Source organism: Aminobacter sp. NyZ550 (assembly GCF_025628925.2).
Taxonomy (GTDB): domain Bacteria; phylum Pseudomonadota; class Alphaproteobacteria; order Rhizobiales; family Rhizobiaceae; genus Aminobacter; species Aminobacter ciceronei.
On record NZ_CP114190.1, the window covers coordinates 3,783,778 to 3,895,424 of the forward strand.

At 63.4% G+C, this 111,647-nt stretch carries 113 protein-coding genes and 1 pseudogene (2 of these 114 only partly in view); 49 read left to right on the top strand and 65 right to left on the bottom strand.

Features of this window, described 5'->3' with window-relative positions:
* Positions 1-975, top strand: partial view of a molybdopterin molybdotransferase MoeA gene (locus tag N7E70_RS18800; protein ID WP_263007276.1) — the 3' portion only. Its footprint begins 231 nt before the window's first position; 975 of the gene's 1,206 nt are visible here — the last part of the coding sequence; its start codon lies beyond the left edge, outside the window; the stop codon is at positions 973-975.
* A 105-nt stretch (positions 976-1,080) separates the two neighbouring features.
* Positions 1,081-1,797 carry a transcriptional repressor LexA gene (lexA, locus tag N7E70_RS18805; RefSeq protein ID WP_067962367.1) on the top strand — a complete coding sequence of 239 codons (717 nt, stop codon included), beginning with the start codon at positions 1,081-1,083 and terminating at the stop codon, positions 1,795-1,797.
* 127 nt (positions 1,798-1,924) lie between these two features.
* On the opposite strand, the gene N7E70_RS18810 is transcribed toward lexA, so the two are convergent.
* Positions 1,925-4,252, bottom strand: a complete 2,328-nt coding sequence (locus N7E70_RS18810) for a ComEC/Rec2 family competence protein (protein ID WP_331461839.1) — start codon at positions 4,250-4,252, stop codon at positions 1,925-1,927.
* 335 nt (positions 4,253-4,587) lie between these two features.
* On the opposite strand from N7E70_RS18810, the gene gltX (N7E70_RS18815) reads away from it, so the two are divergent.
* Together gltX (N7E70_RS18815) and gltA are read left to right on the top strand one after the other, a co-directional pair.
* A complete protein-coding gene (gene gltX, locus N7E70_RS18815) occupies positions 4,588-6,015 on the top strand; it encodes a glutamate--tRNA ligase (RefSeq protein WP_263007333.1) in 1,428 nt (475 codons plus the stop codon).
* A 184-nt stretch (positions 6,016-6,199) separates the two neighbouring features.
* Positions 6,200-7,489 (top strand): citrate synthase, encoded by a 1,290-nt coding sequence (gltA, locus tag N7E70_RS18820; RefSeq protein WP_115731863.1) that lies wholly within the window; start codon positions 6,200-6,202, stop codon positions 7,487-7,489.
* Positions 7,490-7,592: 103 nt separating this feature from the next.
* Here gltA and lpxB read toward each other — a convergent pair whose 3' ends face one another.
* The 15 genes and pseudogenes from lpxB to N7E70_RS18895 form a co-directional block, all read right to left on the bottom strand.
* Positions 7,593-8,756 carry a lipid-A-disaccharide synthase gene (gene lpxB, locus N7E70_RS18825; RefSeq protein ID WP_192316738.1) on the bottom strand — a complete coding sequence of 388 codons (1,164 nt, stop codon included), beginning with the start codon at positions 8,754-8,756 and terminating at the stop codon, positions 7,593-7,595.
* Positions 8,753-9,646, bottom strand: coding sequence for an LpxI family protein (locus N7E70_RS18830; protein ID WP_263007278.1), 894 nt, complete (start codon positions 9,644-9,646; stop codon positions 8,753-8,755). The genes lpxB and N7E70_RS18830 overlap by 4 nt, the downstream gene beginning before the upstream one ends.
* Entirely contained in the window at positions 9,633-10,466 is an 834-nt protein-coding gene (gene lpxA / locus N7E70_RS18835; protein WP_263007279.1) for an acyl-ACP--UDP-N-acetylglucosamine O-acyltransferase, read from the bottom strand. The genes N7E70_RS18830 and lpxA overlap by 14 nt, the downstream gene beginning before the upstream one ends.
* Before the next feature lie 11 nt (positions 10,467-10,477).
* Positions 10,478-10,942 (bottom strand): 3-hydroxyacyl-ACP dehydratase FabZ, encoded by a 465-nt coding sequence (gene fabZ, locus N7E70_RS18840; RefSeq protein WP_067962382.1) that lies wholly within the window; start codon positions 10,940-10,942, stop codon positions 10,478-10,480.
* The gene (lpxD, locus tag N7E70_RS18845; protein ID WP_263007280.1) at positions 10,935-11,993 is read right to left on the bottom strand and encodes a UDP-3-O-(3-hydroxymyristoyl)glucosamine N-acyltransferase; all 1,059 of its coding nucleotides are present in this window, start codon (positions 11,991-11,993) and stop codon (positions 10,935-10,937) included. Before lpxD ends, fabZ begins: the two co-directional genes overlap by 8 nt.
* A 72-nt stretch (positions 11,994-12,065) precedes the next feature.
* The gene (bamA, locus tag N7E70_RS18850; protein WP_263007281.1) at positions 12,066-14,435 is read right to left on the bottom strand and encodes an outer membrane protein assembly factor BamA; all 2,370 of its coding nucleotides are present in this window, start codon (positions 14,433-14,435) and stop codon (positions 12,066-12,068) included.
* Between the two features lie 221 nt (positions 14,436-14,656).
* Positions 14,657-15,796, bottom strand: a complete 1,140-nt coding sequence (gene rseP / locus N7E70_RS18855; protein WP_154386038.1) for an RIP metalloprotease RseP — start codon at positions 15,794-15,796, stop codon at positions 14,657-14,659.
* 82 nt (positions 15,797-15,878) lie between these two features.
* Entirely contained in the window at positions 15,879-16,709 is an 831-nt protein-coding gene (locus tag N7E70_RS18860; protein ID WP_154386039.1) for a phosphatidate cytidylyltransferase, read from the bottom strand.
* 7 nt (positions 16,710-16,716) lie between these two features.
* Positions 16,717-17,436 carry an isoprenyl transferase gene (locus N7E70_RS18865; protein ID WP_083948597.1) on the bottom strand — a complete coding sequence of 240 codons (720 nt, stop codon included), beginning with the start codon at positions 17,434-17,436 and terminating at the stop codon, positions 16,717-16,719.
* A gap of 32 nt (positions 17,437-17,468) precedes the next feature.
* Positions 17,469-18,023: a ribosome recycling factor gene (gene frr / locus N7E70_RS18870; protein WP_067962393.1), complete on the bottom strand. Its 555-nt coding sequence runs from the start codon at positions 18,021-18,023 to the stop codon at positions 17,469-17,471.
* Positions 18,024-18,066: 43 nt separating this feature from the next.
* Positions 18,067-18,789 carry a UMP kinase gene (pyrH, locus tag N7E70_RS18875; RefSeq protein ID WP_067962395.1) on the bottom strand — a complete coding sequence of 241 codons (723 nt, stop codon included), beginning with the start codon at positions 18,787-18,789 and terminating at the stop codon, positions 18,067-18,069.
* A gap of 106 nt (positions 18,790-18,895) precedes the next feature.
* Complete coding sequence (tsf, locus tag N7E70_RS18880) at positions 18,896-19,816, bottom strand: translation elongation factor Ts (protein ID WP_263007282.1); 921 nt, start codon at positions 19,814-19,816, stop codon at positions 18,896-18,898.
* 118 nt (positions 19,817-19,934) lie between these two features.
* The gene (rpsB, locus tag N7E70_RS18885) at positions 19,935-20,717 is read right to left on the bottom strand and encodes a 30S ribosomal protein S2 (protein WP_067962398.1); all 783 of its coding nucleotides are present in this window, start codon (positions 20,715-20,717) and stop codon (positions 19,935-19,937) included.
* Between the two features lie 363 nt (positions 20,718-21,080).
* Positions 21,081-21,353 (bottom strand): annotated as a pseudogene (locus tag N7E70_RS18890) (DUF4031 domain-containing protein); the annotation flags it as partial.
* A gap of 9 nt (positions 21,354-21,362) precedes the next feature.
* On the bottom strand, positions 21,363-22,190 hold the full coding sequence (locus N7E70_RS18895; protein WP_263007283.1) for a cell envelope integrity EipB family protein: 828 nt from the start codon (positions 22,188-22,190) through the stop codon (positions 21,363-21,365).
* Positions 22,191-22,333: 143 nt separating this feature from the next.
* Here N7E70_RS18895 and N7E70_RS18900 point away from each other — a divergent pair, with 143 nt between their 5' ends.
* The 3 genes from N7E70_RS18900 to N7E70_RS18910 are packed head-to-tail and all read left to right on the top strand — an operon-like array spanning position 22,334 to position 24,776.
* On the top strand, positions 22,334-22,798 hold the full coding sequence (locus tag N7E70_RS18900) for a RidA family protein (protein WP_067962419.1): 465 nt from the start codon (positions 22,334-22,336) through the stop codon (positions 22,796-22,798).
* 8 nt (positions 22,799-22,806) lie between these two features.
* Positions 22,807-23,535, top strand: coding sequence for a glycerophosphodiester phosphodiesterase (locus N7E70_RS18905; RefSeq protein ID WP_067966615.1), 729 nt, complete (start codon positions 22,807-22,809; stop codon positions 23,533-23,535).
* A 38-nt stretch (positions 23,536-23,573) separates the two neighbouring features.
* On the top strand, positions 23,574-24,776 hold the full coding sequence (locus N7E70_RS18910; RefSeq protein WP_263007284.1) for a GNAT family N-acetyltransferase: 1,203 nt from the start codon (positions 23,574-23,576) through the stop codon (positions 24,774-24,776).
* 3 nt (positions 24,777-24,779) lie between these two features.
* On the opposite strand, the gene N7E70_RS18915 is transcribed toward N7E70_RS18910, so the two are convergent.
* Positions 24,780-25,109 carry a DMT family transporter gene (locus N7E70_RS18915; RefSeq protein ID WP_067966619.1) on the bottom strand — a complete coding sequence of 110 codons (330 nt, stop codon included), beginning with the start codon at positions 25,107-25,109 and terminating at the stop codon, positions 24,780-24,782.
* Between the two features lie 88 nt (positions 25,110-25,197).
* On the opposite strand from N7E70_RS18915, the gene N7E70_RS18920 reads away from it, so the two are divergent.
* Positions 25,198-25,632, top strand: coding sequence for an HIT family protein (locus tag N7E70_RS18920; protein WP_067962427.1), 435 nt, complete (start codon positions 25,198-25,200; stop codon positions 25,630-25,632).
* A gap of 81 nt (positions 25,633-25,713) precedes the next feature.
* Here N7E70_RS18920 and N7E70_RS18925 read toward each other — a convergent pair whose 3' ends face one another.
* The 4 genes from N7E70_RS18925 to N7E70_RS18940 form a co-directional block, all read right to left on the bottom strand.
* Positions 25,714-26,127 carry a phosphatase PAP2 family protein gene (locus N7E70_RS18925; protein ID WP_182573870.1) on the bottom strand — a complete coding sequence of 138 codons (414 nt, stop codon included), beginning with the start codon at positions 26,125-26,127 and terminating at the stop codon, positions 25,714-25,716.
* Entirely contained in the window at positions 26,118-26,435 is a 318-nt protein-coding gene (locus tag N7E70_RS18930; protein ID WP_154386043.1) for a hypothetical protein, read from the bottom strand. The genes N7E70_RS18925 and N7E70_RS18930 overlap by 10 nt, the downstream gene beginning before the upstream one ends.
* 117 nt (positions 26,436-26,552) lie before the next feature.
* A complete protein-coding gene (locus N7E70_RS18935) occupies positions 26,553-26,900 on the bottom strand; it encodes an AzlD domain-containing protein (RefSeq protein WP_067966621.1) in 348 nt (115 codons plus the stop codon).
* On the bottom strand, positions 26,897-27,643 hold the full coding sequence (locus N7E70_RS18940; protein WP_067962437.1) for an AzlC family ABC transporter permease: 747 nt from the start codon (positions 27,641-27,643) through the stop codon (positions 26,897-26,899). Before N7E70_RS18940 ends, N7E70_RS18935 begins: the two co-directional genes overlap by 4 nt.
* Positions 27,644-27,836: 193 nt before the next feature.
* Between N7E70_RS18940 and N7E70_RS18945 the strand changes: the two genes are divergently transcribed.
* Positions 27,837-29,087 (top strand): GGDEF domain-containing protein, encoded by a 1,251-nt coding sequence (locus N7E70_RS18945; protein ID WP_154386044.1) that lies wholly within the window; start codon positions 27,837-27,839, stop codon positions 29,085-29,087.
* Between the two features lie 70 nt (positions 29,088-29,157).
* Here N7E70_RS18945 and clpA read toward each other — a convergent pair whose 3' ends face one another.
* The 3 genes from clpA to N7E70_RS18960 all read right to left on the bottom strand — a co-directional run bounded on the left by clpA (position 29,158) and on the right by N7E70_RS18960 (position 32,570).
* Positions 29,158-31,629, bottom strand: a complete 2,472-nt coding sequence (gene clpA, locus N7E70_RS18950) for an ATP-dependent Clp protease ATP-binding subunit ClpA (protein ID WP_067962443.1) — start codon at positions 31,627-31,629, stop codon at positions 29,158-29,160.
* An 8-nt stretch (positions 31,630-31,637) separates the two neighbouring features.
* Entirely contained in the window at positions 31,638-31,967 is a 330-nt protein-coding gene (gene clpS / locus N7E70_RS18955; protein ID WP_067966623.1) for an ATP-dependent Clp protease adapter ClpS, read from the bottom strand.
* Positions 31,968-32,240: 273 nt separating this feature from the next.
* Positions 32,241-32,570 carry a phasin family protein gene (locus N7E70_RS18960; RefSeq protein WP_067962446.1) on the bottom strand — a complete coding sequence of 110 codons (330 nt, stop codon included), beginning with the start codon at positions 32,568-32,570 and terminating at the stop codon, positions 32,241-32,243.
* Between the two features lie 329 nt (positions 32,571-32,899).
* On the opposite strand from N7E70_RS18960, the gene N7E70_RS18965 reads away from it, so the two are divergent.
* On the top strand, positions 32,900-34,339 hold the full coding sequence (locus N7E70_RS18965; RefSeq protein WP_442866466.1) for a D-alanyl-D-alanine carboxypeptidase: 1,440 nt from the start codon (positions 32,900-32,902) through the stop codon (positions 34,337-34,339).
* 41 nt (positions 34,340-34,380) lie between these two features.
* Here N7E70_RS18965 and N7E70_RS18970 read toward each other — a convergent pair whose 3' ends face one another.
* The 5 genes from N7E70_RS18970 to N7E70_RS18990 all read right to left on the bottom strand — a co-directional run bounded on the left by N7E70_RS18970 (position 34,381) and on the right by N7E70_RS18990 (position 38,127).
* The gene (locus N7E70_RS18970; RefSeq protein ID WP_067962454.1) at positions 34,381-35,076 is read right to left on the bottom strand and encodes a DnaJ domain-containing protein; all 696 of its coding nucleotides are present in this window, start codon (positions 35,074-35,076) and stop codon (positions 34,381-34,383) included.
* Entirely contained in the window at positions 35,073-35,804 is a 732-nt protein-coding gene (locus tag N7E70_RS18975; protein ID WP_067962457.1) for a hypothetical protein, read from the bottom strand. The genes N7E70_RS18970 and N7E70_RS18975 overlap by 4 nt, the downstream gene beginning before the upstream one ends.
* 66 nt (positions 35,805-35,870) lie before the next feature.
* Entirely contained in the window at positions 35,871-36,308 is a 438-nt protein-coding gene (locus tag N7E70_RS18980; RefSeq protein WP_067962461.1) for a DUF1489 family protein, read from the bottom strand.
* Between the two features lie 90 nt (positions 36,309-36,398).
* Positions 36,399-37,802, bottom strand: a complete 1,404-nt coding sequence (locus N7E70_RS18985) for an L-serine ammonia-lyase (protein WP_154386047.1) — start codon at positions 37,800-37,802, stop codon at positions 36,399-36,401.
* Between the two features lie 196 nt (positions 37,803-37,998).
* On the bottom strand, positions 37,999-38,127 hold the full coding sequence (locus tag N7E70_RS18990) for a hypothetical protein (RefSeq protein WP_256438414.1): 129 nt from the start codon (positions 38,125-38,127) through the stop codon (positions 37,999-38,001).
* Between the two features lie 305 nt (positions 38,128-38,432).
* Here N7E70_RS18990 and N7E70_RS18995 point away from each other — a divergent pair, with 305 nt between their 5' ends.
* Positions 38,433-39,170, top strand: a complete 738-nt coding sequence (locus tag N7E70_RS18995; RefSeq protein ID WP_067966626.1) for a DUF599 domain-containing protein — start codon at positions 38,433-38,435, stop codon at positions 39,168-39,170.
* On the opposite strand, the gene N7E70_RS19000 is transcribed toward N7E70_RS18995, so the two are convergent.
* From N7E70_RS19000 to N7E70_RS19020, 6 genes are all read right to left on the bottom strand, one after another.
* Positions 39,119-39,916, bottom strand: coding sequence for a YdcF family protein (locus N7E70_RS19000; protein ID WP_154386048.1), 798 nt, complete (start codon positions 39,914-39,916; stop codon positions 39,119-39,121). The two genes, N7E70_RS18995 and N7E70_RS19000, sit on opposite strands and share 52 nt — an antisense overlap.
* 132 nt (positions 39,917-40,048) lie before the next feature.
* On the bottom strand, positions 40,049-41,614 hold the full coding sequence (locus N7E70_RS19005) for an amidase (protein ID WP_182573869.1): 1,566 nt from the start codon (positions 41,612-41,614) through the stop codon (positions 40,049-40,051).
* Between the two features lie 69 nt (positions 41,615-41,683).
* Positions 41,684-41,971: an Asp-tRNA(Asn)/Glu-tRNA(Gln) amidotransferase subunit GatC gene (gatC, locus tag N7E70_RS19010; RefSeq protein WP_067962472.1), complete on the bottom strand. Its 288-nt coding sequence runs from the start codon at positions 41,969-41,971 to the stop codon at positions 41,684-41,686.
* Positions 41,972-42,054: 83 nt separating this feature from the next.
* Positions 42,055-42,471, bottom strand: coding sequence for a hypothetical protein (locus N7E70_RS19015; RefSeq protein WP_246765288.1), 417 nt, complete (start codon positions 42,469-42,471; stop codon positions 42,055-42,057).
* Positions 42,468-42,698, bottom strand: a complete 231-nt coding sequence (locus tag N7E70_RS30930) for an Imm27 family immunity protein (protein WP_442866521.1) — start codon at positions 42,696-42,698, stop codon at positions 42,468-42,470. The genes N7E70_RS19015 and N7E70_RS30930 overlap by 4 nt, the downstream gene beginning before the upstream one ends.
* A 23-nt stretch (positions 42,699-42,721) precedes the next feature.
* Positions 42,722-43,429 carry a metal-dependent hydrolase gene (locus N7E70_RS19020; RefSeq protein WP_263007286.1) on the bottom strand — a complete coding sequence of 236 codons (708 nt, stop codon included), beginning with the start codon at positions 43,427-43,429 and terminating at the stop codon, positions 42,722-42,724.
* A 146-nt stretch (positions 43,430-43,575) separates the two neighbouring features.
* Between N7E70_RS19020 and ruvX the strand changes: the two genes are divergently transcribed.
* On the top strand, positions 43,576-44,061 hold the full coding sequence (gene ruvX / locus N7E70_RS19025; protein ID WP_263007287.1) for a Holliday junction resolvase RuvX: 486 nt from the start codon (positions 43,576-43,578) through the stop codon (positions 44,059-44,061).
* On the opposite strand, the gene N7E70_RS19030 is transcribed toward ruvX, so the two are convergent.
* Both N7E70_RS19030 and N7E70_RS19035 read right to left on the bottom strand, forming a co-directional pair.
* Positions 44,000-44,335 (bottom strand): DUF6105 family protein, encoded by a 336-nt coding sequence (locus N7E70_RS19030; protein ID WP_263007288.1) that lies wholly within the window; start codon positions 44,333-44,335, stop codon positions 44,000-44,002. The two genes, ruvX and N7E70_RS19030, sit on opposite strands and share 62 nt — an antisense overlap.
* A gap of 193 nt (positions 44,336-44,528) precedes the next feature.
* Positions 44,529-46,157 (bottom strand): acyl-CoA dehydrogenase family protein, encoded by a 1,629-nt coding sequence (locus N7E70_RS19035; protein ID WP_182573865.1) that lies wholly within the window; start codon positions 46,155-46,157, stop codon positions 44,529-44,531.
* Positions 46,158-46,341: 184 nt separating this feature from the next.
* Here N7E70_RS19035 and N7E70_RS19040 point away from each other — a divergent pair, with 184 nt between their 5' ends.
* From N7E70_RS19040 to rpmG, 10 genes are all read left to right on the top strand, one after another.
* Positions 46,342-47,307: an aspartate carbamoyltransferase catalytic subunit gene (locus N7E70_RS19040; protein WP_067962480.1), complete on the top strand. Its 966-nt coding sequence runs from the start codon at positions 46,342-46,344 to the stop codon at positions 47,305-47,307.
* Complete coding sequence (locus N7E70_RS19045; protein ID WP_263007289.1) at positions 47,304-48,590, top strand: dihydroorotase; 1,287 nt, start codon at positions 47,304-47,306, stop codon at positions 48,588-48,590. Before N7E70_RS19040 ends, N7E70_RS19045 begins: the two co-directional genes overlap by 4 nt.
* A 28-nt stretch (positions 48,591-48,618) precedes the next feature.
* Entirely contained in the window at positions 48,619-49,230 is a 612-nt protein-coding gene (plsY, locus tag N7E70_RS19050; RefSeq protein WP_263007290.1) for a glycerol-3-phosphate 1-O-acyltransferase PlsY, read from the top strand.
* The gene (dprA, locus tag N7E70_RS19055; RefSeq protein ID WP_263007291.1) at positions 49,227-50,360 is read left to right on the top strand and encodes a DNA-processing protein DprA; all 1,134 of its coding nucleotides are present in this window, start codon (positions 49,227-49,229) and stop codon (positions 50,358-50,360) included. The genes plsY and dprA overlap by 4 nt, the downstream gene beginning before the upstream one ends.
* Positions 50,361-50,801: 441 nt before the next feature.
* A complete protein-coding gene (gene topA / locus N7E70_RS19060) occupies positions 50,802-53,414 on the top strand; it encodes a type I DNA topoisomerase (protein ID WP_067962489.1) in 2,613 nt (870 codons plus the stop codon).
* Between the two features lie 6 nt (positions 53,415-53,420).
* Positions 53,421-55,736: a ribonuclease R gene (gene rnr, locus N7E70_RS19065; protein WP_182573861.1), complete on the top strand. Its 2,316-nt coding sequence runs from the start codon at positions 53,421-53,423 to the stop codon at positions 55,734-55,736.
* A 2-nt stretch (positions 55,737-55,738) separates the two neighbouring features.
* Complete coding sequence (locus N7E70_RS19070; protein WP_067962496.1) at positions 55,739-56,176, top strand: DUF983 domain-containing protein; 438 nt, start codon at positions 55,739-55,741, stop codon at positions 56,174-56,176.
* Between the two features lie 73 nt (positions 56,177-56,249).
* Positions 56,250-56,990, top strand: a complete 741-nt coding sequence (locus N7E70_RS19075) for an NUDIX hydrolase (protein WP_067962500.1) — start codon at positions 56,250-56,252, stop codon at positions 56,988-56,990.
* Between the two features lie 47 nt (positions 56,991-57,037).
* Positions 57,038-58,180 carry an MFS transporter gene (locus N7E70_RS19080; protein ID WP_263007334.1) on the top strand — a complete coding sequence of 381 codons (1,143 nt, stop codon included), beginning with the start codon at positions 57,038-57,040 and terminating at the stop codon, positions 58,178-58,180.
* 117 nt (positions 58,181-58,297) lie between these two features.
* Positions 58,298-58,465: a 50S ribosomal protein L33 gene (gene rpmG, locus N7E70_RS19085; protein ID WP_019173400.1), complete on the top strand. Its 168-nt coding sequence runs from the start codon at positions 58,298-58,300 to the stop codon at positions 58,463-58,465.
* A 437-nt stretch (positions 58,466-58,902) separates the two neighbouring features.
* Here the strand turns inward: rpmG and N7E70_RS19090 are convergent, their stop codons facing one another.
* Positions 58,903-60,276: a PleD family two-component system response regulator gene (locus N7E70_RS19090; protein WP_263007292.1), complete on the bottom strand. Its 1,374-nt coding sequence runs from the start codon at positions 60,274-60,276 to the stop codon at positions 58,903-58,905.
* A gap of 30 nt (positions 60,277-60,306) precedes the next feature.
* Entirely contained in the window at positions 60,307-60,678 is a 372-nt protein-coding gene (locus N7E70_RS19095; RefSeq protein ID WP_067962504.1) for a response regulator, read from the bottom strand.
* A gap of 213 nt (positions 60,679-60,891) precedes the next feature.
* Here N7E70_RS19095 and N7E70_RS19100 point away from each other — a divergent pair, with 213 nt between their 5' ends.
* Together N7E70_RS19100 and N7E70_RS19105 are read left to right on the top strand one after the other, a co-directional pair.
* Positions 60,892-61,191: a DUF3572 domain-containing protein gene (locus tag N7E70_RS19100; protein WP_263007293.1), complete on the top strand. Its 300-nt coding sequence runs from the start codon at positions 60,892-60,894 to the stop codon at positions 61,189-61,191.
* The gene (locus N7E70_RS19105) at positions 61,188-61,841 is read left to right on the top strand and encodes a hypothetical protein (protein WP_263007294.1); all 654 of its coding nucleotides are present in this window, start codon (positions 61,188-61,190) and stop codon (positions 61,839-61,841) included. Before N7E70_RS19100 ends, N7E70_RS19105 begins: the two co-directional genes overlap by 4 nt.
* A 9-nt stretch (positions 61,842-61,850) precedes the next feature.
* On the opposite strand, the gene folK is transcribed toward N7E70_RS19105, so the two are convergent.
* Genes folK through folP form a run of 3 tightly spaced genes read right to left on the bottom strand, consistent with a single transcriptional unit; the run spans position 61,851 to position 63,572 of the window.
* Entirely contained in the window at positions 61,851-62,375 is a 525-nt protein-coding gene (gene folK / locus N7E70_RS19110; RefSeq protein ID WP_154386060.1) for a 2-amino-4-hydroxy-6-hydroxymethyldihydropteridine diphosphokinase, read from the bottom strand.
* Positions 62,359-62,718: a dihydroneopterin aldolase gene (folB, locus tag N7E70_RS19115; protein ID WP_154386061.1), complete on the bottom strand. Its 360-nt coding sequence runs from the start codon at positions 62,716-62,718 to the stop codon at positions 62,359-62,361. The genes folK and folB overlap by 17 nt, the downstream gene beginning before the upstream one ends.
* A gap of 5 nt (positions 62,719-62,723) precedes the next feature.
* Positions 62,724-63,572: a dihydropteroate synthase gene (gene folP / locus N7E70_RS19120; protein WP_263007295.1), complete on the bottom strand. Its 849-nt coding sequence runs from the start codon at positions 63,570-63,572 to the stop codon at positions 62,724-62,726.
* A 152-nt stretch (positions 63,573-63,724) separates the two neighbouring features.
* Here folP and N7E70_RS19125 point away from each other — a divergent pair, with 152 nt between their 5' ends.
* Positions 63,725-64,339, top strand: coding sequence for a DUF922 domain-containing Zn-dependent protease (locus N7E70_RS19125; protein WP_154386063.1), 615 nt, complete (start codon positions 63,725-63,727; stop codon positions 64,337-64,339).
* Between the two features lie 19 nt (positions 64,340-64,358).
* Here N7E70_RS19125 and N7E70_RS19130 read toward each other — a convergent pair whose 3' ends face one another.
* From N7E70_RS19130 to N7E70_RS19140, 3 genes are all read right to left on the bottom strand, one after another.
* Positions 64,359-65,387, bottom strand: a complete 1,029-nt coding sequence (locus tag N7E70_RS19130; protein ID WP_263007296.1) for an NAD(P)/FAD-dependent oxidoreductase — start codon at positions 65,385-65,387, stop codon at positions 64,359-64,361.
* 81 nt (positions 65,388-65,468) lie between these two features.
* A complete protein-coding gene (locus N7E70_RS19135) occupies positions 65,469-65,789 on the bottom strand; it encodes a 2Fe-2S iron-sulfur cluster-binding protein (RefSeq protein WP_067962523.1) in 321 nt (106 codons plus the stop codon).
* 153 nt (positions 65,790-65,942) lie between these two features.
* Positions 65,943-66,293, bottom strand: coding sequence for an Hpt domain-containing protein (locus N7E70_RS19140; RefSeq protein ID WP_246340632.1), 351 nt, complete (start codon positions 66,291-66,293; stop codon positions 65,943-65,945).
* 303 nt (positions 66,294-66,596) lie between these two features.
* Between N7E70_RS19140 and N7E70_RS19145 the strand changes: the two genes are divergently transcribed.
* Complete coding sequence (locus N7E70_RS19145) at positions 66,597-73,325, top strand: kinesin (RefSeq protein ID WP_263007297.1); 6,729 nt, start codon at positions 66,597-66,599, stop codon at positions 73,323-73,325.
* Between the two features lie 273 nt (positions 73,326-73,598).
* On the opposite strand, the gene N7E70_RS19150 is transcribed toward N7E70_RS19145, so the two are convergent.
* The 4 genes from N7E70_RS19150 to N7E70_RS19165 all read right to left on the bottom strand — a co-directional run bounded on the left by N7E70_RS19150 (position 73,599) and on the right by N7E70_RS19165 (position 77,677).
* On the bottom strand, positions 73,599-74,177 hold the full coding sequence (locus N7E70_RS19150; protein ID WP_263007298.1) for an ABC-type transport auxiliary lipoprotein family protein: 579 nt from the start codon (positions 74,175-74,177) through the stop codon (positions 73,599-73,601).
* A 101-nt stretch (positions 74,178-74,278) separates the two neighbouring features.
* The gene (locus tag N7E70_RS19155; protein WP_154386068.1) at positions 74,279-75,652 is read right to left on the bottom strand and encodes an MlaD family protein; all 1,374 of its coding nucleotides are present in this window, start codon (positions 75,650-75,652) and stop codon (positions 74,279-74,281) included.
* A gap of 14 nt (positions 75,653-75,666) precedes the next feature.
* Positions 75,667-76,488: an ABC transporter ATP-binding protein gene (locus N7E70_RS19160; protein ID WP_154386069.1), complete on the bottom strand. Its 822-nt coding sequence runs from the start codon at positions 76,486-76,488 to the stop codon at positions 75,667-75,669.
* Position 76,489: 1 nt separating this feature from the next.
* Entirely contained in the window at positions 76,490-77,677 is a 1,188-nt protein-coding gene (locus tag N7E70_RS19165; RefSeq protein ID WP_067962538.1) for an ABC transporter permease, read from the bottom strand.
* Positions 77,678-77,754: 77 nt separating this feature from the next.
* Between N7E70_RS19165 and dgcA the strand changes: the two genes are divergently transcribed.
* Entirely contained in the window at positions 77,755-78,738 is a 984-nt protein-coding gene (dgcA, locus tag N7E70_RS19170) for an N-acetyl-D-Glu racemase DgcA (RefSeq protein ID WP_263007299.1), read from the top strand.
* On the opposite strand, the gene N7E70_RS19175 is transcribed toward dgcA, so the two are convergent.
* Positions 78,700-79,920 (bottom strand): MFS transporter, encoded by a 1,221-nt coding sequence (locus tag N7E70_RS19175; RefSeq protein WP_263007300.1) that lies wholly within the window; start codon positions 79,918-79,920, stop codon positions 78,700-78,702. The genes dgcA and N7E70_RS19175 overlap by 39 nt on opposite strands.
* Before the next feature lie 313 nt (positions 79,921-80,233).
* Entirely contained in the window at positions 80,234-81,055 is an 822-nt protein-coding gene (locus tag N7E70_RS19180) for a UDP-2,3-diacylglucosamine diphosphatase (RefSeq protein WP_263007301.1), read from the bottom strand.
* 117 nt (positions 81,056-81,172) lie between these two features.
* On the opposite strand from N7E70_RS19180, the gene N7E70_RS19185 reads away from it, so the two are divergent.
* From N7E70_RS19185 to N7E70_RS19195, 3 genes are all read left to right on the top strand, one after another.
* On the top strand, positions 81,173-81,952 hold the full coding sequence (locus tag N7E70_RS19185; RefSeq protein ID WP_263007302.1) for an SDR family oxidoreductase: 780 nt from the start codon (positions 81,173-81,175) through the stop codon (positions 81,950-81,952).
* A gap of 240 nt (positions 81,953-82,192) precedes the next feature.
* Positions 82,193-84,511: an NADP-dependent malic enzyme gene (locus N7E70_RS19190; RefSeq protein WP_263007303.1), complete on the top strand. Its 2,319-nt coding sequence runs from the start codon at positions 82,193-82,195 to the stop codon at positions 84,509-84,511.
* Positions 84,512-84,681: 170 nt separating this feature from the next.
* Positions 84,682-85,683 (top strand): DUF2865 domain-containing protein, encoded by a 1,002-nt coding sequence (locus N7E70_RS19195; protein WP_263007304.1) that lies wholly within the window; start codon positions 84,682-84,684, stop codon positions 85,681-85,683.
* Here N7E70_RS19195 and gltX (N7E70_RS19200) read toward each other — a convergent pair.
* Both gltX (N7E70_RS19200) and N7E70_RS19205 read right to left on the bottom strand, forming a co-directional pair.
* Positions 85,601-86,974: a glutamate--tRNA ligase gene (gene gltX / locus N7E70_RS19200; RefSeq protein ID WP_263007305.1), complete on the bottom strand. Its 1,374-nt coding sequence runs from the start codon at positions 86,972-86,974 to the stop codon at positions 85,601-85,603. The two genes, N7E70_RS19195 and gltX (N7E70_RS19200), sit on opposite strands and share 83 nt — an antisense overlap.
* A 171-nt stretch (positions 86,975-87,145) precedes the next feature.
* Positions 87,146-88,948 carry an ABC transporter ATP-binding protein gene (locus N7E70_RS19205; RefSeq protein WP_263007306.1) on the bottom strand — a complete coding sequence of 601 codons (1,803 nt, stop codon included), beginning with the start codon at positions 88,946-88,948 and terminating at the stop codon, positions 87,146-87,148.
* A 339-nt stretch (positions 88,949-89,287) separates the two neighbouring features.
* On the opposite strand from N7E70_RS19205, the gene N7E70_RS19210 reads away from it, so the two are divergent.
* Genes N7E70_RS19210 through N7E70_RS19220 form a run of 3 tightly spaced genes read left to right on the top strand, consistent with a single transcriptional unit; the run spans position 89,288 to position 90,639 of the window.
* Positions 89,288-89,602, top strand: coding sequence for an ArsR/SmtB family transcription factor (locus tag N7E70_RS19210; protein ID WP_263007307.1), 315 nt, complete (start codon positions 89,288-89,290; stop codon positions 89,600-89,602).
* Entirely contained in the window at positions 89,599-89,982 is a 384-nt protein-coding gene (locus tag N7E70_RS19215) for an SRPBCC family protein (RefSeq protein WP_263007308.1), read from the top strand. The genes N7E70_RS19210 and N7E70_RS19215 overlap by 4 nt, the downstream gene beginning before the upstream one ends.
* 36 nt (positions 89,983-90,018) lie before the next feature.
* On the top strand, positions 90,019-90,639 hold the full coding sequence (locus N7E70_RS19220; protein WP_263007309.1) for an ATP-dependent Clp protease proteolytic subunit: 621 nt from the start codon (positions 90,019-90,021) through the stop codon (positions 90,637-90,639).
* A 4-nt stretch (positions 90,640-90,643) separates the two neighbouring features.
* Here the strand turns inward: N7E70_RS19220 and N7E70_RS19225 are convergent, their stop codons facing one another.
* Genes N7E70_RS19225 through N7E70_RS19240 form a run of 4 tightly spaced genes read right to left on the bottom strand, consistent with a single transcriptional unit; the run spans position 90,644 to position 94,805 of the window.
* Positions 90,644-91,885: an MFS transporter gene (locus tag N7E70_RS19225; RefSeq protein WP_263007310.1), complete on the bottom strand. Its 1,242-nt coding sequence runs from the start codon at positions 91,883-91,885 to the stop codon at positions 90,644-90,646.
* A gap of 9 nt (positions 91,886-91,894) precedes the next feature.
* Positions 91,895-92,314, bottom strand: a complete 420-nt coding sequence (locus N7E70_RS19230; protein WP_263007311.1) for a GNAT family N-acetyltransferase — start codon at positions 92,312-92,314, stop codon at positions 91,895-91,897.
* A gap of 44 nt (positions 92,315-92,358) precedes the next feature.
* Complete coding sequence (locus N7E70_RS19235; RefSeq protein WP_263007312.1) at positions 92,359-94,038, bottom strand: NAD+ synthase; 1,680 nt, start codon at positions 94,036-94,038, stop codon at positions 92,359-92,361.
* Positions 94,039-94,091: 53 nt separating this feature from the next.
* A complete protein-coding gene (locus N7E70_RS19240; RefSeq protein ID WP_263007313.1) occupies positions 94,092-94,805 on the bottom strand; it encodes a DNA-3-methyladenine glycosylase I in 714 nt (237 codons plus the stop codon).
* Between the two features lie 98 nt (positions 94,806-94,903).
* Between N7E70_RS19240 and N7E70_RS19245 the strand changes: the two genes are divergently transcribed.
* Together N7E70_RS19245 and N7E70_RS19250 are read left to right on the top strand one after the other, a co-directional pair.
* Positions 94,904-95,467 carry a DUF1003 domain-containing protein gene (locus N7E70_RS19245; protein ID WP_263007314.1) on the top strand — a complete coding sequence of 188 codons (564 nt, stop codon included), beginning with the start codon at positions 94,904-94,906 and terminating at the stop codon, positions 95,465-95,467.
* Entirely contained in the window at positions 95,464-96,045 is a 582-nt protein-coding gene (locus N7E70_RS19250; protein ID WP_067962584.1) for a DedA family protein, read from the top strand. Before N7E70_RS19245 ends, N7E70_RS19250 begins: the two co-directional genes overlap by 4 nt.
* Here N7E70_RS19250 and N7E70_RS19255 read toward each other — a convergent pair.
* The 4 genes from N7E70_RS19255 to N7E70_RS19270 form a co-directional block, all read right to left on the bottom strand.
* Positions 96,042-96,635: a hemerythrin domain-containing protein gene (locus tag N7E70_RS19255; RefSeq protein WP_067962587.1), complete on the bottom strand. Its 594-nt coding sequence runs from the start codon at positions 96,633-96,635 to the stop codon at positions 96,042-96,044. The two genes, N7E70_RS19250 and N7E70_RS19255, sit on opposite strands and share 4 nt — an antisense overlap.
* A gap of 40 nt (positions 96,636-96,675) precedes the next feature.
* On the bottom strand, positions 96,676-97,035 hold the full coding sequence (locus tag N7E70_RS19260; RefSeq protein WP_067962590.1) for a diacylglycerol kinase: 360 nt from the start codon (positions 97,033-97,035) through the stop codon (positions 96,676-96,678).
* A 50-nt stretch (positions 97,036-97,085) separates the two neighbouring features.
* Entirely contained in the window at positions 97,086-97,883 is a 798-nt protein-coding gene (locus N7E70_RS19265) for a DODA-type extradiol aromatic ring-opening family dioxygenase (protein WP_263007315.1), read from the bottom strand.
* Between the two features lie 105 nt (positions 97,884-97,988).
* On the bottom strand, positions 97,989-98,315 hold the full coding sequence (locus N7E70_RS19270; RefSeq protein ID WP_263007316.1) for a GFA family protein: 327 nt from the start codon (positions 98,313-98,315) through the stop codon (positions 97,989-97,991).
* A 131-nt stretch (positions 98,316-98,446) separates the two neighbouring features.
* On the opposite strand from N7E70_RS19270, the gene N7E70_RS19275 reads away from it, so the two are divergent.
* Entirely contained in the window at positions 98,447-98,923 is a 477-nt protein-coding gene (locus N7E70_RS19275) for a GNAT family N-acetyltransferase (RefSeq protein ID WP_263007335.1), read from the top strand.
* A 46-nt stretch (positions 98,924-98,969) separates the two neighbouring features.
* A complete protein-coding gene (locus tag N7E70_RS19280; protein ID WP_192316827.1) occupies positions 98,970-99,524 on the top strand; it encodes an RBBP9/YdeN family alpha/beta hydrolase in 555 nt (184 codons plus the stop codon).
* Here N7E70_RS19280 and N7E70_RS19285 read toward each other — a convergent pair.
* Together N7E70_RS19285 and N7E70_RS19290 are read right to left on the bottom strand one after the other, a co-directional pair.
* Entirely contained in the window at positions 99,521-100,291 is a 771-nt protein-coding gene (locus N7E70_RS19285) for an HpcH/HpaI aldolase family protein (protein WP_192316829.1), read from the bottom strand. The two genes, N7E70_RS19280 and N7E70_RS19285, sit on opposite strands and share 4 nt — an antisense overlap.
* A gap of 135 nt (positions 100,292-100,426) precedes the next feature.
* Positions 100,427-100,747 (bottom strand): DUF1476 domain-containing protein, encoded by a 321-nt coding sequence (locus N7E70_RS19290; protein ID WP_067962605.1) that lies wholly within the window; start codon positions 100,745-100,747, stop codon positions 100,427-100,429.
* A gap of 286 nt (positions 100,748-101,033) precedes the next feature.
* Here N7E70_RS19290 and purC point away from each other — a divergent pair, with 286 nt between their 5' ends.
* From purC to N7E70_RS19310, 4 genes are all read left to right on the top strand, one after another.
* Positions 101,034-101,801: a phosphoribosylaminoimidazolesuccinocarboxamide synthase gene (gene purC / locus N7E70_RS19295; RefSeq protein WP_067962607.1), complete on the top strand. Its 768-nt coding sequence runs from the start codon at positions 101,034-101,036 to the stop codon at positions 101,799-101,801.
* A 71-nt stretch (positions 101,802-101,872) separates the two neighbouring features.
* Entirely contained in the window at positions 101,873-102,115 is a 243-nt protein-coding gene (gene purS, locus N7E70_RS19300; RefSeq protein ID WP_067966646.1) for a phosphoribosylformylglycinamidine synthase subunit PurS, read from the top strand.
* A 1-nt stretch (position 102,116) separates the two neighbouring features.
* Positions 102,117-102,791, top strand: coding sequence for a phosphoribosylformylglycinamidine synthase subunit PurQ (purQ, locus tag N7E70_RS19305; RefSeq protein ID WP_185910145.1), 675 nt, complete (start codon positions 102,117-102,119; stop codon positions 102,789-102,791).
* 44 nt (positions 102,792-102,835) lie between these two features.
* Positions 102,836-103,243, top strand: a complete 408-nt coding sequence (locus N7E70_RS19310; protein ID WP_263007317.1) for a hypothetical protein — start codon at positions 102,836-102,838, stop codon at positions 103,241-103,243.
* 233 nt (positions 103,244-103,476) lie between these two features.
* Here N7E70_RS19310 and N7E70_RS19315 read toward each other — a convergent pair whose 3' ends face one another.
* A complete protein-coding gene (locus tag N7E70_RS19315; RefSeq protein WP_067962615.1) occupies positions 103,477-103,692 on the bottom strand; it encodes a DUF1127 domain-containing protein in 216 nt (71 codons plus the stop codon).
* An 83-nt stretch (positions 103,693-103,775) separates the two neighbouring features.
* Between N7E70_RS19315 and N7E70_RS19320 the strand changes: the two genes are divergently transcribed.
* The 8 genes from N7E70_RS19320 (at position 103,776) to N7E70_RS19355 (ending at position 111,228) form a co-directional block, all read left to right on the top strand.
* Positions 103,776-105,191 (top strand): aminotransferase-like domain-containing protein, encoded by a 1,416-nt coding sequence (locus tag N7E70_RS19320; protein WP_263007318.1) that lies wholly within the window; start codon positions 103,776-103,778, stop codon positions 105,189-105,191.
* Between the two features lie 131 nt (positions 105,192-105,322).
* The gene (gene purL / locus N7E70_RS19325; protein ID WP_263007319.1) at positions 105,323-107,548 is read left to right on the top strand and encodes a phosphoribosylformylglycinamidine synthase subunit PurL; all 2,226 of its coding nucleotides are present in this window, start codon (positions 105,323-105,325) and stop codon (positions 107,546-107,548) included.
* A gap of 16 nt (positions 107,549-107,564) precedes the next feature.
* Positions 107,565-107,798: a BolA family protein gene (locus N7E70_RS19330; RefSeq protein WP_263007320.1), complete on the top strand. Its 234-nt coding sequence runs from the start codon at positions 107,565-107,567 to the stop codon at positions 107,796-107,798.
* Positions 107,799-107,838: 40 nt separating this feature from the next.
* Positions 107,839-108,294, top strand: coding sequence for a hypothetical protein (locus N7E70_RS19335; RefSeq protein ID WP_263007321.1), 456 nt, complete (start codon positions 107,839-107,841; stop codon positions 108,292-108,294).
* Positions 108,295-108,338: 44 nt separating this feature from the next.
* Positions 108,339-109,067 (top strand): class I SAM-dependent DNA methyltransferase, encoded by a 729-nt coding sequence (locus N7E70_RS19340; protein WP_263007322.1) that lies wholly within the window; start codon positions 108,339-108,341, stop codon positions 109,065-109,067.
* 77 nt (positions 109,068-109,144) lie between these two features.
* Complete coding sequence (locus tag N7E70_RS19345) at positions 109,145-109,369, top strand: hypothetical protein (protein WP_067962630.1); 225 nt, start codon at positions 109,145-109,147, stop codon at positions 109,367-109,369.
* A gap of 164 nt (positions 109,370-109,533) precedes the next feature.
* On the top strand, positions 109,534-109,869 hold the full coding sequence (gene grxD / locus N7E70_RS19350) for a Grx4 family monothiol glutaredoxin (protein ID WP_067962632.1): 336 nt from the start codon (positions 109,534-109,536) through the stop codon (positions 109,867-109,869).
* A 93-nt stretch (positions 109,870-109,962) separates the two neighbouring features.
* Entirely contained in the window at positions 109,963-111,228 is a 1,266-nt protein-coding gene (locus N7E70_RS19355) for a multidrug effflux MFS transporter (RefSeq protein ID WP_442866467.1), read from the top strand.
* A gap of 88 nt (positions 111,229-111,316) precedes the next feature.
* Here N7E70_RS19355 and ttcA read toward each other — a convergent pair whose 3' ends face one another.
* Positions 111,317-111,647, bottom strand: partial view of a tRNA 2-thiocytidine(32) synthetase TtcA gene (gene ttcA / locus N7E70_RS19360; protein WP_154386084.1) — the end only. Its footprint extends 518 nt past the window's final position; the window shows 331 of its 849 coding nt (coding positions 519-849); its start codon lies beyond the right edge, outside the window; the stop codon is at positions 111,317-111,319.

Here is a 111,647-nt window from a genome sequence, read left to right on the forward strand (position 1 = left end):
GCCGGCAAGCAGTTCACGGGCACCGTCGGACCAGGCGAGTGCGTCCGCATCTTCACCGGCGCACCGGTGCCACAAGGCACTGATACCGTCGTCATTCAGGAGAACGTTCGCGATCTCGGCAATGGCAAGATCGCGGTGCTCGAGCCAACGCTTGCTGGCCGCAACATCCGCGCCAGGGGCCTCGACTTCAAGCAGGGCGACCTCATCCTTGATGCAGGACGTGTGCTCGACCCGGCAGCGCTCTCGCTGATCGCAGCTGCCAATCATCCCAGCGTCGAAGTGCTGCGGGCGCCTCTGGTCGCCATCATCGCCACCGGCGACGAGCTATTGCCGCCGGGCAGCAATCCCGGGCCCGACCAGATCATCGCCTCCAACGCCTATGGCGTCGCGGCGATCGTTCAGTCGGTTGGCGCGCGCGTACTCGATCTCGGCATCGCCGCCGACCGCACCGAGGCAATCTCCGCACTGGTCGCCAAGGCGCTCGCCGCCGACGCCGATGTGATCGTCACGCTGGGCGGCGCTTCGGTCGGCGACCACGACCTCGTTCACCGTGTCCTGACCGATCTCGGCATGGATCTCAACTTCTGGAAGATCGCGATGCGCCCGGGCAAGCCGCTGATGTTCGGCCGGCTCGGCAACAGCCGCTGCGTCGGCCTGCCGGGCAATCCGGTCGCCAGCCTGATCTGCTCGCAGATTTTCCTGAAACCTCTGCTGGCGAAGCTTGGCGGCCGCCCTTATTCACCCGACATGCGCAACGGTATTCTCGACACGGCAATGGCGGCCAACGACCTGCGCCAGGACTTTGTCCGCGCGATTGCGCGCGAGACCGCTGAGGGTCTCGTCGTCACACCCTACCTGATCCAGGACTCTTCGATGCTGCGCACGCTGGCCGACGCCAACTGCGCCATCGTGCGGGTGCCCTTCGCGCCTGCAGTCGAAGCCGGCAGCGCCTGCCAGGTGATGATGTTGCGCTGAGCAGCACCTTCCACCCTTCACGAAATATCAACAGTTGCGGAACACAACTGGAACAGATAGTGTTTGTTCTGGGTTTGTTTTTCTTCTGATTCCTCGGGGGTGGCGATGCTGACGCGCAAACAACACGAGCTTTTGCTATTCATCCACGAGCGGCTGAAGGAAGCGGGTATTCCGCCATCCTTCGACGAGATGAAGGAAGCACTCGACCTCGCCTCCAAGTCCGGCATCCATCGCCTGATCACGGCGCTCGAAGAACGCGGCTTCATCAGGCGTCTGCCCAACCGGGCGCGCGCGCTTGAAGTGCTGCGCCTGCCCGATTCGATCGCGCCTGGCCTCAACGCGGCGAAGAAGTTCTCGCCCAGCGTCATCGAGGGTAGCCTCGGCCGCAAACCCGAGCCGTCACGCAGCATGTCGGCCGGCAATGACGACGATGTTGCTTCGGCGGTTGCCATTCCCGTCATGGGACGCATCGCTGCCGGTGTGCCGATCGACGCCATCCAGCACAAGACGCATTCGATTTCGGTGCCGCCAGACATGATCATGGGCGGCGAGCATTACGCGCTCGAGGTCAAGGGCGACTCGATGATCGAGGCCGGCATCTTCGACGGCGACACTGTGGTCATCCGCAGCTCGACCACGGCCAATCCCGGTGAGATCATCGTCGCCCTCGTCGACGACGAAGAAGCGACGCTCAAGCGTTTCCGCCGCAAGGGTGCCTCGATCGCTCTTGAGGCCGCCAATCCGGCCTATGAAACCCGCATCTTCGGACCGGACAGGGTCAAGGTGCAGGGCAAGCTTGTCGGCCTGATCCGCCGCTATTGATTGCCGGGGCTGCGTTTCCGCCACCTCGGCCTGTCCATCCTGCTGCAATCTGTAAGCCGGACTGATCTGCCCTGTTGCTATCGTGCCGTATCTGACGGCTCTGCGACGGCGGGTACAGATTTCGGACTCACCGTGTGGTCGCAGTCGGCGCTTTCGGGTGCGCCTTGGTTGCCCCGGCTGATGCCTTTGGGGGCATCTCCACTCGCTTGTAGGGCGGAAGGCCCCTCGCCTCGCGCGAAAATTGGCGCTGCGCATGCCACGGGCGGTACGGTTCCGCCACGGCGTGGCGTATCTCGACCGCCCGATCTACGCCAGCCGCCGCGGCTGTGATGAATATCGACGCACTGCCAAGGCGCGCCAGCTCGCGTTTGGTGAGCACGGCCACGCCGGGGCAGACGTCGCTTGCCGTGGCATCGTCGACGACGATGAGATTCGCGTTGTCGCAGGCTCGTGCAGCGGCGCTCGCATTCGCCGCATGGACGATCCGTGCCCCCTCCGGTTGTTGAACCGTGCACAGCCCGCTGTCACAGACGAAGGCGTCCGCGCCGGCGGCGTTTAGCTCTCCAGATACTGGTTTGCCGGGTATCGTACCGGCGACATCTGCCTCGGCTGTTGGCTGTGAGCCGGTCTCGCTGGGCAAACGGACAGTCCCGTTCGTTGCATTCGCGGCCGAACGGGCCGGGGTGACGAGTGTTTCCGACGCCAGCGCGCGCTGCCAGTTGTCGACGGTGAACTGGTTCGGCCGGACGCGATTGACGGCCAGCTTGCCATCGTCGACCGGGACGCCGACGAGGCGGCCATCTTCCGAAACGAGAACCGTGGGCGTTTCCGTTTCCACGACCGTCAGCAGCCCAAGGGCCGCGAATGGCAGTGCGGCGGCGCGCAGCCAGGTCGTTGCCGTCGACGCGATGACGAGTGCTGCAGTGAGCAACAGTACCGCATGTGACGAGACAAGGCCGACCGCATCGACCGGCGAGCGCTCGGAGAACCAGGTGGCGATGCCAATCATTGCCTTCAGGCCGAAGCCCATCGTGTCGAGGAAGGGGCCGTCGAGTCCAAGCGGCATGAAAATGCCAGCCATGACGGCAAAGGGCATGACCAGGACAGACACAAACGGGCTGACTGCCAGATTGGCGAACAGGCTGAGGGGCGAGACACGTTGGAAATGCCATGCACCAAAAACGCTGGTCGCGAGCCCGGCAATCACCGACGTCGCGGCGAGGCCTATCGCAACTGTCGCAAGCCAGCGCCAGATTTTGGACGGCAGCGATCTCTGACCGACCGGCAGCGCCTGCTCCTCCCGCCGGTCCGACCACCAGGCATATGCGCCAACGAGGGCTGCCGTTGCGGCGAACGACATCTGGAAGCTCGGCCCGACGACTTCGTGGGGCGAGATCATGATCACGACAACGGCCGAGATCGCCAGGTTGCGCATGGTGAGTGCTGCGCGGTCGAACAGCACGGCCGTCAGCATCACCGCCAGCATGATGAAGCTGCGTTGCGCCGCGACCTCGGCGCCTGAAATGAACAGATAGCCGCCGGTGGCGAGCAGTGCTGCGCCTGCCGCGTACTTCTTGACCGGCCGGTGCGAGGTGAAGCCTGGAAAGGCGGCGAAGCATAGCCGCATCAAAAGCATGACCGTGCCTGCGACCATCGCCATGTGCAGACCCGAGATCGAGATGATGTGGTAGAGCCCGGTACGCCGCAGCGCCTCATTGACATCCTCGGGAATGCCGCCGCTCACGCCGACGACCAGGGCAGCCGCGATTTCGCCCTCTGGACCGCCAATGCGGTCGCGAATGCGCTGGGCAATCTTCTGGCGCACATTCTCGATCGACGCGAATGCACGATCACTGGCCGACAGCGGCTGGGTGGTTGCAGCAAACTCTGGGCCTTTCATGAAAAAGCCGCTGGCGCCGATGCCGTCGAAATAGCTTTCGAAGGAAAAATCATAGCTGCCCGGCCGCACAGGCCCGGACGGCGGCATCAGCCTGGCATAACCCGTCACCTCGGACCCCGCCATGACGCCCTCAGGAAGCTTGCGGGCAACGAGCCGCACCCGATCGGGCGTATAACGCAAAACCGGGCGCGCGGTCGCCAGAACGTCAAGCGTCAGCCGCACCCTGCCCTTGTCCAGATTGTCGATTTCGACGACGCGCCCGGTGATGGCAGTCGAGATCTCGGCGCCCAGCATCTTCGTTGCCATGCGTTCGGTCTCGAACTTTGCACCCGCCATGCCGAGCATTGAGGCGGCGAGTGCGGCGAGCGCGTAGTGAACAGGCCGCCGTCCGCGCGTTAGGAAGGCGAGGACGGCCGGTGTCGCTGACACAACGACGAGCGGCGCGAGATCCGGCTCGTTCGGAAGCGCGAAATACACCAGGGCACCGGCGGCCAGAAAAACCGGAAGAAGCAGGAACGCCGCACCGCGGTCGAGTTCCGTTTCGATCGCGGCCAAGGTGGATCGTGCGGTGATCCGGTGACCGACCAGCAATTGCGATCCTTGCCGTAGCCAGGACTTGTGTCCTCGCTGAAACGGCGATGCATCAGCGTCAGGAGCAGCATCTCTCTCGGGCAGAGCTGGTGGTGTCCACGCAACGGCAGGCACGGCTGAAGAGGTCAGCAAGTCGCGCTCGCTGGCTTCGACCACCGGATTGTTACCGGCCTGCCCCTCCCGCATGCGGTCGCCCATCGGGCCTGCCTCTTGCGCCCCAGACCTTCTATGCTACATCAACCGCACACAAACGCCATGCGCCGCCGGTTTTTCGGCCAAGCGCCCTGCTTCCCTTGGAAATCGCCATGCCTGTCGTCACCCGCTTCGCCCCATCGCCCACCGGCTATCTGCACATTGGTGGCGCGCGTACCGCTCTCTTCAACTGGCTTTATTCCCGCCACACCGGCGGCACCATGCTGCTGCGTATCGAGGACACCGACCGCGAGCGCTCGACCGACGCCGCAACTGCCGCGATCCTCGAGGGCCTGACTTGGCTCGGCCTGACCTGGGAGGGTGAGCCGATTTCGCAGTTCGAGCGTGCGCCGCGCCATCGCGAGGTGGCCGAAGAACTCGTGCGCATGGGCAAAGCCTATTATTGCTACGCCTCGCAGGAAGAGCTGACCGAGATGCGCGAGAAGGCGCGCGCCGAGGGCAAGCCGCCACGCTATGACGGCCGCTGGCGCGACCGCGACCCGTCCGAGGCGCCGGCTGGCGTCAAGCCGGTCATTCGCATCAAGGCGCCGCAGGACGGCGAGACGCTGGTGCTCGACCGCGTGCAGGGTGATGTGCGCTTTCCCAACAAGGATCTCGACGATTTCATCATCCTGCGTTCGGACGGCGTACCGACCTACATGCATGCTGTCGTCGTCGACGATCACGACATGGGCGTCACCCACATCATCCGTGGCGACGACCACCTGACCAACGCCGCGCGCCAGACCGTCATCTACAACGCCATGGGCTGGGACGTGCCGGTGATGGCGCATATCCCGCTGATCCATGGTGCGGACGGCGCAAAACTGTCCAAGCGCCATGGCGCGCTCGGCGTCGATGCTTATCGCGCCATGGGCTATTTGCCTGAGGCCCTGCTCAACTACCTCGCCCGCCTCGGCTGGAGCCATGGCGACGACGAGGTGATGAGCATGGAGAACATGATCAGCTGGTTCGAGATCGAGGACGTCAACAAGGGTGCGGCACGCTTCGACTTTGCCAAGCTCGAGGCGCTGAACGGTGTTCATATGCGCCAGATGGACGACAAGAAGCTGTTCGACATCTTCGTTGCCACCTTGCCCTATCTGCCCGGCGGCGATGCCATCCTCGGCGGGCTCGACGACACGCGCAAGGCACAGCTGCTTGCCGCCATGCCGGGCCTCAAGGAGCGTGCCAAGACGCTGATCGAACTGGCTGACGGCGCAGGCTTCCTGTTTGCCCAGCGTCCGCTGCCGCTCGATGAGAAGGCCGCCGGCCTGCTCGCCGGCCCAGCCAAGGATATCCTCAAGGGCGCGCATGCGGCGCTCGCGACGGTCGCTGCCGCCGACTGGACGGCGGCCAATGCAGAGGCCGCGATCCGCGAGTTTGCCGGCCGCGAAAATCTTAAATTGGGCGGCGTGGCGCAGCCTTTGCGGGCCGCCCTGACGGGCAAGAGCACTTCCCCCGGAGTGTTCGATGTGCTCGCCGTTCTAGGGCGCGACGAAAGTCTAGCCCGCATTTTTGATCAAATCGATTAGGTCAGCAGTGCTTTCCTAGTTTTGCATTGAAATGAGGCTGTTGCGGTGCAACATTGCGGCAACAGGTCAATTTGAAAGCAGCGGGAAAGCTGGGAAGCGAGTTCAAGCGTTCCGGGCCTAATGGGTTGCCTTGTTATGACGATTGCGCCGCGCAAGGCGGCAACTCAGCACTAAGGAGTATGCGATGACTGATTCGACCGCCAAACTGGAGTTCCGCGGCCAGACCCACGAGTTCAAGGTCCGCGGCGGAACGGTCGGACCAGATGTGATCGACATTGCATCGCTCTACGCAACGACCGGCGCATTCACCTACGACCCGGGTTTCACCTCCACCGCAAGCTGCGAATCGGAAATCACCTTCATCGACGGCGACGCCGGTGTCCTGCTGCACCGCGGCTATCCGATCGACCAGCTCGCCGAGCACGGCGACTTTCTCGAAGTTTGCTACCTCCTGCTCTACGGCGAACTGCCGACCAAGGCGCAGAAGGACGACTTCGACTACCGCATCACGCGCCACACCATGGTGCACGAGCAGATGTCGCGCTTCTTCACCGGCTTCCGCCGCGACGCACACCCGATGGCGGTGATGTGCGGCGTGGTCGGCGCACTGTCGGCCTTCTATCACGACTCGACCGACATCTCCGATCCGCACCAGCGCATGGTCGCCTCGATCCGCCTGATCGCAAAGATGCCGACGATCGCCGCGATGGCCTACAAGTACCACATCGGCCAGCCGTTCATTTACCCCAAGAACGAGCTGAACTTTGCCGCCAACTTCCTGCACATGTGCTTTGCCGTGCCGTGCGAGGAGTACAAGGTCAACCCAGTGCTGGCCCGCGCCATGGAGCGCATCTTCATCCTGCACGCCGACCACGAACAGAACGCCTCGACCTCGACCGTGCGCCTCGCCGGCTCGTCGGGTGCCAATCCGTTCGCCTGCATCGCCGCCGGCATCGCCTGCCTGTGGGGCCCCGCACATGGCGGCGCCAATGAAGCAGCGCTCAACATGCTCAGCGAGATCGGCCACGTCGACCGAATTCCCGAGTTCGTCGCCCGCGCCAAGGACAAGAACGATCCGTTCCGCCTGATGGGTTTCGGCCACCGCGTCTACAAGAACTACGATCCGCGCGCCAAGATCATGCAGAAGACCACGCATGAAGTGCTGGGCGAGCTCGGCATCAAGGACGATCCGATGCTCGACGTGGCAATGGAACTCGAGCGCATCGCGCTGACCGACGAGTATTTCATCGAGAAGAAGCTGTATCCGAACATCGACTTCTATTCAGGCATCACGCTGAAGGCGCTGGGCTTCCCCACCACCATGTTCACCGTGCTGTTCGCGCTCGCCCGCACCGTTGGCTGGATCGCGCAGTGGAAGGAAATGATCGAGGATCCGCGCCAGAAGATCGGCCGTCCGCGCCAGCTCTACACCGGCGCCACCGAACGCGACTACGTGCCGATCGCCAAGCGCTGAGCCTTTCAGCGCCGCGTTCGTTCAGGCGCGCGGCGCCGTCGCAGCTCGAAGCTGCGAACGACTTGAAAAACACCCGCTAGGCCATTGCCTCGGCGGGTGTTTTTCATTTCGTGATGTGTTTGAGAACCGTTTCGGCAGCGATCTCGCCCGACGGCCGTTCGGTCGCCATGCGTCTGGCAATTTCGGCAAAACCGTCTTTCTGCCAGCGTCGAAGGGCGCCATCCTCGAACAGGCCTTCGACATAGCGCGCCATCCATTGCGGGCGCACATATTCGTTGTAGTTTTCCTGCACGACCGGCCTGTCGGCAATCAAGTTGGGCAGTGCAGCACTCCACACCGTGACCATGCTCTGGATCATCCGCGCCAGCGTGTCGAGTTTGTAGGACGACAACATCGGCACACCCGCAAGCGCGAGTTCCAGCGACACCGTGCCCGATGCGATCAGGGCTGCGTCGGCTTCGCCAAAGGCCTGCCACTTGTGCTGCGGATCGAGGATAATCTCCGGCTTTTGCTGCCAGGTGGAGACAGCCTCTTCGACGAGGCCGGTGACATGCGGCACCGTCGGCAAGAGCAGCCGCATACGATGGCCGCGTGCGCGCAGGATCGAAACGGTCTCACCAAATGGACCGATCAGGCTGCGCACTTCGCTGCGGCGCGATCCCGGCAAAAGTAGAAGCGTCTTCTCGCGGTCAGGCGCCGGATTGGCCTTTCCCTCCTGCATCGCCGCGGCAATGGCGATGCCCGGATCGGTCGCCAGGCGATGGCCGACAAATGTACCATGTGGGCCGCCCAGGCGCTCCAGTTCGGCCGGCTCGAACGGCAGGATGCACAGCACCTCGTCGACATGCGGCTTCATCGCCTTGGCCCGTCCCGGTCGCCAGGCCCAGACGCTCGGGCAGATGTAATGGATGATAGGAATGGTGGGATCGAGCGCCCGCACTTTCCTGGCAACGCGCAGCGAAAAATCCGGGCTGTCGATGGTTACAAGGCAATCCGGCTTTTCGGCCGCGACGAAACGGGCGGTCTGGCCAATCCGCCTGATCAGGCGCGGCAGGTCGCGAATGACCGCCGTCAGTCCCATCAATGCGATCTCGCTGGCATTGAACAGCGGCGAAAGGCCAAGCTCCTGCAGATGCCGGCCGCCAGTGCCGACAAGCCTGACCTCGCGCCCGCTCAAGCGCTGCAGCGCCTGCACCAGATCGGTGCCGAGCAGGTCGCCCGACTCCTCGCCCGCGACGATGGCAATCTTGAGCGGTGGCTGGGTCATCGCTCATTTCCCTCGCCGGACAGGCCGATGACGAACAAGCCGAGCCTGTCGGCGCGTTCGACCACCTCGCCATAGTCGAGCACCAGTGAGCGTCCGGCCTCAATGCCGATCCCGGCAAGCCCCGCTGCATGCGCAGCATCGACCGTTGCTGGGCCGATTGTCGGCAAGTCCGCACGCAGTTCCTGGTTCGGCTTGGCGCATTTCACCAGAACGCCGCGCTTTCGCCCGGCAATGCGGCCATTGTCGCGTAGCTCGCGCACGCGTTCGAGCAACAGGTCTGTGCCCTCGATGCCTTCGAGTGCGATGGCGCGCCCGCCGATGGCAACCGCCGCCTGGCCGATATCAAGCGCACCGATCGTGCGTGCGGCCTCCTGGCCTGCCCGAAGGTCGGCCCAGTCACTCTGCTGAGGCGCCAGCGCCCCCATGCTGCCGGCCACGGCCAGCAGCTCCGGAACGACCTGATGTGCGCCGGCGACCTTGATACCGTTGTCTTCGATCGTCGTGACCAGGATGCGCAGCAGGCCGTCGTCGCCGCGGGCAAGCGCTGCAAGCGCGCGCGGCAGGACACGCAGCAGGGCGATGCTGGGGCGAATGGCCCGCCACACCGGGCGACGGCTGATGCCACCGGCAAGCACGCAATGGGTGATGCCGTGGCGCTTGAGCAAAGGCACCAGCGAGGCGAACTGCTCGATGGCAAGCCGCTCGCCGGCATAGCTCCAGAGGCTGGTGCCGGGATCAGTCTCACCGTCAATCAGAACGATGAAAGGCTTGTGCCCGGCCTCGGCGAGACTGTCGGCGACATTGACCGGGAGCCGACCGCTGCCGGCAACGACAGCAATCCGGTCGGTCGCGGAAAGGTTGATCCTCTTTCCGCCCTCAGCCTTCGTCATCGGCGGCGTCTTCGGCGACGGCGTTTCTGAGCGGCGGCACGGTGAAGTGGCGCTTGCCGCGCGCCTGGATGAAATCCAGGACGTCACGCACGATGGGCGAGCCGGCGAATTCGCGTTTGACTAGCGGGATGCTCTCGGCCACCGAACGGGTTGGGTCGAAGATCATCTTGTAGGCCTTGCGCAAGGCGAAGATCTCGGCGCGCGGCAGGCCGGAGCGGCGCATGCCGATGACGTTGAGCCCGCGCAGGCGGGCGCGATTGCCCATCACCATGCCATAGGGGATGATGTCGCCATCAATGATCGCGCCACCGCCGGCAAAGGCATGGTGACCGATACGCGTCATCTGATGGACGGCACACAGGCCACCAAGCGTGACGTTGTTGCCGACTTCGACGTGCCCGCCGAGGGTCGCGACATTGGCCATGGTGACGTTGTCGCCGACGATGCAGTCATGCGCAATATGCGCATAGGCGAGGAACAGCCCGTTGTCGCCGACGGTCGTGGCACCTCGACTGGTGTCGGTGCCGACATGCATGGTCACGCCTTCACGCATCGTGCAATTCTTGCCGACAGTGAGCGTCGTCCGGCCACCCTTGTGCTTGTTGTTCTGCGGAGCAGCGCCAAGCGTTGCCTGCGGAAACACCTTGCAGCCTTCGCCAAGCGTCGTTGCACCCAGGATCGCGACATGGCTCATCAGTTCGACGCGGTCACCGATGACGGCATCAGCGCTGACATGGCAGAAAGGACCAATGCGGACGCCTGCACCCAGTTGTGCACCGGCTTCGACGACAGCGGCAGGATGGATAAAGGTTTCAGTCATGGAGTTGTTGCTTATTCCTTGGGCACCATCATCGCGGCCACCTCTGCTTCGGCTACCGTCGCACCATTGACCTGCGCGTCGCAGGCAAACTTCAGGATGTTGCCGCGCTTCTTGATCTTCTTGACGTGAATGCGGAGCTGGTCTCCCGGCACGACCGGCTTGCGGAACTTGGCGCCGTCGACCGTCATCAGGTACACAAGCGACGGCGTTTCGTCGACGACCAGCCGCAGGCAGATGGCGCCCGCCGTCTGTGCCATGGCCTCGATGATCAGCACGCCGGGCATGACCGGATGGCCCGGGAAATGCCCTTGGAAGTGCGGTTCGTTGAAGGTGACGTTCTTGATGCCGACAGCGGAATCGTCGCCGTCGATGTCGACGATGCGATCGATCAGCAGGAACGGGTAACGATGCGGCAGCAGCTTGTGCAGGCCGAGGATATCGACAGCTTCGAGTGTCCTGGTCGCCTGGTCAGTCACTGCTCCCACCCCCCTTTGGTTTTCCCATGGCCATTTTTCTGATCAACGCGAACTCGCGCATTGCCAATTTCATCGGTTTTGCAGGAAATCCTGCCCAGACTTCGCCTGCCGGCACGTCGTGCATCAGGCCGCTGCGCGCTGCCAGCTGCGCCCCCGATCCGATGGTCAGGTGATCGGCCAGGCCGACGCCGCCGCCCATCATCACGTTGTCGCCGACGACAACCGAGCCCGAAATACCCGTCAGCCCCGCAATAACGCAATTGCGGCCAATGCGCACGTTGTGGGCGATCTGGACGAGATTGTCGATCTTGGAGTTTTCGCCGATGACGGTGTCCGACATCGCGCCACGATCGACCGTCGCATTGGCGCCGATCTCGACATTGTCCTGGATGATGACGCGGCCGATCTGCGGGATGCGTTCAGGACCCCGCGCACCGCCGGCGAAACCAAAGCCATCCTGACCGATGCGGGCGCCGGCGTGGATGATCACGCCATTGCCGATCAACGCATATTGGATCGAACTGTGCGGGCCGACATAACAATCGCGGCCGATCTGGGTCGAACGACCGATGACCGCATGAGCGGATACCACAGTCCCGCTGCCGACTGCCGCGTTCGGGCCGATCACCACACCAGCCTCGATGACGGCGCCTGGCTCGACATGAGCGGTCGGATCAATGTGGGCGAATGGCGAAATGCCTGCTTCACCGCTCACACCTACCGGGCGCTCGGCATCCGGATAAATTAGCCTGCCGATGCGGGCAAAGGCCTGCTGCGGTCGCGGCGAAATGAGAATGGCAATGCCATCAGGCACGAGGTCGGCGACGTCAGACGTGCACAGCACTGCTGCCGCATGCAGCGACTTGAGCGGTGCTGCGTTGCGCTTGCCGTCGACAAACACCAAAGCGCCATCGCCACCACTGCTTGCCGCTGCGATAGTCGAGATGGCGATATCGGAATGTTTGGGGTCGACGAGCGTCGCGCCGGTAAGGCCGGCCACCTCGCCCACCGTGTAGCGGCGTGACGGCACAAAAAATACCGGTTCCGTCATGAAATGCTGTTCCAGCCAAGCCGGGCAAAGAGTTTCCGGGCCGTGACGGCCCGGAAACGTTGTACCACGCAATTAGAAGCGGGTCGAAATGCCGAAGTTGAATTCCTGCGTATTGTCGGTGTCCAGCTTCTTGACCGGTACCGCATAGTCGATGCGCAGCGGACCGAAGGGCGAAGCCCAGAGCAGGCCGACACCGACCGAGGCACGCAATTCCATGTCAGTCGAGACGATGTTGGTGCCCGCGACATTAACCTTGCTACCATAAAGCGTCGCTGCATCCGCAAAGACGGCGCCACGCAGGCCGAAGCTCTCCGGCACGACCGGGATCGGGAACTGTGCTTCGGCAGACGCATTGAAGTAGGTCGTGCCGCCGAGATGGTCGCCACCGTTCTTGTCGTACGGTCCGATGCCGTTGTACTCGAAGCCGCGGATCATCCGATCATTGTTCTTGAAGTGATCGAAGACGCGCAGGCCGTCGTCGCCGAAGCCCTGGATGTGACCGGCGCCAGCCGATACGAGGCCAACGATATCAAGCTCTTCCGACAGCGTCTGATAGTAGCTCGCACGGCCCGTGAACTTGACGAACTTCGCGTCGCCGCCAAGACCAGCCACTTCGGTCGTGAAGTTGGCGTAGATGCCGTTACGCGGGTTTTTCATGTCGTCGATGGTGTTGTAGACCAGCGTACCGCTGACCGACGACTTGATCCACGGACTGTTGGCGATGCCATCCTTGATCGCCGGCGAGATCGTGCACTTCGCAGGGTCAAGAACACCGCCGCTCAGACAGTCCTCATCATACTCATACTTCTCTTGCGCGATGTTGTAGGCAAGTTGCGTCGAGATGTTGTTGGTGATCGGCAGGCCGAAACGGATGGTGCCACCCGTAATGTCGCTCTGGTACTTGTCGTCATACTTGCGGGTCTGGCGATAGATGTCGAAACCAGCAGCAATACGGCGGCCGAGGAAATACGGCTCGGTGAACGAGAAGCTGTAGTCACGCGAGTTTTTGCCGCCACCGGCCGAGAACTTGATGAACTGACCACGGCCGAGGAAGTTGCGCTCGGTGATCGAACCTTCCACCGACGGACCGGCATTGTCGCCGCCGGTCGAATAGCCGGCGCCGATCGAGAACTCGCCGGTCGACTTCTCGACCAGATCGACAACCAGCACGACCTGGTCAGGCTGCGATCCGGGAGCGGTCGAAACTTCGACACGCTCGAAGAAGTTCAGCGCCTCGAGGCGCTTCTTGGCGCGCTGGATCAGCACCTGGTTGAAGGCATCGCCTTCGGAGACGTCAAATTCGCGACGGATCACGAAGTCGCGGGTGCGTTCGTTGCCGCGGATTTCGATGCGCTCGACATAGGCCTTGGCGCCCTGGTCGACGGTGTAGACAACCGAGATCGTGCGGCTTTCGAAGTTGCGGTCACCGCGCGGCGTTACCTTGGCGAAGGCATAGCCAGCGCCGGCAACGTTCTCGGTGATCGCGATGATCGAATCTTCGACGTCCTTGGCGTTGTAAACATCGCCCTTGCGCGTCTCGACGAGACGCTGCAGGCTCGCGCCGTCGACCTCGGGGATGCTGCTTTCGACCGACACATCGCCGAACGTGTAGCGCTGGCCTTCGTCAACGGTGATCGTGATGGTGTACTGGTTGGTCGCCTCGTCGAGTTCGCCGAAGGCGGAGACAACCTGGAAGTCGGCGTAGCCGTGATTGAAATAGAAGCGACGCAGCGCTTCCTCGTCGGCGCGCAGGCGGTCTTCGTCATAGATGTCGTCACGCAACATGAACGACAGGAACGACGAGCGCTTGGTCGAGATGACATCTGCGAGGCGGCGATCGCCATAGGCGTCGTTACCGACGAAATTGATCGCGGCGATCTTCGTGCGGCCGCCTTCATTGATCTCGAACACCACGTTCACGCGGTTTTCGCCGAGATCCATGATCTGGGTGCCGACGGTGACGTCGTCACGGCCGACGCGCTTGTAGGCTTCCTTGATCGACTGCGCGTCAGCCTCGAGAGCGGCCTGCGAGAACGCGCCGCGCGGCTTGAGCTGGATGGCGCCACCGAGTGCCGCGTCCTTGAGCTTCTTGTTGCCCTGGAACAGCACGTTGTTGACGACCTGATATTCGGAAACCTGAACGACGAGCGTCGAGCCGACCTGATTGATGCGGACGTCGGAGAACAGGCCGCTGCCGAACAGCGCCTTCACCGCGTCGTCGATATCGGTGTTCGAGAACGACTTGCCGGGCTTGATGGAGATGTAGTTGCGGACGGTATCCGCATCGACGCGCTGATTGCCGCGCACTTCGACCCGGTTGACCACCGCCGCTTGCGCGGCTGACACGGCAACAAACTGGACCGCCACGGCGCCTGGAATGGCCAGAGCGGCGGAAAGAGCAACCGCGGACGCGGCGCTCGCAAACTTAGATGCTGCCTTCATAATCGGCCTTTACAACCTTTTCTCGAAGTCCCCACGGCGAGAAAACCGGACGTCGCGGTAATTTCCCGTACCGTAATAACTGGATTTTCCCTACACGCAAGGCTTCTGGTTAATTTGCGCTTACTTCCTCAGCGAGCGTGACTTTCGCGTCACGCATACCGCCCCGGATGGTAAACGCCCTCTCAACGGACCCCTTGCCGGCCCCAAATTTCTTCATGATTTCAGCAGCCAAACAGGTCGTTCCAGAAAACGAAGCCCATAAACGCCAGCACGAGAATCATCCCCACTCGATATACAGCCTCCATCGCCCGCTCGGAAACAGGGCGCCTGATGACAGCTTCAACTGCATAGAACGCCAAGTGGCCGCCGTCGAGTGGAGGAATCGGCAGAAGGTTCAGAAAACCGATGCCGACCGACAAAAGAGCCACCAATTGCACCAACCAGACGAAGCCCAGCTGGGCCGCCTTGCCGGCCATGTCGGCGATCTTGACCGGTCCACCGAGCTGACATTTGTCCTCCCGGCCAACGACGAATCGCTTCAGGAACTGACCGGTACGCTCGATAATGTGCCCGGTTTCGGAAACCGCCTGCACAAATGCGCCGCCTGGGCTGTAGCTGATCAGCCTGGGCTGCCCCAGCTCCTCATTGTTGACGACGCCAATAACCGCAACCTTGACCGAATTGCCGAGCGCGTCCTTCTGCTCCATCATTTCGGGCGTCGCCGTCACAGAGACTTCCTTGCCGTCGCGCATCATCACGAAGGTAAGCGGATCGCCACCGCGTCCCGAGACGATGCGCTGGACGTCGGAGAAGGTTTCCACCGGCTGGCCGTCGACACTGACGAATCGGTCGCCCGGCTGGATACCGGCATTCGCCGCCGGGCTGGCGGCGCGCACCTCGGCAACCGTCGGCTCCATGACATAGCGGCCATAAGCCGAAAACAGCACAGTGAAGACGGCAATCGTCAGCAGGAAATTGAACAGCGGTCCGGCGAACACGGTCGCCGCGCGCTTCCACACTGGTTGCGTATGGAACGCGATCTTACGTTCGGCGGCACTGAGATTGTCGTCCCCGCCGCCCTCCGGCTTGCTGGTGACGCTCATGTCGCCGACGAACTTGACGTAGCCGCCCAAGGGAATGGCGCAAAGCTTCCAACGCGTACCGCGACGATCGTTGAAGCCGAGCAGTTCGGGGCCGAAGCCAATCGAAAAGGCCTTCACACCGATACCGCACCAGCGGCCAACCAGATAATGGCCCATCTCGTGCACGAACACGACGATGGTGAGCACGAACAGGAACGGTACGATGGTGCCGATCAGGAGACCATCCGTAGTCAGGAACGCGGGAAGATACTCGCTCAATTCAAGCCCTCAACCAGATACCTTGGCGCTTCAAGTGCAGCACCGCGCCTTGCCCGAGGCTTGCGCCCCTGAACTTGGTCGCTCAGGCCGGAAACAATCCCTGAGCCGGATGGTCGGCGGAACCGGACATCCAGCCGATGACGTATAGGGCAAATGCAGCCGCGACAAGCCCATCGACGCGGTCCATCACGCCGCCATGGCCGGGAATCAGCGCCCCCGAATCCTTGTAGCCATGCCGACGCTTGACCCATGATTCGAACAGATCGCCGGCCTGCGAGATCACCGAAAGCAGTAGGCCTATCACGGCCAGGAGGAACAAGTTGCCGGTACCGGCAAAGTTGGCGAGCAGCAGTCCGGCAACCACACCACCGACAGCGCCGCCAACAGCGCCGCTGCGCGTCTTGCCGGGCGAAATGGCCGGTGCCAGCTTGGGCCCGCCGACCTTGCGGCCGACAAAATAGGCAAAAATGTCCGTCGCCCAGACAACCGCGAACAGAAACAAGATGGCGACGAGGCCCGACGCGTCGTCGCCGCGCAACAGGGCAAGGGACAGGCCGGAGAGCGCAGAATAGCCAAAGCCGGCAGCTTCCCACGCCCCTGCCCTGCGCAGCTTGCCCAGCCCCCACAGGATGAACGTGAAGACAGCGGCCAGGATGATCAGCGCAAGTGCCGGAATGCCCGCGACCAGGGCGCCGGCGAACATCAGGATGAACACTTCCGGCAGCATGTTGAGGTTGCCGCCGGCCCATCCTGTCTCGCTGTTCGGCCGCGACATGCGCGACCATTCGTAGAAGATGGCAAGCGCTATCGCCGCGGTCAGCATCCTGAACGGCAGCCCGCCCAGCCATGTCAGCAACAGCACAGCAGCTGCCAGCACGATCGCTGAAATTGTCCGGAGCTGGAGATTGCTCATGGCAAGGTCACGAAGCGACGTCGCGCGCTGCAAGCCCGCCAAAACGGCGTTCGCGGCCAGTATATTCGCGCAAGGCCTCCGACAGATGCTCGCGGGTGAAATCCGGCCAGTAGCAAGGCTGGAAGATCAGCTCGCTGTAGGCCGACTGCCAGGGCAGGAAATTGGAGAGCCGGATTTCGCCGCTGGTGCGAATGACCAGATCGGGATCAGGAATGCCCGATGTGTCGAGTTCCTCGGCAAACAGCTCCGGCGTGATCTGCTCGCTTGAAATGTCGCCACGCTTGACCGCTTCCGCCAGCCGGCGCGCGGCGCGCGCGATCTCGTCGCGTCCGCCATAGTTGAACGCGATGACCAGTGTCAGCGCATCATTGCCCGATGTCAGCGTTTCGGCCTCCTCGAGCAGGCTGCGGATATCGGGCTGCAGCGTGGCCCTGTCGCCGATGATCTGGACGCGCACACCGCTGTTGTGGAGTTCGGCAAGATCGCGCCGAATGAAGATCTTGAGCAACCCCATGAGGTCGGTGACCTCGGACTTGGGCCGCGACCAGTTCTCCGAGGAGAAGGCGTAGACGGTCAGCCAGGAAATACCGAGGTCTGCGGCGGCACGAACGGTGCGGCGCAATGCCTCGACACCGGCCCGGTGACCCGCAACGCGCGGCAGGCCGCGGGCTTTTGCCCAGCGACCGTTGCCGTCCATGATAATCGCGACATGCGCGGGCGTAGTCATCCGTTCGCTTTCGGGCCGGCCGTATGCCTGCCTTAGACTTGCATGATCTCGGCTTCTTTGCCTGCGAGCAGGCTGTCGATCTGGCTGATCGTATCGTCGGTCAGCTTCTGGACCTTGTCGGACTGGACGCGCTGGTCGTCCTGGCTGATGTCGCCATCCTTCTCCGCCTTCTTGAGTGCGTCCATGCCGTCGCGGCGCACATGGCGGGTGGCGACCTTGGCGTTCTCGGCGTAGGTGTGGGCGATCTTGACCAGTTCCTTGCGGCGCTGCTCGTTGAGCTCCGGCAGCGGAATGCGCAGGTTGGTGCCGTCGACGATCGGGTTGAAGCCGAGATTGGATTCACGGATGGCGCGATCGACAGCACCGACCATCGACTTGTCCCAGACCGAGACCGAGATCATGCGCGGCTCAGGCACCGACACGGTGGCCACCTGGTTCAGCGGCATGGACGAGCCATAGGCCTGGACGTGGATCGGGTCGAGCAGGTTGCTCGAGGCACGGCCCGTGCGCAACGAGGCGAGGTCGTGCTTGAAGGCGTTGATCGCGCCTTCCATGCGGCGCTGAAGATCGCTGTAATCCGTGCTCATTGCAGTCTCCTTGGTCCCGGTTTCGGGGCCATCGTTCCAATCGTCAGGCGTCCGCAACAATCGTGCAGCGGCCGCCACCTTTCAATATTTCGCCGAACCCGCCTTTTTCATGGATCGAGTAGACGATTATCGGGATGTTGTTTTCGCGCGCAAGAGCAATCGCGGCCGTATCCATGATGGACAGGCCTTTTGTGATGACTTCCGCATGGGTGATGCGCTCGAAGCGCGTCGCGGCGGGATCCTTCTTGGGATCGGCCGAATAGACACCGTCGACCTGGGTGCCCTTGAACAGCGCGTCGGCGCCGATCTCGGCGGCGCGCAGTGCCGCGGCCGAATCGGTGGTGAAGAACGGGTTGCCCGTGCCGCCGGCGAAAATCACGACCTTGCCGGCATCCATGTAAGCGGTTGCCTGGCGCTGCGAGAAGCTCTCGCACAGCTCGGGCATGGCGATCGCCGAAAGCACCACGGCATCGACGCCAAGCTTGTGCAGCGACGTGCGCAGGGCCAGCGAATTGATGATGGTGGCAAGCATGCCCATGTGATCGCCGGTGACGCGATCGCCACCCTTGGAGGCCACGGCCACGCCGCGGAAGATGTTGCCGCCGCCGATGACCACACCGACCTCGACGCCAAGCGCCCTCGCCTCGGCGATATCGCTGGCAATACGGTCGACAACGGAAACATCGATGCCGAAATGCTGCTCGCCCATCAGGGCTTCACCCGACGCCTTAAGCAGTACGCGCCGGTAGAGCGGCTTGTCGGTCATGGGTTCCTCGCGGCTGTTGGATTTGGGTTCCGATACACGAAGGGCGCCGCGATGTCACGCGGCGCCCTTCGGCTATCCTCAGGAAGCGCTTGATGCAGCGCTATATTTAGCCCTTGACGGCTGCAGCGACCTCAGCTGCGAAGTCGCTCTCTTCCTTCTCGATGCCTTCACCGAGCGCGAAGCGAATGTAGCCGGTGATCTTGGCCGGCGCGCCGATCTGCTTCTCAGCGTCCTTCAGGGCTGCCTCGACCGTCAGGTCGGGGTTGAGCACGAAAGCCTGCTTGAGCAGCACGACTTCCTCGTAGAACTTGCGCATGCGGCCTTCGATCATCTTCTCGATGACGTTTTCCGGCTTGCCCGACTGGCGCGCCTGGTCGGAGAAGATCGCCTTTTCGCGCTCGACAGCCGTTGCGTCGACCTCTTCCGGGGTCAGGGCGAGCGGGTTGGTCGCGGCAACGTGCATGGCGACCTGACGCGCGAAGGCGCGGGCCGCGTCATGATTGCCGGCGGTCTCGATAGCGACCAGCACGCCGAGCTTGCCGAGGTTGTCGGCAACCGCGTTGTGGACATAGGTCGCAACGACGCCTTCAGAAACCGACAGCTTGACCGAACGGCGGAAGCTCATGTTCTCGCCAATGGTGCCGACAGCGTCCTTGATAGTGTCGGCAACGGACTTGTCCGAACCCGGATACTTCGCAGCGGCAACAGCGTCGGTGTCGCCATAAGCGAGAGCGACCTTCGACACGTTGGCGACGATTTCCTGGAAGGCGGCGTTGCGGGCAACGAAGTCGGTCTCCGAGTTGACTTCGACGACGACGGCTTCGCGCATGCCGGCATCGACGCCGACCAGGCCCTCGGCCGCGGTACGGCTGGCCTTCTTGTCGGCCTTGGAGATACCCTTCTTGCGCAGCCAGTCGACCGCGGCTTCCATGTCGCCGCCGGTCTCGGTCAGAGCCGCCTTGCAATCCATCATGCCCGCGCCCGAGAGTTCGCGGAGTTCTTTAACCTGTGCTGCCGAAATGCTCATTGTGGCCTCTTTGCTTCAAAATGCGCGAGCGCACCACCGAGGGTTCGATGATGCGCCGAACGCCGGCGCTGGTTGCGCCCAATCCTGAAAAGGAAGGCCGGTCTCCCGGCCTTCGTGATTACGCCTGGGGCGCTTCAGTCGACGGAGTCTCGTCGAGCGCAGGCTCAACCGGGGCTTCGGCCGATGCGCCGATGTCGACACCGAGCGCGCCCTGCTGGCGAGCGATACCGTCGATCGCAGCCTTGGCAACCAGATCGCAGTAGAGCTGGATGGCGCGGGCAGCGTCGTCGTTGCCGGGGATCGGGAAGTCGATCTTATCCGGATCGCAGTTCGAATCGATGATCGCGACAACCGGAATGCCGAGACGCTTGGCTTCCTGGATGGCGATGGCTTCCTTGTTGGTGTCGATCACGAACATCAGGTCCGGCGTCGAGCCCATGTCCTTGATGCCGCCGAGGGCCTTGTCCAGCTTTTCGCGCTCGCGCTCGAGGTTCAGGCGCTCCTTCTTGGTGAAGCCGTGGGCTTCGCCAGCGAGCAGCTCGTCGAGCTTGCGCAGGCGCTGGATGGAGTTCGAGATCGTCTTCCAGTTGGTCAGCATGCCGCCGAGCCAACGCGAGTTGACATAGTACTGGGCCGAACGCTGAGCAGCGTCAGCAACGATGTCCGAAGCCTGACGCTTGGTGCCGACGAACAGCACGCGGCCGCCGCGCGAAACGACGTCCGAAACCTGCTTGAGAGCCTGGTGCAGAAGCGGAACAGTCTGCGACAGGTCGATGATGTGGATGTTGTTGCGGGCGCCATAGATGTAGGGCGCCATCTTCGGGTTCCAGCGGTGGGTCTGGTGGCCGAAGTGAGAACCAGCTTCAAGAAGCTGGCGCATGCTGAAATCAGGCAGTGCCATCGTTATTTCCTTATCCGGTTGGCCTCCACGGACAATGACGCTTTTCGCTGGATGCTCGAAACGCCACCGGGGGGTCTCAGCCGGATTTCTCCCGGACAGAAACCGAAGTCCGTGTGTGGAATGCGGCGGCATATAGACGTATTGGCTGGTGAGCGCAACCCCGGGACCGGCCCGATTGCCCGGGAAATCGAGGCTTTCCGTGCTTGTGGGCCTCAACCAAAGCCTCCCGAAGCGCACGATCGCCACTGGTCAGGCAGAGGATTCCTTGGCAGCGATTCCCTTCGGAACAGAAGATCAGCTGCCGGCCGCCCAGCGCGACATGCCGGGCTCCTGTTCCACCGGTTCCCGCACCACCTTGGGTTCGCGGCGCTTGAAGTTGCGCACGCGCACGCGGCGAAACACCGCCACGATCTCGTCGCGACTGCATTCGATCGCGCCAAGACGCACGGCACGATCACGCTCGAAGCCTGTAATGTCGTAATGCGGCGCCGAGGTCTTGGGCGGGCCCTGATAGGACGAACGCTTCAGGCCGAGCTGGGCGGCGAAACGATGCAACTCGTCGGTGTCGTCGGCGAGCAGGTGGCACCAGCGATGGCCCACCCACTTCCAGATTGCCGCGTCGACATAGACCGCCACGACAGCGGCCTAATGCTTGCAGTCGCCTTGCGGCACGGGAAACAGCGACAGATTGACCAGCTTGCCGGTCATCGAGAAGTCGCCGTAATCCATCACCAGGTCGCGGGTCAGGCCATTCTCGTGCAGCTTGAAGCTGATGCGATACTCCGGCACTTCCTCGCCGCCGCCCTTGCTTTCGTCGAAATAGGCGATGTCGACCGGCCAGAACTTGTCCTTGGCGAGTGCGGCGAGCGCCGGACGCTCCGGATCGGTATCAGGCGCCTCGCTCTTCTTGCCGACGATGACGGTGGTGGTCATCACCTTGTCGGCGTCTTCGGAGCCGTCGAACAGGCTTGTTTCATAAAAGGTCTCGCCCTTCTCGGCCTTGTCGATCAGCTCGACGAGATGCTGGGTCGGGAACTGCGTCTTCGCGAGGTCGACGGAACCCGCCGACGGTTTTTCCAAAGCGACCTTGAGCCCGTTGGCTTCGCGCGTCGCCGTGCCCTTGACCTCGCGGTCGAGGTTCTGATCGACGAAGGATTTGGTGACGAAGGAGAAGGTCTTGCCCTCGCCGTCCTCGAAGGTGGTCGTCTGCTGATCGGTCAGCCGCGTGTTCTCGCTGGTCGCGATCTGGGTCACGAAGCGGAACTTGACCGTGTAGCCTTCGCAAGCGGAGCCATTGAACTCATAGACCATGCGCCCGGAAAGGCCTGTTATCCCTGACCGGTCGGAGGCCTGGTCGAGCACCAGATCATAGACGGCGCGATGGGGTGCAAGCACGGGAGCCGCAAGAGCCGGCGTCAGGGACAGCAGCGAGGTGGACAGGGTGGCAAGAAGAACAAGGCGCTTTGCGCGCATACACTGGCTCCGATCGGCGCGGCCATGACAAGCCGCCTTGAATGATGGTCCACCTTAAAAAAAGTCGTGGCGGAAGCGAGGCAAACATAGCAGTTTCGGCGCAGCCTCACCCGCCACCCGAGACTCAGAGATAAGGAAAGACGATGGGCGAAACAATCGAAAAGCGGCTAAGCGATCTTGGCATCACCTTGCCCGAAGCCGCAGCCCCCGCCGCCAACTACGTGCCCTTCATGGGCTCGGGCAATCTCGTCTTCACCGCCGGTCAGCTGCCGCTCAAGGACGGCAAGCTCACCGTCACCGGCCTGCTTGGCCGCGATGTCGACGTTGCAGGCGGCAAGGAGGCGGCCAAGCAGTGCGCCGTCAACATCCTCGCCCAGGCAAAGGCAGCTCTTGGCGATCTCGAAAAGATCCGTCGCATTGTCAAGATCAGCGTCTTTGTCGCTTCGTCCTCGGACTTCACCGAGCAGCATCTCGTCGCCAATGGTGCGTCCGACTTCCTGGTCGCGGCACTTGGCGACCGCGGCAAGCATGCGCGTTCGGCCGTCGGCGTCGCCTCGCTGCCGCTGAATGCCGCCGTCGAGATCGAAGCCATCATCGAGCACGAATGAGCGGCCTCATGACCGACCTATCCTGGCTGACCGCCCGCCCGATTGCTCATCGCGGCCTGCACGACCTCAACAAGACCTGCTGGGAAAACACGCTGTCCGCCTTTGAGCGCGCAGCGGCGCGCGGCTTTGCCATCGAGTGCGATGTCCATCTGACCGCCAACGGCGACGTTGCCGTGTTTCATGACGACGTGCTCAACCGGCTGACGGGTACGGATGGCTTCATCTGGCAGCGTACGACACGCGAGCTTGCGGCACTTCGCGTCGGCGGCACCGCCGATCATGTGCCGACGCTTGCCGAAATGCTCAAACTGGTCGACGGGCGCGTACCCCTGGTCATCGAACTCAAGGGCATTCCCGGGCATGACGGCGAACTCGTCGAACGCGTGGCGGCGGCCTTGCGCAACTACAAGGGCAAGGCCGCGATCATGTCCTTCGATCATTGGCTGATCCGCGACTTCTCCCGTCACGCACCGGGCATTCCGGCCGGACTGACCGCCTGGGGCGATCTGGATCACGAGCTCGAAGCACATTTTTCGATGCTGGCACACGGCATTTCGTTTGTTTCCTACTCCGTGACGCACCTGCCGAACAGGTTCGTCAGCTTTGTGCGCGACAAGCTCGCCATGCCGGTCATCACCTGGACAGTGCGCGACGAAGACGCCGTGCGGACGACCTTCGCGCAGGCCGACCAGATGACCTTCGAGGGTTTTGATCCCGATGCGCTGGCGGTGGCCTGACCCTTGCAACGGCTGTTATCGAGCGTAAGTAACTACGCATGAGCAATGCGAGCGATGTCGGGGCGACGAATGCGGATGGCGACTACGCCGTCCGCGTCGTCTCAAGCATCAGCGAATTCGGACGCGACGACTGGAACAGCCTCTCAGGCGCGTCAAAGGCTTCAGGATCGGCCTATAACCCGTTTGTTTCATTTGATTTTCTGAGCATCCTCGAGGAATCCGGCTGCGCCGTACGCAAGACCGGTTGGCAAGGCCACCATCTCCGGCTGGAAAAGGCCGACGGCAGCTTTCTCGGTGCCCTTGCCTGCTACGCCAAATCACACAGCCAGGGCGAATATGTCTTCGACCATGGCTGGGCCGACGCTTTCGAGCGCGCCGGCGGGCGATATTATCCCAAGCTCCAGGCTTCGATACCGTTCACGCCGGCGACCGGCCCTCGCCTTCTGGCTGTTCCCGGCAACACGGCAACCGTAACCAAGGCGGCGCTGGCAACGGCGCTGCGCAGTGTCGCCGAGGGCGTCGGGGTGTCGTCGGCACATGTCACCTTCGCCGAGCCGGACGAAGTCGACATCCTCGCCGACACCGGCTTCCTTCGCCGCACCGACCAGCAGTTCCATTTCTTCAACGAAGGCTTCGGCACCTATGACGACTTTCTCGCCACGCTGGCCTCGCGCAAGCGCAAGGCGCTGAAGAAGGAGCGGCGCGAGGCGCTGACCGAAGGCATTTCGATCGAACGACTGACCGGCAAGGACATCACCGAAGCGCACTGGGACGACTTCTTCGCCTTCTACATGGACACCGGCGGCCGCAAATGGGGTCGGCCTTACCTCAACCGGACATTCTTCTCGCTGATCGGCGAACGCATGGCCGACGACGTGCTGCTGGTCATGGCCAAGCGCGGCGGCCGCTACATCGCCGGCGCGATCAACTTCATCGGCTCCGACACGCTCTACGGCCGCAACTGGGGCTGTATCGAGGACCACCCCTTCCTGCATTTCGAGGTCTGCTATCACCAGGCCATCGACTTCGCCATAGAACGCAAGCTGCGCATCGTCGAGGCCGGCGCCCAAGGTGAACACAAGCTGGCGCGCGGCTATCGCCCCGTCACGACGCAGTCGGCGCATTACATCGTCCACCCCGGCCTTCGCCGCGCCGTCGCTGAATATCTCGAGCGCGAACGCCGGGAGGTCGCCCAGATCGGCGAGTATCTCGATGATCACGGGCCGTTCCGCCGCGGCTGAGGTTCAGTGGGCTATCGACTTCGAGAAGAGGTTGATCACGATGACGCCCGCCATGATCAGCCCGATGCCGAGAAGTGCCGGCAGGTCGAGCGTCTGGCGGAACCAGATCCAGGCAATCGCCGTGATGAAGACGATACCGGCACCGCACCACATCGCATAGACGATGCCGACCGGCACCTGGCGCAGCACAAGGGAAAGGAAATAGAAGGCGCAGGCATAGCCGGCCAGTGCTACGACGGATGGCCACAGCCGCGTGAAACCGTTGGTTTCCTTGAGGGCGGAGGTTGCAACGACCTCGAAGGCCACCGCCACGATCAGATAGATGTAGTTCAACTCAGCTCCTTGCAGCCTTCCGCGGCTTGACGTTCCGCCTGCCAGCGCCGAAACATCCACCACGAAATCGCAGCAAACGGGATAGGCCATGTCGAGCGCCGGTTACGATCCAAACAACATCTTCGCCAAGATCCTGCGCGGCGAGATCCCCTCGCATCGTGTCTACGAAGACGATGCCGTGGTGGCGTTCATGGATGTCATGCCGCAGAGCACCGGGCATACGCTCGTGGTGCCCAAGACGCCGTCGCGCAACCTTCTCGACGCCGAACCCGAGACATTCGGCCGGCTGTTCGCAGCAGTCCAGAAGGTGGCAAGGGCCGCCCAGCAAGCTTTCGACGCCGACGGCATCGTGATCTCGCAGTTCAACGAAGCTCCGGCCGGCCAGACGGTGTTCCATCTCCACGTCCACATCGTGCCTCGCTTCGAAGGCGTCGCACCCAAGGGTCACGCGGCGGTGATGGAAAAGCCTGAAGTGCTGGCGGCAAACGCAGAGAAGATCAGGGCTGCGCTGGCGGGAGCATAACAGACGCAGCGCGTTTCAGGCCAGCGAGAGCGCTGCCTCGGCGGCCGGCCTGTCGAATGCGCCGTAGTCTCAACCGCTACTTCAGAGCCCCTGCTCCAGATCACGCGATGGCTTCCACGGCAAGCCGGCCTTCAACAACCGTTGAGAGCTTCTCAGCCATCCCCCAGGCCAAAAACGCCACAAGAACGCCGGCCAACGCGTCGGCAAGATGATGGCCGCCGTCAACTGGGGAAGACAAATGACGGCAAGGTTCAGCGCCAACACAGGCCAGAACCAGATCCTGACCCTCCAGAAAGCAATCACGGTCAACACAGACAGCGTCCAGTGATAGGACGGGAACGCAATGAGCCCTTGGGGGTGGTCAAGTGAGATCAAGCGTGATGTGCCGGCGCGAATGTCAAAAAACGCCTGCTTGTATGCGAGATCGACATAGGCACGCCAATCGAAACCCAACGCAGCGTCGAATGTGATCAACCGGTCGTCGATCAGCGGCATGTCGTTGGAATCACCAGAACGCTGAGCACGGCCGCGGCCGCAGAGAATGCCAACAGCACAGCTGTTTCGGCACACAGGACCTGGAAGCGTTCGACCGGGCGCATTACGGCATAGAACCAGGATATGGACGCCAATCCGGATACCACGGCAACTACTTTGACCGCGCTGACAGGGTCAAAAACGAAGTCCGTCGCCCCTATCCACTGCGCATCGATCGCAATCAGCAAACCAACGAGCGCCATTTTGACGGACAGCAGGGCATCAGTCCGCTGCCTGAGTTCAGGCGCCGTCACGTCCAGTTCAGTCATTGTGGACCCCCCAACCCTTGGAGGATATTAGGCATCAGAAATTAAGCTGTCGCGAATGTACCGAGACACAGCGGAACCAGCGCTGTGGCTCTGGAATGCGGGCAATGTCCCAGCAGCTCAGGATGTCCACATCCCTACCAGCAGGATCACCTCGGCCGCAACGATGCCGACCAAAATCTTTCGCCCGAGGCAGATATAGGCAACGAACCCAGCGCAGGCGGCACCGATGCGGAGGGCAAGCGCGGTGTCGACAAGCGCTCCGCTTGGAAAGACGATCAGATTGCCGATGACCGCGGCGACGAGTGCGGTGGCGAGTGCGCGGACCAGGACAAGCAGGTCCGAGTCCTCCGACAGGCGGTCGCCGAGATAGACGCCAAGGAAGCGCCAGGCGTCGGTGGCGAGCCAGCCGCCGACGAGGATGAACAGGAACGGCCACCACCAGTTGTCGAAAGCGGCGAAGGTCATGCCGATGTCCTCCGCCACGCCCGCTTGTGGAAGGCAAATGCGATACCGCCGCCGATCAAGCCGGCGCCGAGCAGGTCGAAGCCGGGCACGACGAGGTGGAGAAGCGGGCCGAGAATGAGGCCGAGGATCATGGCAACGTGCCCTGCCCGCTCGCGCGCCGAGCCCCAGAGCGAGGTCAGGAAGTACATCGGCGTGAGCAGGAACAATGCCGCCGAGACGATAGGCGGCAGGCTGTCGGCGACGAGATAGACGATCGCCGTGACCACCATGTTGAACAGCACGAGCGTCGAGCCGAGCCCGGCATAGTAGGTGGTGCGAAGCTCCCGCGGGATGCCGCGCAGCCGCTCCATCGCCAGCACCCAGGAGGTGACGGCGACGAAGTGCGACAGGACATAGAGCACCCAGCGCGGCGTCCTCGGCCCACGCAGCTCCGGCACCAATGCCACCACCATCGGGGTCAGACGTATCGATGACAACGCCACCGCAAAGGCCGCCGCCGGCAGCGAAGCGCCTGACAGAATGGCACCGATCAGCACCACCTTGGCCGGAAGAGCCCAGACCATGCCGACCATGAAGACGGTCTGCGCAAGCGTCAGCCCGGCCTCTTTGGCAAGCCCGGCAAAGCCGATAAAGGCGCTGGCGAGGATCAGGCCGGGGATCGAGAAGGCAGCGCGAACGCCGCGCAGATACCAGAGGCGGCGTGTCGACAGGCTCGGCGTTGGAGATGCGTGGTCAGCAGGCATTGAAACCGCGCATAGCATGACCTCCCTGCCAAGTCAGCGCTTCGATCCGCCTGGCGCAATCGACTGCACCTCGTGACCACCGATCCGACCGCGCCATATCGCGCCAACCAGCGAAAGAGACGGCATATTAACGGTTTACCTACCGCGAATGTGTAGATAGGCCTTTGGGTGGGAAGCGAGGAACAGCCAGGTCATGACAGGTGCATTGCTGCTGGTCCTGCAAGCGCTGATCTACTTCGTGACCATGGCCGCGGTTTTCCATTCACGGCACAGATTCGGCATCGGAATCTTTGTTTGCGTGCTTGGGGTCATGCACTTCCTCGAGACCTATCTTGCCGCCGTCTTCTTCGTTCAGCTGCCCTTTGGCCTGATATCCCCCGGCTCTACGGTGATGTTTTCCGGCAAGCTGCTGATGTTCCTTCTGCTCTACATCAAGGAGGATGCCGAGACAGTGCGCCAGCCGATCTACGGGCTTCTGATCGGCAACTGCCTGATGGTGGCGCTGGCCCTGATCCTGCGCCTCTACGGCGATGTCGCGGAAATGCCGGGTTATCAACCCGACCTGACGTTCCTTGACGACATGGGCGTACTGATGGTCTGGGGCACGGCCCTGCTGTTCCTCGACAGCATCGCCTTGATCCTGATCTACGAGAAGCTCGGACAGCGCATCGCCAACACCCTGTTCAAGCGCATTTTCCTCAGCGCCGCTCTGGTCCTCACCTTCGACCAGTTGATGTTCTTCCTTGGCCTGCATCTCGTGTCGGGTGTGCCGATCAGCGCGCTTTACGGCGGCTGGATCGCCAAGATGGCGGCAGCGGCCCTCTACAGCGCAATGCTCGTCATCTACCTCAGATATGTCGAGACACGTCCGGCACTGGCCGGCCCCGAGCCGCTGCTCAAGGTCTTCGACCGGCTGACGTTCCGCCATCGCTACGAGGACCTGCTGGAAAAGACCGGCAAGGACACGCTGACCGGCACCAGTGACCGTGGCCATTTCGAAGCGGTGGCACAGTCGCTGATCGACCGGCCACTGGCCGACCGCAAGCCGGTGAGCATGCTGATGATCGACATCGACCACTTCAAGAGCATCAACGACCAGTATGGCCATGTCACCGGTGACAAGGTGCTCAAGGACGTTGCACGCGCGCTGGACGGCGCTTTGCGCAGCGGCGACCGCCTGTTCCGTTATGGTGGCGAAGAGTTCGTCGCCATCTGCCAGGACTTGAACGCCGGCGACGCGACGATCCTCGCCGAGCGCCTGCGCGCTGCGGTAGCGAGCATGACCCTGGCTGAGCCCGGCCTGAGCACCACCGTCAGCATCGGGGTGACGACCGCCAGAAGCGGTCCAGTTTCGGTCGAGCAGATGATCAGGGATGCCGACACCTGGCTGTATCGTGCCAAACGGCTCGGCCGGAACCGCGTCGAGAGCCCCGTCATCGCCTGAAGCAAGCCGCCGGGCAGTTTCGATCAGCCAAAAAGGAAGCCCCGTTGCCGGGGCTTCCTTGTTTTTCCAATCAGCCCTTTCGAGGCAATTGGGGAACGAGGCTGCGCTTGCCGCCATCCTTGCCCTTCGGCTCGGACTTCGGCTTCGCCGACACGACCTTCTTGGCGACCGGCTTCTTGGCAGCAGCTTTCTTGGGCTTCGGACGATCGGCCGGATCTTCCTTCTTCGGCTTCACTGGCACTTCGTCGGCAACCGTCTCGAGTTTCAGGCCGGATTCGCCGGTTTCCTTCTTCTCGACGGTGACACGCACCGTGCCGCCCTTCTTGAGCTTGCCGAACAGCACCTCGTCGGCCAGCGGCTTCTTGATGTGCTCCTGGATGACGCGGCCGAGCGGACGCGCGCCCATGCGCTCGTCGTAGCCCTTCTCGGCCAGCCAAGCGATGGCATCCGGCGACAGGTCGAAGGTGACGCCCCGCTCGGAAAGCTGGGCTTCCAGCTGCATGACGAACTTCTGCACGACCTGATGCACCACCGGCACCGGCAGCGAGCCGAACGGGATGATGGCATCGAGGCGGTTGCGGAACTCGGGCGTGAACAGCCTGTTGATCGCCTCGACATCGTCGCCTTCGCGTTTTGTCGACCCGAAACCGATCGCCGCGCGCTGCGCGTCGGACGCGCCCGCATTGGTGGTCATGATCAGGATGACATTGCGGAAGTCGATCTGCTTGCCGTTGTGGTCGGTCAGCTTGCCGTGGTCCATGACCTGCAACAGGATGTTGAACAGATCGGGATGGGCCTTTTCCACTTCGTCGAGCAGCAACACGCAATGCGGATGCTGGTCGACGCCGTCGGTCAGAAGTCCACCCTGGTCGAAGCCGACATAGCCGGGCGGCGCGCCGATCAGGCGGCTGACGGTATGGCGCTCCATATACTCCGACATGTCGAAGCGGATCAGCTCGACGCCGAGCGACAGAGCGAGTTGCTTTGCCACTTCGGTCTTGCCGACACCGGTCGGGCCCGAGAACAGGTAGGAGCCGATCGGCTTCTCCGGTTCGCGCAGGCCGGCACGTGCCAGCTTGATGGCCGAGGTAAGCGCGGTGATCGCCGTGTCCTGACCATAGACGACGCGCTGCAGCTCGACCTCGAGGCCGGCCAGCACCTTTTCGTCGTCGGCCGAGACGGTCTTCGGCGGAATACGCGCCATCGTGGCGATCGTCGCCTCGATCTCCTTGATGCCGATCGTCTTCTTGCGCTTGCCTTCCGGCAAAAGCATCTGCGACGCGCCCGTCTCGTCGATCACGTCGATCGCCTTGTCGGGCAGCTTGCGGTCGTTGATGTAGCGTGCCGAAAGCTCGACGGCCGCCTTGATCGCCTCGTTGGTGAACTTCACCTTGTGGAAGTCCTCATAATAGGGCTTGAGGCCCTTCATGATCTCGATGGCGTCGTCGACGGTCGGCTCGTTGACGTCGATCTTCTGGAAACGACGGACAAGCGCCCTGTCCTTCTCGAAGAACTGGCGGAACTCCTTGTAGGTGGTCGAGCCGATGCAGCGGATGGCGCCCGACGACAGCGCCGGCTTGAGCAGGTTGGAGGCATCCATCGCGCCGCCCGATGTCGCACCCGCACCGATGACTGTGTGGATCTCGTCGATGAACAGCACAGCGCCCGGATACTCCTCGAGCTCCTTGACCACCTGCTTCAGGCGTTCCTCGAAATCGCCGCGATAGCGCGTGCCGGCAAGCAGCGTGCCCATGTCGAGCGCGAAGATGGTGGCATCCTCGAGCACTTCGGGAACATCGCCCTCGACGATGCGCTTGGCGAGGCCCTCGGCGATCGCAGTCTTACCCACGCCGGGGTCGCCGACGTAGAGCGGATTGTTCTTAGAGCGGCGGCACAGCACCTGGATGGTGCGGTTGATCTCGGACTCGCGGCCGATCAGCGGATCGATCTTGCCGGCCCGCGCCTTGACGTTGAGATTGACGCAATAGGCCGTCAGCGCATCCTGCTGCTTCTTGCCCTTGCCTGTCTCTTCGTTTGCCTCATTGTTCGAGCTGCCCTGCTCCTCATCGGCGCCGCGCGGGCTGCGCGTTTCGGTGGCGCCGGGACGCTTGGCGATGCCGTGCGAGATGTAGTTGACCGCGTCGTAGCGGGTCATCTGCTGTTCCTGCAGGAAATAGGCGGCATGGCTCTCGCGCTCGGCGAAGATCGCAACGAGCACGTTGGCGCCGGACACTTCCTCGCGGCCGGACGACTGGACGTGGATGACGGCGCGCTGGATGACGCGCTGGAAACCGGCGGTCGGCTTCGAATCCTCGTCATAGCCGGTGACGAGATTGTCGAGCTCGGTGTCGATATAGGTCAGCACTGTCTGCTTGAGTTCGTCGAGATCGACGTTGCAGGCGCGCATGACCGCTGCTGCCTCATTGTCGTCGATGAGAGCGAGCAGCAGATGTTCGAGCGTCGCATATTCATGGTGACGCTCGTTGGCGAGCGTCAACGCCTGATGCAGCGCTTTTTCGAGGCCCTGGGAGAAAGCCGGCATTCAATACCTCACTTCTTCTCCATCACGCATTGCAGCGGATGCTGATTTTGTCTGGCGAAATCCATGACCTGGGACACCTTTGTCTCGGCCACTTCGAACGTGTAGATCCCGCATTCGCCGACGCCATGGTTGTGGACATGCAGCATGATGCGGGTAGCGGCCTCCCTGTCCTTCTGGAAGAAGCGTTCGAGCACATGCACGACGAACTCCATCGGGGTGTAGTCGTCGTTGAGGATGAGCACCCGGTAGAGGCTCGGCCGCTTGGTCTTGGTCTTCGTACGGGTAATGACTGCGGTGCCGCGGCCTGGGCCGTTGCCTCCCTCGTCACCGCTCTGCATCCGCGCCACGTCGAAGTTCGTGGCTTCCAAGCCGGTCGTCAATCTGGTCCTGCCCTTCATCAATTCCGACACTTCGTCATGTAGGTGTCATTAGGGGGATTTTAAGCCCTTCTGACGTGCTGACAATATGGTGACGGGGGCGGCATGGCCCGAATTGCCATAAACGTGAAGCACTTGTGCAAAAGAAAAACAAAAAACCCGGCTGCGCGGGCGCAACCGGGTCTTATCTGCCGGATCTTTCAATCCAGCCCCCTGAAATCGGGGATCAGTCGATCACTTCGCCTTGGCGACGAGCGACTCAAACGGCTTGTAGGCATCCTTGGCGAGTTCGGCATAAAGTTCGCCGAGCTTGGTCGCCTCAGCGACAAAACCTTCATAAGCCTGCTTGGCATAGTCGGTCTGGATTTCGACGGCCTTCTCGAGCGACTTGACGCCGAGCAGCTTCTCGAAGGTGGCAGCACCTGCCTCGAAGCTCTTCTTGGTGTAGTCGGTCGTCTCGGTGGCGATCGCCTGCGCGCCCTTGGAGAGCGAAGCGAAGCTCTTCAGGCCGGTGTCGACGAAGTCCTTGCCGTATTTGCTGAAATCTTCATAGGTCTGGGTCATCGCTGCATCCTTTCGGGTTCCGCGCGCTGCGCTATGTGATTGTGCGATGCAGCCTAGATATTGTGCAGCGCACAAAATGTCAACTGACCCCGCGTCATTCCATACCGCCCGAAGCGACGATCCCGTTCGGTAAAGTTAGACTAAAGCCCAAGCAAAAGTGTGAACGAGCCGGTTACCATAAACGGATTGGTAACGCTGTGACCCTACTGTGCATCGATACGGGGCAGGAACCTTTGCCGCCCCACATGCAACAATAATTCAAGGGTGTAACAGTGCGTCAAGCGTTGCCGGGTAAAGTGCTCAAGTCGGCCATCTCCATCAAATCGTTCATGGTTTTCACCCTCGCCGCAGCCATAGGGATGGCGTCGGTGGCTCCTGTTTCTGCAGCCAAGGCGACCAGGGACAGTCGCTACGCAGCGATCGTCGTCGATGCGAACACCGGTGAAACCCTTCACTCCTCGAGTGCCGATTCCCGGCGCTATCCGGCGTCGCTGACCAAGATGATGACGCTCTATCTGACCTTCGAGGCGCTTTCGAAGGGTCGAATCCAGAAAGATACCAAGGTCGTGTTTTCCAAGAACGCAGCCGCCGAGCCGCCGACCAAGATCGGCGTCAAGGCAGGCGGTTCGATCAGCGTCGAAGCAGCGATTCTCTCGCTCATCACGCGCTCGGCGAACGATGCCTCGACCGCGCTCGGCGAAATGATCGGCGGCTCGGAAGAAAACTTCGCCCGCATGATGACCGCCAAGGCACGCAGCCTAGGCATGAAGGGCACCGTGTTCCGCAATGCCAACGGCCTGCCCAACACCGCCCAGTTCACCACCGCACGCGACATGGCCAAGCTCGGCATCGCGTTGCGCGAGCATTTCCCGCAATATTACAGCTATTTCTCGACGCGCTCCTTCGCCTTCGGTCGCCAGCGTATCGCCAACCACAATCGCCTGCTCGGCCGCATCAAGGGCGTCGACGGCATCAAGACCGGCTACACCCGCGCCTCGGGCTTCAACCTGGTCTCGTCGGTGCAGGACGGCAACCGCCGCATCGTCGCCGTGGTTCTCGGCGGCACCAGCGGCGCCAGCCGTGACAACAAGATGGCTGAACTGATCAAGACCTACATGCCGCAGGCCTCGAAGCGCGGCGGTGGCGACCTGATCGCCAAGACCGATACGCCGATGCCGGCCGTCGCGGTCGCCAAGGCTCAGCTGCCCAAGCGCAATGCGCCGACGCCCGACATGCGCCCGGAAACCGAGGAGATCGTCGTCGCCGACGCTTCCGCCGATGAGGCCGCCGAGAGCGACGAAGTTGTCGTGGCTGCTGCCGTGCCCGCTCCGAAGCCGGTCATCGCACGCACCACCGAGCCGAAGATCGCCATGGCTTCGACCGAACGTTTCGGCGGCAAGATTCCGTTCCAGATCCGCAAGGCCAAGGATCGCGCTCCCGCTGAGGGCGTCGAGCAGGCCTACGCAGAAGAGCGCGCTCCGGCCGTCCAGGCCCTCGACCAGATGAAAACCGCGTCAGTCCCGTCGGGCTGGGCGATCCAGGTCGCGTCGTCGCCGAGCGACGGCGAGGCGCGTGCCATCCTCGACAAGACGGCAAAGCAGGCTGGAGCAGCACTTGCCAAGGCTTCGCCCTTCACCGTGCCCTTCGAAAAGGGCGGCGTGACCTACTTCCGTGCCCGCTTTGCCGGCTTTGAATCCAAGGACTCCGCCTGGAATGCCTGCAACGCACTGAAGAAGAAGAAGATCGCCTGCTACGCCATCGCGCAGTAGGCGCCCCCAACCTCCTGGAAAGTTCTGTGTCGAAGGAGAGTCTAGTGATGATCGGAGAGAAGGACGTCCTTGGCTTCGTTGATCCTCGCCGCGAGGAAAGACGAGCCTCCGAGATCGGGATGCAGGCGCTGAATCAGTCGTCGATGCGCCTTGCGGACATCCGCCGCGGCGGCCCCCGCTTCAAGACCAAGGACCTTGTAGGCCTCCTCCTTAGTCATGGCGCCAGAACTTGGCGCAACACGCTGCCCGTCGTCTCGGTCAGGTTGCGCGTCTTCTCGCCAAACGGGAAAGCGGCCGTCAAGATAGGTCTCAAGTAGCTGTAGGCTTTCCGGATCGCCGGACAGTTCCTTGTAGAGTGCCTTGAGTTCAGTAAGGCCGAGTGAGGCGAGTGACTTGCCTTCCTGGTGGCCGGCCAGGACGAACCCCTGCAGGCCACCTGTGTCGTGATCAAGCTCCATTTCGAGCGCCGCGGTCCTTACGGTCGAACGCCGCCCCGGCGTTCGACTGGTAGAAGCCCCCCTCCTTCCGGCCGCATACCAGGCCAGGGCCGCGGAGATCAGGCCGCCGCCGACGGCTGCCCGACCCAACAGCAACAGAACCACGCCAACCAGCCCCAGCGCCAATGGCCCTGCCATCTTCAGCGCCCTGGCGAGCTGGGTCGCATCTGCGCGCAAGAAGATGGTGACGGCCAGCGTCGAAAATACCAGGACAGCGGCGAGGACGGCGAGAACTGTCATGGCGCCTTGCCGCTCCTCAAATGCTCGATCATCAGAATGTCCTCGGGACGGCCCCTCGCCTCCAGCGCCTTGATGCCGCCCGTGGCAAAGACGGCGACCGCGGACAAAAGCTTCGACAAGGTCGCCGCGGCCTTGCGGTCAAAGCGGAACCAGGCGCCCTTGCTGAGCCGCGCGATCTCCTTGAAGGCGCGCTCGGCGTCTGCGTCATGGCCTTCCTGGAAGACGAAGGCCGGAACGCCTAACAAGCCAAGTTTGCCGGCCTTTTCGGCCAGTTCGTCGATGTTCTCTTCCATCGCATCGCCGATGTAGACCAGCGCATCGACCTTGGCGGACGACGTCTCCTTGAGCGCATGCGCCAGCACCTTGCCGACCTGCGTCTGACCGCTGCGGCACTGGATGGACGTCATCAGCTGCTTGAGTGACGCCGTCTCGGCAACAAATTTGGACGCCCGGCATTCGCCAAGCCCGCGGAAATAGACAAGCTGCACGTTCAACCTGCCGGTGTTGCCGACGGCGTCGAACATCTGGCCCTGCAATTCACAGGCGAGATCCCAGGTCGGCTGCCGGCTCATCGTGGCGTCGAGCGCCAGCACCAGTCGACCATTGGCCTTGCCGGTGGCCAGCGCGCGCGCCTGGCGCACGAATGCGTCGATCGCCGCGGAATCCGAACGGCGCTCGACCGGCGGGTGATTGGCTGACGTAGCCGGAGGTTTGCTTTGGTCGCTCATCACCAAAGAAGATGTGGCGGCGCGCGATAGCTTGCAAGCCCGTCGTTGCGGGCTTCGGCACCCGAGTTAGAGTAGCCCGAGTTCGGCAAGTTCGAGCCGCAGCTTTGGCGGCATTTCGGCCAGCGCTGCATTGCCCTGGCCGAGATCGGCCGGCGCATCTACCGGCTTGAGGTAGCGCCAGCCCTGGAAGGCGCGGCGCGGCTGCCAGTCGGTGCGCACAACGGTCGGCTCGAGAATGAGATGGCAACGGCCAATGCCTTCTGCATCGGTGAAGGGCCGGATTTCCAGCAAGCGCTGGCGGCACTGAACGTTGCCCTTGATAACCCAGTAGAGCGAGCCACCCGACGTCAGTTCGGCACCGCGGGTCGGCACCATGCGCGTGGTGTGGAACTGCTCCACCGGCTCGCCATCGCGCCTGCGCTCGTCCAAGCGGAAGGCGATCCATTCCTCGAGATCCTCGACGCTGTCGCAGCCGACGCAGAGCTTTAGCATGTTCAGTGACATGGGCTGAAAACTAGCGTCTCCGTCAGACGCATTCAACGCCGCCAGTGGTTTTGCACAGGCTGGCCCGTTGGGCCAGCCCGTCGGACACCCTCAGCACTCGACGACGTTGACCGCGAGACCGCCAAGGCTGGTTTCCTTGTACTTCTCGCTCATGTCCATGCCGGTCTGGCGCATCGTCTCGATGGCGGCGTCGAGCGGCACGAAATGCTTGCCGTCGCCCTTGATGGCGAGCGAGGCCGCGGTGACCGCCTTGACCGCGCCGAGCGCGTTGCGCTCGATGCACGGCACCTGGACAAGGCCGCCGACGGGATCGCAGGTCATGCCGAGATGGTGTTCGAGCGCGATCTCGGCGGCGTTCTCGACCTGCTCGGGTGTACCGCCCATGACGGCGCACAGCCCGGCCGCCGCCATCGCCGACGCCGAGCCGACCTCGCCCTGGCAGCCGACCTCGGCGCCGGAAATGGAGGCGTTGGTCTTGATGATGCCGCCCACGGCGGCTGCAGTCAGCAGGAAGTCGCGGATGCTGTCCTTGTCCGCCTCGACATGGAAATGCAGCCAGTAGCGCAGGACGGCCGGCAGCGTGCCGGCAGCACCGTTGGTGGGCGCCGTGACGACACGGCCGCCGGCGGCATTCTCTTCGTTGACGGCCATGGCGTAGATCGACAGCCAGTCATTGGCAAGCAGCGGGTTGGGCCGGTTCTGGCTCCACTGCTCCTGCAGCTTGTCGTGCAGCTGGCGGGCGCGACGACGAACCTTGAGGCCGCCCGGCATGATACCGTCCTGCGACAGGCCACGGTCGATACAGCGGCTCATTGCGTCCCAGACGGCATCAAGACCGGCATCGAGATCAGCGCGCTGCATGTGGATTTCTTCATTGGCGCGCTTCATCTCGGCAATGGAGAGCCCGCTCCGCGACGCCATAGCCAGCATTTCGACGGCATTCGCAAACGGATAGGGCACACGCTTGCCCGCCGCCGGAGCCGCGGTCTTGGCCTTCATGCGCTGCAGCTCTTCCTCTGAAACGACGAAGCCGCCGCCGATGGAGTAATAGATGCGCTTGAGCAGCAGGCGGTCGCTCGCGTCATAAGCGTAAAACGCCATGCCGTTAGCGTGGCCGAGCAGTGGCGTCTTCTTGTCGAGCACAAGATCGATGCCCGGATCGAAGCGATAGGACGGATGGCCCTCCGGCGACACACGCTTGTCGCGCGAGATCTGCTCGACGATGCCGTCCGTCTGGTCCGGGTCGACGGTGACAGGGGTCAGCCCGTAGAGGCCGAGCATGACGGCGCGGTCGGTTCCGTGGCCGACGCCGGTATAGGCGAGCGAACCGTGCAGGCTGGCGCCGACGCGGTCGACCTTGGCGCCGGCCGGGCGCGGCCAGTCGCCGGTGAGGATCTCGTCAAGAAAACGCGCGGCCGCCGTCATCGGCCCCATCGTGTGCGAGCTCGACGGACCAATGCCGATCTTGAACAGGTCGAATACCGAAAGAAACAAATCTCACTCCCTGCGACGTCGGCGGCTCATGTCGCGTATACGATCATTCCGCCCTTTTCACGTCTGTGGCTAGGCGCGATCCGACGTGGTTTGCTCAGCGCGCGACATTTGAAAAAACCGCCTGACAACGCAAGGCCATATAGCAAAAAAGCGCGGCCCAGCCGCGCTTTTTGTATCCAATCCTGGCGATTTTCGATCAGCCGGCGGCCACGACAGCTGCCGTTTCGGCACCGCTCACCAGCCAGGCAATAAGAAGAAAACCTGCAAAGCCAATCACTGCCTTGGCCGTAAGGCCCCAGCAGGATTTCTGAACGCCGTCATCCATGATGTTTAGCAAGATCCTTGTGGTTCGGTCAGCGGGCGGTGGGTCCGCCTCAGCACGCGGCCGAGTTGCCTGCTGGATACGCCTTTGCGCGCGCCTTCGCAATTGCAAAAAATGGCCAAAGCATGGCGAAATCTGCATGGCAGCCATGCGGCCATCAATCCATTTTTAATCAAATCAGGCACTTATGCCGAATTCACGATTCACGCTTTCTAAACACCTGTGACACTGCCGTGGCAGGCAGATGATCTCGAAATAGGTGCGGCGCACATGCTAGCCTGCACTGGATGATCAACGATTCCGTTTCCATGACCGGCCCATTGGGCGCTCTCGACATCGCGGCACTGGCGTTCTTCCTCGCCGGCTGGGTATTTCATGCCCTTGGCGCCGAAGGCCATATTGTCACGCGCATGTCGCTGACGCGGGCGATGAACGCCCAACGTGCCGCCTGGATGGCGACGATGGCTCGGCGCGAGGTCAGGATCGTCGACACCTCGATCATGAACGGGCTGCAGCAAGGCACCGCCTTCTTCGCCTCCAGCTCGCTGATTGCCGTCGGCGGCTGCTTTGCCCTGCTTGGCGCCTCCGATCGCGTTCTGGCCATCTTGAGCGACGTGCCGCTTGCAGGCGCCACCGCACGGCCACTGTTCGAGATCAAGGTCATCGGCCTGATCGTCATCCTGGCCTATTCGTTCTTCAAGTTCGGCTGGGCCTACCGGCTGTTCAACTACTGCTCGATCCTGATCGGCGCCGTTCCCCAGCTCAGCCCCGGCAGCGAGCCCAACGCGGCGATCGACGTCGCAGTCATGCGGGCGACCCGGATGAACCAGCTGGCCGGCAAGCATTTCAACGCCGGCCTGCGCGGCGTGTTTTTCTCGATCGGCTATCTCGGCTGGTTCGTCGACGCGCGCGTCTTCTTCGTCACCACAGTGGTGCTGCTCGCGGTGCTGATCAGACGCCAGTTCTTTTCCGAGGCTCGCAAGGCGGTGCTGGTTCAGGATTTCGGGCCTGGAAACGGATCGTCGATTCGACCCGACAGCCAGTAGGCGAGAAGGCCGATCCATTCGCGCATCGCCATCGTCGTGTTCTGGAGCGAATCGGCGGGGTTGTCGGTGAACAGGCCGACGCCCTCTTCGCCCGATGTCCGGTAGTCGACAGGCCAGGCGGTGACATCGAAACCGGCCTTGGCAAACAGCGCCATCGAACGCGGCATGTGGAAGGCCGAGGTGACCAGCAGCCACGTCTCGCCAGGCTTTGGCGTCACCATCTCCTTGGAGAACAGCGCATTTTCGTAAGTGTTCCGCGAACGGTTTTCGAGAATCAGCCTGTCGCGCGCCACCCCGAGCGCTTCGAGCAGGCGCGGCGCCGTGTCGGCATCGCCTTCGCCTTCGAGTACCAGCGTTCCTGTGCCGCCTGAAATGACGACCTTCGCATCGGGATAGCGCCTGGCAAGGATCGCCGTCTCGACCATGCGGTCGCCACCGCTGTTGAGCTCATAGCCGCCCCGCACCAGATTGATCGCGCCCTCGAAGCCGCCACCGAGCACGATGATGCCGTCGACCCTGGCCGGCTGGGCTGGTCGCTGGAACCGCTCTTCCAACGGATTGAGCATCAGCGAGCCAAGCGAGGTCCAGGTCGCGAGGGCCAGAATCATCAGCGAGGCGAAAGTCGCAATGCGGAAGAGGCGCCGGCGCCCGAAGAAGCTGGCAACGAGCCCGGCCGCAAGCAGGAAGATTGCGAAATTGAGCGGCTGGGCGAAGAACCAGAAGATCTTGGAGAGATAGAAGAACAAACCGATATGCCGTCCGTAGTGGAATGGAGCCCCCTCCAATCCACTACTATGTCAGCCCGCAAAGTACGACCCCGGACTTGCTCGACTGGACAGCTGACACGTGCCCGGCTTCGGCTGATAGGCGCTATACGCCTACCACCATTTGTCCGGCTGGAAACGGCCAGCGGCCTGCTCGATGACATGAGCGGTCTGGAACAGCGTCTCTTCGTCAAACGGGCGCCCGATCAGTTGTAGGCCGAGCGGCAGGCCGTGGCCGTCGAGGCCGGCGGGGACGGCGATGCCAGGCAGGCCGGCCATGTTCACCGTCACCGTGAAGATGTCGTTGAGATACATCTTGACCGGATCTGCGGCCATGTCCTCGTCGGCGACGCCGAACGCGGCCGAAGGCGTTGCCGGCGTCAGGATGACATCGACGCCGGCGGCAAACGCCAGTTCGAAGTCGCGCTTGATCAGCGTGCGCACTTTCTGCGCCTGGAGGTAGTAGGCGTCGTAATAGCCGGCCGACAGCACATAGGTGCCGATCATGATGCGGCGCTTGACCTCGCGGCCGAAGCCGGCGGCGCGAGTGTTCTCGTACATCTCTATGATGTCCTTGCCCGGCACGCGCAGGCCGTAGCGGACGCCGTCATAGCGAGCGAGGTTCGACGACGCTTCGGCAGGCGCCACGATGTAATAGGCTGGCAGCGCGTATTTGGTATGCGGCAGCGAGATATCGACGATCTCGGCGCCGGCATCCCTGAGCCAGGCAATGCCCTTCTGCCAAAGTGCCTCGATGTCCTCGGGCATGCCGTCGACGCGGTATTCCTTGGGAATGCCGATCTTCATGCCCTTGACCGACTTGCCGATCGCCGCTTCGTAGTCCGGCACCGGCAAGTCGACCGAAGTGGTGTCCTTGGCATCGACGGAGGCCATCGACTTGAGCAGGATCGCAGCGTCGCGCACGTCGCGGGCGATCGGACCGGCCTGATCGAGCGACGAGGCGAAGGCAACGGTGCCCCAGCGCGAAACACGGCCATAGGTCGGCTTGATGCCGACAGTGCCGGTAAAGGCCGCCGGCTGGCGGATCGAGCCGCCCGTGTCGGTGGCCGTCGCACCGGCGCAGAGGAAGGCCGAAACGGCTGCCGCAGAGCCACCCGAGGAGCCGCCTGGCACAAGTTGCATGTTGTCATAGCTGCGCGCGGTCCTTGCGCCACCTGATGCAACGAAGCCGCCATCGCCTTGATGGGTTGTCGGCATCACCACCGTCTCGGTGCGCGACCGCCGCCACGGGTTGATCACTGGACCGTAATAGGAGGTCTCGTTGGACGAGCCCATGGCGAACTCGTCCATGTTGAGCTTGCCGAGCATGACAGCACCGTCGGCCCACAGATTGGCCGTCACCGTCGATTCGTAGCGCGGCTCGAAACCGTCCAGCACATGGCTGCAGGCCTGGGTATGCACGCCTTCGGTGGCGAACAGATCCTTGATGCCGAGCGGAATGCCCTCGAGCGCACCGCCGTCGCCCCTGGCGAGCCTGGCGTCGGACGCCTTGGCCATCTCGCGCGCCTTTTCAGGCGTGGTGGCGACATACGCGTTGAAGGTCGCGTTGGCCTGATCGATCGCCTTGACGTAGGCGTCGGTCAGCTCCGTGGCGGTGATCTCCTTGCCGCGCAGCTTCTCGCGCGCTTCGGCAATCGTCAGTCTGGTCAGGTCGGTCATGGCGAATTCACTTCGGGGTCACGCAGCCGAAAGCTGCTTTTGATGAGACGACGGACTGGCCGGCAGGGCCTATTCCACCACTTTCGGCACAAGGAAGAAATTCTCGTCGGTGGCAGGCGCGTTGGCGACGATGTCGGCCGCCTTGTTGCCGTCGGTGACAGCATCGACGCGCTTCTTCATCTCCATCGGCGTGACCGACGTCATCGGCTCGACGCCCGTGACGTCGACCTCGTTGAGCTGCTCGACGAAGCCGAGGATAGCGTTCAATTCGCCGGTCATGCGCTGGGCATCGTCCTCGCTCACGGCGATACGGGCGAGATGCGCGACGCGCTTGACGGTCTTGAGATCAACGGACATCGAAAAACTCCGGAAAGCCGGTAAATTTGGTCAGGTCGGGCTATAACGGCGCGGCGCGCGCGGTGCAACATCGATGATCATGCTCATGGCATGGCGACGCCATCGCACAGCACGTAGGTGCCGCCATTGTCGGTCTGGCCGCCCTCGGGATCGACCTGGCGCACCGAAACGAGCTCGAGTTGCGTCGGGCTGAGTTCGAGGATGGAGAGCGTGTCTGGGAACAGATGCCCGGGCTCCTGGCACACGGCGGTCACCGCCCATGCAGGCGCCCGCGTCGCCCGGGTGACATTGAGAAACTCGCAATTGTATTCGACGCTTTCGAGCCCGTCCGCCGACAGGACAAGGCTGCCGGCGTCGATGACCGACTGCAGCGAATCCTTCTTGGCCTGGGCGCAGAGCTCCTCGGACTGAAGATAGACGCCCTTGATGAAGTCGACGGCATGGGCCGAGGTGCCGAACGCTGCCAACCAGGACACTGCTAGAATGCGCCAGATCTTCATTGCCGGTCTCCGCTACCTTTAGTGCGAATCTTCCGTATTCTCGGCGGGCCACCGCCATGCGTTTCAGGGTCAGGATAGTCCAACAACCAGACGTCACCTGACTTGTCGTCAACATACTCATTCGTCCAGTTTTCTGGGTCCGTCTTGAGCAATCTCAACCGCCTTGTGCGCTCGATCGCCTCGGCGCCGCGACATTCTACTTCGCCTTCCACAGTTGGCCCCACCACGTTGACGCCACGGCACAGCCAGCTCAAATGTCAGTCGCCACGCCAACCCTGGGCAACACCACCTCGACACCAGAGCCTTCGAGCCCGGCGACGAACTGTTCCGCCGTCTGGTCGATGATCGGGAAGCTGGCGAAGTGGCATGGCAGCACGGTTTCGAACTTGAAGAAGCGCCGGCAGGCAAGGGCCGCCACAGCACCGCCCATGGTGAAGCGGTCGCCGATAGGTACGATGCCGATGGCCGGTTCGTGCAGTTCGTTGATCAGCGCCATATCGGAGAAGATGTCTGTATCGCCCATGTGATAAAGCGTGCGCTCCTCGGCGAAATGCAGCACCAGGCCACCGGGATTGCCGAGATAGACGTTGCCGCCATTCGGCCCGCTGACCGACGACGAATGCAGCGCCGCAACGAAGGTGGTAGTGAAGCTGCCGCAGTCGACGGTGCCACCGATGTTGCCGGGATTGATCTGCTTGTCGCCGACACCCTGGCCGACGAGATACATGCAGATCTCGAAATTGGCGACGAGCATGGCGCCGGTCTTCTTCAGGATCGCTGCGGCATCGCCGATATGGTCGTCATGGCCGTGCGTCAGAAGCACATGGGTGACGCCCTCTGCGGCCTGCTCCCAGGACTGTCCCCATGACGGATTGCCGGTCAGGAACGGGTCGATCAGAATGGTAGCGCCAGCGACTTCAATCCGGAATGCCGAATGTCCATACCAGGTCAGCTTCATCGTTTCGGCACTCCTCGTCATTTCGTCGGCCAAAGGATAGAACGCACGAAGCCCCTTTCAAAGAGGCCGATACGTAAATTCAAGGTGTTAGGACCTGCGCTGCCCGTCCGGGCGCACGCATCCGGCAATTCATAGAGGAAAGCCGCTTGGCCATCGTTACGATTGAACAACTGCCCGGGCTGCTGGCCGGCGGAAAGACGCTAGCCGGGCTCGACCTCGGCGACAAGACGATCGGCGTTGCTGTCTCCGATCGCGGCCTCTCCTTCTCGCATCCGCGCCAAGTCATCATCCGCAAGAAATTCACGCTCGACGTGGCCGCCTTGCTTGCCATGCTGGCGAAGGAGAACACCGGTGCGATCGTCATCGGCCTGCCGATCAACATGGATGGCTCCGAGGGGCCACGCGCCCAGAAGTCGCGCGCCTTCGTGCGCAACGCAGCCAACCTGACCGACCTGCCGTTCCTGTTCTGGGATGAGCGGCTGTCGACGGTCGCCGCCGAACGCGCGCTGATCGAGATGGACGTCTCGCGCAAGAAGCGTGACGGCCGCATCGATTCGGCCGCCGCCGCCTTTATTTTGCAGGGTGTACTCGACCGGCTTCAGACACTCGACGCATCTCTGGCCGGGGATTAGAGCGCCAGCCCCTCACCTTCTCGGCAATCAGCTTGCGGCGGCGGAACGCCCAGATTCCCAAAAGGATGAATGTGTCGATGATGCAGGCCTTGCCGATCATCCACGGAATCTTGGCCGCTTCGACGCCGAGCAATTCGCCATAGAGGTCGAAGATCGCCAGGTTCAGGGCGCGGCTCAGGATCGGGTAACCGAAATGGAGGTCGTTGATCGACAGGAAGTACCAGCCCCAGAACAGGACCAGCGGCGCAGCCCAAACGGCGAAAATATAGCGCATCAGACGCTACCTCTGGCCGGCGGTCTGGCGGCTTCATCGCCCTGGAACTGGTTCGAAAGGACCGGCATCGGGATTCCTGCTTCTTTGCAAAAGACAGTGGGCCCTGCGCCTGCGACGCGCAACGTAAACCATTTGTTAAGGTTAATTTGGCCGCAGCTGTCCGAAAATGGGACGGCCTGTGACCCGGAACGTGTCAGCCCACCTGTGGATAGAGCGTATCGATGATCAGGCGCGAATCGTGGCGCGCGTCGAGCATGCCGTAGGTGCCGCGCCACTGGCCGGCGAGACGGGTCTCGATGAAGGCGTCGGCGATCCGCCCTGCCCCCATGCGGCGCAGTTCGGCAGCGGCCGCCGAGATTGCCAGTTGTTCGGTCAGGATGCGTGCCGAGCCCTCGTCCGACGATGCCACCTGCATGGCTGCGCGGAGCACGCCGAGCACACTGCGTCCACCGGGCCCAAGGTCGCGCTCAAGTGTAGCCAGTACATCCTCGAACAGGCCAGGCGCGCGCTGCAGAACGCGCAGCACGTCGAGCGCCATGACATTGCCCGAGCCCTCCCAGATCGCGTTGACCGGCGCCTCACGATAATAGCGGGCCAGCGGCGCTTCCTCGACATAGCCGTTGCCGCCGAGGCACTCCATCGCCTCGTAGAGCAGCGCCGGCGCGATCTTGCAGACCCAGTATTTGACGACGGGCGTCATGGCGCGGGCAAAGGCCGCCTCGCCGCGATCCGATGCCGCTTCGTCAAAGGAACGTGCCAGGCGGAAGGCGAGCGCGGTCGCGCCGGCGACATCAAGCGCCATGTCGGCCAGCACGCGCTGCATCAGGGGCTGATCGACAAGATTGGCACCGAACACCTGGCGGTGACGGGTATGATGGACGGCTTCCGCAAGCCCTGCCCGCATGATCGCCGAGGAGGCGACGGCGCAGTCGAGTCGCGTCAGCGTCACCATGTCCATGATCGTCTTGATGCCGCCGCCCGGTTCGCCGACGAGGTCACCGATGGCGCCCTGGATTTCGACTTCCGACGAGGCATTCGAGCGGTTGCCGAGCTTGTCCTTCAGGCGCTGGAACTGCAGCCCGTTGGCCGAGCCGTCGCTCAATATGCGCGGAACGAGGAAGCATGACAGCCCTTCGGGCGCCTGCGCCAACATCAGGAAGGCATCCGACATCGGCGCCGACATGAACCATTTGTGACCGGTGAGCCGGTAGAAACTGCCGCCGGCACGCTCGGCCTTGGTGGTGTTGGCGCGCACGTCGGTGCCGCCCTGCTTCTCGGTCATTCCCATGCCGAGCGTCAGGCCGGTCTTTTCGACCGGCGGCTTCTGCGCCTGGTCATATTTGCGCGTGGTGACACGCGGCGCCCATTCGCGGAACAGCTTCGGGCTCGCCATCAAGGCAGCAAGCGAGGCATTGGTCATGGTGATCGGGCACAGATGCCCGCATTCGAGTTGTGCTGTCAGATAAAAGCGCGCCGCGCGCACCTGGTGGCGGCGGCCGGTCTCGGTGCCGCCATTCTCCCAGACGGAGGAATGCAGGCCGCCCGCAATCGAGCGGCGCATCAGCGCGTGATAGGCGGGATGGAACTCGACCTGATCGATACGGCGGCCCTGGCGGTCATGGGTCCTGAGCTTCGGCACTTCGCTGTTGGCGAGCCGCGCCAGGTCCTGCGCTTCATGAGTCAGCACGAAGCGGCCGAGCCCGTCGAGGTCACGGCGCACGGGATCGGAGAAGCCTTCCGCGATCTGGATCAGCAGCGGGTCACCGCGCCAGGCATTGCTGCCCGTCAACGGAGGGGGCTGGTTCGGCACGTCCTGCGTCACGCCTTGTCCTTCATCGGTGTGGGCGACGGGCACGAATCCGCAGCCATGGCCGGCTTTATAGCCGAAATGCTTATCGATAGCTTATGGCCCAGCTTGGAAGCGACGAAAATCCCGTGGGAGAACTTTCATCGATGAAATGCCGGCTTGCGGGTCACCTAAGCACAGCCTATAGCAGCGCCTTGAGATGACAGACCTATCGTCCCTGCCGCCCTACCCGCACCGCCATCTTCTTGGCATCCGCGACCTTTCTCCATTCGACATCGAAATATTGCTCGACCGCGCCGACGCGGCCGTCTCCATTTCGCGTCAGTCGGAGAAGAAGACTTCGACGTTGCGGGGCAGAACCCAGATCAATCTGTTCTATGAAGCCTCGACGCGCACGCAATCGTCGTTCGAGCTCGCCGGAAAACGCCTCGGCGCCGACGTGATGAACATGTCCGTGGCGAGCTCTTCGGTGAAGAAGGGCGAAACGCTGATCGACACGGCGATGACGCTGAACGCGATGCGGCCCGACATCCTGATCATTCGCCACCAGTCGGCGGGTGCCGCCGCACTGTTGGCGCAAAAGGTTGGCTGCTCGGTGGTCAATGCCGGCGACGGCGCGCATGAGCACCCGACGCAGGCGTTGCTCGACGCACTGACCATCCGCCGCGCCAAGGGCCGCATTGCTCATCTTACGGTGGCGATCTGCGGCGACATCCTGCATTCGCGCGTCGCCCGCTCCAACATCCTGCTGCTCAATGCGCTCGGCGCCCGCATCAAGGTCGTGGCTCCTTCGACGTTGCTGCCTTCCGGCATCGCCCAGATGGGCGTCGAGGTGACGCAATCGATGGCCGAGGGCCTGAAGGACGCCGACGTCGTCATGATGCTGCGCCTGCAGCGCGAACGCATGGCCGGCGCATTCGTCCCTTCGGTACGCGAGTATTTCCGCTACTACGGCCTCGACGCCGAAAAGCTGAAGGCGGCCAAGCCCGACGCGCTGGTGATGCACCCCGGCCCGATGAACCGCGGCGTGGAAATCGCCTCGGAGATCGCCGACGGCCCGCAGAGCGTCATCCAGGAACAAGTGGAAATGGGCGTCGCCGTGCGCATGGCGGTGATGGAAGCGCTGCTCGACCCGCGCCGCAATCGCGACGGAAAGAACGCATGAGCATCACGGTTTTCCAGCGCGCCCGCCTCGTTGACCCTTCGCGCGGCATCGATGAGACTGGCACCGTCATCGTGGACGGCAAGAAGATCGTCGCCGCAGGCGCAGACGCGCTCAACCAGGGCATACCAGGCGGCGCCGAGGTCATCGACTGCGCCGGCAAGGCGATCATTCCCGGCCTGATCGACGGCCGCGTCTTCATCGGTGAACCCGGCGGCGAACATCGCGAGACGATTGCCTCGGCCAGCATCGCGGCGGCCGCCGGCGGCGTAACCTCGATCGTGATGATGCCCGACACCGATCCTGTCATCGACAATGTCGCGCTGGTCGAGTTCGTCCTGCGCACTGCCAAGGAAACAGCCTCGGTCAACGTCTTTCCCGCCGCTGCCGTCACCAAGGGCCTTGACGGCCATGAGATGACCGAGTTCGGCCTGCTGCGCGAAGCTGGTGCTGTCGCCTTCACCGACGGCCGCCACACCATCGCCAGCTCACTGATGATGCGCCGGGCGCTGACCTATGCCCGCGACTTCGACGCGGTGATCGCCCACGAGACGCAGGACGCCGATCTCGCCTCGACAGGCGTGATGAACGAAGGCCTCTACGCCAGCTGGCTCGGTCTTTCGGGTATTCCGCGCGAGGCCGAGACCATCCCGCTCGAGCGCGACCTGGCGCTCGCCCGGCTGACCCGCGGAAACTATCACGCGGCAAAGATCTCGACCGCGATGGCGGCAAGTGCCGTGTCGCGCGCCAAGGCCGACGGCGCCAAGGTCACAGCAGGCGTCTCGATCAACAGTCTGTCGCTCAACGAAAACGACGTCGGCGAATACCGCACTTTCTTCCGGCTGGCGCCGCCCTTGCGCGCCGAGGAAGACCGCATCGCCATGATCGAGGCGTTGAAGGACGGCACAATCGACCTGATCGTTTCTTCGCACGACCCTCAGGACGTCGACACCAAGCGTCTGCCCTTTGCCGACGCCGCCGTCGGCGCGATCGGCCTGGAGACGCTGCTGGCCGTGGCCTTGCGCCTGCACCACAATGGCGAAGTGCCGCTGCTGCGCATCATCGATGCACTTTCGACCGCCCCGGCAAAGCTGTTCGGCCTGCCGGGCGGCACGCTGAAGCCCGGTTCGATTGCAGATTTGGCGCTTGTCGATCTTGGCGAGCCGTGGCTGGTGCGCGAGGCCGACATCCGCTCGCGCTCCAAGAACACCTGCTTCGAAGGCGCGAGGCTGCAAGGCAAGGTCTTGAAAACCTTGGTCGGCGGACGCACAGTGTTTTCGGCCTGATAGGCCACGGGGGAGACCACAGACCTTGATGCCGGATGACATTTTTCCGACGGCCATGCACGTGCTCATCGCGGCCGCCGTATTCGGCTATGCCCTCGGCTCGATTCCGTTCGGCCTGCTGCTGACCCGCGCGGCCGGCCTCGGCGACGTGCGCAAGATCGGCTCCGGCAATATCGGCGCCACCAACGTGCTGCGCACCGGCAACAAGAAGCTGGCGGCAGCAACGCTGCTGCTCGACGCGCTCAAGGGCACGGTGGCTGTGCTTGTCGCTTCGCGTTGGAGCCACGACGCGGCCCTTGCGGCCGGCCTCGGCGCCTTTATCGGCCATCTCTATCCGATCTGGCTCGGCTTCAAGGGCGGCAAGGGCGTCGCCACCTATCTCGGCGTGCTGTTCGGCCTGTCGGGGCTCGGCGCGCTTGCCTTCGCCGTTACCTGGCTGCTCGTCGCCTTCGTCAGCCGCTACTCGTCGCTCGCCGCGCTGACTGCCGCCATCGTCGTGCCGATTGCTCTTTATATGATCGACATGCCCAAGGCCGCCGGCCTGCTGGCCCTGATGAGCCTGATCGTCTTCATCCGCCACCGCGCCAACATCTCGCGTCTGCTTGCCGGCACTGAATCGCGGATCGGGTCCAAGGGATGACCCGCGCCGCCGCCGGGCCGCATCTCAGCGACCGGCAGCGGCTTCATTGGCTGCGCCTGATCCGTACGCCAAATGTCGGCCCCGCAAGTTTTCGCGACCTGATCAACCGCTTCGGATCCGCCGAAACGGCAATTGAGATGCTGCCCGAAATCATGATGGCCGGGGGCGCAAACCGCCCGGTTCGGGTTCCCTCGATGGCCGAGGCAGAGACGGAGATGCAGCTGGCGCGCAGATGCGGCGCGCGCTTCGTTGCGCTTGGCGAGCACGACTACCCGCAGACGCTCACGCGCATGGACAACCCACCGCCGCTGCTCGCCGTCAAGGGCACCGCTGCCGTCTTCGGCTTGCCGCCGGTGGCCATCGTCGGCGCGCGCAACGCCTCGCTCGCCGGCATCAAGATGGCGCGCATGCTTGCCTCGGAGCTTGGTCGCAACGGCTATGGCGTGATCTCGGGACTGGCCCGCGGCATCGACACCGCGGCCCATCAGGGCAGCCTCAACACAGGCACGGTCGGTGTCCTGGCCGGCGGCATCGATCGCCCCTACCCGCCCGAGAATGTCGGCCTCTGCGACGAGATCGCCGAACGCGGCGCCATCGTCTCCGAAATGCCGTTCGGCTGGGAGCCACGCGCCCAGGACTTTCCGCGCCGCAACCGCATCGTCGCCGGCCTGGCGCTCGGACTTGTCGTCGTCGAGGCGGCTCAACGTTCGGGTTCGCTGATCAGCGCGCGGCTTGCCGGCGAGATGGGACGCCTGGTCTTCGCCGTGCCCGGCTCGCCGCTCGACCCACGCGCCGCCGGGAGCAACGGCCTGCTCAAGGATGGCGCGACGCTGGTGACAGAGGCTGCCGACGTGCTGGAAGCTCTAGCGCCGCTGGTTGGACGCCAGCCTTTTGCACCGGCCAGACTCGAGGAACCGCCTGATTTCACCGCGACACCGCCACCCGTCGACGGCGACCGCGCCCGGGTGATCGAGGCGCTCGGCCCGGTTCCAGTCGAGGTCGATGAATTGATCCGCCACACCGGGCTTCATCCGGCGCAGATCTTCATGATCCTTCTGGAGCTCGACCTCGCCGGTCGGCTTGAGCGCCATTCAGGCGGGCGTGTTTCGCTCGTTGAGCCCGACATGTGACGGGCGCTCGCCGGGGGCGACACCGGCGGCTTCGACATAGGCCATGTCGATCAGACAAGCGGGTGTGCCGCGAGGCGTCGACCAGGATGCCGAGCTGGCCAGGCATCGACAGTATGGAATCAAGAGTTTTGGCCCGCCTTTGCGCAGGTGCCTGCTTGTCCGGAAGGGGCCCTCTGCCGCCCCGCGTGAGTCGCGTGACCAAGGCCGATTTCAACGCCAATGGCCGGCTCAACCGGCGATGGTGGACATTCAGCAAATCTAGTATAGATTGCAATCGGATGAATTAATATACCCAGGATTGCAATCCGGTTCTTCACCGTCGTTTTTGCCCCCTTCCCCTTGACCGGACCGAAAAGCGCGGCCATGTGACGAGCGAATTGAAAATCTTCGCCACGCGCCGTTTGCCGTTGTTTGGGCGCTTCACTGGAAAATCAGCCACATATGGACGTCGTTGTCGTCGAGTCACCGAACAAGGTGAAAAGCATCAACAAGTACCTGGGCCGGAACTACAAGGTTCTCGCCTCGTTCGGCCATGTCCGCGATTTGCCGGCCAAGGACGGCTCGGTGAAGCCGGAAGACGATTTTGCCATGTCCTGGTCGGTCGACACCGCATCGGCCAAGCGGCTCAGCGATATCGCCAAGGCGGTCAAGGAAGCCGACGGCCTGATCCTCGCAACCGATCCGGATCGCGAAGGTGAAGCCATCGCCTGGCACGTACTCGAGGTGCTGAAGCAGAAGCGCGTGCTGAAGGACAAGACGATCAAGCGCGTCGCCTTCAACTCGATCACCAAGCAGGCCGTGCTCGAAGCCATCTCCAACCCGCGCGAGATCGACCCGCCGCTGGTCGATGCCTATCTGGCGCGCCGCGCGCTCGACTATCTTGTCGGCTTCACCCTGTCGCCTGTGCTGTGGCGCAAACTGCCCGGCGCCCGTTCGGCTGGCCGCGTGCAGTCGGTGGCCTTGCGCTTCGTCTGCGACCGCGAAGCCGAGATCGAACGTTTCGTGCGTGAGGAATATTGGCAGATCGCCGCCATCCTTGGCACGCCGCGTGCCGAAAACTTTGAAGCCAGGCTGACCGCCTTCGACGGCAAGAAGCTGCAGAAGCTCGACATCTCGTCACAGGCCATGGCCGATGACATCAAGGCGATGCTCGATGGCGCAAGCTTCAAGACACTGTCGGTCGAGGCCAAGCCGACCCGGCGCAACCCGAGCGCGCCCTTCACCACCTCGACCTTGCAGCAGGCTGCGTCGTCGCGCCTCGGCTTCTCGGCAAGCCGCACCATGCAGGTCGCCCAGCGCCTCTATGAAGGCATGGAGATCGGTGGCGAGACCGCCGGCCTGATCACCTATATGCGTACCGACGGCGTCCAGATGGCGCCGGAGGCGATCGAAGCCGCACGCAATGCCATCGCCAAGGAATTCGGCACAAAGTACCTGCCCGAAAAGGCGCGCCAGTACACCACCAAGGCCAAGAACGCCCAGGAAGCGCACGAAGCCATTCGGCCGACCGACTTCAATCGCACGCCGGCAGAGATGCGCAAATTCCTCGATGCCGACCAGGCCCGGCTCTATGAGATGATCTGGAAGCGCGCCATTGCCAGCCAGATGCAGCCGGCCGAGATCGAGCGCACCACGGTCGAGATCGAGGCGCGCAACGGGTCAAGAATCGCCGGCCTGCGCGCCGTCGGTTCGGTCACCCGCTTCGACGGCTTCATCGCCGCTTATACCGAGCAGAAGGACGAGGATTCGGAAGACGAGGAAAGCCGTCGCCTGCCCGAGATCCGCGCCGACGAAACGCTGAAGCGCGAGAGCGTCGACGCCAGCCATCACACCACTGAGCCGCCGCCCCGCTACTCCGAAGCCAGCTTCATCAAGAAGATGGAAGAGCTCGGCATCGGCCGGCCCTCGACCTATGTCGCCACGCTCAAGACGCTTGAGGACCGCGACTATGTGAAGATCGAGAACCGCAAGCTCGTGCCCCAGGCCAAGGGCCGGCTGGTCACGGCCTTCATGGAGAGTTTCTTCCGGCACTATGTCGAGTACGACTTCACCGCCTCGCTCGAGGAAAAGCTCGATGAAGTCTCGGACGGCAAGCTCGCCTGGCGCGACGTGTTGGCCGATTTCTGGAAGGACTTCTCGGGTGCGGTCGACGAGATCAAGGAACTGCGCGTCACCAACGTGCTCGACGCGCTGAACGAGGAACTCGCGCCACTGGTCTTCCCGGAACGCGAGGACGGATCGAACCCGCGTATCTGCCCGAAATGCGGCACCGGCAACCTGTCGCTCAAGCTCGGCAAGTACGGCGCCTTCGTCGGCTGCTCCAACTATCCCGAATGCGGCTTCACCCGCCAGCTCGACGGCCCCGGCGGCAACGGCGACAATGGCGGCCTCGAAGACGGCACCAAGGTTCTGGGCAGCGATCCCTACACCAATGAAGAGATCACGCTGCGCAGCGGCCGCTTCGGCCCCTACATCCAGCGCGGTGACGGCAAGGACGCCAAGCGCTCCAGCCTGCCCAAGGGCTGGGCGGCTGCGTCCATCGATCACGAAAAGGCGCTCGCCTTGCTGGCACTGCCACGCGATGTCGGCCAGCACCCAGAGACGGGCAAGATGATCTCGGCCGGGCTTGGCCGCTACGGCCCGTTCGTGCTGCATGACGGTGCTTATGCCAATCTCGAAAGCATCGAGGACGTGTTCTCGATCGGCCTCAACCGCGCGGTCACGGTGCTTGCCGAAAAGCAGGCCAAGGGCAAGGGCGGACGCGGCGGCGGTACGCCGGCGGCGTTGAAGGATCTCGGCGAACACCCCGCCGGGGGCGGCAACGTCACCGTGCGCGACGGCAAGTACGGCGCCTATGTCAATTTCGGCAAGGTCAATGCTACCTTGCCGAAGAACACCGATCCGGCCACCGTGACGATGGAAACGGCACTCGCGCTGATAGCCGAAAAAGAGGCGAAAGGCGGTGGCGCCAAGAAGCCTGCCCGAGCCGCCAAGAAGCCGGCGGCCAGCACAACCAAGAAAGCGGCCGCCAGCAAGGCCAAGAAGAAGGACTAGGCGACCGTGGCGCGAAAGATTTCCGGACGAAATGCCGGCACCAGACGCGCCGCAAGCGACGAGGTCCGTGGCAAGGACGTCTACCGGCCGTCGCGGGACGAGATTCTGCGCTACATCGCCGAGAATCCTGACCGCAGCGGCAAGCGCGACATCGCCAAGGCCTTTGCGCTCAAGAACGACGACCGCATCTGGCTGAAGCACCTGCTGCGCGAGTTGCAGGACGAAGGTCTGCTGGAAAAGAGCCGCAAGCGCCTGACCCGCGCCGGCGCGTTGCCGCATGTCGCCGTGCTCGACATTTTTGGCCGCGACGCCGAAGGCACGCTTTTGGCCCGCGCCTCCGAACAGCCTGACGGCCCGATCGTGGCCATCAAGCTGTCGCGCAGCGGCAATGGACCTGTGCCCGGCGTCGGCGACCGCGTGCTGGCCAAGACCTTCCCCGTCGACGATCATATCGACGACAACGAGCCGGCCTACACCGCCCGCGTGATGAAGATGTTCGAGAAGCGCGCCGACACGGCGCTCGGCATTTTCCGCATCCTCAAGGACGGCAGCTTCCGCATCGAGCCGGTTGAACGCCGCCAGCCCGAGCTGGTGATCGACAAGGACCACCACAACGGCGCCAAGGACGGCGATCTGGTCGAAGTGGTGCCGGAACGGGCCAGCCGTTACGGCCTGCCGCGCGCCAAGGTGGTCTCGGTACTGGGTTCGTTGACCAATGAGAAGGCGGTCTCGATGATCGCCATCCATGCCCACGACATTCCCCACATATTCCCCGCCGACGTGATCGCCGAAGCCGAGGCCGTGAAACCGGCGACGCTAGACGGCAAGCGCGAGGACTGGCGCGAGCTGCCGTTGGTCACCATCGACCCCGCCGACGCCAAGGATCACGACGACGCCGTCTATGCCGTCGCCGACAGCGACGAGAAGAACCCCGGCGGCTTCATCGTCACCGTCGCTATCGCCGACGTGGCAGCCTATGTCCGTCCGGGCACGGCGCTCGACAACGAGGCACTGAAGCGCGGCAACTCGGTCTACTTCCCCGACCGCGTCGTGCCGATGCTGCCCGAGCGCATCTCCAACGATCTGTGCTCGCTGCGCGAAGGTGTCGACCGCCCGGCGCTGGCCGTGCGCATGACGTTTTCGGCCGAGGGCCGCAAGATCAGGCACGCCTTCCACCGCATCATGATGCGGTCTTCGGCCCGCCTCGCCTATCCGCAGGCGCAAGCCGCCATCGATGGCATCCCGGATGAGAAGACCGGGCCGATCCTGGAGACCGTCCTCAAGCCGTTATGGGCCGCCTATGACGTGCTCAAGCGCGGCCGCGACAGTCGCCAGCCGCTCGAACTCGACCTGCCCGAACGCAAGATCCTGCTCAAGCCGGACGGCACGGTTGACCGCGTCATCGTTCCCGATCGCCTCGACGCCCACAAGCTGATCGAAGAGTTCATGATCCAGGCGAACGTCGCGGCTGCCGAGACGCTGGAGAACAAGAAGCAGAAGCTCGTCTACCGCATCCATGACGGCCCTTCGCTGGCCAAGCAGGAATCGCTGCGCGAGTTCCTGCAAACGATCGGCCTGTCGCTGGCGCGTGGGGCCGCGATGCGTCCAAGCCAGTTCAACGGCATCCTCGAGCAGGTGCGCGGCGGCGACAATGAGCAGCTCGTCAACGAGGTGGTGCTGCGTTCGCAGAGCCAGGCCGAATACAATCCCGACAATATCGGTCACTTCGGCCTCAATTTGCGCCGCTACGCGCATTTCACCTCGCCGATCCGCCGTTATGCCGACCTCATCGTGCATCGCGCGCTGATTGGGTCGCTCGGCCTCGGTGCCGGCGGCCTGACGCCCCAGGAGGAAGCGCGGCTGGAAGAGACCGCCGGGCTGATCTCGCAGACGGAACGCCGCGCCATGGCGGCAGAGCGCGAGACCGTCGACAGGCTGGTCGCGGGTTTCCTGGCCGAGCGCGTCGACGAGACATTCGAGGCGCGCATTTCCGGCGTCGTCAAGGCGGGACTATTTGTCCAATTGCCGCAATATGGCGCGGATGGTTTCATCCCGGTGTCATCGCTAGGTGACGACTATTACCATTTCGACGAAGCAGCCCGCGCCCTGTTCGGCGAACGCTCCGGCAAGGGCTATCAGCTCGCCGATCGCGTCGAGGTCAAGCTGGTCGAGATCGCGCCGCTGGCGGGTGCCATGCGCTTCGAGATGCTGACCGAACCGAAGCCCCTGCCCGGTTCCAAGCGGTCCTTCCACAAGACCAAGGGGCAACGAACGCGTGCCCGCGCCTCCCAGCCACGGCGAGGACCTCGCGGCAGGAGATGACGATGGAAGAGCAGGTATTCGGCGGCAACCACCACAAGGTTGCGCGTGAACCTCGGCCGGTCTGGCAAGCGATCAAGCGGGGCCTGCTCTGCAAGTGCCCGAACTGCGGCCAGGGCCGGCTGTTTGCGTCGTTCGTCAAGACTGTCGACAGATGCGAAGTCTGCCACGAGGAGATTTTCCATCATCGCGCCGACGACCTGCCCGCCTATCTCGTGGTTGTCATCGTCGGCCACATCGTCGTCGGCGCCTTCATGGGCGTCGAGGCGACCAGCAAGCTGGCCCTATGGCAGCATCTGCTGATCTGGGTACCGCTGACCATCGTTTCCGCGCTCGCGCTGCTGCGCCCGATGAAGGGCGCCGTGGTCGGCATGCAATGGGCGCTCTACATGCACGGCTTCGGCGGCGAAGAAGACGTGATCGAAACGCATCCCGAGGCTTGAACCCGGGCTGGCGCAATGCCCAAGAGCAAGCAAGTGCTTCCGTCCAACCCGACATTCCGTTAGGACAGCCGCGATGGATGGCATTAGCAAAGCAGACCTCGACAGGCTCGAAGCCAGGGAAATGGCCAAAGGACCAGCCCCCTTGCGTCCGCGCGACGCGGCGACGTTGATCCTGCTCGACCGCAAGGGCGACGACGTGCTGGTGCTGATGGGCCGGCGCCACATGAAGCATGCCTTCATGCCCGGAAAGTTCGTCTTTCCCGGTGGCCGCACCGACCCGGCAGACAGCCGCATCAAGGTGGCCGAAGAGCTCCATCCCGACGAGCAGGACAAGCTGCGCGCCGGCACCGGCCGGGTCAGCGTCGCGCGCGCCCGGGCGATTGCGCTTTCGGCTGTTCGCGAAACCTACGAAGAAGCAGGGCTTCTGATCGGCCGGCGCGGCCCGTTCTCGACCACCAAGGCCGACTGGCAAGGCTTTGCCGAGCATGGCGTCGCGCCTGCGCTCGGCTGCCTGCGCTTCATCGCGCGCGCGGTGACCCCTCCCGGCCGGGTCAGGCGTTTCGACACACGCTTCCTCTCCGCCTGGCGCAGCGACGTCGCGGTCGAGTTGCCTCAGGGCGGACCGACAAACGAGCTCGAGGAACTGATCTGGTTGCCCTTGGCAGATGCCATGCAGGCCGACATTCCGGCGATCACCCAGTCGGTGCTTGGCGACCTGAGGCAGCGGCTAGCTGTCGATCCCGGACTCCAGCCGGGTGGCGAGGTGCCATTCTACCGCATGCTCGCCCAACACTTCCGCCGCGACATCCTGTAGGGCTTTGCATGACCGATACCGTTCAGGAGGCTGAAAACGTCGAACGCGTGCACTGGCGCGCGATTTCAGCGGCCATTGCCTCGATCAGCGTCGTCGGCATCGCCATTGGGCTGGGCATACCGCTGTTGAGCGTGATTCTCGAATCGCGCGGCTATTCCTCCTCGATGATCGGCCTCAACACGGCAGTCGCCGGCATCGCCTCGATTGCCGCCGCCCCGCTGGCGACGCCGATCGCCATGCGCTTCGGCGTCGTCTGGACGATGCTGGCGATGATTCTCGCCGGCGCCGTGGCCTTCGTCGGCTTCTATTTCGCCCAGTCCTTCTGGATGTGGTTTCCGTTGCGGGCCGTGCTGCATTTCGCGCTGACAGTGCTGTTCATCCTGTCGGAATTCTGGATCAGCACCTGTGCTCCGCCACATCGGCGCGGCCTGGTGCTCGGCATCTATGCCACCGTGCTTTCGCTCGGCTTCGCCGCCGGCCCATGGCTGTTCTCGCAGATCGGCAGCAGCGGCCTCCTGCCGTTCGGCCTGACCTTCGCCTTCGTCATGATCGCCGCGATCCCCGTCTTGCTGGCGCGCAGCGAAAGCCCCAGGATCGTCTCCGAAGGCGGCAAGGGTGGCTTCTTCCGCCACATCTGGATCGTGCCGACAGCGACCGCCGCCGTTCTCGTCTTCGGTGCGGTGGAAACAGGCGGCTTCGCCCTCTTCCCGATCTACGGCCAGCGCATCGGCTACAGCGAGGGCGAGGCAGCGATGCTGCTGACCATGATCGGGCTCGGCAATTTCCTGCTGCAGATTCCGATCGGCATGCTGAGCGACCGCATCGGCGATCGCCGCATCCTGCTGCTCATCTGCGCCCTCGTCGGTCTGGGCGGAACGCTGGCGATGCCGTTGTTGACCATCAACTGGCACCTGATGGCGGGCATGCTGTTTGTCTGGGGCGGCGTGGTGGCGGCACTCTACACCGTCGGCCTCGCGCATCTCGGCGCACAGCTATCAGGCCGCGACTTGGCCTCGGCCAACGCCGCCTTCATCTTCTGCTACGGCGTCGGCATGATCCTTGGGCCGCAGGTGATCGGCATCTTCATGGACGTCTTCGGCCCGAACGGATTCGGCTGGGCGCTGGCGGTGTTCTTCGGCGGCTACGTCGCCATCGGACTGGGCCGAATTGCCGCGAAAGCGAGCCGATAGCGCTCCAAGGCTTGACTTTCCGGGCGCGTTCTTTATGTGTCCCGCAGGTTTTCCGCGTCCGGGTTGTTTTCCCGTCCTGAGGCGGGTGCAACTCCAGACGATTAACGGACGAGAATCATGGCCAAGGCTGCAAACATCAAGATCAAGCTTCTGTCGACCGCCGACACCGGTTTCTTCTACGTGACGAGCAAGAACAGCCGCACGAAGACGGAAAAGCTGTCGTTCCGCAAGTACGACCCGGTTGCGAAGAAGCACGTCGAATTCAAGGAAACCAAGATCAAGTAATCTGGTTGCCTCCAGGAATTCCAAAACGCCGCCCATCGGGCGGCGTTTTCGTTTTCAGAACTGTCTACCGCACGGCGGCTTGCGCCAACGCATCGAAGGGCACACGGAAAGCCGCCTGCCCCATACTCAGTCAAAACGGGATGATTTCGAGATAGGGGGCCGGTCGGCGTCTGGCAGCGGTACGAGGAGGCCACTATGTGCCAGTGCCGGCCGGCCGACCCCACGGACCCAGGAGATGCGGCGGACCTGAGCATCATGGGGTATCGATAGGGCTATCCGGCCTGTGCTCCTCGTGCCGGCGCCCGTCCTTCTTCTCGATCTCACAGTCGCGCAAGATCGCTTGAAAATCAACACTTTCTTAACCACGGCTCGCGAATCGCCCGGGTTAAGGTAAACGATTGAGCTTAACGCGCTTGACCGTGAAGCCGTACTGCGGCTCAGGCCGCTCTCGCCACCACGCGATTGCGACCGCGTGTTTTGGCGTCGTAAAGCGCCAGATCCGCCCGCTTCATTAGCCCGGCAACTGTGTCTCCTTCCATGACCAGCGCCGAGACGCCGACGCTGACCGTCACCGACACGCCCTGCTCGGTTCCGCCGAGCTTGAACGGCGTCCTGGCGATTTCGGAGCGGATGCGTTCGGCAACGATCTCGGCCAGCGCGCCTTCGGTATCGGGCATCACGATGACGAATTCCTCGCCGCCGAATCGGCAAGCGAGATCAATGCCGCGCACGCTCTTCTTCACGCGCCGAGCGAATTCGCGCAGGACCTCGTCGCCGCCGTCATGGCCAAACGTGTCGTTGATGCGCTTGAATCGGTCGAGGTCCGTGATCATCAGCGACAGCGGCCGACGACGGGCAGCCGCGCGCTCGACCAGCCGCGGCAGGTGGCTGTCGAGGTAGCGACGGTTGTGCAGACCGGTCAGGCCATCCGTTACCGCCATCTCGATGGTCTGGCTGACGCTCTGCCTGAGCTCGTCATTGTAGCGCTTGCGCCGCACCTGTGTGCGCAGGCGGGCGATCAACTCCTGCCTGTCCAGCGGCCGCACCAGATAGTCGTTGATGCCGAGTTCAAGCCCGCGAACGGTCAGGTCGTCCTCTTCCTTGTTGACCAGCAGCACGATCGGCAGCGAGCGCGTGCGGTCGAGCGACCGGAGCTGCGAGCATAGCCTGAGCGGATCGAAGTCGGAAAACCCCGACGACACGATGATGCACTCATAGGCACCTTCGGCCGCGTTGAAGAGCCCCGACTGCGGATCGGCGGCCAACTGCACGTCGGCGGCGCCATCCAGCAGCGCGCAGATATGAGCAGCGGAAGACGTTTGCTCATCGATGAGCAGGACCTTCGGCAGTTCCCCCCGGACCAGGTCGGATCGGGCCAGAAGCTCGTCCATGCCGATGCTGTGGGTGGTCGAGGCGCGCAGCCTGAGCTCGTCGGTCAGCACCTTGAGACGGACGAGACTCTTGACGCGGGTGATCAGTTGCAGGTCGTTGACAGGCTTGGTCAGGAAATCGTCGGCGCCGACGTCAAGGCCGCGCACGCGGTCGGTGACATGGTCGAGCGCCGTGACCATGACGACGGGAATGTGGGCGGTTGCCGGATCGGCCTTCAGGCGGCGGCATACCTCGAAACCGTCCATGCCGGGCATCATCACGTCGAGCAGCACGACATCGACCTTGCCGTCCTCGCAGGCGGCGATGGCATCAGGTCCATTGAAGGCGGTCAGCACCTCGAAATACTCGGCGAGAAGCCGGACTTCGAGCAGCTTCACATTGGCCGGTATGTCGTCAACGACGAGGATGCGCGCTGTCATGCTAGTCCCTCGAGCGAGCCGGCGAGCACATCAGGCATCGCCCAGATAGGATTTGATCGTCTCGATAAAGCGCGGCACCGAGATCGGCTTGGAAATGTAGGCTTCGCAACCGCCCTGCCTGATCCGCTCCTCGTCGCCCTTCATGGCGAATGCGGTGACGGCAATGACGGGGATGGTGTGGAGGTCGTCATCCTCCTTCAGCCATTTGGTGACCTCGAGGCCCGAGACCTCGGGCAGTTGGATATCCATCAGGATGAGGTCCGGCCGATGCTTCCGTGCAAGATCGAGCGCTTCGAGCCCGTTGCGCGTGCGCACGGTCTCATAGCCGCTTGCCTCGATGAGGTCGCGAAAGAGCTTCATATTGAGCTCGTTGTCCTCGACGATCATCACCTTCTTGACCATAGAAATTCCGTCCCGATTGCTCGCCACAGGTCCGCGGCAATCCTGTTGCGCGCCGGATGCGCACACCAACCCCGAATCCGACCGTAACTCAAGAACATTACGAAACGTAAAACACCGAAGCCAAATCACGGATGGTTGCGCGACCGCTTTAGCGGTTGCCCCGATGGCTGCTTGCGGCTACTCCCGACAGAGGTCGATCGGGGCGAACACCAGATGCAGAAGAACCAGCAATCGCAGGAATACGCCGAAGCGCTTGCAGTCCAGGCACTTGGCTTCGTCGCCTCCGACGCGGAGCTCCTGCCGCGCTTTCTGGCCATATCAGGCATCGAGGCGCATCAGATCCGCCGCGCCGCCCAGGAGCCCGGCTTCCTCGCCGGCGTCCTGAACTTCATTCTCGCCCATGAGCCGACACTGCTGCGTTTCTCGCAGGAGGCAGGCATCGCGCCGGGCGAAGTGGGCAGCGCCCTGCGTGCCCTGCCCCTCGGCAATGACGACCACGAGCGCTCCGCATGAGCGAAGATCCCGAAACAGCCCGCCAGATCGCCGAACTGGCCCGCGACACCAGGCCGTTGCTGGTGCTCGACGTCGACGAGGTGCTGCTCGAATTCATGGTGCCGTTCATGCGCTTCCTCGATGCGCAGGGACTGGCCTTCTCGGCCAGGTCGTTCAAGCTGACCGGCAACATCGTCGACGTAAAGACGCAAGTGCCGCTGGACCAGGAAGCGGTTTCGGCGCAGCTCGACGGCTTCTTTCATGCCCAGAGCGAATGGCAGACGGCAGCACTTGGCGCGGCCGATGCCGTGGCGGGGCTCGCGGCAGGCGCGGAAGTGGTGCTGTTGACCGCGATGCCGCATCGCCACCGCGACATCAGGCGCCGGCATCTCGATGCGTTGGGTTTCCCCTACCCGCTTCTGACCACTGAAAGGGCCAAGGGCCCCGCGCTGCGGCTGTTGCGGGGCGAAACCAGCCGCAGGGTCGCCTTCGTCGACGACATTCCGCACAATCTGGTCTCGGTGCGCGACGCCGTCGCCGACGCGCATCTGTTCAACCTGATGTCCTATCGTGAAATGCGTGCATTTCTGCCGCCGCTGCCGGATGGAATCGTCATCGAGGACGATTGGTCCCAGGCCGCGCCGAAGATCGCCACGGCCTTGGGTCTCTAGTATCACTGACTATTCGCCGAGATTGCGCCACCAGTTGCGGCCGGTGTCGAGCCTCTCGATGCCTTCGCTGTCGAGCCTGGCGGCCCATTCGGCCGCCGACTTGCCTGCCAGCATGAGATTCGGCGCGATTTCAGCCAGCGGGACCATGACGAACGCACGGTCGAGCATGCGCGGATGCGGTATCTCAAGTCCGACATCGCTGACATTGCTGTTGCCCAGCAGGAGCACGTCGATGTCGATGAGGCGCGGGCCCCAGCGCTCGATGCGCACGCGTTTCAGCCGCCGCTCGAGCTCGAGGCAGAGCTTCAGCAGTTCGAGCGGCGCGAGCGTGGTAGCGACTTCGGCGGTGACGTTCAGGAAATCGGGCTGATCGACCTTGCCCCAAGGCGGCGTGCGGTGCAGAGACGAGACTTCCACAACGCGCGTGCCGCCGGAACTGTCGAGCATGTGCAGCGCCGACGCCATCGACTTCGCTGGGTCGCCCAGGTTGCCGCCGAGGCTGAGAAAGCCGCGCTCCTCAACCTGGCCAGACAACGGTCACCTCTACGTAATCGAGGACGCCGGGCACGGGCGCATTCGGCTTGCGGACCGTAATTTCGGCCCGCTTAATCTGCGGGAAACGCGCTGCGAGCGCGCGACCGCACTCCTGCGCCAGCGCCTCGATCAGGAAGCGCCGCTGGCCGGTAATGATCTTTTCGATGACCTGGAAGGCAACGCCGTAGTCAACGGTGCTGTCCATCGAATCGTCCTCCAGCGGACGCGACGGATCGACCGTCAGCTCGGCATCGACATAGAAGCGCTGGCCAAGTGCCTCTTCTTCGTCGAACAGGCCGTGCCGGGCGAAGAAGGCGCAGTTTTTCATACGGATAAGGTACATCTGGGTCAGCGTCCCGGCAGGTTGGTCTGTCGCGCCAGCATAGCATCTGCGAATGCCAGCGCGTCCACGTTGATTGCGACATCATGGACGCGAAATATATCCGCGCCCTGCAGGCGGAGTATGACGCTCGTCGCCGCCGTCCCCGCGTCACGGTCGGCTGCTTCGCGCCCGGTAACATGGCCGACGAAGCGCTTGCGCGAGGTGCCGGCGAGCAGCGGATAACCGAGCCCTCTCAGCTCCGAAAAACGCGCCATCAGGTCGAGATTTTCGTCCGCATCCTTGGCGAAGCCGAAGCCCGGATCGAGCACGATCTGAGCGTCCTGGACACCGGCCTCCCGGGCGATCTCCAGCGAACGGCGCAGGAACAGCAACTGGTCGTCGATCACGTCGGGCAGCTTGTCGCGCTCGCGTCCGGTATGCATGAGCACCAGCCCTGCCCCGGTGTCGGCTGCGACCCGAGCAATACCTGGCTCGCGCTGGGCGCCCCAGACATCGTTGACGATGTGCGCGCCGGCGGCAACGGCGAGCCGCGCTGTCTCCTCGCGGTAGGTGTCGACGGAGATCAGTGTATCGCCAGATCGGGCGAGTGCGGCGATGATCGGCAGCACGCGATCCTGCTCTTCGGCTGAAGAAACAGGTGCTGCGCCCGGGCGGGTGGATTCACCGCCGACATCGATGATCACGGCCCCTTCGGCGACCATGCGGCGCGCCTGTTCGAGCGCGCGCTCGGGCGCATCGAACGCGCCGCCGTCGGAAAAACTGTCGGGCGTGACGTTGAGGATGCCCATCACAAGCGCCCTGTCGCCGAGGTCGAGTTGGCGCCCATGCGCCAGTTGCCATCGTTTGCCGGTCATGCCGTCGCCACAAAACAATTCCAGAGCACAGACCACGTCACGAAATATCAACGCTTGCAGCTTCAACTCGCTGCACGGTCACATCAGCGGCACGATCCGATTTCCGTTGCGCCGCCATCGCCCCTAACGCAAGGTAGGCCAAGAGGCAACTAATGAAGCAACTCTTCCTGGCCGCCCTACTCGCTGGAGGCATTTGCCTACCCGTTCAGGCGGCAACTGTGTCCAAATCCTACAGCTATTTCACCATCACCGGCAAAACGCTCGACGAGATCGAGCAGCAGCTGATGACGCGCGGGCCCGAGGTCAAGAGCACCGGCGGCAGGCACCCGGGCGCAACCCAGATGGAATTCACCAGCCGCATCGGCTACGCCGAGGTCAAGGGCGGCTGCGCCATCGTCTCGGCCCAGGTCACCGTCAAGGCCAAGGTGATCCTGCCGCGCTGGCGCCAGAACGGCAAGGCAGCCCAGGACGTCAAGCTGATCTGGAACACGCTGTCTTCCGACATCAAGCGCCACGAGGAAAGCCACGTCGTCATTGCCAAGAACCACGCCCGTGAACTGGAACAGGCGCTGAGGGCGATCGGCAAGCAGAAGAGCTGCGACATCGCCGCCACCAAGGCAAAGGCGACGAGCAACCGCATCCTCAATGCTCATGACCGGGCACAGGAGGAATTCGACCGCATCGAAGGCATCAATTTCGAAAGCCGGATTGTCAGGCTGCTGCGCTACCGGCTGGAGCGCATCGACGCCGGCAAGCTCAAGAACTGAGGGCCAGGCCTCTGCAAAATCAGTCAGGAACGCCGAGCTTCTTGTGCAGGCTCGTCGACGACGTCGTGTATTGAAACACGACGCGTTCCTTGGGGCTGATGATGTGTTTGGCAGCCTGCGTCATCAGCGCGGATTCATGAAAGCCCGACAGGATCAGCTTGAGCTTGCCCGGGTACCAGTTGATGTCGCCGATGGCGAAGATTCCCGGCTCCGACGTTTCGAATTTTTCGGTGTCGACCGGGATCTGGTTCTCGTGAAGATGGAGGCCCCATTCTGCCACCGGCCCCAACTTCATGGTCAAGCCGAAGAACGGCAGCAGCCGCGTGCAGGCAACCTCGGTATCGGCATCCGCTCCCTTGACGGTGACGGAGCGCAATATGCCGTCCTCGCCTGACAGGCTTGAAACCTGGCCGATCACAAGGTCGATGGCGCCCGCATCGCGCAGCGCATGCATCTTGCCGACATTGTCGGGCGCGGCACGGAATTCCGGACGCCGATGGACCAGCGTGACGCGTCTGGCCACCGGCTGCAGGTTGAGCGTCCAGTCGAGCGCGGAATCCCCGCCGCCAACGACGACCACCTCCTGATCGCGGAAATCCTCGATGCGCCGAACCGCATAGCGGACGCTGGCCTGCTCATAAGCCTCGATGCCAGGGATCGGCGGGCGCTTGGGCTGGAACGAGCCGCCGCCGGCGGCAATCACCACGACCTTGGCGTCGAAGACCTCATTCTCGTCGGTCGTGACGCGGAAGCTGCCATTCTCGAGCCGCTCCAGCGCAGTCACCATCCGGTTGAAGGTGAAACCGGGCTTGAATGGCGCGATCTGTTCCAGAAGCTTGTCGACCAGCTCCTGGGCGCCGATCACCGGATAGCCGGGAATGTCGTAGATCGGCTTTTCCGGATAAAGCTCAGCGCATTGCCCGCCGGGGCGGTCGAGAATGTCGATAAGGTGGCAGCGCATGTCGAAGAGACCGAGCTCGAACACCGCAAACAGGCCGATCGGCCCGGCTCCGATGATCAGGACGTCGGTTGTGGTGATGTCGCTCAAGGCCACCTCGCCGCTGACGCACGCATTTCGAAAATGTGCATGACAACAGCTGTCATGCCAAGCAAGGCCAAGTTGGGAACGTCAGCCCTGGCGCTCGGGAATGGAGACAACCAGGCCGTCGAGTTCGTCGCGAACCTTGATCTGGCAGGAAAGGCGCGACGACGGCCGGACCTCGTAGGCGAAGTCGAGCATGTCTTCTTCCATTGCCTCGGGCTCGCCGACGATCGCCGTCCATGCGTCATCGACATAGACATGGCAGGTCGCGCAGGCGCAAGCGCCGCCACATTCCGCCTCGATGCCCGGCACGGCATTGCGGATCGCATTTTCCATCACGGTCGAGCCGTTCTCGGCCTCGACTTCGAAACGCGTGCCATCATGGGCGATGTAAGTCAGCTTGGTCATGCTCGTTCCCGAAATAGGTCACACGGCAGATAATCACTCCGCCGTGTGTGTCAACTGCCGTGCGATAGCGCCGCCGGCTGTCGGAATTACACTGTCTGGTCCACAAATGTTACTGCGGCCATTGCACGCCCCCCGGGAAGGCACCGCCGAACGTCAGCGGCTGAACGAAGCGATGAAGTCGCGCGCCTCGTCGATCAGGCGGGTAAGCCGCGTGATCAGAGCGACATTGTCCGGGTCCGCTTCGATCGCCGCCACGCAGTCGGCAATGGGAAATGCGCCGACGCCACGCGCCGAACCTTTCAGGGCGTGGCACAGCATCAGCCGCTCGGCAAGATCGGCCTTGACGATCGCATCTCGAACCGAGAGCGCCTGATGGACGAACATGTCGAGCACCTCGCGCTCGACATCGCGGTCGCCGATCGTCTGCCGGGAAAGATGTTCAAGGTCGATCGGACGGCCATGAACCGATGCCGAGGATTCGCCTCCCGGCATGCCAAAAGCCATCGAAGCCGTCTCGCGCGTTACCATTCAACCCGTGCCCCGCCACTCGCCCTTGGGTTGGTAAGCTAGGGCGTCCGTGTGGATAACCCGTTAACCTGACAAAGCCCGGAACCGTGCGGGATTGGGGCCAATAATCACTGCAGTGTTAACCTTATATTTAAACTTTTACGTATCGGGGCGAATGCATGTTTTCTTTACCCGATTGTGTCACTACGATACGGGCAGTCCATATTGAGCCTCGGCCGCGGACAAAAATAGGACAAAAAGTCCAGCAAATCCGCGTCTTTAGTACAGGGTAGCGAAGGCATGGCGAAGAAATCCACTCCGACAAAGAACCTCGATCTCGACGTGGCCAAGGAGCTCGAGCAGGCGCTCGACCTCGACCTGAGCGGCGACGAAGGCGGCCTCGACATGGCCGCGTCGATGGACGATCTCGAAGCACAGATTTCGCAGGCAGCTGAAGAATTGGCACGTGAAGGCCGCAAGCAGAAGGCTGCTGCGCCGAAGGCCGAGCCCGCCCCCGTGGCACGCGCAGCCGAGCCGCCGACCCAGTTGCGCCCCGTCGAAACCCGCCCGCTGCAGCCCGAAGGCTTCAAGCCCGCGAACGACGATCGCGCCAAGGATTACAAGTCGCTCCTGCACAGCCTCAACCGCCGCGCATCGAGCACCATCTATTGGATGGTCGGCCTGGTTTCGGTCGCCTGGGTTGCCGGCGCAGTGGCGCTGGCCGATCGCATCGTCACGCCCAGCATCTGGACCATCCGCTCGTTCGACGACGCGCTGGCACGTCCCGGCCTGCTGATGCTGCTCGTCGCCACCATCGTGCCGATCGCGCTGTTCTGGGCTTTTGCCGCGATGATCCGCCGCGCCCAGGAAATGCGCATTGCCGCGCAGTCGATGACCGAAGTCGCCTTCCGCCTCGCCGAGCCCGAAAACATGGCACAGGACCGCGTCATGATGGTCGGCCAGGCCGTGCGCCGCGAGGTGGCGGCCATGGGCGAAGGCATCGAACGCACGCTGGCGCGTGCCGTCGAGCTCGAAACGCTAGTCCACACCGAAGTCAACCAGATCGAGCGCTCCTATTCCGAGAACGCCGCCCGCATCCGTTCGCTTGTCGATGGTCTCGGCAGCGAGCGCGAGGCCGTCGTCTCCCACGCGGAGCGCGTCCGCGCCTCGATCTCCGGCGCCCATGAGACGCTGCGCGACGAACTCGGCTCGGCCAGCGACATCATCCGTGACAGCATCCTGAATGCCTCGACCAAGCTGTCGATGACGATCACCAATTCCGGTGACACGCTCATCGACCGCATCAACGAAGGCGGCATGGGCCTGTTCGAGGCGATCGACAACCGCATGGATTCGCTGAGCGACCGCCTGTCGACCTCAGGCGAAGCCTTCGCCAGCCTGCTCGACACCCGCATCGCCAAGCTGACGCAGAGCACCGACGAGGTGACCCGCTCGCTGACCGACCTGCTCGACAACCGCACCTCGGGCATGGTCTCGCTACTCGGCGGCGCTGCCAAGACGATCAACTCTGAATTCGAGGCGAGCCTGCACGGCATCGAGCGCACGCTGGCTGAACGCGGCCAAGCGCTGATCGGCGAATTCCAGACCCGCGCCGAAGCGCTCGACACCGGCACTGCCAAGCTCAATGCCGCTCTCGAAGCCCGCGCCCGCCAGATCAACGAGACGCTGGTCGAGCGTGCGCGCGAAATCGCCACCACCTTCGTCCAGGGCCGTGACTCGCTGTCGGCGATGATCGACCAGGGCAAGACCCAGATCGGCACCGACCTCGCCGACATCATCACCTCGACCTCGACCATGCTCGAAGCCCGCGCCAGCGATTTCGCCGGCCGCATGGAAGCAGCCCGCCATCAGGTGTCGCGCGCATTCGACGGCGACATCCAGCGTCTGTCCGAGGCCCGCGTCGGCATCGAGCAGGCCGTGGAAGACCACACCACCAAGCTCTCCGAAGCGCGCGACCGCATGGCAGCAGCGCTACGCGACGACCTCAGCAAGTTCGCCGAGGGTCGCGCCAGCATCGAGGCTGCCGTCGGCTTCCAGGTGCAGAAGCTTGCCGAAGGCCGCAGCCTGATCACGCGCGCCCTCGACGACGACATGCGCAAGCTGGAGCAGTCGCGCCAGGCAATCGACGACACGCTCAGCAGCCAGTTCAGGCAGCTCGCCCAGGGCCGTGAACAGCTTGCCCAGGCGCTCGTCGAAGACTCCGAGAAACTCGTCCAAGCCCGTACGAACATTGATGAAATGGTCGCTGGCCACGTCGGTAAGCTGGCCGAAGGCCGCAACATCCTGTCGCGTGCGCTGGAAGCTGATCTCGGAAAGCTCGCCGACAGCCGCGCGAGCATCGACGGCCTCGTCGCCGGCCAGGTCGAGAAGATCGCCGAGGGCCGCGCCATCCTGGCCAACGCGCTCGAAACCGACCTCGCCGGCATCAAGGCGCTCGTTGACGGCCATTCCTCCAAGATCGCGTCCGATCGCGCCGAACTGTCGCGCAGCCTGGAAGCCGACATCGCCAACGTCCACGGCCTGATCGAAGGCCATGCCGAGAAGCTTGCCGACGAGCGCACCCTGCTCTCCAAGACGCTGGAAACCGATCTCGCCAAACTGGCCGACAGCCGCGCTGGCATCGACGGCCTCGTCGCCGGCCAGGTCGAGAAGCTGGCCGAAGGCCGCGACATCCTCAAGCGCGCCCTCGAAACCGACCTCAACGCCATCCACAACACGATCACCTCGCAATCGCAAAAGCTCGCCGAAGACCGTGCGCTGCTGGCCCGTTCGCTGGAAACCGACCTCGACAACGTCAGAGGCCTGGTGTCGAGCCACGCCGAGCGCCTGGTTACCGAGCGCAGCACCCTGTCCAAGGCACTGGAAGACGACCTCGCCAAGCTGGCCGAAAGCCGCTCAGGCATCGACGGTCTTGTCGCCGGCCAGGTCGAGAAGCTGGCCGAAGGCCGCGACATCCTCAAGCGCGCCCTCGAATCCGATCTCAACGCGATCCACAGCACCATCACCTCGCAGTCGGAAAAGCTCGCCGAGGACCGCGCCATGCTGTCCCGTTCGCTCGAGGCCGACCTCGACAACGTCAAGGGCCTGGTGTCGAGCCACGCCGAACGGCTGGCCGCCGAGCGCGGCACCCTGTCCAAGGCACTTGAAGACGATCTCGCCAAGCTGGCTGAAAGCCGCTCGGGCATTGACGGCCTCGTTGCCGGACAGGTCGAGAAGCTGGCCGAAGGCCGCGACATCCTCAAGCGGGCTCTCGAAGCCGATCTCAACGCCATCCGCAACACCGTCGCTTCCCAGTCGGAAAAGCTCGCCGAGGACCGCGCGATGCTCACCCGCTCGCTCGAAGCCGATCTCGACAGCGTCAAGAGCCTCGTTTCCAGCCATGCCGAGCGCCTGGTTGCCGAACGCAGCACCTTGTCCATGGCGCTCGAAGACGACCTCGCGAAGCTTGCCGAAAGCCGCTCCGGCATTGACGGCCTCGTTGCCGGACAGGTCGAGAAGCTGGCCGAAGGCCGCGACATCCTGCGCCGCGCGCTTGAAGCGGACCTTGCCAAGATCGACGGCATGATGCTGGGCCAGGTCGACAAGCTGGCCGCCGGTCGCGACACCCTGACCAAGGCCCTCGAAGCAGACCTGGCCATGCTGAACGACAGCCGCGCCACCATCGACAGCCTCGTCGCCGGCCATGTCGGCAAGTTGGCCGAAGGCCGCGACACCATGGCTCGCGCTCTGGACGAGGATCTCGGCAAGCTCGGCGATGCTCGCCGCGACATCGACCTCGCCATTGCGGGCCACATTGACCAGATCGCCGCCCGCCGTGTCGACATCTCCGACGCGATCGCCGGCGACATCGAGAAGATCGAGGAAAGCTTCCGCCGCCAGACCGGCGTCATCGAAGAGCGCACCTCGACCATGGAACGCGCCCTGTCGCTTGGTGTCGGCAATGTCCGCGGCGTGCTTGAGAAGAGTGCCGTCTTCGTTGCCGGCGCCCTGCGCGAAAAGGTCATGGAAGTGACCGCAGCTCTCAACGAAGAGGCCGGTAAGGCCTTCAGCGACGCCGACCGCGTCATTGCCGAGCGTGCCGAGCAGACGTCGAGCGCCCTGCTCGCCCGTGCCGAAGACATTGCCCGTGCCTTCGACGACGCCGACCGCCGCCTTGCCGCCCGCGCCGACGAAACGTCGAACGCGCTGCTGGCGCGTGCCGAAGAGACTGCCGACACGCTGTCGGCCAAGGCAGGCGAGATCGCCAGCACCTTCGACGCAGCCGACCGCTCGCTGATCGCCCGCGCCATCGAAACCGCGGATGCCCTGTCGGCTCGCGCCGGCGACATCCTGCGCAATTTCGACACCGCGGACGAACGCCTGGGCATGCGCATCGGCGAATCCGCTGACGCGCTTGCCGCCCGCGCCTCCGAACTCGGCCGCATCTTCGACACTGCCGACGAGAAGCTCGCCGCCCGTATCGCCGAAGGCGCGGATTCGCTGGGCAGCCGCGCCGGCGAACTCAGCCGCATCTTCGATGCAGCCGACGAACGTATCGCCGCTCGGGTCGCCGACAGCTCGGCGACGCTCGGCAGCCGTGCCGGCGAAATCGTGCGCAACTTCGAGGAGGCCGACGAAAGGCTCGCGGCGCGTGCGGCCCAGACCGCCGACACGCTTGCCGGCCGTGCCGCCGAAATCGGCCGTACCTTCGAAGAAGCCGACGGCCGCATCGCCGCCCGCGTCGACCGTACGGCAGAATCGCTGCTTGGGCGCGCCGCCGAAATCAGCCGGACCTTCGAAGAAGCCGACGGCCGCATCGCTGCACGCGTCGACCAGACAGCGGAAACGCTGCTTGGCCGCGCTGCCGAGATCAGCCGCGCCTTCGACGAAGCCGACAGCCGCATCGCTGCACGCGTCGACCAGACGTCAGAGGCCTTGCTCGGCCGCGCATCGGAAATCGGCCAGGCCTTCGACGAGGCAGGACGCCAGCTTGCCGCCCGCGTCACCGAGAGCACTTCGGGCATCGGCGAGCATGCGGCACTGATCGCCAGCGCCTTCAACGAGACCGAACAGCGCGTCGTTGCCCGCGCCCATCGCACCTCGGCCGATCTCGATGCCCGCGCCCGCGCCATCGAAGAAACGCTTGCCAATGTCGATGAGCGCCTGGCTGCCGGCGCCGAAAGCGTCGCAGCCCGTATCGGCGAACATCTGTCGAGCGCCGAGAACCGCCTCGCCTATGGCGCGGAATCGATGGGCCAGAAGCTCAACGAACAGGTCACCCAGGCCGAGGCACAGCTTGTCGCCCGTGCCAACGTCATCGCCGAGACCTTCACCGCCGTCGGCCAGCATATCGGCCAGAGCACCAATGAAGCTGCCCGCACCATTGGCACCAACACCCGTGAACTCAACGCGATGCTGACCGAACGCTCGAACGAGATCGCCAAGATCCTCGACGAGACGGCGCGCCCGCTGGTCGACCGCTTCGCCGAAAGCGGCAGCGAGCTTCACCGCTCGATGGAAGAAGCGACCGCACGTGCCACCGAAAAGCTGCGTTCGGAAAACGCCGCTCTCGTCGACGCGCTCGCCAACCGCACGGCCGAGACGCTGTCGGCTGTCGAGGGTGCACGTTCGACGCTCGCCGAAAGCGTCGCCGACCTGATCGGCCGCATGACGACGTCGAGCGCGCAGCTGGGCAACCTCATCGACCAGGCGACGGCAAACCTCGCCAATGTCGACGAGCGCCTGACCAGCAGCACCTCGAACTTCGCCAACACCACCGAGAAGGCCGCGCAGACCTTCTCGAGCGCCGCACGCCTGGTCGACTCGAACACCAATCGCCTGACCGACCTGTCGTCCAGCACATTGCGCGAGGTGGCGTCCATCGCCACCAAGTTCGACGAGCACAGCCGCCTGCTGTCGAGTGCTTCCAACCTGTTGTCCTCGGCGCAGAGCAACCTCGAGCACACGCTCGAGCGCCAGTCGTCGCTGGAAGACCTGGCTGTCGGCCTGGTCAAGAAGTCGGAAGACCTCGAGCGCGTCATGCAGTCGTTCGAGCGCCTGGTTGGCCAGACGCTCGAAAACGCCGAAGGCAAGACGATGGAGTCGGCGGACAAGATCCGTGCGGCGATCTCCGACGTCGTCGAGACAGCGACCAAGCGTTTCGCCGACGCCACCGAGGACATGCGCCGCACCGCAGGCTCGATCAAGACCGAGCTCGAAAGCACCCGCGCCGAGCTCAAGAAGGGCGTGCTCGACATGCCTGAGGAAGCCAAGGAATCGACGACGGCCATCCGCCGCGCAGTTTCCGAGCAGATCAACGCGCTCAAGGAACTGTCGGCGATCGTCGCCAAGTCCGGCCGCAGCGTCGATGTCTCCGATGCCTCGCTGCGCCCTGCGCAGCAGCCGACGCCGCGTCGCCCAGCGCCTCAGCCCGAGCAGCGTCGCGAACCGCCGGCACCTCAGGTGCCGCTAGGTGGCGCCGGTCTGCGCGGCACGCTCGACATCGAGCGCCCGGCCACTCCTGCCCCGCAGCAGCCGGCACGTGAACCGGCCGCCAGCCGTGGCGGCCAGCAGCAGGGCGGCTGGGTCCGCGATCTGTTGACCGGTGCTTCACGCGAAGAGCAGCTGACCCGTGGCGCTGCCCAGGCAGAACCACGCGCCGTGCCTGCCCAGCGTTCGCCGCTGCACGTCGTCGAGTCGCTCAACTCGCTGTCGGTCGACATCGCCCGCGCCATCGACCACGACGCCTCGATCGAGCTTTGGGACCGCTATCGCCGCGGCGAGCGCGACGTCTTCACCCGCCGCCTCTACACGCTCAAGGGTCAGCAGACCTTCGACGAGATCCGCCGTAAATATCAGTCGGATGGCGAGTTCCGCTCGGCCGTCGACCGCTATTGCGACGACTTCGAGAAGCTGCTGAAGGACGTCTCGCGCAACGACCGCGACAGCATCATGACCAAGACCTACCTGACGTCGGATACCGGTAAGGTCTACACCATGCTCGCACATGCGGCCGGCCGCCTGAAGTAAGGCTGCCGCGGCCCGTGAGGGCAGTATGGCAATAAGGAAATGGGGCAGTGGGGTGTTAACCTACTGCCCCTTTTGCTGTCTGAAGTTACGATTTGTGGCGTTGATCTGCCCTGGGTCACATGGCAAGCGCCGGGGCCTGCGCCGACTTGGCAGCCGAATGTCGTATTGAGAGATGCGCGCCACGTTGGAAAGGAAGCGTCAAGAACCCAGGCGAGCAGACCGGAAGAGTTCGGGAACCTACTGCCCTATTGCCTCATTCCCCTACCGACCTGGTCAGATCAGCGTCTCGGTCCATTTGACGATTTCGGTCGCGGCCTGGCCGAATGCGCTGTCGAGCGCCGCCGCATAGGCATCGTTGCCGCCGCCGGAAACCGGGGCGCTCACAGTGAAGACGCGCGAGGCGCGCACCTGGCCGTTGCGGTCGTTGAGCAGCCTGACGAACAGCTCGACGTCGGCGCGTTCGCCGCCGCCGACCTTGATCTCGAAGCTGCGCAGCTCGACGATCACCTGATAGTCGATGGCCAGGCCCTCGCCCGGCTTGCCGACGCCGATATAGCCGCCGGCGCGCTGGAAGGTTTCGGCGAGCCGTGCCTGGACGATGCGCGGCAGCCTGTCCGACCACTGCGCCCCCTTGAGGAACTGTATCGACCCGGGCGATGGCTTGATGACGATGCTCTGGCCATCCAGCGATTTGAGCGCCGAAGGTTCGGCAATCAGGATCTGGCGGCGGCTCGGGCCGTTGCGGCCGTCGACAGCGGGCGCAGTCAGCTCGTAGGTGTCGAGCGGCGGCGGCGTACTGACGAACAACGAGGTGCAGCCGGACAGCGCAAGCGTGACTGCGCTCAGCAGCAAAGTTGATCTAGCAGCCTTCACGTGCTGTCCCCGAAACAGACTCACCCGCGCCGCGCGCGAACACCCCTCATTTGCCTTCATGCGATTGCATGCCGGCGATGTCAACGACGCACCCGGCCGTCAAACTCGCGTACCGAGCCCTCGCCGCCGGTGATGATGCGTTGCGGATTGCGCTCCAGGTCGGAAATGGCCTGTTCGATGCGGCTGATGGAACGCCGGGAATCCTGCACCAGCGCATCGACGTCGCGCAGCCCCTGCCCGGAGAAGCGCGACAGCCCGTCCATGATCGTCGCGAGCCGCGAATTCAGCGTATCGGCCACCTGCTTGAACGACTTCAAGGTGGCGCTGGCGTCCGACATGACACCTTCCGCCTCGCCCGAACCGAGCAGCTTGTCGACCTTGGCCATGACGCCGTCGACGCGCACCGAAGCGGCGTTGAGGCGCGACGCCAGTTGCTTGGCGTCCGTAATGATCTGGTCGATGTCGTCGGCGCGGTCGCCGAACTTTTCGGTGACCTTGGCGACGTCGGCCGCGGCCTGGTTGGCGCTTTCGCTGGCCTTGCGGATGTTGTCGAGCGATTCGCGCACACTGGCCGCATCGACGCCGTCGAGCACGCCGTCAACCTTGGTCAGCGTCTGCTGGGTCTTCTGGGCGAAGTCGTTGATCGAGGCGACCGCAGTGTTGACGCCCTTGACGATGCCGTCGAGCTGGTCGCTCTGAGCGCTCAGGTTCTTGGTGAAGGTGTCGACACTGGCGACGATATTCTTGACCTTGTCACGGTCAACCGACTTGAGCAGGCCTTCCGCCGCCTCGATCGTACCGTCGAGCTTGCCCGAGACCGCCGATAATTGCTCCGACAGAGCACTGACGCTCGCCAGGAACTTGTCAACGCCATCGGCATTGCGCGCCAAGGACTCCGAGAATTTCTGGGCATTGCTGACGGTCTCGGTCAGCGGTCCGCGCACGTCGTTCGTGAAACCTTCGAGATTGGTGAGCACCGTGTCGGCGCGTTTGAAGATGTCCTGCGCCGTCTGCAGCAGATTGGTCACGGCGGACGGATTGGCAACGATCTCGGCGATCTTGCCCTCCGCCTCGGCCTGGTCGAGCAGGTTGGGCTCCTTGATGTTGGCACCCTTGAGCTCGATATTGGCCTGTCCCGTCAGGCCGGCGAGGCCGATATCCGCCTGTGTCGACTGGGTGATCGGCGTCAGCTTGTCGATCTCGGCGTCGGCGATCGCCACCTGGGGATTGGAAATGTCGAGATAGACGCGCCGGACGTCGCCGACCTTGACGCCGTTGAACAGCACGAAGCTGCCCCTGGCCAAGCCCGATGCGGAACCGGGAATACGGACACGCAACGTTGCCGTCTCGCCACGTTCACCGATTGCCGCCGTCCAGTAGACGAACGCAAAGGCGGCCAGAACGGCAAACAGCGTGAAGATGCCGACAATGACGTAGTTTGCCCTGGTCTCCATCACATCATTCCATTCTATGCCCTTGCGGCAAGATCAAGCTGCCGCGCGCGTTTTCCGCGGAAATACGACCTTACCCAGGGTTCTTCGCTCTTCAGCATGTCTTCGATCGTGCCTTCGACGAGCACCTTCTTGTTGCCCAGCACCGCAACCCGGTCGCAGACCGAAAACAGGCTGTCGAGATCGTGGGTGACCATGTAGACGGTGAGCCCCATCGTATCGCGCATCTTGCCGACCAACTCGTCGAACTCGGCAGCACCGATGGGGTCGAGACCCGACGTCGGCTCGTCGAGAAAGACGATGTCGGGGTCGAGTGCCAGCGCCCGCGCTAGTGCCGCGCGCTTGATCATGCCGCCGGAAAGCTCGGACGGAAACTTGCGGGCCGCGTCAGGCGGCAGACCGACGAGCTCGATCTTGAGCATGGCGAGCTCGTCCATCAGCTTTTTCGGCAGGTCGAGATACTCGCGCATCGGCACCTGGACGTTCTCCAGCACGGTCAGCGCCGAAAACAGCGCGCCATGCTGGAACAGCATACCGACCCGCATGTCGATCCTGAGCCGCTCCTCCTCGTTGGCCTGCTCGAGATCGACGCCGAACAGCTTGATCGTGCCGGATCGCTTGCGGATCAGGCCAAGCACGGTGCGCAACAGCACCGACTTGCCCGACCCCGAAGCACCGACGAAGCCGAGAATTTCGCCGCGCCGGATGTCGAGATCGAGATCCTCGAGAATGACCTTGTCGCCAAAGGCCACCGTCAGGTCGCGCACCGACAGCAACACCTCGCCCCTGGCGTCCTGGCTTTGGCTCTCCGCCTCGATAGTCTGTGTCCGGTTTGCCATGTCAGAAGTTGATCGCTGCGTAGAACATGGCAAACAGGCCATCGAGGATGATGACCACGAAGATGGCCTTGACCACCGACGCGGTGACGTGGCGGCCAAGCGATTCAGCGCTGCCGCCGACCTTCATGCCCTCGACGGAAGCGATGGTGCCGATGATGAGCGCCATGAACGGCGCCTTGATCAGCCCGGCGAAGATGGTGCTGAGGTCGATTGCCAGGCGCAGGCGGTCGATGAAGGCGGCAATCGGAATGTCCGAATAGAGCCATGCCGCCAGCATGCCGCCGCCCAGCGCCGCAAAATTGGCTATGATGGTCAGACATGGCAACGCAATGACCAGGGCCACGAGGCGCGGGAACACGAGCACGCCGATGGGATTGAGCCCGATGACCGTCAGCGCGTCGACCTCTTCGCGCATCTTCATCGAGCCGATCTCGGCGGTGATGGCGCTGCCCGAGCGGCCTGCGATCATGATCGCGGTCATCAGCACGCCGAGTTCGCGCAACACCAGCACACCGACCAGGTCGACGACGAAGATATCGGCGCCGAAATAGGCAAGCTGGTAGGCGCCCTGCTGGGCGACGATGGCGCCGACGATTGCCGACATCAGTACGACGACGGGAATGGCGCCGACGCCCATGCGGTCGATCTGGTTGAAGATGGCGGCCGGATTGACCGCATGGCCACGGCCGAGCTTCATCTGGGCGCCGCGAATTGTTGCGCCAAGGATGTTCATCGAGGACAGGAAGTCGTCGCGCATCTCGTAGACGCGGCGGCCTACAGCCTCAAGCATGCGCATGACGATGTTGGGCGGACCAGCCGGGGCAGATTCGCCCTCGCGCCGCACGGCCTCGCTGACGGCGCCCAGCAGGATCTTGGCCACCTCGCTGTGGCCTTCCATCCTGACCTCGACGCCCTTCTTCTCATTGGCGCTGACGAGCCTGTCGATGACCCAGGCGCCGGCGGTGTCGATCTTCTCGATGCCGCCGAGGTCGAGCGCCAGGGTCTTGTAGCCCTTGCGGGCTTCGATATTGCGCATCTCGGCGTCGACGAAGGCAACGGTGCGGGTGGTCCAGATCCCGGTGAACACACAGGCGAGCACGCCTTCGCGCTCCGCCACAGCAACCTGCGGTCGGTGATCTCGGCCGTCGGCTGCCCCGCCGCTTGCTTCCCGTTTGCCGATGGTCAACATGGCACACTACTTAACGCGTCGGCTGCGGCATGTCGATTTTCGCAGCCGCGCCAAGCAGTTGAACGGAGCAGATTTTCATGACGCGTGTCCTTTCGGTCGTTGACGAGCGTTTTCCCATCGCCGGAACGTTCACCATCTCACGCGGTTCCAAGACCGAAGCCGAGGTCATCACCTGCGAAATCGCCGAATCAGGCGTCATCGGACGCGGCGAGTGCGTGCCCTACAAGCGTTATGGCGAGACCATGGCTAGCGTGGCTGAGGCGATCGAACAGGCGCGCCGCGCCATCGAGGACGGTGCTTCGCGCACCGACCTTCTGACGCTGATGTCAGCCGGTGCAGCGCGCAACGCCGTCGACTGCGCGCTCTGGGACCTGGAAGCGAAGTTGAGCGGCGTGCCGGTCAAGGACAGGCTCGGCATTGCTGCGCCGCTGGCGCTCGAGACCGCCTACACGCTGTCGCTCGGCGAACCCGAGACTATGGCAGCCCAGGCCCGCGCCAACGCGGCGCGGCCGTTGCTCAAGGTCAAGATCGGCGGCGACAACGACATCGCCCGCATCCGCGCGGTCACCGAAGCCGCCCCCGACAGCCGCATCATCCTCGACGCCAATGAAGGCTGGACCGATGCCAACATCGCCGAGAACCTTGCCGCTGCCGCCCAGCTCGGCATCGCGCTTATCGAACAGCCGCTGCCCGCCGGCGCCGACCAGATCCTCGGCCGCATCCCACATCCTGTGCCGATCTGCGCCGACGAGAGCGTCCACATCGCCGCCGATCTCGCCGAGCTCAAGGGCCGCTACGACGCCGTCAACATCAAGCTCGACAAGTCGGGTGGGCTGACGGCAGCACGCGAACTGCGCGACCAGGCCCGCGCGATCGGGTTCCAGGTGATGGTCGGCTGCATGGTCGGCACTTCGCTCGCCATGGCGCCTGCGGTGCTGCTCGCCCAGGGCGCCGAGTTCGTCGACCTCGACGGCCCGCTGCTCCTGGCGCGCGACCGTTCGCCGGGGCTTGTCTACGAGGGTTCAATGGTGTCGCCGCCCCTGCCCGAACTTTGGGGCTGAACGGGATCCAAGCAGCACAAGCACGATAGCGCAGGCGGCGACCGCCGCCATGAAATAGAAGCCGTCGACGCCGAAGCGCTGGTAGAGCGGACCGGACAGCAGCGTCACGATCGCCATCGACATGCCGTTGGCGAAATAGGCAACACCCTGGGCAGCGCCCGTGCGCTCTTCCGGAACCGACTCGGCGATCAGCTTTTGCACGCCAATCAGAACCAGCGCTGTCGACACGGCGTGCAGGCTCTGGACGGCAAAGAAGCCAGGTACACCCAGACCGAGCGGCCAGATCAACGGGTATGCGACCCAGCGGACGATAGCGCCTGCGCCCGCCAACACGAGCACCAGTGCCGTCGATCTGTTGCCGAACAGCCGCGTGAAAAACATGAACATGACGATTTCGGCCGCCACGCCCCAGCTCCACAGCAACCCGACGATCGTTTCGTTGATGCCGAGCGACTTCCAATAGATCGACACGAAGCCATAGAGAAAGCCGTGGCTGCCGATGATGACGCCGGTGCCGCCGGCCATCAGCAGGAAATAGCGGTTGAACAGCTTTGGCGCCGCCTGCATGTCGGTCGCCGAGAGCGGTGAAGCCTTGCGCGGTCGGCCAAGGCGCGGCGAGATGAACGACATCAGGAAGCAGCCGAGCAGGCCGATCGAGATGATCGTCGGCACCGCGTCCGCACCGGTCAGCGACAGGATGAAGCCTGCGCCAAGGCTGCCGGCGAGGAAGGCGATCGACCCCCAGATGCGCATGGCGGCATAGTCCGATCCGAAGCGGCGGACACCTGAGAGTGCGAGGGAATCGGCTATCGGCGAGTGCGGCGTCCACACCACGGCCAGCGCCAGCGAGACGGCCAAGACGATGAGGTAGGTCGGCTCGAGGAAATAGCCGAGCGACAAAAGCAGGGACGATGCAGCCAGGAAGATGAAGACGTTGGCGCGGTCCTTGGCACGATCGGCCATGGCCGCGATCAATGGAGTTGTGATGACGCGCAGGAACATTGGCGCCGACAGCACGATGGCGATCTGCTCGGGATCGAATCCCTTGGCTTCGAGCCACAGCGGAAAATACGGCAGATGCACGCCCATCGGCACGAAAAGTGCTGCGAAAAGCAGGGAGATTCGCAGCTCAAAGCGTCGTGGCTTGACCTGCTGCTCTGGCGTGAGTGGCGGTAATGTCATGGTGGGTAAGTGTGTCCGGGCGCGACCCGAACCAACCAAGCCTCACCGATTTGCCTGATCCCTTACCATGGGCGGCCACGCCACGAAAGCCAACGGGGCCGAGCATTTACCCAAAGCTTGGGCCAGCTGCTACGGCCTTATCGGCCAAGGCGCGGCATAGCCTGCGCTTCCATCGGCAAGTGGTGCGCGCCGAGCCGCCGTGCCCGTCTTAGCAGCGTCTCGGCAACGCGCGGCGCGGCAATTGCCGCATGACCTGGTCCATCCCGCCATGGGCGCGAGGCATATCTGGAGCTGCACATCGATGTCGTTCCGTTCAGGCGGCTGCCTTGTCGGCGCGCTGATCGACGACCATCGGCACGAAGGGTTCGTTGACCAGCTTGCCCGCCAGCACGTGCGGCCAGTGCAGGATGACGAAGCTGCCATCAAAATCCTCGGCGACCGCCGTGCAGTTTTCGACCCAGTCGCCGGTGTTGATGTACTGGATGCCGTCGAAATTCTCGATCGTCGGATGGTGGATGTGGCCGCAGATGACGCCGTCCACTTCCGAACGCCGCGCTTCCTCGGTCAGCACGTCCTGAAAGGCGCCGATGAAGTTGACGGCCTTCTTGACCCGGACCTTGGCCCAGGACGAAAACGACCAGTATGGCATGCCGAAGGTGCGGCGGAAGCGCGCCACCAGCCGGTTCATCGCCATCGCCGCGTCATAGGCGAAGTCGCCGAGATAGGCGAGCCAGCGGGCGTTCTGCACCACCGCGTCGAACTGATCGCCATGGATGACCAGGAAACGCTTGCCGTCGGCCGCCTCGTGGATGGCCCGATCGGCAACGACGATGCCGCCGAAATGCACGCCCTGGAAATTGCGGGCGAACTCGTCATGATTGCCGGCGATGTAGGTGATTTCGGTGCCCTTGCGCGCCTGGCGCAGCAATTTCTGGACGACGTCGTTGTGTGTCTGCGGCCAATGCCAGGACCGGCGCAGGCGCCAACCATCGACGATATCGCCGACGAGGAAGATCTTCTCGGCCTCGTGGTGACGCAGGAAGTCGATCAGGAAATCGGCCTTCGCTCCCTTCGATCCCAGATGCACATCTGAGATGAACAGCGTGCGAAAATTGCGTGTGCTCGTGCCGGACATGGCAATCGACCCGTTGCTTTTGCCGTGGCTATGCCCAGATTCATGCAACAGCCGTATGACGGTTGCGGCTTTGACCGGGCAGTTCTAGGCTGGGTCATCACCGACAGGAGAACGATCATGGATCTCGGCATCAGCGGGAAGAAGGCAATCGTCTGCGCCTCAAGCAAGGGCCTCGGCAAGGGCTGCGCGATGGCGCTGGCCGAAGCCGGCTGTGAGCTGTTCCTCAACGGCCGCGACGCCGGCATCCTGAGCCGCACGGCAACCGAAATTCGTCAACGCTACGGCGTGCCGGTCACCGAAATCGTCGGCGACATCTCCGATCCGGCGATCCAGAAGACCCTGCTCGCCGCCTGCCCTGACCCCGACATTCTGGTCAACAACAATGGCGGTCCGCCCTACCGTGACTTCCGAGAGCTCGACCGCGAGAAGATCCTTGCCGGCGTCACCAACAACATGGTCACGCCCATCGAGTTGATCAAAGCTGTCATCGACGGCATGGCGGCGCGTGGCTTCGGCCGCATCGTCAACATCACCTCGTTGTCGGTCTACACGCCCATCCCCGGCCTCGACCTGTCCTCCGGCGCCCGCGCCGGCCTGACAGCCTTCCTGGCAGGCGTTGCGCGCACTGTCGCCGACCGCAACGTCACCATCAACAACATGCTGCCCGGCAAGCTCGACACCGACCGCCTGCGCGGCCCGCACGAGCCCGGCAGCATCGAGGATCCGGCGGAAGGTGCTGCGCGCCGCGCCCGCCTCAGCGCCGGCATACCAGCCGGCCGCCTCGGTACGCCGGAAGAATTCGGCCAGATCTGCGCCTTCCTGTGCTCGACCCATGCAGGCTACATGACCGGTCAGAACATTCCTGTCGACGGCGGGCTTTACGTGAGCTCATTCTAGGCTCACGGCGGCACGAACCTATCCCAAAGGCAGCCAACAGCGCGTCGCAAGGACGCGCTGTTTCAGCCAAGCCTCACAAAAGACCGAATCAATCTCTCAACCGCCACCCGCAAGTCGCTGGAATGATTGCAGTTCCGGCGCTTGAAAGTGATTCAACGTCCATTTGGCCGTTGAAGCCTCGAAAATCGTGCTGGCCGTGCTAATAACGGCCTTTGCTGTTGGATTCTGAAGGAGCGGGACATGGCTGGGGAAGACAAGAAGAAGGAAGCACTGTCCGATCTGGATCAGGCCGCGCTCTTCTTCCACAAGCACCCCATTCCCGGCAAGCTCGAGATTCAGGCGACCAAGCCGCTCGGCAACCAGCGCGACCTGGCGCTGGCCTATTCGCCCGGCGTCGCCGCCCCTTGTCTCGCCATCAAGGATGATCCCGAGACCGCCGCCGACTATACCGGCCGCGCCAATCTGGTCGCCGTGATTTCCAATGGCACAGCCGTGCTCGGTCTCGGCAATATCGGCCCGCTGGCATCCAAGCCGGTGATGGAAGGCAAGGCCGTTCTGTTCAAGAAATTCGCCGGCATCGACGTTTTCGACATCGAGATCGACGCGCCCGAGATCGGGCAGATGGTGAGGACGATCGCGGCGCTCGAGCCGACCTTCGGCGGCATCAACCTCGAGGACATCAAGGCCCCAGAGTGCTTCGAAGTCGAGGAGCAGCTCAAAGCCAAGATGCGCATCCCGGTCTTCCATGACGACCAGCACGGCACCGCGATCATCGTCGCGGCCGCCGTTCTCAACGGCCTGGAACTCGCCGGCAAGAAAATCGAGGACGTCAAGATCGTCACCTCGGGCGCTGGTGCCGCGGCACTCGCCTGCCTCAACCTGCTGGTGTCCCTCGGCGCCAAGGTCGAGAACATCTGGGTCACCGACCGTTTCGGCGTCGCCCACAAGGGCCGCGTCGAGGAGATGGACCGCTGGAAGGACCCATACGTCAAGGACACCAACGCGCGCGTCCTGGCTGATGTCATCGGCGGCGCAGACGTCTTCCTCGGCCTGTCGGCAGCCGGTGTGCTGAAGCCGGAACTGCTGTCGGAGATGGCGGACAAGCCGCTGATCCTGGCGCTGGCCAACCCGAATCCCGAGATCATGCCGGAAGTGGCGCGTGCCGCCCGTCCCGACGCGATGATCTGCACCGGACGCTCTGATTTTCCGAACCAGGTCAACAACGTCCTGTGCTTCCCCTACATCTTCCGCGGCGCGCTCGATTGCGGCGCGCGTGCCATCAATGAAGAAATGAAGATGGCTGCCGTGCGCGCAATTGCTGCGCTCGCGCGCGAAGAACCGTCCGATGTCGCGGCGCGCGCCTATTCCGGCGAGACGCCGACCTTCGGCCCCGACTTCCTGATCCCCTCGCCCTTCGACCCCAGGCTGATCCTCAGGATCGCGCCTGCCGTTGCCAAGGCGGCCTGCGAAACCGGCGTGGCGACCCGCCCGATCGCCGACTTCAACGCCTATGTCGACAAGCTCAGCCGCTTCGTCTTCCGCTCCGGCCTGGTGATGAAGCCGATCTTCTCCAACGCCAAGCAGGCAACATCCAAGCGTGTCATCTACGCCGACGGCGAAGACGAGCGCGTGCTGCGCGCCGCCCAGGTGGTGCTGGAGGAAGGGCTGGCCAAGCCGATCCTGATCGGGCGTCCGCATGTCATCGAGGTCCGCATCAAGCGCTACGGTCTGCGCATCCGGCCGGGTGTCGACTTTGACATCATCAATCCCGAGGATGATCCACGCTACCGTCACTATGTCGACCACCTGATCGACCTCGGCGGCCGCCAGGGCATTACGCCCGAGGCGGCGCGCACCATGGTGCGCACCAACAACACGGTCATCGCGGCCATCGCGCTGAAGCGCGGCGATGCCGATGCCATGATCTGCGGCCTGGAAGGCCGTTTTGAGCGGCACCTGCGCAACGTCACGCTGATCGTCGGCGCCCGCGACGGCGTCAAGGATCGCGATCTGTCGGCGCTGTCGATGCTGATCTCGCAGCGCGGCGTGCTGTTCTTCACCGACACCTACGTGACCGTCGATCCGACCGCCGAAGAGATCGCCGAGATGACGATGCTGGCGGCCGACGAGATCCGTCGTTTCGGCATCGAGCCCAAGGCGGCCTTGCTGTCGCATTCGAATTTCGGCTCACGCGACTCGCAAAGCGCGCAGAAGATGCGGGCGGCGGCGGCGATCCTGAAGCGCATCGCGCCGGAACTCGCCAGCGACGGCGAAATGCATGGCGATTCCGCCCTGTCGGAAGTGCTGCGCCAGCGTGTCTTCCCGCATTCGACGCTGAAGGGCGAAGCCAACCTGCTGGTTTTCCCCAATCTCGATGCGGCGAACATCGCGCTGACCACGGTCAAGACGATGATGGACGCGCTGCATGTCGGGCCGATCCTGCTCGGCACCGCGCAGCCGGCACACATCCTGACGCCTTCAGTTACCTCGCGCGGCATCGTCAATATGACGGCACTCGCCGTCGTCGAAGCGTCGCAGCGCGCGCACGCGGCGTCCTGATCGGGCACGGGTTAGCCGTTTCCAAAGAAACGGTTAACCTCGTCGGCGCTAGGGTTCGAACCGAGGCATGTTCCGCGCGTCGCGCGGCGATGGAAAGCGGGATGTTCGGGCGCGGCAGAAGCAAATTCCCGGTAAAGCGGCCAGCCATCGCCTTGTTGGCCGCAGTCGCCGTGTCGTTGCTGACCACCGGATTGTCGCAAGCCGTCTCGGCGGAATGCCTGGAACTCGAGGTCGAACTGGCCAACTTGCCGCCCCAGGCAACCGGCAGCTTCGCCCAACCCGACGAGTTCGCCGCTGCCGCCGCCACCCAGCAAGACCAGATCGACCTCGCCCGCATCAGGGCTTCCGACCTCGGCTGCGACAGGGCGATCTCGGGCGACGTCATCGCTCAGTGCGCCGCGCTGAATGCCAAGATCGCTGAGATGCAGGACAATCTCGGCAAGCTCGACGGCCAGACCGCGCGACCGAACAGGAACGTCCGGCGCGAGCGCATCCGCATTCTTGATGCGATGCAATTCGCGGGTTGCAACGACCAGGGCAAGAAGACGGAAGAAGGCGCAGGCAACGATCGCGCGACGGAGCAAGCCGGCGCGACCGTCATCCGCGGCGGCGAGGCGACCAGCCTGAGCTTCATTGAAAGCTATCCGCAACACATCGTCATCGGCCGCAGCCAGCAACAAGGCTTGGGCGAATACCGCACCTTGTGCGTGCGCACCTGCGACGGATACTTCTTCCCGATGTCGAATGCAGCCGATGTCTCGGATTTCCAGCGCGACGAGAAGAATTGCGAAGCCAGCTGCCCTGGAACCGAGATCGAGCTGTTTTATCACCTCAATGCCGGCCAGCCACAGGAGAGCATGGTTTCAGCCCGCTCCGGCCAGCCCTACCGCAATCTTGCGACAGCCTATCGCTACAAGCGTCTCGACCTGCCGCGCGTTCCGGCCTGCGGCTGCAATGTCAGCCTGGACAGGAATTTTTCGGTCATCGCCGGCGAAGGACGCCCGGTACCTAGCACCCCGCAGGCCAGGCCGGTGGAGGAACCGCAGGCGCAGGCGGTGCCTCGTCCGGCACCAGATCCCAACCGCAAGGTCAGGGCCGTCGGGCCAACGTTCCTTCCCGCCCCACAAGCGGCAACAGATCTGCGAGTTCCGGGCCCGACTCAAGACCGGTGAGCGCCAGCCTGAGCGGCATGAACAGCGCCTTGCCCTTGCGGCCGGTCGCTTTCTTCACCTTGGCCGTCCAGTCCTTCCAGACATTGCTGTCCCACGGCTCTTCGGGCAGAAGGTCGAGCGCCTGGCCAACGAATTCGCGGTCCTCGTCGGCGATCTCGACAGCCGGCTGCGGCCCTTCGCGCAGGATGCGCCACCACGCCACGGCGTCCTGGAGCCTGTCAAGATTGCCGCGAACGGCCATCCAGAACGCTTCGGCGTGGTTGCCGCTGACACCGAGCACCATCAGGCGATCACGCACCTCGTCAAAGGACATGTGGTGCAGCAGCGCCCGATTGAGCACCACCAGTTCCTCAGGATCGAACTTCGCCGCCGATTTCGAGGTCGCGGCCGGATCGAACTTTTCGGCAAGGTCGCGAAGGTTGGGCACCGCGGTGACATTCTCCGACGTGCCGACAAGCACGGCGAGCGCGGCAACCGACATCGGTTCGATGCCGCCGTCGCGCAGGCTCTCGATCGACAGCGCACCTGTGCGCTTGGACAGGCCCTCGCCGGAAGCCGTCGTCAGCAGATTGTGGTGACCGAAAACAGGAGGCTCGGCGCCGAGCGCGCGGAACAGCGCGATCTGAACACCGGTGTTGGTGACATGGTCGTCGCCACGGATGACGTGGGTGATCTCCATCTCGATATCGTCGACAACCGATGGCAGCGTGTAGAGATAGGTTCCGTCCTCGCGCACCAGCACCGGATCGGACAGCGACGCCAGATCGACGGTCTCCTCGCCGCGCACGATGTCGGTCCAATGGACGTCGGTGCGCTGGGTCTCGAACGGATCGGAGACGAAATTGGGCAGCAGGAAACGCCAGTGCGGTCTGCGCCCGTCATGTTCGTAGGACAGGCGCTCGGCATCGGTGAGCTTCAGCGCCTCGCGGCCATAGACCGGCGGCAGGCCGCGCGTCCGCCGCACCTTGCGGCGCAGGTCGAGCTCCTCGGGCGTCTCATAGCAGGGATAGAGCACGCCTGATGCCTTGAGCTTGTCGACGGCGGCGTCGTAGCTGGCAAAGCGGCGCGACTGGTATTCGGTCTGGTCGGGAAAGATGCCGAGCCAGTGCAGGTCGTAGAGAATGGAGTCTGCGAATTCCTGGCGCGAGCGCTCGACATCGGTGTCGTCGAAGCGCTGGACAAACCGCCCCTTGTGCTTGAGGGCGAAGAGCCAATTGAACAAGGCGGTGCGCGCATTGCCGATGTGGATGCGGCCGGTGGGCGAAGGGGCGAAGCGAACTGTAACTGTCATGATCGGGGCGTAGCGGATGGCTTTTGCGTTGACAAGGCGGCGCCCCCGCACCTCTGCACCAGAAATAAAGCAACCAGAGCGCGAATGGAAGCCGACCAATGGGGCTACATCTTCTTGCGGGCTGCTTCAGAATGACGAACGGGCCGCGATCTCTCGCGGCCCGTTCGTGACTTAGACGAGCCCTTTGGTGAGCTCCAGTGCCTGGCGTTCGAACAGACGGCGGTAGATACCGCCGTCGCGCCGTACCAGCGCCTCGTGCCGGCCCTCCTCGACGATGTCGCCGCGATCGAAGACGAGCAGCCGATCGAGCGCCCTCACTGTCGACAGCCGGTGCGCAATGATCAGCGTCGTGCGCCCGACCATCAGGCGTTCCATCGCCTGCTGGATCAGCACCTCCGATTCCGAATCGAGGCTCGACGTCGCCTCGTCGAGAATCAGGATCGGCGCATCGGCCAGGAAGGCACGGGCAATCGCCACACGCTGACGCTCGCCGCCCGACAGCTTGACGCCACGTTCGCCGACCAGCGTGCCGTAGCCCTTGGGCAGGCGCTGGATGAAATCATGCGCGCTGGCGAGCTTTGCCGCGTGCTCGATCTCGGCCTGCGTCGCGCCCGGCCTGGCATAGGCGATGTTCTCGGCCAGCGAACGGTGGAACAGGATCGGCTCCTGCTGCACGATCGCGATCTGCGAACGCAGCGACGACTGCGTCGCCTTGGCGATGTCCTGCCCGTCGATCGTGATCTTGCCGCCGCCGACATCGTAAAGCCGCTGGATCAGCTTGACGAAGGTCGTCTTGCCCGAGCCTGAATGGCCGACAAGGCCGACACGCTCGCCCGGCTTGATCGACACCGAGAAGTCCCGGTAGAGCGGGTTCGCATGCGTGCCATAGTGAAACGTCACATGCTTGAACTCGATGCCGCCTTCGCGGATCTCGATCGGCTTGGCGCCCGGCCCGTCGGCGACACCGAGAGGCTGGCCCTGGATGTCGACGAGTTCCTCCATGTCGTTGACCGAACGCTGCAGGTTGCGGATGTGCATGCCGACGTCGCGCAGATAGCCCTGGAGCAGGAAGAACGAGGTCAGCACGAAGGCGATGTCGCCGGCGCTGGCCTGTCCGCTCGACCACAGCAACAGCGCAAAACCGATGATCGCGGCGCGCAGCAGAACCAGCGTGACGTTCTGCGACGTGCCGTTGATCGTTCCGCGCATCCAGGTGCGCCCCGTGCGGTGACGCCACTTGGCGATCACCTTGGCGAGACGCCCTTCCTCACGCTCCTCGGCGCCAAAGGCCTTGACCACCGAATTGCAGCTGACGGCGTCGGCCAAGGAGCCGCCGAGACGCGTGTCCCAGCTGTTGGCAAGGCTGGCCGCCGGGGCGACGAAACCGAGCGACATCACCACCGTCTGGGCAATGAAGATCAGCGAGCCCACGGCAATGATCAGGCCCATCATCGGCCAGTGCCATCCCAGCAGGATGGTCGAGCCGACAAGCATCACGAAGGACGGCAGCAGCGCCACCAGCAGCGTGTCGTTGAGCAGGTCGAGCGCCCACATGCCGCGCGTCACCTTGCGCACCGTCGAGCCGGCGAAGCTGTTGGCGTGCCAGTCGGTCGAGAAGCGCTGGACGCGGTGGAACGCATCCTGGGCGATGTCGGACATCATCTTGAGCGTCAGCTCGATGATGCCGGCAAAGGCGATGTGGCGGAACACCAGCGAGCCAGTGGCAAGTGCCAGCAAGGTGAAGAACGCGGCGAGCGCCGCATTCCATGCCACCTCGTCAGTCGCCGCGCCACTGGCGACGGCGTCGATCAGCCGGCCCGAATAGAGCGGCGTCAACACGTCGGCCATCGTCGAAATGAGCACGGCCGCCGAGATAACGACGAGCCGGGCCGGTTGGCGTTGCCAGTGCCTGAAAGTGAAACCCAGAACGCTGCGGAAAGCGCCGCCGCGCAGGTCGATACGAAAACGAGCCATGATGCATTGAGGTGCCGGAACCCGACACCATCCCTGGAAAAAGATGTAAAAAGGCGCGACGAATAATTCTTGCTGAATCAGGAAGTCGCGGAACGGCAGCGTCAGAAAAAGAGGACGCCGGAGGCGGTTCGCGAGGTCAACGACCTCGGCGTGAACCCCGGGAGGACATGTCATATTCTGGCATTCAGACCTCCCTGTTAGTGGCCGCGAAGAATTTGCTTATATCGGAGCATTTTTGCTTAGCCAACCCCGCACTGGACCGAAGCCTGTTGTGCCAGTTTCGTGGGCATCGCAGGGTGACACTTGCGCAACAGATAAGTGTATGCTTATCTCAAGCTCATGAACGAATCTGAGATATTCCGCGCTCTGTCCGATCCCACCCGCCGTGCCGTTCTCGACCGGCTGACCGCGGGCGAGAAAAACGCGACCGAACTGCGCGAAGGGCTGGAGATTTCGCAGCCGGCGATCTCGCAGCACATCGCCGTGCTGCGCGGCGCAGGCCTGATCAAGGAAGCGCGTGCCGGCCGGCATGTGAACTACAGCGTCAACCCCGACGGGCTGCGGCCGCTTTTCGACTGGCTCACCCGCTATCGCAGCTTCTGGCCGGAACGTGTCGAGAGGCTGAAGACACTGCTCAAGGAGATGGACCAATGACGGACGCCCGAAGGCAGGAAGAGACAGACGACACCATCGTCGTCGAATGCGAGCTGGAAGCGGCACCGGAAAAGGTCTGGCGCGCGCTGACGGTGCCGGAATTCGTCGCCACCTGGCTCGACGTGCCGGCGGCGGACAAGGTCACCGCCGATAAGACCGGCCCCGCCTACCGCATCATCGAGGCCCTGCCCTTCTCGCGCGTTCGCTACGCCTGGAACGACACAACGGTGAACGAGCCCGAGACCGTCGTGACCTTCGACCTCGAGGCGCAACCTGATGGCGGCACGTGGTTCCGCCTCACCCACAGCGTCGAGCAGCCCAGAACCCTTGTCGCGCCGGCAAATTCCAACAGCCCGCCGCTGATGCGCGCCGCCGCTTAAGCTCCAAAAACCCTATCGATGAAAGGAAACTCGCGCATGCGCGACACGATGCAACTCGTCCCTATGGTGGTGGAACAATCGCCGCGTGGCGAACGCTCCTTCGACATTTTTTCCCGGCTGCTGCGCGAGCGGATCGTCTTCCTCAATGGCGAGGTCGACGACAATTCGGCGTCGCTGATCTGCGCGCAGCTGCTGTTTCTCGAGTCGGAAAACCCTACCCGCGAAATCTCGTTCTACATCAACTCCCCAGGCGGCGTGGTCACCAGCGGCTTTGCCATCTACGACACGATGCAGTTCATACGTTGCCCGGTTTCGACGCTGTGCATGGGCACGGCTGGCTCGATGGGCTCGTTCCTGCTGATGGCCGGTGCACCCGGCAGGCGCATCGCCCTGCCCAATGCGAGCGTGGTCCTGCACCAGCCCTCGGGCGGCTTCCGCGGTCAGGCCTCCGACATCGAACGCCATGCCGAAGACATCCTCAAGCTCAAGCGGCGCATGACGAGGCTCTATGCCGAACATTGCGGACGCACGGAAGAGGAAGTCGCGCGCGTTCTCGACCGCGACTACTTCTTCACGGCGGAGGAAGCCAGGGATTGGGGTATCGTCGACCACGTCTACGACCGGCGCGACACCGTGGAGAGCTTTTCCGGGAAGTAGCCGGCTACACGCCAACTGCAACGGGAGCTGCCTGGACCTGGCTTCGCGCGCGAATACGCCGCGAGGCCAGGAGCAGGGCGAACGAGATGACGAAACAGTAGACCGCCATCGCCACGATCTGGCCGGGGTAGCTGACGCCGCCGTCGATCAGGAACCCGGTCAGTCCCGGCCCGATTGCCGAGGCGAACACGCCGGCGGAAACGATCAGCGCCCTGATCGAGCCAAGATGCTTGAGACCATAGACTTCAGGCCAGACGGCGCCGAATAACGTCGTCGACAGGCCGTTGGAAATGCCGAGCAGCGCCATGAAGCCGAAGGCGCTCCACTGCGCATCGACAAGTCCCAGCACCAGGCAGGCGAGGCCCAGCGGCAGCAATACGAAGGGCAGCAGCGAGATGCCCGAGAAACGGTCGATGAGCTGGCCGACGACAAGCGTGAAGGCGGCGTTGACCACCGCCGTCACCAGGAAAGACGATGCGAAGACCTCGAGCGACCAGCCACGCAATTCGACCAGATAGACCTGGTGGAAGAACAAGGTCGTCACGATCAGGCCCGGTGCCATGACGCCGAGAAGCAGCACGTAGAAGATCGGATCGCGGACCACCTCGCCTCGTGTCCAGTCGCGGGCATCGATCTGGCGTGCCACAGGATCCGACGAGCGCGGCTTGCGGTCCACTGCAACCAGCATGGCAATCGCGGGCACGGCGATGAACGCAATCAGTGTCGCCGCAATGAGCCAGCCATTGCGCCAGCCAACCGAAGCGGCGATCAACACGAACCCCATTGGGATGATAGCGTCGCCGGCGTTGTGGCCTAGAATGATTGTCGAAAGCGCCCGCCCCCTTTGCGCCGAAAACCAACGCGCGGTTGCGGTGTAGGCGGAGTGCACCATCATGCCCTGGCCAAACAGCCGCAGCAGATAGATGGTCGCGAACAACAGGACGAAGTGCTGCGACAGCGCCATCGATGCGCTCGCCAGTGCCAGCATCGGCACGATGAACAGCGCCACCTTCTGCGCGCTGTAACGGTCGACGATCTGTCCGAGCCGCGGCAGGCTCAACGCGCTGGCCAGCGTGGCGACCATGTAGAGCGTGCCGAACTCGCCATGCGACAGCCCATAGTCGCGGCGGATGTCGCCGGCCGACAGCGCGATGAACGACGTCATGCCGAAGGTCGAAAAGAAGGTGAGCAGGAAGCCGCCGGCGAGCCAGCGCGGATTGTCCCGAACGAAGGAGATGTAGGACACGCGCCCGGTCTATTCTTGGGTTCCCGGCTGCCTCGACAGGCGCATGTAGATGCCATCCCTCGATGTCACGAAGCCGAATTTCTCATAGAGGCTGTGCGCGTCCGAGGTCCTGAGCGAGAAGCCGGTCACGGTCGCAAGCCCGGGATAATCGAGCAAAGCCCGGATCAACTTCTGGCCGATGCCGAGGCCACGCCGCTCGGGCCAGACAATGACGTCGGCGACATAGGCGAAGCAGGCATAGTCGGTGATGGCCCGGGCGAAACCGACTTGTTCGCCATCGACATAGGCGCCCAGGCACAGCGAATTGGCAAAAGCCCGACGATGGATCTCGTCGGTCCGGCCCTCGCCCCAATAGCTCGCCTTGATGACGTCCGACGTCTTGTCGAAGTCGATGCGCGACACGTCGAAACTGATCTCGACCTCGGTCATGAACCCTCCGGTCTGCTGGCGGTTTTCAGTTCAGTTCCAGCGACTTAGCCACGATCCCTGAATCTGTTCGTGATCGGGTAGCGGCGATCGCGGCCGAAATTCTTCCTGGTGATCTTCACGCCCGGTGCCGCCTGCCGGCGCTTGTATTCGGCGATGTAGAGCAGGTGCTCTATCTTGTGGACCGTATCGCGATCATGACCGCGGGAGACGATGTCATCGACGCCCATCTCGTTCTCGACCAGGCATTCGAGGATATCGTCGAGCACCGGATAGGGCGGCAGCGAATCCTGGTCGGTCTGGTTGGGCCTGAGTTCCGCAGACGGCGCCTTGTCGATGATGTTTTTCGGAATGACCTCGCCCGAGGGGCCGAGCGCCCCCGGCGGCACATGCGTGTTGCGCCAGCGCGACAGCGCATAGACCTGCATCTTGTAGAGGTCCTTGATCGGATTGAAGCCGCCATTCATGTCGCCATAGAGCGTGGCATAGCCGACCGACATCTCGCTCTTGTTGCCGGTCGTCACCACCATCGAGCCGAACTTGTTGGACACCGCCATCAGGATCGTGCCGCGGGCGCGGCTCTGCAGGTTCTCTTCGGTGATGCCTTCCTTGGTGCCCTCGAACAGCTGCGTCAGCGCATGCGAGAAACCGTCGACCGGCTCATGGATGGGCACGATGTCGTAACGGCAGCCGAGCGCCCGGGCGCAATCCTCGGCGTCCTTGAGCGAATCCTTCGAGGTATAGCGATAAGGCATCATGATCGCCCTGAGCCGCTCCTCGCCGAGCGCGTCGACGGCGAGTGCCGCGCAGATCGCCGAATCGATGCCGCCGGAAAGGCCAAGCACGACGTTCTTGAAGCCGTTCTTGTTGACGTAGTCGCGCAGGCCCAGCAGGCAGGCGCGATAATCGGCCTCCTCGCGCTCGGGGATTTTCGACATCGGCCCTTCGACGCAGGCCCAGCCTTCGTCGCCGCGCTTCCAGGTTGTCATCGCCACCGTCTCTTCGAACTGGCTCATCTGGAACGCCAGCGAATGGTCGGCGTTGATGGCGAAGGAGGCGCCGTCGAAGACGAGTTCGTCCTGCCCGCCGAGCTGGTTGGCATAGAGCAGCGGCAGGCCGCTCTCGATCACCTGACGGATCGCCACCTGATGGCGCACGTCCATCTTGGCGCGATAATAGGGTGAGCCGTTGGGCACGAGCAGGATTTCAGTACCACTCTCGGCCAGCGTCTCGCAGACGCCGAGCTCACCCCAGATGTCCTCGCAGATCGGGATACCGATGCGAACGCCACGGAAATTGATCGGACCCGGCATGTCGGGACCGGGCTGGAACACACGCTTTTCGTCAAACTCGCCATAGTTGGGCAGGTCGACCTTGAAGCGCTCGGCAACGACCTTGCCGCCATCGGCGACGATGACCGCATTGTGCACGCCGCTCTTGCGCTTGAGCGGCACGCCGATGATGACGCCGGGGCCGTTGTCGGCAGTATCTTTGGCAAGATCGTCCGCCGCGCGTTCGCAGGCCGCCAGAAAGGCCGGCTTGAGCACCAGATCCTCCGGCGGATAACCGGCGAGGAAAAGCTCGGTGAACAGCACCAGATCGGCGCCCTGGCGCGCAGCGTCCGCCCTCGCCTCGCGCGCCTTGGCAAGATTGCCCTTGATGTCGCCGACCGTCGGGTTGAGCTGGGCCACGGCGATGCGCAGGATATCGGGAGATTTTTTCGTCATGTCAGCGGTTTAGCCTGCGTTTTGAAGTCGGGCAATCGAGTTCGCTTGGGCCATCATTCGCCCATATAGCTCGCCAGTTCCTCGGCCGGTCGATTGACGCCGATCGACATGGAGAGAATGCGCGAGATATGGGCTCGCGGCAGCTTGGTCGCCTTTGCCCATTCATTGATCTGAGCCTGGATCTTGGCCTGATCCTTCTTTGACGTCGCTGCCTCGCCGATGTCGAGGCCCGCATCGCGCAGGGCCAGGACCATGTCCCGCGACAGGATGAAGGTGTCCCAGCCCAGCCAGCGCAACAGATATTGGCCGGTGTTGCCGCCGAGCCGGCTGCCATGCTTGCCGAGATAGGCCGTCAGCCCGACCTGGTCGTCGGCCGGCCAGCTAGCCAAAAACTTGCCGAAGCTGCCGTGCTCCCGCGAGACGCGCTCGACGAAGGTCGCATTGTCGCGCACCGAGCGGATCTTTTGTGGATTGCGCACGATGCGCTTGTCGGACGCGAGGTCGTGCCAGAAGTCGTCGGGCTGGAACAGAAGCCGTTTCGGCTCGAAATGCAGAAACGCCTCCTCGAAACCGGGCCATTTCTGCTCGATGACGCGCCAGACGAAACCAGCGGCGAAGACACGCTCCGCCATTGTCGACAGGATCCGGTCGTCGGGCACCTTGGCGAGCGTAGAATTGTCGAACGCCGGCCCCAGCAGCGACTTCAGCACCGCCTCGCCGCCCTTGCGCTCGGCGGCGCGGGCCCTGATCCTGGCGAAGTCCATCATTCCATTCCCTCGCAACCGCATTTTGGCGACATCGCCAGCTATCTTCATATAAGGATTCGTGGCTGCCAAGCAGCCGAATGGAAAGCGGGGGCGTGCAAATGAACAAGACCGTGGCTGACCTTGCCGGACGATGGCTGAAGCGCACGCCGGAGCATTTGAGCGAACTCGAGCACAAGGTCCTGCAGAGCGCGATCGATCGCAGGCCGGTCTCGCGCAACGTCAATGACAGCGTCGCCCACCATGAAAGCCGGGGCGAACGACTTGCCGACGGCATCGCCCGCGTCGGCGGCTCCTGGAGCTTCATCCTCGGCTTCCTGGGTTTCCTCGTCGTCTGGACGGTGCTCAATGCCTGGCTGCTGGGATCCGGCTCGTTCGATCCCTACCCATTCATCTTCCTCAATCTTGTGCTGTCGATGTTGGCGGCGATCCAGGCACCGATCATCATGATGTCGCAGAACCGGCAGGCCGAGCGCGACCGCATCGATGCCTCGCACGACTATGCCGTCAACCTGAAGGCCGAGATCGAGATCATGGCGCTGCACGAGAAACTTGATGAGATCCGCTTCCAGGAGATCATTCTGCTGCGCGAGCAGGTGCAGCAGCTGACTGTCCAGGTCCAGCGCATTGCCGACTCCTCCGCACCTCAGTCGCCCGCTCGATGATCGAAACCCTTCACCACCTCGTCGAGCGCTTCGGGCTTCTCGCCGTCTTCATCGGCTGCATGGCCGAAGGCGAGAGCTTTGCCATCCTCGGCGGCTTCTTCGCCCATCAGCGGTTTTTCGAACCGTGGAGCGCCTTTGCCGTGGCCGCGACAGGCGCCTTTCTCGGCGACACGCTGTTCTTCATCCTTGGACGGCGGTTCTCCAACCACAAATGGGTGCGATTGCTGCGCCGCAGGCCTGGCTTCAGCCATGCCTTCCGCCTGGTGCAGGCGCATCCCAACCTGTTCGTACTCGGCAACCGCTACGTCTACGGCATGCGACTGGCCGGCGGTATCGCCGCAGGCCTGTCGCGCATCCCGGTCTCGCTGTTTCTGGCCCTCAACGGCCTGTCGGCGCTCGTCTGGGCCGGCATCTTCGTCAGCCTCGGCTACGTATTCGGCCTCGGCGCCGAGCACATCCTCGGCGACACGCTGAAGGCGCACCACCGGCTGTTTCTCGGACTTGGCATCGGCATCGCCGTGGCGCTGGGAACCTGGCTCCTGGCCCGCCACATCGCCCGCAGGCAGCCGAAGGACTAGTCCGAGCCCACCAGTTCCCGGTCGCCGCGATCGAGAATGAGCGGGATGATCAGGTCTTCCTCGTCATCCAGATGCCGCGTCAGCATGGCGACAAGCCGCGCATTCTCGTCGGCATAGGCGTCGGCGGCAAAGCGTTGCTTGTCCTCATTTTCCTGCAGCGCCTGGATGAACGCGTTGGCCGAGTCTGCATTGCGCTCCAGCGCCTCATGGATCAGGTGATGGTCGGCGTCGAGGATCTCGAAGCCTCGCTTCAGCCGGCTTTCAGCCTTGGCGAAGACAGGAAAATAGTGATGGTCCTCGACATTGTGGTGGCCATCGAGATTGCCGAGGAAATGGTTCAGCCGCGGCGCGAACCAGCGGGCGAATTGCTGCGCGTCCATGCGGCCCTCGCGATAATCGCCAATGCCTGCGGTCAGCATGCCGCCCAGCTCGCGGAACATGTCGTGACGCTGCAGCCACATCGAGGCCATGCCATGGACGTTGTCGTGGGCGCGCCAGTCCTCGCGCGGATACTTGGCGACGAGCCAACGCAGGTCCTCCGGCAGGCCGGCGCGCGTCTCGAGGTGGTGGATATCGGCCTTGTCAGCCATATCGGTCTCCTTTGGTAACCGACATGTAGGTACGCGACCTTCAGATCGGAAGCCCGGCCAGGCGCTCGGCGATGGCGTAGACCCAGACGCCCAGCACGATGACGATCGAGATCAGCACGGCGAGCGAGCCGCAGTCCTTGGCAAGTTGGATGTCGATGTTGAATTCGCGGCTGACGGCGTCGCACGCCGCCTCGATGCCGGTGTTCAGCACCTCGACTGTGATCAGGAACAGGATCGATCCGATCAGCAGCGCGTAGCCGCCCCAGGTGCCTGCCACGAACCAGCCGATCGGCAGGGCTGCGACGAGCAGCATGATTTCCTGCTGGAATGCCGCCTCGGAGCGGATCAGTCGCGAGAATGCCCGCACCGAGTTCTGGAAAGCCTTGACCAGCCGCTCCATGGAATGCCCTTTCAATTCGATCGAAGCGGCATCATTTAGCGGCTCGACGCTCAGTCGAACAGATATGAATCGTTGGCAAAGAAGCCGTGATCGATCGAATCGTGCACGCGACGGCCCTTCGCACCCTCACCTGCCGCACCGTAAGCGAAGAAGATCGGCATCAGATGTTCGTCGGTCGGGTGGTTCTCCCCAGGGAAAGGCGCCTTGTCCTTCCAGTGCAGCAGCGCTTCGGTATCGCCGAGCGCCAGCCTGTCGGCGAACCATTCGGTGAACGCATGCACCTTGCCGGCCAGCGCGGGATCGGGTTCGGCTCCGCGCCGAAGCCGACTGAAATAGGCGCGCAGATTGTGGGTGATGTGGCCTGAGCCGATCAGCAGTACGCCTTCGTGGCGCAATGACGCCAGCGCCTTGCCGATGGCATGATGCCAAGCGGCATCGCGACTGGGGTCGATCGACACCTGAACCACGGGAATGTCGGCGTCGGGGAACGCCAGCTTGAGCGGCGTCCATGTGCCGTGGTCATAGCCGCGCTTCTCGAACGTATGCGGCTTCAGGCCGGTTTGATCGAGCATGCCGAACACTCTTTCGGCCAGGGCAGGTTCGCCGACGGCCGGATAGATCATCTTGTAGAGCTCGGGCGCGAAGCCGCCGAAATCGTATATCATGCCCGGCTTGGGGTCCGTCACGACGGCGACGCCGGCGGTCTCGAAATGCGCCGAGACGATCACAATGGCTTTGGGCTTCTCGACGAGACCCGAGAGGCCTTCGAGATAATGGCGCGCCGGCGTGTCGGCCAAAACGATGTCGGGGCCGCCATGCGAAATGAAAAGTGTGGGCAACGAGGTCATGTCATGTCTCCTTGCCCTGAAATATACGCGCTCCTCACTGTTTCGAGCAGAGCGCCGAACCACGACGAAGCGTTCAACAATCGAGAACGATCGACAGTCTCCCGTTCAATCCTCCAGCACTTTGAGCGAAGGCGACGACCGTTCGTATCGCGGCAAGTCGTCATCGATCTCGTAATATGAGCCTTTGTCGGCGATGAAGATGTGATAGCCGCCAACCAGCGACGACGGCTCCTCGAACGAACCGGCCATGATCGAAACGTAGCCTTCGTCGTTCGGCTTCCAGAGCATCACCGAGCCGCAACGACTGCAGAAGCCGCGCCGGGCGAAGCTTGACGCGGCAAACCACGTCACGTTCTCACCGCCTTCGATATCGACCATGTCGTCATTGATATTGGTTGCAGCGTAGTCGTGGCCGCTCAGCTTCCGGCACATGTTGCAAAAATTGCGCGACCGACTCTGGATCGTCGGCAACAGTTCCGTTGTGCCAGTCGGCAAACACCGGAGACAATCCCATCCCAGGCCGGCTACCTGTCCGGCTCATAAATGCGATCGTGGTGCACGTCATGAACGACAATGAACATACAACAACGCTCAGGCCGGCACGGAGCGGGGACGGACGAGCGGTGTTTGACGTGACGCGACATTCCGTGCGTGAGCTGGCGAAGGAGCACTATTCCGCCGAACAGATTGCCGGATGGATGGGCGATCGGACGCCGGACACTTACGAAGCCCCCATTGCCAAAGGGCTGATGGTTGTTGCCGAGCGAGGCGACAGGATCGTCGGCTTCGTCGATTCCGAGCCAGGTGAGGTGACGCGGCTGTTCCTTGTTGCCGACGCGGCAGGATCAGGTCTCGGCAAAAAACTGCTCGAAATCGGCATCCGGAATGCACGAAGGAACCATGAAGGGCCGGTCCGGATAGAATCGACCGTCAATGCCGAGGGCTTCTATCTCCACCACGGCTTTCGCGCGGTCGAGCGAGGCTATTTCTCCCACGGTGTCGGTGGCGACCCGATCGAGATCGTGCACATGGAACTGTGAGCTGCACTGTCTTGCACCAGCAAGGTCGGATCGCTACATCCGCGACATGAAGGTAAAAGACGCCGATATCATCATCGTGCCCGGATACACCAATTCGGGGCCCGCCCACTGGCAGAGCCGCTGGGAAGAAAAGCTGTCGACCGCACGCCGCGTCGAGCAGGACGAGTGGTCGAAGCCGGTCCGCGGGGACTGGACGGACAAGGTCGTCAAGGCAGTGAACGCGGCGGAGCGGCCGGTGGTGCTCGTTGCCCACTCGCTCGGCATTCCGACGGTCATCCACGCCATTCCAGGCTTCAAGAAATTCGTGGCCGGCGGCTTCTTCGTGGCGCCGCCTGATGTGTCCAACCCGGCCCTCAAGCCGAAACACCTGATGACCTTCGGCCCCTACCCGCGCGATCCGCTGCCGTTTCCGTCAGTCGTCGTCGCTAGCCGCAACGACCCGTATTGCGCGCTCGACGTCGCCGAGGACATCGCGGCGGCCTGGGGCTCGCTGTTCATCGACGCCGGCGATTCAGGCCACATCAACGCCGATTCCGGCCATGGGCCGTGGCCGGAGGGATCGATGGTATTCGCGCAGTTCCTGTCGCGGCTGGAAAGCTAGCCCAAAGACTTCTTGAGGTCCGCCAGAAGACCCGCGGCGCCGGCCGCGATCAGCTGGTGCTCGGAGCCTGTCGCCAGCAACTGGTAACCCATGTCGACGAAACGTCCCGCGATCCTGGGATCGGTGACGTAGATGCCGGCATGCTTGCCGGCGGCACGGGTCCGCCTGCCGACATCGGCGACCGTTTCCATCATCGCTTCGAGCGTCGAGTTGATCGTCTCGCCCTTCGTCCAGGCGATGGAGAAATCACCCGGCCCAAGGAAGATGCCGTCGATGCCGGGCGTTTCCAGGATGCCGTCGAGCACGGCAACCGCCGCATGGGTCTCGACCATGGCAAAGGAAACGGTGCGGGCATTGCTTTCCTTCAGCCACTTGACCGAATCCTTGCTGCCGTGACGAGGCGCTGCGAAGGTTGGGCCCCAGGAGCGCTCCCCCAGCGGCGGATATTTCATCGCGGCGGCAAAGCGCCGGGCATCCTCGACCGAATTGACCATCGGCGCGATGACCGCCTCGGCACCGAAGTCGAGCGCGCGGCTCGCCATGTCGAATCGGCCAACCGGAACCCGGACGATCGAATGCTTGCCCGCCCGGAGCACCGGCGCGATCGAGCGCAGCACGCTGTCTTCATTGTGGCCGCCATGCTGCATGTCGAGGGTGACGGCATCGAAGCCTTGCCCGGCAAGGATTTCGACCGTCAGCGCATCCGGCACGCCGGACCAGGCGGTGATGATGGTCTCGTTGGCGTGCAGTCTCTCGGCAAGCGACATCTTTCTCTCCCTCAGGTCGTAGCCATTTCAACCGGAAGCTGGCATCGGCGCAAACAAAAACCGCCCGGGATGCGGGCGGTTCGTTGGTCCAGGGCTGCAGAAACTCGCGCCCCGGCATCCAGCATTTGGTCTTGATCAGGTGTTCTTGATCTGGTCGATCGCCTGCGCCATCAGCTCGTCCATGGTGCGGCGGATCTGATGATCGGACTGGTCGACGCCGGCGGCGTCGAAATCAGCGCGGATCTTGCGGAAGACGTCATGGTCGCCGGCTTCCTCGATGTCGGAAACCACGACTTCCTTGGCGTAGGCCTCGGCGTCGGCACCCGACTTGCCAAGCTTTTCGGCAGCCCAGAGGCCGAGCGCCTTGTTGCGCCGCGCATTTGCCTTGAAGCGCAGTTCTTCGTCGAAGACGAACTTGCGCTCAAAACCTTCTTCGCGGTCCTTCATGTTGCTCATGGCAATCCTCCAGGGAGTGGGAAATCGATTCGACTTCCGGTGCATATGATATCGACTTCCTCAAACCAAAAGCCCGCCGCCCGGTCAATACGTCTCTTTTGAGCTGTTTGCCTGTGCGGTGCGGCATTTCCGCAGCAAAAGGCGTTAATTGGCAGGAAATGATGATTGAGCAATTGGCCCGATTAAGATAGAGACCGGCCTTGAAACCCACAGCCGCCGCGGCTTTGCGGCGTGAGAAAGGGACCGGTAGCTTGCCGTCCACCCTTCCAACCAGAGAAACAATCAAATGAAGAGTCGCCGCCGCATCTACGAAGGCAAGGCCAAGATCCTTTATGAAGGCCCCGAGCCGGGTACCCTGATCCAGTTTTTCAAGGACGACGCCACCGCTTTCAACAAGAAGAAGCATGAAGTCGTCGACGGCAAGGGCGTGCTCAACAACCGCATTTCCGAGCACATATTCAACCACCTGAACCGCATGGGCATTCCGACCCACTTCATCCGTCGGCTCAACATGCGCGAGCAGCTGATCAAGGAAGTCGAGATCATCCCGCTCGAGGTCGTTGTCCGCAACGTCGCCGCCGGCTCGCTGGCCAAGCGCCTCGGCATCGAGGAAGGCACCGTGCTGCCGCGCTCGATCATCGAGTTCTACTACAAGGCCGACGCGCTCGACGACCCGATGGTCTCCGAAGAGCATGTCACGGCCTTCGGCTGGGCGAGCCCGCAGGAAATCGACGACATCATGGCGCTGGCCATTCGCGTCAACGACTTCCTCTCCGGCCTGTTCATGGGCGTCGGTATCCAGCTGGTCGACTTCAAGATCGAATGCGGCCGCCTGTTCGAGGGCGACATGATGCGCATCGTGGTCGCCGACGAGATTTCGCCCGACAGCTGCCGCCTGTGGGACGTCGCCACCCAGGACAAGCTCGACAAGGACCGCTTCCGCCGCGACATGGGCGGGCTGGTCGAAGCCTATCAGGAAGTGGCGCGCCGTCTCGGCATCATGAACGAGAACGAGACGCCCCGTCCGACCGGGCCGGTCCTCGTCAAGCACTGACAAATCCAAGCACGGGCGCGAGTAACTTCGCGCCCGACTGTTTTCCATTTCTGCTCCGGAGTGAAATGCCCGTGATCAAGGCCCGCGTCACCGTCACCCTCAAGAACGGCGTGCTCGACCCCCAAGGCAAGGCTATCGAACATGCGCTCGACGGCCTCGGCTTCGGCGGCGTCGGTTCGGTACGCCAGGGCAAGGTCTTCGACGTCGAAATCGACGGCGCCGACAAGGCCAAGGCGGAAGCCGACCTCAACGCCATGTGCGAGAAGCTTCTGGCGAATACGGTGATCGAGAATTACGCAGTGGAGATTGCCTGACGTGAAATCAGCGGTCGTTCTCCTCCCCGGCCTGAACCGCGACCGCGACATGATCGCGGCGCTGACCAAGATTTCGGGCAAGGCGCCCGTTACCGTCTGGCAGACCGACACCGAAATCCCCGATGTCGACCTGATCGCCATTCCCGGCGGCTTCTCCTTCGGCGACTATCTGCGTTGCGGCGCGATCGCAGCCCGCATGCCGGTGATGCGCGCGGTGGCCGAGAAGGCCGCCAAGGGCGTGCAGGTCGTCGGCGTCTGCAACGGCTTCCAGATCCTGGTCGAGGCCGGCCTGCTGCCGGGCGCCCTGATGCGCAACGCTTCGCTGAAGTTCGTCTGCCGCGAAGTAAAGCTGGAGATCGCCAACGCCAACACCGCCTTTACGCGCAACTACGCGGCCGGCCAGATCATCCGCTGCCCGGTGGCGCATCACGACGGCAACTATTTTGCCGATCCCGAGACGCTGGCGCGCATCGAGGGCGAAGGCCAGGTCGTGGTCCGCTACGCCGAGGGCACCAACCCGAACGGCTCGATCAACGACATTGCCGGCATCATCAATGACAAGGGCAACGTGCTCGGACTGATGCCGCATCCGGAAAACCTGATCGAGGCAGCGCATGGCGGCGACGATGGCCGCGCGTTGTTCGAGAGCGCACTCGGGCTGCCCAAGGCAGCCTGAGCGAACCTCCTCCCCTCACCCTCTGAAAAGGCTGGTATCGGCGCATGAAGACTCTGCGGATTCTGGCGGCAACGGCCGCGGTCATCGGCCTCGCCGCCTGCAATTCCGGCCCGAAGACGCCGCCGCCCTCGTCATCCGGCAAGAGCGCTTCGCTGCGTTCGATGGAACAGGTGGCGATCGCTGCGCACAAATGCTGGTTCGCCAGCAAGGATCCGGCCTTCAAGAAGTACCAGATGGCCAATGAGCTGAACAATTTCGGCGGCACGCCGCGGTTCCTGCTCGTGCCGGCCAAGCAGTATGGCGCGCGCCCGCTGCTGGTCGTGCAGGCACAGGGCAATTCCAGCCAGGTCCAGGTGTTCGGCCCGCTGATGAGCGAAGCGCTCGGCAACCGGATCACATCTGACATCAATCGCTGGCGCAGCGGCGACGCGTCCTGCGGCTCGGCCACCTGACGGACCGACAAATCGTCAATTACCCGCCTCTCGTGCCCGCCTCGGGGCAAAAGAGGTGGAGGCACCAGGGGCGCGCCTCCACCTGAACCGAACCGTCAGTGGGTCGTGACGGCCCGTGACCATGGGAGTGGGCCGCATCGGCCCGAAAGCCGAACCCGGCTTTCGAAAAGTCCGATGCGAAAACGCAAGGATCGAGAGCGCCCACTTATGCGTCCTCACGGACGCACGGCGCTCTAGTCGTAGAAGGGGCGTAGCCCTTCGCGATAGGCGTCGCAGCGCGAAATTCCGATATCGGCGAGCTGGTCGTCGGTCAGCTCCAGCAGCGCCAGCCTGGTGCGCCGGCGCTCCATGCAAAACGCCAGCCAGCGCACGAAGCCGCGTATACCGCTGCGCTTCCCGTGCGGAGATGCAGCCGTGGCAACTCCGCCAATTGCATCGATTGTACTCATTTTTACTGTCCACATTGTGTCTATTTGTGACGATCAATGCTATGAATTGACTCAACGACGATAGCAATTTAGGAATTGTCACCATGACAATTTGGCTTCCCGACCTCTCCTCCGGCTCCGGCCCGCTCTATCTCAGGCTGGCCGAGCGGATCGAGCACGATATCGACAACGGCATACTCGCCTCCGGTGCCAAGCTGCCGCCGCAGCGCGACTTGGCCTACGACATCGGCGTGACCATCGGCACTGTCGGCCGCGCCTACGCGCTGCTGCGCGAACGCGGGCTGGTCAGCGGCGAGGTCGGCCGCGGTACCTATGTGCTGGAGCGCAACGGCATCCAGCCCTCCATCATCGAGCCCGCGCCCCTGCCCCATGAGGGATCGCGGCCAGTCGAGGCGCCGGCGGGCAAGCTGCATTTCGACAGCACGGCTGCGCCCAATGTCGGGCAGAACAGTACAATCGAGACAATCACCACGACGATCTGCCGCGACTTTCCCGACGACGTCGCGAGCTATGCCCGGAACTTCCCCGAGCACTGGTTCAGGGCCGGCAGCGCCTGGCTGGGCCGCAATGGCTTTGCTCCTTCGCCCGACACGATCGTGCCGACGCTCGGCGCGCATGCGGCGATCGTTTCGATCATCGCGGCGGTGACGCAGCCGGGCGACTTCATCGTGTTCGAGCACCTGACCTATACGCAGGTGGCGCGCAGCGCCGGACTGATCGGGCGCCGCATGGCGCTTGTCCGGTCGGACGCACACGGCATCTACCCCGCTGATTTCGAGGCCGTCTGCGCACAGAAGCATCCGAAGGTCGCCTTCCTGATGCCGACAGTGCAGAACCCGACCGGCGCGACCATGCCGGCCGAGCGTCGCGCCGCGATCGCCGACGTCGCGCGCAGGTACAATGTGCTGCTGATCGAGGACGATCTGTATGGCGCCCTGACCGATGATCGCACGCCGCTGCTGGCGGAATTTGCACCCGAGCGGGTCTTCGTCGTCGGCGGTCTGTCGAAATCTGTCGCCGCCGGCGTACGCGGCGGCTGGTTGTCCTGCCCGGCGCATTTCCGGCACAGTATCCGCGTCGCCCACAAGATGGTCACCGGCGGCATGCCGTACCTTCTGGCGGAACTGTGCGCGCAACTGGTGCTGTCAGGCGAAGCCGCCGCCATTCGCGCCCGCTCCATCGCCGAGATCAATGCGCGCCTCGACATCGTGCGCAAGACGCTCGACGGCAGCGACTTCAACATCGCCGCCAACATCCCCTTCGTCTGGCTGGCCCTGCCAGAGCCTTGGAATTCAGGGACATTCAAGAATGCCGCCTATGGCCAGGGCGTGCTGGTCGACGACGAGGACGAGTTCAAGGCCGGCCGCTCCGACCAGGTTTTCCACCGCGTCCGGATCGGCATTTCGGCACCGCGCACGCGCAGCGAGGTCGAGGGCGGGCTGATCAAGCTGCGCCGCCTGCTCGACGAGGGTGACGCCGGCTACGACAGCTTCGGCTGAAACCCTGAGATCTCGGGCGGATGGCCGTTTCCGTGCCATAAAGGGTGACTTTCTGGCCATTGGCGGTATATCCCGGCGCAATCATGCGCTATGGAGCCACCAACGCTCCCCAACGGATTCTGCGATCTACGATGACCATTCAGAATGACGTGAAGATCACCGGCGAACTCATCGCCGCGCACGGGCTCAAGCCGGACGAATACCAGCGCATCCTCGACCTTGTCGGGCGCGAGCCGAGCTTTACCGAACTCGGCATCTTCTCGGCGATGTGGAACGAGCACTGCTCCTACAAGTCGTCGAAGAAGTGGCTGCGCACGCTGCCGACCAAGGGTGACGTCGTCATCCAGGGCCCCGGCGAAAACGCCGGCGTGGTCGACATCGGTGACGGCGACTGCGTGGTCTTCAAGATGGAGAGCCACAACCACCCTTCCTACATCGAGCCCTACCAGGGGGCTGCGACCGGCGTCGGCGGCATCCTGCGCGACGTCTTCACCATGGGTGCCCGCCCGGTTGCCTCGATGAACGCGCTGCGCTTCGGTGCGCCCGACCACCCCAAGACCCGCCACCTTGTGTCGGGCGTGGTTGCCGGCGTCGGCGGCTATGGCAATGCCTTCGGCGTGCCGACCGTCGGCGGCGAAGTGAATTTCGATGCCCGCTACAATGGCAACATCCTGGTCAACGCCTTTGCCGCCGGCCTCGCCAGGATCGACGGCATATTCCTGTCGCAGGCCAAGGGCGTCGGCCTGCCGGTCGTCTATCTCGGCGCCAAGACCGGCCGTGACGGCGTCGGTGGGGCGACCATGGCCTCGGCCGAGTTTGACGACAAGATCGACGAGAAGCGCCCGACCGTGCAGGTCGGCGATCCATTCACCGAAAAATGCCTGCTCGAGGCCTGCCTCGAGCTGATGGCTTCAGGCGCCGTCATCGCCATCCAGGACATGGGTGCAGCGGGTCTCACCTGCTCGGCCGTCGAGATGGGCGCCAAGGGTGACCTCGGCATCGAGCTCGACCTCGACAAGGTTCCGGTGCGCGAAGAGCGCATGAGCGCCTACGAGATGATGCTGTCGGAAAGCCAGGAGCGCATGCTCATGGTGCTGCGTCCCGAGAAGGAGAAGGAAGCGGAGGCGATTTTCGTCAAGTGGGGCCTCGATTTCGCCATCGTCGGCAAGACCACTGACGATTTGCGTTTCCGCGTCATCCACCAGGGCGTCGAAGTCGCCAATTTGCCGATCAAGGAGCTCGGTGACGAGGCGCCCGAATATGATCGCCCGTGGGTCGAGCCGGCCAAGCGCGCGCCGCTGGCTGACGACGACATACCACAAGCCGATGTCGCCGACGCACTGCTCAAGATGCTCGGCGGTCCAGATCTTTCGTCGCGCCGCTGGGTCTACGAGCAGTATGACACGATGATCCAGGGCAACACGCTGCAGCGCCCCGGCGGCGACGCAGGCGTGGTGCGTGTCGAGGGCCACGCCACCAAGGCGCTGGCGTTCTCGTCAGACGTGACGCCGCGCTATTGCGAGGCCGACCCCTATGAGGGCGGCAAGCAGGCGGTCGCCGAATGCTGGCGCAACCTGACCGCGACCGGTGCTATGCCGCTCGCCGCCACCGACAACCTCAATTTCGGCAATCCCGAGCGCCCTGAGATCATGGGCCAGTTCGTGAAGGCCGTGACCGGCATCGGCGACGCCTGCCGCGCGCTCGGCTTCCCGATCGTGTCGGGCAACGTCTCCCTCTACAACGAGACCAACGGCCAGGGCATCCTGCCCACGCCCACCATCGGTGGCGTCGGCCTGATCGACGACTGGTCGAAGATGGCCAAGGCCTGCTTTGCCAAGGAGGGCGAAGTGATCCTGCTGGTCGGCGGCCCGGCCCAGTGGGGCAGCCACCTTGCCCAGTCGATCTACATGCGCGACGTGCATGGCCGCACCGACGGCCCGCCGCCGGCTGTCGACCTCGAGCACGAGAAGAAGGTCGGCGACTTCGTGCGCAAGCTGATCCGCAGCGGCACGGCCACTGCCGTGCATGATCTGTCGGACGGCGGCCTTGCCGTAGCTCTTGCCGAAATGGCGATGGTCTCCGGCATCGGGGCGACTGTTCCGGGCCTCAGCGGCACCAACCCCATCCCGGTGTTCTTCGCCGAGGACCAGGGCCGTTACCTGGTCACCGTCAAGCTTGACCCGCAGTCGTCCGAGATGCAGGAATTGTGGAACGAAGCCAAGGCGCTCGGTATCCACGCTCCGTGGATCGGAACGACCGGCGGCAAGGAACTGAAGCTGGGCGAGGCACGGGCCGTGACGATCGACGAGTTGACCTCGGCTCACGAATCCTGGTTCCCTCGCTTCATGGACAACTGAGCGGGAACGACAAAAAATGGCAATGGACGCACACGACATCGAACGCATGATCAAGGAAGGCATTCCGGATGCCCGGGTGACCATCCGTGATCTCGCCGGCGATGGCGACCACTATGCCGCCGAGGTCGTCTCTGAAAGCTTCCGCGGCAAGACCCGCGTGCAGCAGCACCAGATGGTCTACGACGCGCTGAAGGGCAATATGGGCGGCGTGCTGCACGCACTCGCCCTGCAGACCAGCATTCCGGAATAGCCTGATGTCAGGCGCGGCTTCTCAGGGACTGCCCCGGAGAATGTCGCGCCTGCTGGCGCTCGCTGCCTGCGCAGTTATCGCCCCGACCGGGACCGGCAGGTCTCAATCTTCAACCGACTATCAAGCTATTGCCGCGGCGCGGCAGTTTTTCGCCAAGTTCGACCGCGGCGACTTCGCCGGCGCCTACCTGCACTTTGCCAAGCGCAGCCAGGCGGTCATCGGCTACGATTCCTGGCTTGCTTCATCAGCGACGACCGGTCCTGTCCAGCAAAGACGTTTCACCAGGACTGTCACCTACGAGCAGCCTGAAGGTCGTCTTGTCGCCGTCGAGTTCGACGGAGAATCGGCTGCGGGCGCCAAGGAGTGTGGTTATGTCGTTGTCGATCGTCTGGGCTTGGTCGTCCATGTCGACAGCACCAGAATTCCGGCGTCAGTCCTGAACGGTGTCTCCCGGGAAGAGCTGCTGAAACTCTCTTCATTGCCTGGGTGCGGCTGAGAGGCTGTGTCTCGATCAGGCTGCCCCTTGCACAGGCAAGTTACATGTCTGAAAACGAACCGATCGCGCGCCGCGCCTACGCCACCTTTGCCGACCGCTACGACGCGGCAGCTCCCACCAAGCCCCACAATGCACTCTATGAGCGGCCGGCGTCGCTGGCCCTGCTCGGCGATGTCGCCGGGCTCGACGTGGTCGATGCCGGCTGCGGCTCTGGCATCTGCTCGGAAAAGCTGGCGCGCGGCGGCGCCCGGGTCCGCGGCTTCGACATCACGCCCGAAATGCTGGAACTGGCGCGCAAGCGCTGCGCCGGTCTCGACGTCGCGTTCCACCAAGGCGATCTGGCCAGGCCCCTGGATTGGCTGGCGAGCGGCAGCACCGACGCGATCCTGTGTTCGCTGGCGCTCGACTATGTCGAAGACCTCAAGCCTGTCTTCGCCGAGTTTCATCGCATTACGCGCAGCGGAGGCCGTCTGGTGTTCTCGATGGGCCACCCGATGCGTGACTGGGCCGATCCCCGCGCACGCCGCGATGCCAACTACTTCACGACCAACCGCTGGGGCCTGCGTTGGGGCGGCTTTGGCGAGTCCAGGCCTTACGTCGAATCCTACCGTCGCCCGCTGCAGGACATTTTGAACGGCCTGAGCGATGCCGGCTGGCGTCTCGACCGTTTTGTCGAACCGCTGCCGGTGGCCGAGATGGCCGCCGTCGACCCCGAACACTTTGCCGAGCTCAGCCATTCGCCTGGGTTCATCTGCGTGCGGGCGATCAAGTAGGCCAGAAGGCCGAGGCCCTCGACATCGATCGCCCGATCTTTTATCCGGGACATTCCACAGAACAGGGGCGCGCGCTGATGTCATTGATCAACGACCTGGTCCAAGGCGTCGTCGACGGCGTGCTGAAGGACATTCTGAAGAAGCCGTCGAGCACCTCGAAGCGCGCCCGCCGCCGCAAGCGGACGACATCGACGAGTTCGGCCACGCTGCGCCAGATCGAGAAGCTTTTGAGGCCAGCCAAGAAGCAGACCAGCCGCAAGCGCACGGTCCGCTCGCGCTCGAAGGCACGCCGCAGCAGCTGACTGACGCCGCAACGCAGGTGCTGCACGGCAAAAAGGTCACATTTCCGGATTTCGGGTCGACCCGACGCTTGGAATGCTCGACTGTTGCAACCACATAGTGGCAGATGCTAGCAGTCTAACGAACATTGCCGGTCCGCCGGCCAGATCTGAGGTTTAGGTGCGCCATGAGCGGAATCAACGAATACATCGATAGCGAAGTGAAGAGCCAGGATGTCGTGGTTTTCATGAAGGGCACGCCCGGCTTCCCGCAGTGCGGCTTTTCCGGCCAGGTCGTCCAGATCCTCGACTACCTCGGTGTCGACTACAAGGGCGTCAACGTCCTGACCTCGAACGAGCTTCGCCAGGGCATCAAGGACTATTCCAACTGGCCGACCATCCCCCAGCTCTACGTTAAGGGTGAGTTCGTCGGCGGTTGCGACATCATCCGCGAGATGTTCCAGGCCGGCGAACTGCAGTCGTTCCTGGAAGAGAAGGGCGTGAGCGTCAAGGGCGCCGCCTGACCTAAGAATTACCGGCTCCGGCCTGTTCCGGGGTCCCGTTTGTGGCAAATGCGCCGGCTTGCCCGGCGCATTTCCGTTTGAATTGGATTCCGAATGGAACAGAAAGTCGCTCCCAGCGTCCGTCAGGACGCATTCCCGATTCCGCGTTGGGAATTCATCGCGCTGGCCGCCGCATTGATGGCCGTCAACGCGCTTGCCGTCGACATCATGCTGCCGGCGCTGCAGCAGATCGGTGCTGCCCTCAACGTCGAGAGCGAGAACCACCGGCAATATGTGATTACCGCCTATTTCGCCGGCCTCGCACTGGCGCTGCTGGCCTATGGCCCGATCTCCGACCAGTTCGGCCGGCGGAAGCCGCTGCTGTTCGGCCTCGGCATCTATGTGCTTGCGGCCTTCGCGGCGGCATTCGCGCCAAGCTTCGAAACGCTGCTTTTGCTGCGCTTCGTCCAGGGCATAGGTGCTGCGTCGACGCGCGTCATTGCGGTGTCGGTGGTGCGCGATCGCTTCGGCGGGCGGCAGATGGCCGAGATCATGTCGCTGATCTTCATGGTATTCATGGTCGTGCCGGTGGTGGCGCCCGCCATGGGGCAGATCGTCATGCTGTTTTCGGAATGGCACATGATTTTCATCGTCATGGCGGTGTCGGCGCTGGCGATCACGCTGTGGGCGGCGATTCGCCTGCCGGAGACGATGCATCCCGAGGACCGGCGGCCGCTGTCGGTGATGTCGATCGCCCGGGGCTTCCGCACCGTGCTCACCACGCGCATGTCGCTGTGGTACACGCTGGCCTCGATGACCATCTTCGGCGCGCTGTTCGGCTTCATCAACTCGGCGCAGCAGGTCTATGTCGGCCTCTACGGGCTCGGCGTGTGGTTCCCGGCAGTGTTTGCGGCCATTGCTGGCATGATGTCGGTGTCGTCGTTCCTCAACTCGCGTCTCGTCGTCAAATTCGGCATGCGCAAGCTGTCGCACGGCGCCCTGATCGGCTTCCTGCTGGTGAGTGCGATCTGGCTCGTCTGGTCGCTGACCGGGCCGGTGCCGTTTCCAGCCTTCATCGTGCTGTTTGCTCTGGCGATGTTCCAGTTCGGCTGGATCGGCTCCAACTTCAACTCGATCTCGATGGAGCCGCTTGGCCATATCGCCGGCACGGCATCCTCGGTGCAGGGTTTCATGCAGACCCTGGGCGGTGGCATGATCGGTGCGGCCATCGGCCAATCCTTCGATGGCACGACGGTGCCGCTGGCGATCGGTTTCTGCGGCGTCGCCTCGATTGGCCTGGTGATGGTGCTGATTGCCGAGAAGGGCAAGCTGTTCCGCGGCCAGCATGATCCGAAGCCGGCAGTTGCCGAGGTCCACTGACAGCGTCGACGACGGACAGCCTCTGAAATAGAAACAGCCCGAAAACCTCAAGGTTTTCGGGCTGTTCGTTTTGGTGATCCTGTCGACCTCAGCCAGCCATCAGGCTGGTGAAATCGAACAGCTTGCGATCGAGCAGATGCGACGGACGGGTGTTGGACAGCGCCCGCAGCATGGTGTCCTTGCGGCCCGGCATGCGCTTTTCGATGTCGTCCAACATCGCCTTCATGGCGTTGCGCTGCAGGCCTTCCTGGCTGCCGCAGAGGTCGCAGGGGATGATCGGAAACTTCATGCCCTCGGCGAATTTGGCCATGTCGGCCTCGGCGCAGAAGGCCAGAGGCCTCAGAACCATGACGTCGCCCTCGTCATTGAGCAGCTTGGGCGGCATGGCGGCGAGGCGTCCGCCATGGAACAGATTCATG

What these genes read in the sequence shown, in the direction of transcription:
- lexA (WP_067962367.1), top strand. Translation starts at nt 1,081, where the DNA reads ATGCTGACGCGCAAACAACACGAGCTTTTGCTATTCATCCACGAGCGG.
- gltA (WP_115731863.1), top strand. Translation starts at nt 6,200, where the DNA reads ATGACTGATTCGACCGCCAAACTGGAGTTCCGCGGCCAGACCCACGAG.
- lpxB (WP_192316738.1), bottom strand. Translation starts at nt 8,756, where the DNA reads ATGACCCAGCCACCGCTCAAGATTGCCATCGTCGCGGGCGAGGAGTCG.
- N7E70_RS18830 (WP_263007278.1), bottom strand. Translation starts at nt 9,646, where the DNA reads ATGACGAAGGCTGAGGGCGGAAAGAGGATCAACCTTTCCGCGACCGAC.
- lpxA (WP_263007279.1), bottom strand. Translation starts at nt 10,466, where the DNA reads ATGACTGAAACCTTTATCCATCCTGCCGCTGTCGTCGAAGCCGGTGCA.
- lpxD (WP_263007280.1), bottom strand. Translation starts at nt 11,993, where the DNA reads ATGACGGAACCGGTATTTTTTGTGCCGTCACGCCGCTACACGGTGGGC.
- bamA (WP_263007281.1), bottom strand. Translation starts at nt 14,435, where the DNA reads ATGAAGGCAGCATCTAAGTTTGCGAGCGCCGCGTCCGCGGTTGCTCTT.
- N7E70_RS18860 (WP_154386039.1), bottom strand. Translation starts at nt 16,709, where the DNA reads ATGAGCAATCTCCAGCTCCGGACAATTTCAGCGATCGTGCTGGCAGCT.
- N7E70_RS18865 (WP_083948597.1), bottom strand. Translation starts at nt 17,436, where the DNA reads ATGACTACGCCCGCGCATGTCGCGATTATCATGGACGGCAACGGTCGC.
- frr (WP_067962393.1), bottom strand. Translation starts at nt 18,023, where the DNA reads ATGAGCACGGATTACAGCGATCTTCAGCGCCGCATGGAAGGCGCGATC.
- pyrH (WP_067962395.1), bottom strand. Translation starts at nt 18,789, where the DNA reads ATGACCGACAAGCCGCTCTACCGGCGCGTACTGCTTAAGGCGTCGGGT.
- tsf (WP_263007282.1), bottom strand. Translation starts at nt 19,816, where the DNA reads ATGAGCATTTCGGCAGCACAGGTTAAAGAACTCCGCGAACTCTCGGGC.
- rpsB (WP_067962398.1), bottom strand. Translation starts at nt 20,717, where the DNA reads ATGGCACTGCCTGATTTCAGCATGCGCCAGCTTCTTGAAGCTGGTTCT.
- N7E70_RS18895 (WP_263007283.1), bottom strand. Translation starts at nt 22,190, where the DNA reads ATGCGCGCAAAGCGCCTTGTTCTTCTTGCCACCCTGTCCACCTCGCTG.
- N7E70_RS18900 (WP_067962419.1), top strand. Translation starts at nt 22,334, where the DNA reads ATGGGCGAAACAATCGAAAAGCGGCTAAGCGATCTTGGCATCACCTTG.
- N7E70_RS18905 (WP_067966615.1), top strand. Translation starts at nt 22,807, where the DNA reads ATGACCGACCTATCCTGGCTGACCGCCCGCCCGATTGCTCATCGCGGC.
- N7E70_RS18910 (WP_263007284.1), top strand. Translation starts at nt 23,574, where the DNA reads ATGAGCAATGCGAGCGATGTCGGGGCGACGAATGCGGATGGCGACTAC.
- N7E70_RS18920 (WP_067962427.1), top strand. Translation starts at nt 25,198, where the DNA reads ATGTCGAGCGCCGGTTACGATCCAAACAACATCTTCGCCAAGATCCTG.
- N7E70_RS18925 (WP_182573870.1), bottom strand. Translation starts at nt 26,127, where the DNA reads ATGCCGCTGATCGACGACCGGTTGATCACATTCGACGCTGCGTTGGGT.
- N7E70_RS18930 (WP_154386043.1), bottom strand. Translation starts at nt 26,435, where the DNA reads ATGACTGAACTGGACGTGACGGCGCCTGAACTCAGGCAGCGGACTGAT.
- N7E70_RS18935 (WP_067966621.1), bottom strand. Translation starts at nt 26,900, where the DNA reads ATGACCTTCGCCGCTTTCGACAACTGGTGGTGGCCGTTCCTGTTCATC.
- N7E70_RS18940 (WP_067962437.1), bottom strand. Translation starts at nt 27,643, where the DNA reads ATGCCTGCTGACCACGCATCTCCAACGCCGAGCCTGTCGACACGCCGC.
- N7E70_RS18945 (WP_154386044.1), top strand. Translation starts at nt 27,837, where the DNA reads ATGACAGGTGCATTGCTGCTGGTCCTGCAAGCGCTGATCTACTTCGTG.
- clpA (WP_067962443.1), bottom strand. Translation starts at nt 31,629, where the DNA reads ATGCCGGCTTTCTCCCAGGGCCTCGAAAAAGCGCTGCATCAGGCGTTG.
- clpS (WP_067966623.1), bottom strand. Translation starts at nt 31,967, where the DNA reads ATGCAGAGCGGTGACGAGGGAGGCAACGGCCCAGGCCGCGGCACCGCA.
- N7E70_RS18960 (WP_067962446.1), bottom strand. Translation starts at nt 32,570, where the DNA reads ATGACCCAGACCTATGAAGATTTCAGCAAATACGGCAAGGACTTCGTC.
- N7E70_RS18965 (WP_442866466.1), top strand. Translation starts at nt 32,900, where the DNA reads ATGGTTTTCACCCTCGCCGCAGCCATAGGGATGGCGTCGGTGGCTCCT.
- N7E70_RS18970 (WP_067962454.1), bottom strand. Translation starts at nt 35,076, where the DNA reads ATGACAGTTCTCGCCGTCCTCGCCGCTGTCCTGGTATTTTCGACGCTG.
- N7E70_RS18975 (WP_067962457.1), bottom strand. Translation starts at nt 35,804, where the DNA reads ATGAGCGACCAAAGCAAACCTCCGGCTACGTCAGCCAATCACCCGCCG.
- N7E70_RS18980 (WP_067962461.1), bottom strand. Translation starts at nt 36,308, where the DNA reads ATGTCACTGAACATGCTAAAGCTCTGCGTCGGCTGCGACAGCGTCGAG.
- N7E70_RS18990 (WP_256438414.1), bottom strand. Translation starts at nt 38,127, where the DNA reads ATGGATGACGGCGTTCAGAAATCCTGCTGGGGCCTTACGGCCAAGGCA.
- N7E70_RS18995 (WP_067966626.1), top strand. Translation starts at nt 38,433, where the DNA reads ATGACCGGCCCATTGGGCGCTCTCGACATCGCGGCACTGGCGTTCTTC.
- N7E70_RS19005 (WP_182573869.1), bottom strand. Translation starts at nt 41,614, where the DNA reads ATGACCGACCTGACCAGACTGACGATTGCCGAAGCGCGCGAGAAGCTG.
- gatC (WP_067962472.1), bottom strand. Translation starts at nt 41,971, where the DNA reads ATGTCCGTTGATCTCAAGACCGTCAAGCGCGTCGCGCATCTCGCCCGT.
- N7E70_RS19015 (WP_246765288.1), bottom strand. Translation starts at nt 42,471, where the DNA reads ATGAAGATCTGGCGCATTCTAGCAGTGTCCTGGTTGGCAGCGTTCGGC.
- N7E70_RS19020 (WP_263007286.1), bottom strand. Translation starts at nt 43,429, where the DNA reads ATGAAGCTGACCTGGTATGGACATTCGGCATTCCGGATTGAAGTCGCT.
- N7E70_RS19030 (WP_263007288.1), bottom strand. Translation starts at nt 44,335, where the DNA reads ATGCGCTATATTTTCGCCGTTTGGGCTGCGCCGCTGGTCCTGTTCTGG.
- N7E70_RS19040 (WP_067962480.1), top strand. Translation starts at nt 46,342, where the DNA reads ATGACAGACCTATCGTCCCTGCCGCCCTACCCGCACCGCCATCTTCTT.
- N7E70_RS19045 (WP_263007289.1), top strand. Translation starts at nt 47,304, where the DNA reads ATGAGCATCACGGTTTTCCAGCGCGCCCGCCTCGTTGACCCTTCGCGC.
- plsY (WP_263007290.1), top strand. Translation starts at nt 48,619, where the DNA reads ATGCCGGATGACATTTTTCCGACGGCCATGCACGTGCTCATCGCGGCC.
- dprA (WP_263007291.1), top strand. Translation starts at nt 49,227, where the DNA reads ATGACCCGCGCCGCCGCCGGGCCGCATCTCAGCGACCGGCAGCGGCTT.
- topA (WP_067962489.1), top strand. Translation starts at nt 50,802, where the DNA reads ATGGACGTCGTTGTCGTCGAGTCACCGAACAAGGTGAAAAGCATCAAC.
- N7E70_RS19070 (WP_067962496.1), top strand. Translation starts at nt 55,739, where the DNA reads ATGGAAGAGCAGGTATTCGGCGGCAACCACCACAAGGTTGCGCGTGAA.
- N7E70_RS19075 (WP_067962500.1), top strand. Translation starts at nt 56,250, where the DNA reads ATGGATGGCATTAGCAAAGCAGACCTCGACAGGCTCGAAGCCAGGGAA.
- rpmG (WP_019173400.1), top strand. Translation starts at nt 58,298, where the DNA reads ATGGCCAAGGCTGCAAACATCAAGATCAAGCTTCTGTCGACCGCCGAC.
- N7E70_RS19090 (WP_263007292.1), bottom strand. Translation starts at nt 60,276, where the DNA reads ATGACAGCGCGCATCCTCGTCGTTGACGACATACCGGCCAATGTGAAG.
- N7E70_RS19095 (WP_067962504.1), bottom strand. Translation starts at nt 60,678, where the DNA reads ATGGTCAAGAAGGTGATGATCGTCGAGGACAACGAGCTCAATATGAAG.
- N7E70_RS19100 (WP_263007293.1), top strand. Translation starts at nt 60,892, where the DNA reads ATGCAGAAGAACCAGCAATCGCAGGAATACGCCGAAGCGCTTGCAGTC.
- N7E70_RS19105 (WP_263007294.1), top strand. Translation starts at nt 61,188, where the DNA reads ATGAGCGAAGATCCCGAAACAGCCCGCCAGATCGCCGAACTGGCCCGC.
- folB (WP_154386061.1), bottom strand. Translation starts at nt 62,718, where the DNA reads ATGTACCTTATCCGTATGAAAAACTGCGCCTTCTTCGCCCGGCACGGC.
- folP (WP_263007295.1), bottom strand. Translation starts at nt 63,572, where the DNA reads ATGACCGGCAAACGATGGCAACTGGCGCATGGGCGCCAACTCGACCTC.
- N7E70_RS19125 (WP_154386063.1), top strand. Translation starts at nt 63,725, where the DNA reads ATGAAGCAACTCTTCCTGGCCGCCCTACTCGCTGGAGGCATTTGCCTA.
- N7E70_RS19135 (WP_067962523.1), bottom strand. Translation starts at nt 65,789, where the DNA reads ATGACCAAGCTGACTTACATCGCCCATGATGGCACGCGTTTCGAAGTC.
- N7E70_RS19140 (WP_246340632.1), bottom strand. Translation starts at nt 66,293, where the DNA reads ATGGCTTTTGGCATGCCGGGAGGCGAATCCTCGGCATCGGTTCATGGC.
- N7E70_RS19145 (WP_263007297.1), top strand. Translation starts at nt 66,597, where the DNA reads ATGGCGAAGAAATCCACTCCGACAAAGAACCTCGATCTCGACGTGGCC.
- N7E70_RS19155 (WP_154386068.1), bottom strand. Translation starts at nt 75,652, where the DNA reads ATGGAGACCAGGGCAAACTACGTCATTGTCGGCATCTTCACGCTGTTT.
- N7E70_RS19160 (WP_154386069.1), bottom strand. Translation starts at nt 76,488, where the DNA reads ATGGCAAACCGGACACAGACTATCGAGGCGGAGAGCCAAAGCCAGGAC.
- N7E70_RS19165 (WP_067962538.1), bottom strand. Translation starts at nt 77,677, where the DNA reads ATGTTGACCATCGGCAAACGGGAAGCAAGCGGCGGGGCAGCCGACGGC.
- dgcA (WP_263007299.1), top strand. Translation starts at nt 77,755, where the DNA reads ATGACGCGTGTCCTTTCGGTCGTTGACGAGCGTTTTCCCATCGCCGGA.
- N7E70_RS19175 (WP_263007300.1), bottom strand. Translation starts at nt 79,920, where the DNA reads ATGACATTACCGCCACTCACGCCAGAGCAGCAGGTCAAGCCACGACGC.
- N7E70_RS19180 (WP_263007301.1), bottom strand. Translation starts at nt 81,055, where the DNA reads ATGTCCGGCACGAGCACACGCAATTTTCGCACGCTGTTCATCTCAGAT.
- N7E70_RS19185 (WP_263007302.1), top strand. Translation starts at nt 81,173, where the DNA reads ATGGATCTCGGCATCAGCGGGAAGAAGGCAATCGTCTGCGCCTCAAGC.
- N7E70_RS19190 (WP_263007303.1), top strand. Translation starts at nt 82,193, where the DNA reads ATGGCTGGGGAAGACAAGAAGAAGGAAGCACTGTCCGATCTGGATCAG.
- gltX (WP_263007305.1), bottom strand. Translation starts at nt 86,974, where the DNA reads ATGACAGTTACAGTTCGCTTCGCCCCTTCGCCCACCGGCCGCATCCAC.
- N7E70_RS19205 (WP_263007306.1), bottom strand. Translation starts at nt 88,948, where the DNA reads ATGGCTCGTTTTCGTATCGACCTGCGCGGCGGCGCTTTCCGCAGCGTT.
- N7E70_RS19210 (WP_263007307.1), top strand. Translation starts at nt 89,288, where the DNA reads ATGAACGAATCTGAGATATTCCGCGCTCTGTCCGATCCCACCCGCCGT.
- N7E70_RS19215 (WP_263007308.1), top strand. Translation starts at nt 89,599, where the DNA reads ATGACGGACGCCCGAAGGCAGGAAGAGACAGACGACACCATCGTCGTC.
- N7E70_RS19220 (WP_263007309.1), top strand. Translation starts at nt 90,019, where the DNA reads ATGCGCGACACGATGCAACTCGTCCCTATGGTGGTGGAACAATCGCCG.
- N7E70_RS19230 (WP_263007311.1), bottom strand. Translation starts at nt 92,314, where the DNA reads ATGACCGAGGTCGAGATCAGTTTCGACGTGTCGCGCATCGACTTCGAC.
- N7E70_RS19235 (WP_263007312.1), bottom strand. Translation starts at nt 94,038, where the DNA reads ATGACGAAAAAATCTCCCGATATCCTGCGCATCGCCGTGGCCCAGCTC.
- N7E70_RS19240 (WP_263007313.1), bottom strand. Translation starts at nt 94,805, where the DNA reads ATGATGGACTTCGCCAGGATCAGGGCCCGCGCCGCCGAGCGCAAGGGC.
- N7E70_RS19245 (WP_263007314.1), top strand. Translation starts at nt 94,904, where the DNA reads ATGAACAAGACCGTGGCTGACCTTGCCGGACGATGGCTGAAGCGCACG.
- N7E70_RS19250 (WP_067962584.1), top strand. Translation starts at nt 95,464, where the DNA reads ATGATCGAAACCCTTCACCACCTCGTCGAGCGCTTCGGGCTTCTCGCC.
- N7E70_RS19255 (WP_067962587.1), bottom strand. Translation starts at nt 96,635, where the DNA reads ATGGCTGACAAGGCCGATATCCACCACCTCGAGACGCGCGCCGGCCTG.
- N7E70_RS19260 (WP_067962590.1), bottom strand. Translation starts at nt 97,035, where the DNA reads ATGGAGCGGCTGGTCAAGGCTTTCCAGAACTCGGTGCGGGCATTCTCG.
- N7E70_RS19265 (WP_263007315.1), bottom strand. Translation starts at nt 97,883, where the DNA reads ATGACCTCGTTGCCCACACTTTTCATTTCGCATGGCGGCCCCGACATC.
- N7E70_RS19270 (WP_263007316.1), bottom strand. Translation starts at nt 98,315, where the DNA reads ATGTGCCGGAAGCTGAGCGGCCACGACTACGCTGCAACCAATATCAAT.
- N7E70_RS19275 (WP_263007335.1), top strand. Translation starts at nt 98,447, where the DNA reads ATGAACGACAATGAACATACAACAACGCTCAGGCCGGCACGGAGCGGG.
- N7E70_RS19280 (WP_192316827.1), top strand. Translation starts at nt 98,970, where the DNA reads ATGAAGGTAAAAGACGCCGATATCATCATCGTGCCCGGATACACCAAT.
- N7E70_RS19285 (WP_192316829.1), bottom strand. Translation starts at nt 100,291, where the DNA reads ATGTCGCTTGCCGAGAGACTGCACGCCAACGAGACCATCATCACCGCC.
- N7E70_RS19290 (WP_067962605.1), bottom strand. Translation starts at nt 100,747, where the DNA reads ATGAGCAACATGAAGGACCGCGAAGAAGGTTTTGAGCGCAAGTTCGTC.
- purC (WP_067962607.1), top strand. Translation starts at nt 101,034, where the DNA reads ATGAAGAGTCGCCGCCGCATCTACGAAGGCAAGGCCAAGATCCTTTAT.
- N7E70_RS19310 (WP_263007317.1), top strand. Translation starts at nt 102,836, where the DNA reads ATGAAGACTCTGCGGATTCTGGCGGCAACGGCCGCGGTCATCGGCCTC.
- N7E70_RS19315 (WP_067962615.1), bottom strand. Translation starts at nt 103,692, where the DNA reads ATGAGTACAATCGATGCAATTGGCGGAGTTGCCACGGCTGCATCTCCG.
- N7E70_RS19320 (WP_263007318.1), top strand. Translation starts at nt 103,776, where the DNA reads ATGACAATTTGGCTTCCCGACCTCTCCTCCGGCTCCGGCCCGCTCTAT.
- purL (WP_263007319.1), top strand. Translation starts at nt 105,323, where the DNA reads ATGACCATTCAGAATGACGTGAAGATCACCGGCGAACTCATCGCCGCG.
- N7E70_RS19330 (WP_263007320.1), top strand. Translation starts at nt 107,565, where the DNA reads ATGGCAATGGACGCACACGACATCGAACGCATGATCAAGGAAGGCATT.
- N7E70_RS19335 (WP_263007321.1), top strand. Translation starts at nt 107,839, where the DNA reads ATGTCGCGCCTGCTGGCGCTCGCTGCCTGCGCAGTTATCGCCCCGACC.
- N7E70_RS19340 (WP_263007322.1), top strand. Translation starts at nt 108,339, where the DNA reads ATGTCTGAAAACGAACCGATCGCGCGCCGCGCCTACGCCACCTTTGCC.
- N7E70_RS19345 (WP_067962630.1), top strand. Translation starts at nt 109,145, where the DNA reads ATGTCATTGATCAACGACCTGGTCCAAGGCGTCGTCGACGGCGTGCTG.
- grxD (WP_067962632.1), top strand. Translation starts at nt 109,534, where the DNA reads ATGAGCGGAATCAACGAATACATCGATAGCGAAGTGAAGAGCCAGGAT.
- N7E70_RS19355 (WP_442866467.1), top strand. Translation starts at nt 109,963, where the DNA reads ATGGAACAGAAAGTCGCTCCCAGCGTCCGTCAGGACGCATTCCCGATT.